Genomic DNA, 113,563 nt, shown 5'->3' on the forward strand with positions numbered 1-113,563 from the left:
CTACCAGGCCAATGTCGGCATGCTCAAGCTCGACACCGACGGCAAGGTGATCGAAGCCAACCAGGCGATGGCCGATATCCTCGACTACCGACGCGACGTGCTGCTGCAGATGTCGCTCGGTGATCTGTTGATGGAAGGCGAACTGGTCATCGATGGCGTCGGCCGCATTGACTGGGACCGGCAGCTGCGGCCGAGTGAGCTGCGCTTCTGCCGCCGCGATGGCAGCCTGGTGTGGGGGCGCTGGAGTGGCACCGGCGTGCGCAGCGCGGGAGGTGGCCTGTCGGTGTTTGCGATCATCGAGGATGTCAGCCAGAACCATGCCCTGGCGCGCGAGATCGAACACCACGCCAGCCACGATCCGCTGACCGGCCTGATCAACCGGCGCGAGATCGAGCGGCTGCTGGAACGTTCGCTGCTGCAGGTGCGCAGCGACGGCGGCACGCATGCGCCGTGCTACATCAACCTGGACCACTTCAAGCTGGTCAACGACAGCTTCGGCCACGCCGCCGGTGACCAGATGCTGCGCAGTTTCGCCGACTATCTGGTGGCTGCAGTGCGTGACGGTGACTGGGTCGGCCGCCTGGGCGCCGACGAGTTCGCCGTGTTCCTCGCCCATGCCGGGCAGGACGAGGCCAAGCGGGTGCTGCAGCGGGTGATCCGCAACCTGGGCCAGGCCACGTTCCCGATCAGCGAGGGCAGCCCGCAGCTGAGCTGCAGCATCGGTGTGGTTGAAGTCAGCGCCGACGCCCCCGATGCGAACTGGCTCATGAGTGCTGCCGACAGCGCCTGCTATGCCGCCAAGCAGGCCGGTCGCAACCGGGTGCACTGTTTCAATGAGAACCGCATGGCGCTGGAGGAGCGCCGCCGGGAAGCCGAGCGGTTGCAGGGCGTCAGCCTGGCGATGGCCGAGAACCGCATGCTGCTGTATGCGCAACGCATCGCCCGCGTGGGCGATCCGACCTACCTGCACTACGAAGTGCTGGTGCGCATGCGCGGTACCGACGGCAGCCTGCACCTGCCCGGACAGTTCATGCCGGCAGTGGAGCGCTATGGCATGGCGGTGGCGCTGGATCGTCACGTGCTCGGGCTGCTGTTCCGCCACCTGCAGGTGTGCCCGGCACACGTGCGCCAGCTGGGCCTGTGCAACGTCAACGTCTCGGCGCAGTCGATCGCCGAGCCCGGCTTCCTCGCCTTCGTCTGCGACCTGCTCGAGCGCAACCGCGCGCTGGCCTCCAAGCTGTGCTTCGAGATCACCGAGACTGCGGCGATCAGCAACCTCACCCAGGCCCGTGCTTTCATCGATGCGGTCAAGGCGCGGGGCTGCCGGATGGCACTGGATGACTTCGGCTCCGGCCTGTCTTCTTTCGGCTATCTGCGCCAGTTGCCTGCGGACATCCTGAAGATCGACGGCGCCTTCGTGCGGGACATGGATACTGATCCAGTCAGCCACGCCACAGTTCGCGCGATCAGCGAGCTCGGGCGCGAGCTGCAGATGGAAGTGGTGGCCGAGTGGGTGGAGACCGCCGAGGTTGCCGGTGCGCTGACCCGGCTTGGCGTGCAGGGCCTGCAGGGCTATGCCATCGAACGCCCGCAGCCGCTGGAGCGGCTGACCCTGGCCGATCTGCGCCCGGTGCGGCTGGTCGCGGTGAAGGGGCCGCCGGGGGCTGGCTGAACGGCGTGGCGGCGACTTTGGTCTACACGTGCGGCGTACGTCCGGCTGCGATAATGCCGGCCAGGGGCGACGCGCAGTGGGCGCGGGCGTAAGCAACAACAGGATGTGGCGTGGGCGGCAGGCAGTGGCAGTACGGAACGGGAGCGGTGCTGGTCGTACTGCTGGCGTGGTTGGCGACGCCGTGGCCGCTGCAGGCCGCAGCGGTGGAATCGGGGCGCGATTACCTGCTGGTCGGTGGCGCCACCGATGAGCCCACCCCGCATCGTGCGTGCACGCCGCACATGCTGTCGGGCCCGCGCCAGCAGGTGCTGGTGCCGGCTCCGCGGGAAGGCTGGTCGGGCCAGCCACAGGCGCTGGACGTGTTCAATGTCTTTGCCGGCGAAGTGCGGGTACAGCACGGTGACCGCGAAATCTGCGGCAACATGCACGACGCCCGCACCCGTGATTCGCGCTTCCGTGCAGGCATCGGCCTGGTGGCCGTACCGCCGGCCGGCAGCCATGAGCCGTTCCTGGTTTCCTGGCAGACACCGCTGAAGACACGTTGGGTACCGACCCTGCGGCTGGGCGCGCCCAGCCCGGTGCAGCAGAACGACACCGCCCGCCTGCTGATGCGTGCTGCCTGCATCGCCGTGGCGATCGCACTGGCGCTGTCGGCGTTGATGGCCTTCCTGACCACGCGAGATCGCAGCTTCCTGGTTTACGTCGCCGGCACCACGGTACTGGTGCTGTGGCAGGCGATCCTCGGTGGCCTCAGCGGCTACCCGGAACCGTGGCTGCCGGTGGGGGAGCGTGGGGCCTGGTGGCTGCTCTCGCTGACCGCCGCCACGCAGGCGCTGGTACTGCCGGCACTGTGGCGGCTGAACGGCGGTGACCGCGTATGGCCACGGTCGCGGCCGCTGCAGGCGACCGTGCTGTGGGGCCTGGTGGCGCTGGCCGTCCTGGTGCCGTGGCTGCGCTGGGAACAGCTGGCCTGGGTCGCGCAGGGCCTGCAGGTGTCCTATCTGCTGGGGTGTGGCCTGGCGTTGCTGATGGGCGTATGGGCACGTTGGCGTGGCAACCGTTGGTCGCAGGCAGGACTGGCCGCATTGGCACCCATGCTGGTCCTGATCATCGCCGATGCCTGCCGTGCGGAATGGTTGTTGGAGTACCGGGTCGAAGCACTGCAGCTGGCGGTGACCTGGCTGCTGATGATGGCCGCCTATGCCATGAACCAGCGGCTGGGCCGACTGCGCCAGCAGCGCGATGAACTGCGTCAGCTGGCCGAAACCGACGGCCTGACCGGACTGCCGAATCGCCGCGCCGGCCTGCAGCAGCTGGCCCGTCACCTGGCACAGGTCGACCGTGAGCGTGGCCCGCTGGTGATCGGCTTCCTCGACATCGACCTGTTCAAGGACATCAACGACCGCCACGGCCATGCCGTGGGCGACCAGGTACTGGTGGCGGTGGCACGCGCGCTGCGCGCTGCGGTGCGCAGCCAGGACGAAGTGGTGCGGATGGGCGGCGAGGAGTTCCTGCTGCTGATGCCCGGCATGCCGCGCGAGGCGGCATCGGCGCGGCTGGACCGCCTGCGCCAGCGCATCACCGAGGCCGGGCAGGCCCTGCAGGTGCCGGGGCTGGAAGTGACCGCCAGCATCGGCCTGGCGCAGTGGCGGCCTGGCGAGGACGATCTGGCCGGGCTGTTGCGGCGGGCCGACCATGCCATGTACGTGGCCAAGCGCGCCGGCCGCAACCGGGTGTTCGACGGTGAAGAGCTCGATCCGCCCGGCCTGGCATGAAGCGCTGCGGGCGGCGATGCCGGATAATAGGCCGATGACCACCCGACTCAACAAACATATCGCCGACACCGGCTTCTGCTCCCGCCGCGAGGCCGATCGCCTGATCGCCGCCCGCCGGGTCACCGTCAACGGCCATCCGGCCGGCACTGGCGCGGTGGTGGGCGACGAAGACCAGGTGCTGGTCGACGGCCAGCCACTGCGCGCGCGCGTGGCCCGCAAGCCCGGCGCCCGCCGCCATGTCTACATTGCGCTGAACAAGCCGGTGGGTGTCACCTGCACGACCGAAACCTCGGTCAAGGGCAACATCGTCGATTTCGTCGGCCACGAGCAGCGCATCTTCCCGATCGGGCGCCTGGACAAGGAATCCGAAGGCCTGATCCTGATGACCAGCAACGGCGACATCGTCAACCAGATCCTGCGTGCCGAGAACGGCCACCAGAAGGAGTACCTGGTGGCGGTCAACAAGCCGGTTACCGATGAGTTCCTGCGCGGCATGGCGCGCGGTGTGCGCATCCACGACCAGATGACGTTGCCGTGCAAGACCTCGCGCATCGCCAAGTTCGGTTTCCGCATCACCCTGCAGCAGGGCCTGAACCGGCAGATCCGCCTGATGGCCGCCGAATTCGGCTATCGCGTGACCCAGCTGCGCCGCGTGCGCATCGACAACATCAAGATCGGCGCGTTGAAGCCGGGCCAGTGGCGCAACCTGACCGAGCAGGAGCTGCAGGGCCTGTTGCCGAAGCAGCTGGACTGGTAAACGGCCTCTGTAGAGCCGAGCCTTGCTCGGCTGCCCTTTTGTCCGGGTGCAGCCGAGCATGGGCTCGGCTCTACATCGGCTAGACTCCGCAGTGACCTGCCGGAATGTGACGCTGCATGATCAAGCCCGACAAGCCTGCCAATGAAGCCCTTCGGCTCGAGGCGCTGTACCGCTACCGCATCCTTGATTCGCAACGCGAAAAATCATTCGACGACCTGGTGGCGATCGCCAAGGCGGTCTGCGGTACCTCGATGGCGGCGGTGACCCTGATCGATGTCGAGCGGCAGTGGTTCAAGTCGATCCAGGGCATCGACGCGGCGGAGAACCTGCGCAGCGAATCGATGTGTGGCCATGCCATCCTGCAGCCGCAGGAAATCATGGTGGTCGAGGACGCGTTGCAGGACATCCGCTTCCACGACAACCCGGTGGTGACCGGTGACCCGCACATCCGCTTCTACGCCGGTGCGCCACTGATCAGTTCCGATGGCCTGCCACTGGGTACGTTGTGCGTGTTCGATGCACATCCGCAGCACCTGCCCAGCGACAAGGCCGAGGCACTGGCCGCTCTGTCACGGCAGGTGATGCTGGTGATGGAGCTGCGCCGTTTCGCGCTCGACATCCAGAAGCACATGCTGGAACGCGATGACTACGAGCGCCTGCTGTCGGAGTACCAGGACGTACTGCTGGCGCAGAATGCCGACCTGGCCGAGCAGAGCCGCACCGATGCGTTGACCGGACTGCCCAACCGCCGCGCGATGGCGGCGGCACTGGAAGAGGCGGTGGCGGAGATCGATGGGCAGCCGGGACTGGCCTGCGTGGCCTTGCTGGACATCGATCACTTCAAGCACATCAACGATTTCCAGGGCCACGCCACCGGCGACCGGGTGCTGGCCGAGCTGGGCGTGCTGCTGCGCTCGCACTTTGCCGGCCGTGGCATGGCCGCGCGCTATGGCGGCGAGGAGTTCGTGGCGGTGATACCGGGCACCGATCTGCACACAGCCGAACTGCAATGCGAGTTCCTGCGCCTGGCCGTGGCAGACCTTCCGCTGGGTTTCCCGGTCACGATCAGCATCGGCGTTGCCCAGCACCAGGCAGGTGAAAGCGTGGATGACATGCTGGCGCGCGCCGACAAGGCGCTGTACCGGGCCAAGGGCAACGGTCGCAACCGGGTGGAACGGGCGGGCTGAGCCCTGCATGCAGTAGGTCCACGCCATGCGTGGATGATTTTGCCGATGGGATAACGCCGTGTCGCGGCCTGTGCGATTGTGCCCGGCGAATATGCCGTTCCTGTTCCCACGGACGCCGACCATGCTGCAGACCCTGGCCATCGCCCACTATCGTTCGCTGCACGGGCTGGTCCTGCCGCTGCAGCAGTTGAACGTGGTGACCGGTGACAACGGCAGTGGCAAGTCCAGCCTGTACCGCGCGCTGCGCCTGCTGGCGGAGACCGCACAGGGCGGCGTTGCGGCGGTGCTGGCCCGCGAAGGGGGGCTGGGTTCGGCGCTGTGGGCCGGCCCCGAATCCATCGATCGCCGGGTCGCGGCCGGCGAGATCCCGCTGCAGGGTGGCCCTCGGCAGGCATCGGTGGGATTGAAGCTCGGCTTCACCACCGACGAATTCGGCTATGCCATCGACCTGGGCTACCCGCCGCCCAGCCATTCGGCGTTTGCGCTGGATCCGCAGATCAAGGTGGAGGCGATCTGGGCCGGGCCGTTCCTGCGCAGCGCCAACCTGCTGGTTGATCGCCGTGGGGCAATGGTGCGGCAACGTCATGCGCGCGGCTGGGATCTCGTGGATGACCGGTTGTCGCTGTTCGACAGCCTGTTCACTCAGGTCGGCGATCCGCAGCGCATGCCGGAAACCATCGCCTTGCGTGAGTACATCCGTCGCTGGCGCTTCTACGACCATTTCCGCAGCGATGCCGATGCCCCGGCGCGACAACCGGCGATGGCCACGCGCACGCCGGTGCTGCATCACGACGGCCGGGATCTGGCGGCAGCCTGGGTGACCATTCTCGAAATCGGAGATCCGGTCGCGTTGGCACGCAGCGTCGACGATGCGTTCCCCGGCGCCACGGTCGGCTTCGAAGAGCTGGACGGTCGACTGGCCCTGCGCTTCCACCAGCCGGGGTTGCTGCGGCCGTTGTCGATGGCCGAACTGTCCGACGGTACGCTGCGCTTCCTGCTGCTGGCTGCTGCGCTACACACGCCACGCCCGCCGCCGCTGCTGGTGCTCAACGAGCCGGAGACCAGCCTGCATCCGGACCTGCTGCCGGCGCTGGCGCGGCTGATCATCGCGGCCAGTGCGCGCAGCCAGGTGTGGGTGGTGTCACACGCCAGCCGGTTGATCGCAGCACTGGAGCAAGCGCCCGGCTGTCATTCGCTGCACCTGCACAAGGAACAGGGCCGCACGCTGCTGAGCGGGCAGGGCCTGCTGGATGCGCCGGCATGGCACTGGCCGCAGCGTTGATACGGCCATCCACGCCCTGCGTGGACGCGCTCAATCGGCGATGTTGCGTGCCTCGGCCGTGCCAAGGATTTCCGGATGCTGCACCGGCTTGCGGCGGTTCAGCAGCGGATGCAGGAACACCGCGCCGACGATGATCGCCACGCCCAGGTAGAACCACGGGGTGACCTCGTGCTGCTCGCGCAGCAGCACCACCGCCAGCACCACCGCATAGACCGGTTCCAGGTTGGTCACCAGCTGCACCGTGTAGGCGCTCAGGTGGCGCAGCGCGACCAGGGCCAGGGCGAACGGCAGCAGCGTGCAGAACCCGGCCAGGACCAGCAGCAGGATGCCGTCGTGCAGGTCCGGAACCACCCACAGCGGGCTGGCCAGCGCCGGCAGCAGGTAGGGCATCAGCGGTGCCAGCAGGGTCAGGGTGAGGGTGCCCGCACCCAGCTCCAGTGCGGTGACCGTGAGCGGATCCGCGTGGCTGACCATGCGCTTGTTGAGCGAGCCGAACACTGCCACCAGCAGCGCCGAGATCGCGCCGATCAACACACCGAGGCGCATGCCATCGGGCACGCCGCCAACCACCAGCGCAACACCCGGCAGCACCGCCAGGCCGAACGCCAGTTCACGCAGCTGGAACGGCCGCTTGGCCACCCATGGCTCGATGATCGAGGTGAACACCGGCGCCAGCGCGATGCAGGTGGCGGCCACCGAGGCATTGGCCAGCTTCACCGCACCGTAGAACGTCAGCCAGTGCAGGGCGACCAGCGCGCCGATGCCGGCGTAGCCGGCCACCAGCCGCAGAGGCAGGGTACGCAGCCCGCGCCACACCCGTGGCAGCAGGGCCAGCATCGCCGTCACCAGCAGCATGCGCCACCATACCAGCGGCAATGCGGGCAGGGTGATCAGCTTGCCGAGGATGGCGGTGATGCCCCACAGCAGGACACAGAAATGGATCTGCCACAGCGCTTTGCGGGTGTCGGGTGTGCTCATCTGCCTATTGTGAGGCAAGGCGAACGTCGCAGCGCTACCCGCGTGTGGAATGACTGCTCTGGTCAACCTGCCGCTGCAGCGCCATCGCTGCCGCCGGGTTGCGCGCCTTGCCTGCGCCGATGCACAGGAGGTAGACCTCGCGCGGGCTTTCAGGGGCGGGCCCTGCGAGGCAGGGCAGGTCGTCCACCGGCTCTCCGCGCGACCAGCGCCTGGCCCGTTCGGCCCAGCGCTGCTGCACGGGCGCCAGCAGGCCCTCCTTCAAGCGGGTCTGGCTGCGCTTGATCCGTGCGTAGACGAAGCCGGCGCTGACATCGCCGTGCAGGGGCGCCTCGTCGCTGTCCTCGATCACCACGGCCACGCCATGCGCGCGTGCGGCGGTAACCAGTGCCGGGCCATGCGCCTCGGCATTGCGGACTTCCAGGGCGTGCTGCAGCGGCACGCCGCCCAGCTGCTTGGGCAGCTGCGCCATCAGCCGTTCCAGCGCTTCGGCGTCGGCCGGATGCCGCGGATCGAACTGCCACAGCAGGGGGCCCAGCCGGTCGCCGAGTGCGAGTGCGGCCTGCAGGAAGGGCGCGGCTGCCTCCACCGTGCTGGACAGGTCGCGGCGCTGCACCAGGTAGCGTGGTGCCTTCATCGAAAACCGGAAGCCTTCCGGCGTCTGCGCGGCCCACTGCGCGCACTGTGCTGCGGTGGGCGTGCGGTAGAAGGTGCCGTTGATTTCGATGCAGCGCAGGGCCCGGCTGGCATGGGCCAGTTCTTCACGCTGCGGCAGGCCCACGGGGTAGAAAACGCCGCCGCGCCATTCGGGAAACACCCAGCCGCCGATGCCGCAGCGGATCGCTGCGGCGGTCACTGGTCGTGGTCCGCGCGCCACGGATCGTAGCTGCCGAACCACCACAGGTAGCCTTCCGGATCGGCGCAGGCATAGCCACGGCCGCCGTAGTCCTGGTCGGCGATGTCGATGACGATGCGGGCGCCTGCGGCCTTGGCCCGGGCGTAATGGGCGTCGGCATCGGTGACGATCACGCAGGCACTCTGGGTCTGGCGGCCGCCCACCTCGTCCGGCATCGCGGCATGCTGGCTCCAGGCGCTTTCCCTGTCGGCCGAGCCGAGCATGATCATGCCGCTGCCGAAGGTCAGCTGCGCATGGAACACCGTATCGCCATCGGCGTAGACAGCCTGGGCATGGAAGCCGAAGGCGCGCTGCAGCCAGTCGATGGCGGCCTGCGCGTCGCGATAGCGCAGGCACGGAATGATGGTGGAGCCGTTGCTCGGTTGGCCGTTCCCGCCCATGACACCCCTCCTATGGCACAGGGCAGGGTGCGCCGCAGAACGTTACCATCCCGCGAAACCCCGGTGACGGCCTGCACATGGCCGCCACCCCTGTTCGGAGATCGTGCTGGATGAAACCCTGGATTGGAGGAGCCGTGCTGCTGGCGTGCACGACCATGGCGAGTGCTGCCACCCCGGCGCAGCTGCAGGACCTGGATGCGACCGTCGAGCGCGTGCGCGCGCAGTTCGACGTGCCCGGCATTGCCGTGGCGGTGGTCAAGGATGGCGAGGTGGTGCTGGAGCGCGGCTGGGGCGTGCGCGAGCAGGGCAAGCCGGAACCGGTGCAGGCCGATACGCTGTTCGCCATTGCTTCCAACACCAAGGCGTTCACCGCCACCTCGCTGAACCTGTTGGCCGAGGACGGCAAGCTGAAGATGGACGACAAGGTGATCGACCACCTGCCGTCGTTCCGCATGTCCGACCCGTTCGTGACCGGGCAGATGACGATCCGTGACCTGCTGTCCCACCGCAGTGGCCTGAGCCTGGGCGCTGGTGACCTGCTGTTCTGGCCGACCACGTCCTACAGCATTGCCGAAGTGGTGGAGCGGTTGGGCAGAGTGCCGCTGAAGGGCGGTTTCCGCGAAAGCTATGCCTACGACAACATCCTGTACGCGGTCGCCCAGCAGGTGATCGAGCATGTCTCTGGCATGAGTTACCAGCAGTTCCTGCAGACCCGCATCTTCGACAAGGTGGGCATGGCCGGCACGCGCTACAACGCCGATCACCTGAAGCCCGGCGACAAGGCCGCGGTCGGCCACGCCAAGTACGATTTCAAGGACCTGCGCACCGTTGCGCCGCTGACCTGGTCGAACAACGCCGGCGCCGGTGGCATCTATTCCAGCGCGCATGACATGGCGCGCTGGATGAAGGTGCAGCTGGCCGAAGGCAAACTGGCCGATGGCACGCCGCTGTTCAGTGAAAAGAGCCAGCAGCAGATGTGGCGGATGATCACCCCGCAGTCGATCCCGGCGCCGAGCGTGCCGGAGCTGGCACCGGCGCGAGCCAATTTCGCCGGCTATGGCGAAGGCTGGAGCCTGAGCGATTACCGTGGGCAGAAGCTGGTCTGGCACACCGGTGGCTGGCCGGGCATGGTCTCGCGGCTGACCCTGGTGCCGGGCGAGAAGCTGGGCGTGGTGGTGCTGACCAACCAGGAAGTGGGCGCGGCGTTCAATGCGATCACCCTGAGCGTGCTCGATGCCTATCTGGGCGGCGGGAAGCACGACTGGGTGGACGCCTATGCCAAGGCCGTGGCCAAGGGCCAGGACAAGGCCGACGAAGCCTGGGCCAAGCACCAGAGCGCGCGCGACAAGGGCAGCAAGCCGTCGCTGGCACTGGCCGGCTACACCGGCACCTTCCGTGACCGCTGGTATGGCGACATGCAGATCAGTGCCGAGGGCAAGGGCCTGCGCCTGCGTTTCATGAAGACCGCGCAGCTGAGCGGGCGCCTGGAGCACTGGCAGCACGACACCTTCATCGTGCGCTGGGACGACCGTTCGCTCAACGCCGACGCGTTCGTGAACTTCAGCCTGGACCCGGACGGCAAGGCACGCGAGGTGCGCATGCAGTCGATCTCCGACCTGACCGATTTCAGCTTCGATTTCCAGGACCTGCTGTTCACCCCGGCAACGTAACCCGATGCGGCCCACATGATCGGTAGCGCCGGGCCATGCCCGGCGAGCGCGCAGCGCGGTTGCAAGGGGAATCGCCGGGCATGGCCCGGCGCTACCAGAACCGGGGCATCATCGGCTGGCGTACACATCCGGCGTGGGATACTTCGCCGCTTGCAAGAGGCGAGGGAATGCAATGTTCCGTTGGTTTGAATCCCTGATTCCGGTGTTCCCGCCCGTGGACGGGCGCATGCCGCCGCGCAAGGTGCTGCCGTTCTACCTGCACTACCTGCGCCCGGTGTGGCCAGTGCTGCTGGCGACCCTGATCGCCGGCCTGCTGCTGGCGCTGGTGGAAGTGGCGATGTTCGATTACCTGGGCCGCATCGTCGACATGGTCGCCGAGCAGCCGGGTGCCGGCTTCTTCAAGCGCCACGCCAATGAACTGGGCTGGATGCTGTTCATCACGGTCATCGCTCGGCCGATCCTGGTCGGCCTGCACAACCTGCTGGTGAACCAGGCGATCGTGCCCGGCCTGAGCAACCGCTCGCGCTGGCTGATGCACAACTACGTGGTGCGGCAGAGCCTGAGCTTCTTCCAGAACGACTTTGCTGGCAGCGTGGCCAACCGGGTGATGCAGACCGGTACCTCGTTGCGCGAGTCGGCGGTGCAGATGGTCGATTCCCTCTGGTACATCGTGGTCTACACCGGCACCGCGCTGTACCTGTTCGCGCAGGCCGACTGGCGGCTGATGGTGCCGCTGATCCTGTGGCTGCTGGCCTACGTGGTGATCATGGTCTACTTCGTGCCGCGCGCGAAGGAGCGGGCCTGGATCGCCTCGGAAGCACGTTCGAAGGCAATGGGCCGCATCGTCGATGGCTACACCAACATTCCCACGCTGAAACTGTTCGCCCATGGCGGGCGCGAGCAGGCCTACGTGGCCGAGTCGATCCAGGAGCTGGCAGTCAAGCACCGCGCGCAGACCCGGGTGACCACCGGCATGGACCTGACCATCGCCATCGTCAATGGTTTCCTGATTGCCGGTACCTGTGGCCTGGCCCTGTGGCTGTGGAATGGCGGCCACATCACTGTCGGCGCGATCACGCTCGCGACCGGCCTGGTGATCCGCATCCACAACATGTCCGGCTGGATCATGTGGACCATCAACGGCATCTTCGAGGACATCGGCACGGTGCAGGATGGCATCACCACCATCGCCCAGCCGCTGACCGTGCAGGACCGCGAGGATGCGGTGCCGCTGCAGGTGACCCGAGGCGGCGTGCATTTCCAGGACATCCATTTCCATTACGGTAAAAAGGGCGGTGTGATTGCCGGCCTGGACCTGGTGGTGAAGCCGGGCGAGAAGATCGGCCTGGTCGGTCCGTCCGGCGCCGGCAAGTCGACCCTGGTCAACGTACTGCTGCGCCTGTACGACCTGGAAAGCGGCCGCATCCTGATCGACGATCAGGACATTGCCTACGTTACGCAGGAAAGCCTGCGCCAGCAGATCGGCGTGGTTACCCAGGACACCTCGCTGCTGCATCGCTCGATCCGCGACAACCTGCTGTACGGTCGCCCGGATGCGACTGATGAGCAGCTGCGTGCAGCCGTAGCCAAAGCACGTGCCGAAGCCTTCATCGATACGCTGGTGGACGGGCAGGGGCGTCGTGGCTACGACGCACACGTCGGCGAGCGTGGCGTGAAGCTGTCCGGTGGCCAGCGCCAGCGCATCGCCATTGCCCGCGTGCTGCTGAAGGATGCACCGATCCTGGTGCTGGACGAAGCGACTTCGGCGCTGGATTCGGAAGTGGAAGCAGCGATCCAGGACAGCCTGGACCAGTTGATGGGAGGCAAGACGGTGATCGCCATCGCGCACCGGCTGTCGACCATCGCGCGCATGGACCGGCTGGTGGTGATGGACCAGGGCTGCATCGTCGAGACCGGCACCCATGCCGAGCTGATTGCTGCCGGTGGCCTGTATGCGCGCTTGTGGGCGCGGCAGACCGGTGGCTTTGTGGCTGCCGATCAGTGATCGCTTTGCTGCTGGCCCTCAGCCTGGCAACCACGGCCGCAGCCACCGCACCGGCACCCGTGGAAGGCGACCAACTCGAGCAGGTCATCCTGCTCAGCCGCCACAACCTGCGTGCGCCGGTGGTGGCGTCGGGCGCGCTGGCCAATGCCACTCCGGAGCGCTGGCCAGGCTGGGACGTGGGCGCAGGCGAGCTCACCACCAAAGGCGGCGTGCTGGAGGTCTACATGGGCCGTTACATGGGCCAGTGGCTGCGTCAGGCGCAGCTGTTGCCGGCTTCGGGTTGCCCGCAGTTGGCTGACTTCCACGCCCATGCCAACAGCCTTCAGCGCACCCAGGCCACCGCGCAGTTCTTCGTTGCCGGTGCCTTCCCGGGCTGTCATGTCGCGGTCGAGCAGCGCATGGCGCTGGGCACGATGGATCCGTTGTTCAATCCGGTGATCCACAACAGAGACACGGTCTTCCGCGAGCGCGCACTGTCGGCAATGCAGCGAGCGCTGGCCGCATCGGAACTGGCACCGGCACTGTCCGTGGTGGAGCAGATCACCCGCTACCCGCAGTCGGCGGCCTGTGCGGGGCACAGCGAGTGCCATCTGATGCTGGCCGACACGATCTTCAATGCGGAACCGGGCAAGGAACCACGCGCGTCCGGTTCGCTGGCCCTGGCCAGCGGGTTGGTCGATGCCTTGTTGATGGAGTACTACCAGGGCAGTGGCATCCCCCGCGAAGGCTGGGGCCGGTTGACCACCGAGGCGCAATGGCAGGCGCTGGCGCAGATCCGCAACCGCTACCAGGACATCCTGTTCGGAACGCCCGAAGTGGCGCGCGATGTGGCCGCCCCGCTGCTGGCAAGAGTGAATGCGTTGTTCGAGGACCCGGCATCGCCAAAGGTGAGCCTGCTGGTCGGCCACGATTCCAACATCGGTTCGGTGCTGGTGGCGTTGGGAATCACGGACTACAGCCTGCCGGGGCAGTACGAGAAGACGCCGATCGGCGGCCTGCTGCAGTTCGAGCGCTGGCGTGATCGTGGGGCCGGTGAAGTGCGTTACCGGTTGGTGTATGTCTATCCCACGCGCGAGCAGCTACGTGGTGCGATCCCGTTGACCGACGCACAGCCGCCGGGCCGGGCGGAGCTGATGCTGCCGGGCTGCGCGCAGTCGGGTTGCAGTGAAGCGCAGTTCAACAACCTGTTGCATTCACCTTGAATCCGGGATGGATGGTGGCGTCGCAGTGTGATGAGACGGAAGCAGCTTCGCGCCCCTTATGCTCGGATTCGAGTAGTCTCCAGCAATCAACCAAGCGATCCCGGTGAATCATGAACATCACGGACTTTCTTGTAATGGACGGCGATGGAGATGAAATATGGGCCGACCCCCATGGCAGCAACATTGCCTTTACGTGTTTTGATTGTGGATATCCGGTGGTGGCTGATGCCTCGGAGAACCAACGTGGGAGCGATGAGGATTGTCCCGCTGCCTGCCGCGGGTGTGGTGTGGAGTACTTCCTCGATTTGAGACTGGACTCGAGGAAGCTGTATATCCACATCGTCTGATTGAGTGGCGGCAGAGGCGGTGCGAACCAAGGTTCGCACCCACCAGGATGGCAGTTCGCACCGCCAGGATGGCAGTTCGCACCGCCAGGATGGCAGTTTGCAACCGCCAGAACAGAAAACGGCCCGGGTTTTTCCCCGGGCCGTTATCATTCAGCTCACACCGGCGCGATCACTCGATCGGCTGGTCCAGCATCAGCTGGCGGGCGAAACGCACCGGCGGTGCGCCGTAGGACAGCATCTGGTCGTGGTAGGCCTTGAGGTTGAACTTGTCGCCCAGCTTGTCCTGCATCGCCTTGCGGGTGTCGAAGTGTTCCTGCGCACCGACAAAGTAGGTCGGTAGCTGCGCCGAGGTCAGCTGTGCACGCACCCACTTGCCCGCTGCCTCGCTCTCCTGCTGGAACGCATCGTGGGTCATCAGGTGCATCGCCTTCTCGCGATCCCAGTTGTCCACGTGCACGCCCTGGTCGAGGATCGCGTTGGAGATCGTGCGCAGGTAGAACTTCAGCTGCACCAGGTGGAACAGCGGGTCGTTGTTGAGGTAGCCCTGCTCCTGCATCATGCGCTCGGTGTAGACCGCCCAGCCCTCGGCGAACAGGCCTGAACGCAGTACCGCACGCAGGGTGGAGGGGAACTTGGCCGAATGCCAGCCTTCCAGGTAATGGCCCGGGGTGCCTTCGTGGATGCTCAGCAGGTGGATCATGCGCGAGTTGTACTCACGCAGGAACGAGTCGACCTGCTTGTCGTTCCAGTCGTCCGGAATCGGCGACACGGCGTAGAAGGTCTTCAGGTTCTTGTCCAGCGGGCCCGGTGAATCGCAGTAGGCCACGGCCACGCCGCGCTGGAATTCCGGCATCAGGATGATGTCCACCGGCGCATCGGGCAGCGTCATCAGGTCGTGCTCGCGCACGAACGCGGTGGACTGCTCCAGTGCGGCCTTGGCATCGTCGACCACCTTGTCGCGTGCCGGCTTGTCGGCGTAGGCCAGTTCCAGCGCGGCCTCGATCGCCTTCTGCTGCTGCTCGTCGGTCGGCTGCGCCGGCATTTCCGGCGCACCCGGCTTGTCCTTCAGCACGGTCTGCGCGATGCCGTACATATCTTCGCGCACGCGCTTGAGTTCGGCACGTGCACGCTCACCGATCTCCTGGCGCGACAGCGACGAGCTCAGCGCGAACTTCAGCTTCTGGTCGTACTTTTCCGCACCGATGCGGAAATCGCCCTTTGCGTTCGGCACCAGGGTCTTGTCCAGCCAGGTCTGCTGCTCGTCCACCGCCTTCTTCAGGCCGTCGATGGCCGCCTGCAGGCGCTGCTGGTCGGCCTGCGGCAGTTCACCGATGTGCGGCGTGATGAAGGTATCGACGATGCTGAGGATGCCCTTGTTCTGCTTGGCCACGGTCTCGGCATGGATCTTCGGCACGCGGGCCGGATCCAGGTTCTCGCGGGCCTGGGCGAAGATCGCCGGCAGCTTTTCCATGCGCGCGGTGGCCGACTTCAGGCGCTCCGGCAGCGGCGCGAACTCGCGGGCCATCAGGCCGTAGATCGCGCTGCCGGCGATGCCGTTGTACAGCTGCGGGTCCCACTTGCCGGACTGCAGCACTTCGGCGTTCCAGATTTCCGACTGCAGCTGGTTGCGCAGGATCGCCGCGTCCACCTGGTTCTCGCGGCCCAGCTTGGCTACCTCGATCTTGTCCAGTTCGCCCAGCAGCGCCTTGTACGCCGCCACGGTCTTCTGCTGGCCGGCGGCGCTCAGGTCGTCCAGTTCGCTGTCGTAGCGGTGGTCGCCGATCTGGGTGGCGCTGACCGGCGACAGCTGCATCCAGGTGTCCAGGGCGCGCTTGGACAGATCGGCGAAGGCGGCATCGACCGCCGCGTCACCGGCCTGCTGGCTGGTGGCCGGGGTGGAAGCGTTGGTCGGGGCGTCGGCCGGCTGGCAACCGGCGAGGGCGGCGACCAGGGCGAGGGCAAGAAGATGCGGGCGCATCGGCGTTCCTGTACAGGGTCAAACCCCGAGCATAGGGCCCCGGGGCTGCTTTGTCCCCGTGCCATAGGATTACCATGGGCGCAGACACGGACCCTCCAGCGGAGCGCAGGACATGGAATACCAGGGAAGCTGCCATTGCGGCAGGATCGCATTCACCGTACAGGCCGAGGCGCCGATCAGCGACGTCATCGACTGCAACTGCTCGATGTGCCGCCGCCGCGGCAGCCTGCTGTGGTTTGCCCCGTGCGAGGCGTTCCAGCTGACCACCGATCCGGCGGACGTGGCCACCTATCATTTCAACAAGGCCCACATCGACCATCACCATTGCCGTGAGTGCGGTGTCGCGCCCTACAGCGAAGCGGTCGACCCGCGCACCGGCACGCCGATGGTGGCGGTGAACGTGCGCTGCGTGCCGCAGGTGGATCTGGCTGGTCTTTCGGTGACCTCCTACAACGGAGCCGCACTGTGAGGCCGGTGCGCGCGTGGACGCGCATGATCGCAGTGCCGGTGCTGCTGTTGGCACTGGTAGCCTGCGCCAAGAACGGTGAGCGCGCGGCAGAGGCGGGCGCCACCGCAGCCGATGCCGCCGTTGCTTCGCCGGAAGGCGCCTTCCTGGCCTACGAACACGACGTGCAGGTGCAACTGGAAGCGGCGCAGATCGCACCCCGCATCCAGCAGGTGGCGCAGGCCTGCCAGAGCGCGAAGTTCGGTGACTGTGCGGTGCTGCAGGTCGACCAGCGCAGTGGCGAGCAGCCCAGCGGCGAGGTCAAGGTACGTATCGCGCCGAAGGGCACTGAGCCCTTGATCGCGTTGGCCGGTGAGGGGGGCACGCTGCAGTCGCGCAACACGCGCGCCGAGGACCTCGCTCAGGCGGTGGCCGATACGGCACTGACCAAGGCACGGCTGGAGAAGGAGCACGCGCGGCTGCTGTCCTACCAGGACCGCAAGGACCTGAAGATCGAGGACCTGATGGCGATCACCACGCGCCTGTCCGAGATCGAAGCCGGCGTCGAACAGGCCAACAAGGATTCAGCGCAGCAACGTCGACGCATCGATACCCAGCTGGTGACGATCCACTTCGGCACCACCTCCGGCCAACGCAGCCGCAGCGAGATCGGTGAGGCGCTGAGCGAGTCGGGCAGCATCCTCAGCACCAGCGTGGCGTTCCTGATCCGCGCGGTTGCCGCGCTGCTGCCGGTGGCGGTGCTGGCCTTGATCGCGGCCTGGGGTGTGCGGGCGTGGTGGCGTCGCCGTCGTCGCAAGCTACTCCCCAACCTCTGAGGTGAAGGCTGATGCCGGTAGCCTGCCGGCATCAGCCCTCGTCGGTCTCGTACTCGACGAACACATCCAGTTCCAGGGCCAGCTCCTGCACCGCATCGCGCACCTTCTGCGCGGTGCTTTCATTGCCGACTTCCACTTCCAGCTCGTGGATGCCCGGGCCGATGTCATCGGACAGCCCGGCCGAACTGGAATCGTCGTCGTCCATGTGCGGCATCAGGTCGTCGGTTTCCTCGACATGTTCGATGCCGTCCAGGCCGAGCAGCAGGTCGCTGATGGCGCGGGCGTCGTCTTCGGTTCCGGTGATGCGCAGTCGCAGCATGGCCATGGCATATGTACGTTGTGGGTTCGCCAGCAGCCTAGCCAGCGTGAAGCAAAGAGCGGGTGAGGGCGCGGTCAGGCGCGTGTGGCCGGGCGCCCGAGCAGGCTGTCCGGCAATGCCGGAATCGGCGTGCGTTCGTCCTGCGCCTGCTCCAGCAACCAGTCGATGAACAGGCGCGCGGTGGGGCTGGGTGCTTGTCCTTCGGCATGCACCACGTGATACGCATAGCGCGCCTTGAGCGCCGGGCCGGGCAGGCGCACCACCTCGTAGCGCTGCAGGTAGGGTTGAGCGATGTGGGTGCGCGCCAGCACCGCACCCATGCCATACACCGCTGCACGCATCGCATCGGTGCTGTCGGCAAAGGTGTGCATCGGCGGCAGCGGCGACGGTGGGCGCACACCCGCGTGGCGGAACCAGTCGCGCCAGCCCTGCGGTGACAGGTCGGTCAGCAGCGGCAGCTCGGCGATGCGCGCCGGGTCGTCCAGGGTTTCGACGCCGGCCAGCGCGGGTGAGGCCACCGGGAACAGGTAGTCATCCATCAGATGCTGCGCGCGCAGGCCGGGCCACTGGCCCAGTCCGTAGCGTATGCCGACCTCTGGGCCGTTGTCATCGTAGCGATCAAGCCCGCTGCCGGTGTGCAGTTCGATGCGGATGTGCGGATAGGCCTGGGTGAAGCGTGGCAGCCGAGGCAGCAGCCAGCAGTAGGAGAGCGAGCGCAGCGTGGTGATCCGCAACGGTACGCTGTCGGCATCCGGCTGCAGGTGATGGGCGACGGCTGCGACATCGGTGAAGGCGGCGCTGGCGGCGTCGGCCAGCTGCCGGCCCTCGGCGGTCAGGCGCACGCCGCGGGCGTGGCGCAGGAACAGCCGGGTCTCCAGTACCTCTTCCAGGCGCCGCACATGGTGGCTGACCGCGCTGGCGGTCAGGTGCAGTTCCTGCGCGGCTTGGGCGAAATTCTGATGGCGTGCGGCGACCGCGAACACGGCCAGCGCGGGGAGCAGGGAAGGGCGTAGCAGCATGTCGAGCCTCAAACCATATTTGTGGCTGGCAGCGATACTACGCGCTTGTGCGGCGGGCGTCTGCACCCGATCCTGTCTGCCTTGGCGAGAAACAGACGATGGACGGAGGCAGGGTATGAATGCGGTCCCACAGGCGGTCGAGCGCGACTGGCGCACACCGCTGGAATTGACCCTGCTGGGCGCCATCTGGGGCTGCTCGTTCCTGTTCATGCGGGTGGCGGTGCCGTCGTTCGGCCCGTTCGCGCTGGTCGAGGTGCGGCTGGTGCTGGGCGCGCTGGTGCTGCTGCCGTTCCTGTGGCGCGCCCGCGCGCAGTTCCCGCCGCGTCGTTGGCTGTGGCTGGCACCGATCGGCCTGATCAATTCGGCGCTGCCGTTCGTGCTGTTCGCCTATGCTGCCGAGCGGGCGCCGGCGGCGATCGGCGCGATCTGCAATGCGATGACCGTGCTGTTCGCCGCGCTGATCGCCTTCCTGTTCTTCGGCGAGAAGATAGGCATGCGCCGCGCCGGCGCCTTGCTGGTTGGTTTCGCCGGCGTGGTGGTGCTGGCCACCGCCAAGGTGTCCGGCCTGAGTATTGGTACCGCAGTGATCGCCGGCGCTGCGGCATCGTTGCTGTACGGGCTGGGCGTGAACCTGGTGAAGCGGCACATGACCGGCCTGCCATCGGCCGCGGCGGCGGCAGCCACGCTGTCGTGTGCCTCGCTGTGGATGCTGCCGATGGCGGTGACGCACTGGCCACAGGCCGCCATTCCGCTGAAGGCCTGGGGTGCAGCGATCGCCTTGGGCGTGGCCTGCACCGGCCTGGCATTCCTGATGTTCTATCGCCTGATTGGCCGCATCGGCCCGTCACGCGCGTCGACGGTGACGTACCTGATTCCGCTGTTCGGCGCGGCGTTTGCGTGGTTGTTCCTGGGCGAGGCGGTGACGGTGCAGATGCTGATTGCCGGTGCGTTGATTCTGGGTAGTGTGGCGGTGAGTCAGAAGGGCTGAGCGGTTTCGAGCGTGACGCTTGCTGAAGGTGCTTCACTGTTTCATGGGCGTCACTTTTCTTTTCGCGCGAAAAGAAAAGTAACCAAAAGAAACGCGCCGCCAGGTCGCGAGCCGCCGTGCTTCGCACGTCGGTCCCCTGCGCTTCTCGGTGAATCAGGGGACGGTGCCGAACTCGCTGCGCTCAGACATCGGCACCTCTTCGCCCCTGATTCCCCTGCGATGCTCGGCTCGCTCAAGGCGGACCCAAGGTCAAGAGCCACAGCTGCACGACGATGCTTGGTAGTGCCGGGCCGGGCCCGGCGAGCGAAGCGAGCGCTTCTGCCTTTGATCTTGGATCCGCCTTGAGCGAGCCGAGCACCGCAGGTCCGGCGAGGGCGAAGAGGCGCGGGTGTCTGAGCGCAGCGAGTTCCCGCGCCGTCCCTCGACGGGCCGAGGAGCGCAGGGCACCGGTGCGCAGCACCGGCTCGCGGCCGGCGGAACGTTTCTTTTGGTTACTTTTCTTTGCGTACAAAGAAAAGTAACGCCCATGAACAGTGAAGCACCTTCAGCACGCGCCACGTGCAGGAAGCCAGGCTCCTACCGCACCGGCACCGGAATATTGCAGAGATCGATATGCCCCGCCGGGCGCTTGTAGAAATCATCCACGCGATTGCGGCGTGCCTCCACCGTATCGGCGAAGGTCTTCGAATCGGTGCGCAGCACCTGGATCGGCGTGCGCTCGGCCACCGGCACGTCGCTGGCACGGCGGATCGACATGATCGGCGTGCGCAGTTTCGGGTCGGTGTAGAAGCCCATCGGCGCCGGTCCGCGCGGCGTCGCGCTGAGCAGTTCCATGCCCTTCAGCACGCGGCCGACCAGGGTGATGTTGCGGTCCAGCTGACGCGGTGACTGGCCGGTCACCACATAGAGTTCCGCGCCGATGCTGCTGTCTTCCTCGTTGCTGCGGCCGGCACCGAGCATGCCGTAGCAGTGCGCCAGCCAGGTCTTGCCGGCCTGCGGGTCCTGGCCGACCGGGAAGCCGTCGACGAAACCGGTCTGTGCCGCCCAGCCATCGCGATCCGGCAGCACGTTGACCTTCAGGCCGGCGCTGGCGCGTTCGAACTCGGCCGGCAGCTTGCGCGCGGCGCTGCCGAACGGCTTGGCCTTGGCCGCGTCATCGGCGTCGGCATCGCCGAACTGCACCACGAAGTTGTCCTGCGAGCGGTAGATGCTGGTGCTGTCCCAGAAGTGCTCGTGGGCGAAGGTCTGGATGTTGGCGACATGGCGCGGGGCGAACTGCGGCGCCAGCTCGATGATCACGCGCCCGGCGGGCAGGTCCATGTACAGCAGGTTGGCCGGGTCCGGCGTGCGCCAGTCGCTGGCCGCCGAGGCATCGAGGATCTGCTGCGGGCTGCGGTACGGGGCGGCAGCGCTGGCCAGCGAGGGCAGCAGGCAGGCCAGGGCGAGGGCGGTCAGGGCAAGGCGACGGCGGTGCGGCATGGGAACCCCGGAACATGAACGAGGCTTCGATTCTGCGTGAGCCGCGCAGCCGCGCCAACCGGCACGATGACTAACGACACATTCGCTATACCGAACTTCGCACTACTGTGGACTTCAACGTAGTGGAGGGCCGGCCATGTCCGAGGACGATGTCCACCTGAAGAAGTTCCAGAAGGAGCTCAGCGCCGGAACCGTGTCGCTGGCCCTGCTGGCGGTGCTGGCCCGGGCCGGGGAGCCGCTGTACGGCTACCTGATCGCCAAGGAGCTGGAGCGGGTGGGCGAGGGCGTGCTGAGCGGCAAGCAGAGCGCGCTGTACCCGGTGCTGCGCAACCTGGAGGGCGCCGGGCTGCTGGAAAGCCATGTGGAGCCATCCAGCAGTGGTCCGCCCCGGCGCTACTACCGCATCAATGAACGTGGCCGCGGCGTGCTGGCGCAGTGGCGCCAGGCCTGGCAGGCCACCCGTGATTCCGTCGATTCCGTGTTGGAGGGGGTACCGCAATGAACGACCCGAGCCTGGCAGGCCGCGCCCTGCCGACCACCATCCCGCAGTATCTGGCGCAGCTGCGCGCGGCGCTGGAAGGTGCCGATCCGGCGATGGTGCAGGACGCGTTGTACGACGCCGAGGAATACCTGCGCTCGGAGCTGGCGGCGCAGCCCGGCCGCAGCGAAGCCGAGGTCATCGCCGACGTGGCCGGCAGCTACGGTGCGCCGGACGAAGTGGCCGAGATCTACCGCGAGACCGAAGTGACGGTGAACCGCGCGCTGCGCACGCCGCGTGCGGATACCAGACCGGTGCTGCGTGCGGCGGCGGAAGCCAGCGGCGTCGAGCCCGCCGCGCCGCTGCCGGCACCGGTGCAGCGCTCGCTGCTGGCGCGCTTCTTCGGCGTGGTCGCCGATCCGCATACCTACGGCGCGCTGTTCTACATGCTGCTGTCGCTGGCTACCGGCATCTTCTTCTTCACCTGGGTGGTGACCGGCCTGTCGCTGTCGCTGGGCCTGCTGATCCTGATCGTGGGCATTCCGCTGACCGTGCTGTTCTTCGGCTCGGTGCGCGGGCTGGCGCTGCTGGAAGGACGGCTGGTGGAAGCGCTGCTGGGAGAACGCATGCCGCGCCTTCCGCGTTACACCGATCGCAGCCGCACCTGGCTGCAGCGCATCGGCGACATGTTCACCGATGGCCGCACCTGGCTGACCCTGCTGTACTTCGTGTTGATGCTGCCGCTGGGCGTCATCTACTTCACCATCGCGGTGACGCTGCTGTCGCTGTCACTGGGGTTCATCTGGGCGCCGGTGGCCGCGCTGTTCAGCGGTGACATTCCGGGTGTCTACATCGATGGCGTGAACGTGTTGCCGATGGCCGCCTCGCCGCTGGTGGGCATCGTGATCGCAGCCGTGGGCGTGCTGCTGCTGCTGTTGACGATGCACCTGGCACGGGGCATCGGCAAGCTGCACGGGCTGATTGCCAAGAACCTGCTGGTGCGGTTGTAAGCCGGAATCCACGCTTGGGGACGTTTGGCGGGCTTCGCTTTGGTAGGTGCCAACCTTGGTTGGCACGATCCATCAGAGATCGGGATTCATGGCAGGGCGCCAACCAAGGTGGGCATCTACCAGGGCGAGTTACCCCGCCTTTCGCTGCAGCGGGGTGACGTTGCTCTTCTTCTTCGCGGCCTTCGCCGCCGGTGTTTCGGCATGGGCGGCGAAGAAGTCGCGCACCTTCGGGTACACCACTTCGCGCCAGCGGCGGCCGCTGAAAATGCCGTAATGGCCGGCGCCTTCCACGATGAAATGCTCGCGACGGTCAGCGCTGATGCCGGTGCACAGTGCCTGCGCGGCTTCGGTCTGGCCGAGGCCGGCGATATCGTCCAGCTCGCCCTCGATGCTCAGCAGCGCGGTATCGCGGATCGCCGACGGATCGACCTTCTCGCCGTTGACCACCCACTCGCCACGCGGCAGCAGGAAGTCCTGGAACACCACGGAAATCGTATCCAGGTAGTACTTGGCCGGCATGTCCAGCACTGCGTTGTACTCGTCGTAGAAACGACGGTGCGCATCGGCGTCTTCCAGGTCGCCCTTGACCAGGTCGGTGTAGAAATCCCAGTGCGAGCTGAAATGGCGGCTGGGGTTCATCGACAGGAAGCCGGCGTGCTGCAGGAAGCCCGGGTACACGCGGCGACCGGCGCCGGGGTAACTGGCCGGCACCGTGTGGATGACGTTGTTCTCGAACCACGACAGCGGGTTCTGCGTGGCCAGGTTGTTCACTGCGGTCGGGCTGCAGCGCGCATCGATCGGGCCACCCATCATCACCAGCGTGCGCGGCGTCGGTTCGCCACGGCTGGCCATCAGCGAAACCGCGGCCAGCACCGGCACTGTGGGCTGGCACACGCTGACCACGTGCAGGCGCTCGACACCGAGGTGGCGGATGAATTCCTGGATGTACGCAATGTAGTCGTCCAGGCCGAATTCGCCCTCGCTGGCCGGCACCATGCGCGCGTCGACCCAGTCGGTCACGTACACGCGGTGGTCGCGCAGCAGCGTGCGCACGGTATCGCGCAGCAGCGTGGCGTGGTGGCCGGACAACGGCGCGACCACCAGCACGAACGGCTGGTTGAGCATCGTATGCAGCTGGTCGGCTTCATTGCTGTGGCGCTTGAAGCGCAGCAGCTTGCAGAACGGCTTGCTCACTTCCTCGTGCACCACGATCGGCACGCGTTCGCCATCGACGTCGATTTCGTTGATGCCCCATTCGGGCTTCTCGTAATCCTTGCCGATGCGATGGAACAGCTCATTGACCGCCGCCAGGCGATCAGCGCCGGGCATCTGCGACCACCAGTGGCCCTGGTTGGCGAAGAACTTGGCGTTGGCCTGGGCCTGGTGCACCCAGGGGGCGAGCAGGTTGCGGGTCAGTTCGTGCAGTTGATAGAGCATGACGACCGAATATGTATGGTCATATGTTGCCGCGCAGCATATCCCATCCCGGTGTCCCGCAGGTTAAGTTGACTGAAAATAATGAATCCGGATTCACATCCGTTCCAGCGCGGCCGCATCGCCTGCCAGAGCGGGGCCGAGCCAGCAGTGCGACCCAACCGGCAGCAGGCCGTGCCGGGCCAGCGTGCGGCGGTACCAGCGCGCCGGGCGGGCCTGGAAGCCCTCGTGGTCGCCTTCGAACGCGTCCTCGGCGGCGAAGGTCTCCAGGAAGGCCACGCCGCCGGTCAGCTCGGCCACGCCGGCCAGGCCGGCGCGCAGCTCGCGGTCGGGCACATAGTGCATCACGTCTGAACACACCAGCAGGTCGACCGGGGCGCAGGGCCGCAGCCAGGCGAAGTCGCCGAAGGCGGCCAGGTTCAGGTTGCGGGTGCGGCCGTAGCGGCGCACAGCGTACTCGCTGCTGTCGAAGCCCAGGTATTCGACCTTCGGACGCAGCTTCAACAGCGGTGCGCGCCAGGCGCCTTCGCCGCAGCCGATGTCCAGCACGCTGCGGATCGGTCGTTCCAGGTAGTACTCGGCGCTGGCCACGGCCAGGGCGACCTTGCGCGCCAGGCGGGCGCTGCCACCGATGTCGGCACGGCGGTACCAGCGTTGGAAGTAGGCGGCGTCGTAGGTCTTGTCCATGGGGCGGTGCGCGATCGGGGAAAACGGCGCCTATCGTACGGTGTTGCGGCGCGCCATGCGTCGATGTGTCGCGGCGGCGGTGCGTGGGGCGCGGTGGTCACCGCGTGCGAGAATGGCCACCCATCTACGCCAGCCGCTGGAGCGAGCGCATGCAGAGCTACTACTGGGTGAAGACCTTCCACATCGTGTTCGTGGTGGCGTGGATGGCCACGGTGTTCTACCTGCCGCGCATCCTGGTGAACCTGGCCGAGACCGCAGGCCAGCAGGCCGTGACCGAGCGCCTGCAGCTGATGGGCCTGCGCCTGTACCGCTTCGGCCACTCGATGTTCGGCCTGGCATTCCTGCTCGGCCTGGTGCTGTGGCTGGGTTACAAGGTCATCCCGGATTTCCCGACCATGGTCGCGCCCGGTGGTGCCGGTTGGCTGCATGCCAAGCTGGGGCTGGTGGTGCTGCTGCTGGTCTATTTCGGCTGGACCGGTCGCCTGCTCAAGGGCGCGGCCAAGGGCAGGGCGCTGCCGTCGTCGCGCGCGCTGCGCTGGATCAACGAGATCCCGTTGCTGGCCTTCATTCCGATCGTGTGGCTGGTGCTGGCCAAGCCGTTCTGACAGTCGGTTACCCGTAGAGCCATGCTTGGCTCTACAGGCTCGCGTGATTCTTCGCCAAAGCAGAGGCATCCACGCATGGCGTGGATCTACTGGGTGCAGCTGTGGCTTTTGATGCTCAGGTCCGCCATGAGCGAGCCGAGCATCGCAGGTGAAACAGGGGCGAAGAGGCGCCGATGTCTGAGCGCAGCGAGTTCGGCGCCGCCCCCTGATTCACCGAGAAGCGCAGGGAACCGGTGCATAGCACCGGCTCGCGTTCGGCGGCGTGTTCTTTGGTTACTTTCTTGCACGAGCAAGAAAGTAACAAGCCGATGAATCAGGCCGCTTCGTACGTGCCGTAGCTGCGCAGGCGGGTGTAGCGCTGTTCCAGCAGCTGTTCGGTGGACAGCTTGTCCAGCGCGTCCAGTTCGTTCAGCAGCACGGCCTTCAGGCGCTTGGCCATCTGGGTCGGGTTGCGGTGGGCGCCGCCGGTGGGCTCGCGCACGACCTTGTCGACCAGGCCCAGGCTCTTCAGGCGCGGCGCGGTCAGGCCCAGCTGCTCGGCGGCTTCCTTGGCCTTGCCGGCGTCCTTCCACAGGATCGAGGCGCAGCCTTCCGGCGTGATGGTCGAGTACACCGCGTATTCCAGCATCACGGTGCGGTCGCCCACGCCCAGCGCCAGCGCGCCGCCGGAGCCGCCTTCACCGATCACGGTGCAGATGATCGGCACCTTCAGTTCGGCCATCTCGATCAGGTTGCGTGCGATCGCTTCGGACTGGCCGCGCGATTCGGCGTCGATGCCCGGCCAGGCGCCGGCGGTGTCGATCAGGGTCAGCACCGGCAGGCCGAAGCGCTCGGCCATCTTCATCAGGCGCAGGGCCTTGCGGTAGCCCTCCGGCTTGGGCATGCCGAAGTTGCGCTTGATCTTTTCCTTGGTGTCGCGGCCCTTCTGGTGGCCGATCACCATCACGGAACGGCCATTGATGCGGGCCAGGCCGCCCATGATGGCCTTGTCGTCGGCGAAGGCGCGGTCACCGGCCAGCTCCTGGAACTCATCGAACATGACGCGGATGTAGTCGGCGGTATACGGGCGCGACGGGTGGCGGGCCAGCTGCAGCACCTGCCACGAGGTCAGGTTGCGGAAGATCTGCGCGGTGCGCATGCGCAGCTTGTCCTGCAGCGCGTGCACTTCCGCCTCGACATTGACCGCCGGCCCGGCACTGGCGTTGCGCAGTTCCTGGATCTTGGCTTCCAGGTCGGCGATGGGTTGCTCGAAGTCGAGGTAGTTCGGATTCATCGGAAGCCGTCGTGTAAAGAAGAGGGGAATTCTAGCCGAATGCGTGCAAACCACCCGTACGCCTTCGTCTGGAAGGCGACGGTAGCGCAGCCGGGCAGGGCGCGCCAGTCAGCTCAGGGCACCACCAGCGCGCTGCGGCCCATCAGCTGGCTGCGCTGGGAAACGAAGTCGTTGTAGGCCTCGTTGGCCTCACGGCCCAGCCCGCTGCCTAGGCTGGCGGTGGCCGAGGTGAAGGCCATCTGCGCGGCGAAGTCCTGCTTGCGCAAGGCCTTCTGTTCATCGGCGGTGGTGGCCTTCAGCCAGCGCGCATAGACCTCACGCAGCGGCGCGGCATGCGCCTCGAAAGCAGGCACCAGTGCCGGCAGGCTGGCCGGGGCCGGTTCCAGGCTGAACGCCGGGGGCACGTAGCCGGCCGGCTGCTCGCGCTTGAACGCGCCGGGCTCGCCCATGCCTTCTTCCACGTAAGCGATGAAGTCCGGCGCGGTGAACACCTTGGCCACGATCTGGCCGCCGCTGGCGTCGACGTGGGCCACCACCTTTTCCTTCGGGAAGGGCTCGCGCACGCCGTAGGTCCAGGTCTTGTCGATGAACAGTTCGTGGCTCTTCTCGAACGGGCCTTCAAAGTCGACGCCGCCCAGCTCGATGCCGGCCTTGCCGGTGCCGAAGTTCTTCAGCTTGCTCTCGTCGGTGACGTAGATCTCGCGGGCGACCACGTACTCGCTCAGGGTCGGGTTGATCAGTCCGCCGCGGCCATCGACGTAGACGATGAAGCGCACGTCGCCCAGTTTGTCGGTGTGCAGGCGGTGCTCACCGACGGCGAGCGAGATCGGGCGCGAACCCTGTGCGGCCACCGGCAGGTCCTTGCCATCGATGCTCAGCGCCAGCGGCGTGTCGGTCGGGTTGTCGATCTGGAACTCGATCTTCGACGGCGAGCAGGCGGCCAGGGCCAGAGCGGCGGCAATCGGGAACAGCAGGGTCTTCATCGGCAATCGTCCTTGATACTTGGAACGGGGAAACAGGGGGGGCAGGAAAACCAGGGAGCCAGCCTCAGCTGGCCCACGGTGGGCTGTAGCGCACTTTCAGCGTGCGCACGGCCGGGTCGGCGCGCAGCGCCTCCATCAGCTTGGAATCAATGCGAACCGCGCTTTGCCCGGACACATCAAGCATGCCGGCGATGCCACCCTGCGGACCCTTCAGCAGCAGGTCCAGGCGCAGTGGCGTGCGCCCCGGGCGATGGCGGTCGAGCAGGGCATCGATGCGCTCCCAGACCGGGCGCTGCTGGCGCAGGTCCAGGCGCAGCGACAGCCGCGTGGCGTAGTTGGCGCAGACCTCGTCGAAGTCCCAGCACTGGCGGATGCGCAGCGCGTAGCCGCCGTTGAACTCGTCCTCGCGCAGGCCGCCCTTGACCACCAGGATGCGGTCCTTGGTCATCAGGTGCCCGAACTCGGCCATCGCGTCGGAGAACGCGCTGCACTCGACGCGCCCGCGCCCATCTTCCAGCTGGATGAAGATCTGGCTCTCGCCCTTGCGACGCACACCGACCACCTGGCCGGCCAGCACGGTCTGTACTTCCGGGCGCCAGCGCTTCTCGCCGCCACCACCGCCACCGCTGTTGGCGCTCCAGATCTTCTCCACCGAACCCAGGTCGTTGCCTACCAGATCGCGCACATCGTCGCGCCAAGGATCGAACGGGTGGCCGCTGAGGTAGAAACCGAGCGTGTCGCGCTCGCCGTTGAGGCGCTGAAGCAGCGGCCATTCTTCGGCTTCGGGCAGGTCCAGCTGGATCGACACGGTGCTCGGGTCGGGCCCGCCAAACAGCGAGTTCTGCCCGGACGCACGCTCGCGCGCCATCTGATCAGTGGCCTTGATCACTTCCGGCAGCTGCAGCATCAGCGAGGCGCGGTTGCGGCCGAGCTCGTCCAGCGCACCACAGTTGATCATCGCTTCCAGCGTGCGCCGGTTGAGCTTGGCCGAGCCGACGCGGGTGCAGAAGTCGAGCAGGTCCTTGAACGGGCCGCCCTTCAGCCGCTCCTCGACCACCGCCTCGCAGGCACCCTGGCCGACGCCCTTGATCGCACCGAGGCCGTACTGGATGGTGTCCGGGGTGACCGCTTCGAACATGAAGGCCGATTGGTTCACCTTGGGCGGTAGCACGGTCAGGCCAAGGTTGCGCACCTCGTCGAGGAAGCCGACCACTTTGTCAGTGTTGTCCAGGTCGGACGACAGCGTGGCCGCCATGAACTCGGCCGGGTAGTGGCGCTTCAGCCACGCGGTCTGGTAGCTGACCAGCGCATAGGCGGCGGCGTGCGACTTGTTGAAGCCGTAGCCGGCGAACTTCTCCATCAGGTCGAAGATCGCATCGGCCTTGGCTTCGTCCACGCCGTCCTTGGCCGCACCTTCGCGGAAGATCTCGCGGTGCTTGGCCATTTCGGCCGGCACCTTCTTGCCCATCGCACGGCGCAGCAGGTCGGCGCCGCCCAGCGAGTAGCCGCCGACGATCTGCGCCATCTGCATCACCTGCTCCTGGTACACCATGATGCCGTAGGTGTCCTTCAGGATCGCTTCGGTGCGCGGATCGGGATAGATGATTTCTTCCTGCCCGTGCTTGCGCGCGTTGAACGAAGGAATCAGGTCCATCGGGCCAGGGCGGTACAGCGACACCAGCGCGATCAGGTCTTCGAAACGGTCGGGGCGCGCGTCCTTCAGCAGGCGGCGCATGCCCGAGGATTCGAACTGGAACACCGCGCCGGTGTTGCCGTTGGCGAAGATGTCCTTGTAGGTGGGCGTGTCGTCCAGCGGGATCGCGGCGATGTCCACCGGCGGAATGCCGGCGCGCTCGTGGCGCTTGTTGATCGCCTTCACCGCCCAGTCGATGATGGTCAGCGTGCGCAGGCCGAGGAAGTCGAACTTCACCAGGCCCACTTCTTCCACGTCGTTCTTGTCGAACTGGGTGACCGGGTTCTTGCCCAGCCCGTTCTCGTCGTGTTCGGCATACAGCGGGCAGAACTCGCTCAGCGGCTCGGGCCCGATCACCACGCCACCGGCATGCTTGCCGGCGTTGCGGGTCAGGTCTTCCAGCTGCAGCGCCAGGTCGATCAGGTCGCGGACATCGTCCTCGGTCTCGTAGCGCTGGATCAGTTCCGGCGAGGCCATTTCCGAGCTGGGGCCTTCCTTGCCCTTGCCCAGTGCATCCTTCAGGTGGATGCCCAGGATGTTCGGGATCAGCTTGGAAACGCCGTCGACCAGGCCGTACGGGAAGCCGAGCACGCGACCGGAGTCGCGCACCACCGCCTTGGCGGCCATGGTGCCGTAGGTGATGATCTGGCTGACGCGCTCGCGCCCGTACTTGCGTGCGACGTAGTCGATCACCTCGTCGCGGCGGTCCATGCAGAAGTCGATGTCGAAGTCGGGCATCGACACGCGTTCCGGGTTCAGGAAGCGCTCGAACAGCAGGTTGTACGGCAACGGGTCCAGATCGGTGATCTTCAGCGCCCACGCCACCAGCGAACCGGCACCGGAACCACGGCCCGGGCCGATCGGGATGCCCTGGTTCTTGCCCCACTGGATGAAGTCGGCCACGATCAGGAAGTAGCCCGGGAAGCCCATCTTGATGATGGTGTTGAGCTCGAACTCCAGGCGCTCGAAATACTCTTCGCGGGTCTTGCCCGGCGCCAGCGGATTCTTCTCCAGGCGCTCTTCCAGGCCGTCGCGCGACATCTTCTGGATCCAGGTGTCCAGGGTCTCGTCGTCGGGCACCGGGTAGTTGGGCAGGAAGTAGGTGCCCAGCCGCATCTCGATGTTGCAGCGCTCGGCCAGCGCCAGCGTGTTGTCGATCGCATCGGGGATGTCGGCGAACAGCGCGCACATCTCCTCGGCCGACTTCAGGTACTGCTGGTCGCTGTACTCGCGCGGGCGCTTGGGATCGTCCAGCACGCGGCCGGTGGAAATGCACACGCGCGCTTCGTGCGCGCTGAAATCGGTGGGCGACAGGAAGCGCACATCATTGCTGGCCACCACCGGCAGGCCACGCTGGCCGGCCGCCATCAGCGCGAACTGGTTGAAGGTTTCCTCGCCCTCGCGGCCGGTACGGGTAAGTTCCAGGTGCAGGCCGTCGCCGAACACGCGCTGCCAGTCGGCCAGCTGCTGCTCGGCCAGCTCATGCTTGCCGTCCAGCGCCAGGCGCCCGGCCAGGCTCTGCCGGCCGGCCAGCGCGAACAGGTTGGCGTTGCCGGCCTTCAGCCAGTCCGGATGGATGGCCACACCGCCTTCCGGGCGATGGCCTTCCATCCAGGCGCGGGTCAGCAGCCGCGACAGGCTCAGGTAGCCCTCGCGATCGCGGCACAGCAGGGTCATTCGCCACGGGTCCTGGCCTTCCTCGGCGATCAGCACGTCGGCACCGGCGATCGGCTTGATGCCCACGCCTTCGGCGGCCTTGTAGAACTTGACCAGCGCGAACAGGTTGTTGAGGTCGGTCACTGCCAGCGCGGGCAGGCCGAGCTCGACCGAGCGCGACAGCAGGTTGGCCTGCTTGGCCTTCTTCGGGTCCGCCTGGTCCGGTTTGGCCGGCACACGGATGGTGGAGTCCGCCAGCGAGAACTCGGTGTGGACGTGGAGATGTACGAAGCGGGAGTTGGACATGCCGGACCAGGTTGGAGCGCGCGGGCCCCGGGTGCTGACGGGGGAATCGTCGCCGGGGTCGGGAAGCGCTGGAGTGCCCGGTCAGGGTAACGAGGGCGGAGAGGCGCGACAAGCTCTTGACAGGCCCCGGAGGACGACCGGGTTCAGGCGTGCGGGAGCCCGTTTCCTGTAGAGCCGAGCCCACGCTCGGCTGCTGCGGAAAGCCGAGCATGGGCTCGGCTCTACAAGGTCAACCGAGGCACTCACGTACCGGGGCGAAGCTGCGCCGGTGCTCCATGCAGGGGCCGTGCTCGCGCAGGGCGGCCAGGTGGGCCGGGGTGCCATAGCCCTTGTGTTGCTCGAAGCCGTACTGCGGGTGGCGGGCGTGCACGTCCTGCATGTAGCGATCGCGCGAGACCTTGGCCAGGATCGATGCGGCCATGATCGCGCGGTCGATGCCATCGCCGCCGATCAGCGCCTGCGCCGGCAGTACCAGGCCCTTGGGCACCACGTTGCCGTCGATGCGCGCGAAGCCGGCCACGTGGGCGACCGCGGCGACGACATCGCGCATGCCCTGCAGGGTGGCCTGGTAGATGTTCAGGCGGTCGATGGTGTCCACGTCCACCAGCACCACGTGCCAGGCAAGGGCGCGCTCGATGATGCGGTCATGCAGCTGCTCGCGGCGCGCCGCGGTGAGCTGCTTGGAATCGTCCAGGCCGTTGATGCGTGGCCGTGCCGGGTCGAACACCACCGCCGCCACCGCCACCGGCCCGGCGAGCGGACCACGGCCGGCCTCATCGACGCCGGCAACCAGGCGTTCCGGCTCGATTACCGCGCTGCCATCGAACAGGGCCAGGCTGGCCGCTGCGGCGTGGCGGCGGCTCATGCCTGGGCCTGGTCGCGCATCAGCAGCTCGCCGACGGCGTCGGCGGCACGTGCCGAAGCATTGCGGCGCAGGCGCTCATGCAGGCGTGCATAGGTGTCCTGCAGGTCGGTTACCCGTTGTGGGTGGTCGAACCACTGCTGGATGGCCGCGGCCAGCTTGTCCGGCGTGCAGTCGTGCTGCATCAGTTCCGGTGCCAGGTCCTGCCCGGCCAGGATGTTGGGCAGGGCGAAGCGGTCGACCTTGATCAGGCCGAATGCCTTGACCAGACGGTAGGTCAGTTCGTTGACACGGTAGCCGACCACCATCGGCCGCTTCACCAGCATCGCCTCCAGGGTCGCGGTACCGGACGCCAGCACCACCACGTCGGCGGCGATCATGGCGTTGCGGGCCTGGCCGTCGAGCACATGCGAGTACGCGACCGGCAGCGCCGAGCGTGACAGCTGCTCTTCGATCAGGCGCTTGCAGGCGGGGTTGGCGGCAGGCACCACCACGTGCAGGCCCGGGATGCGTTCGGAGACCTGCCAGGCAGCCTCGAAGAAGGGTTCGCCGAGGCGCGAGATTTCGCCCAGGCGGCTGCCCGGCAGCACCGCCAGCACCTTGGCCGAAGTCGGCAGGCCAAGCGCGGCGCGCGCTTCCTCGCGGTTGCCCTGCAGCGGAATGTCGTCGGCCATCGGATGGCCGACGAAGCGCGCGTCGATGCCGTGCTTGGCATAGATGGGCGGCTCCATCGGGAACAGGCACAGCACCAGGTCGGCGCTGCTGCCGATCTTCTCGGCACGCTTCTCACGCCAGGCCCAGACCGAGGGGCTGACGTAATGCACGGTGCGCACGCCACGCTGCTTCAGCCAGCGCTCGATGCCCAGGTTGAAGTCGGGGGCGTCGATGCCGATGAACACGTCCGGCTGCCAGTCCAGCGCACGCTGGCGGAACGCCGAGCGCAGCTTCAGCAGGCGCGGCAGATGGCGCAGTACTTCGGTCAGGCCCATCACCGCCAGTTCGCTGGCATCGTGCCAGGTCTGGCAGCCGGCGCTGCGCATGGCGTCGCCACCGATGCCGGCGAATTCGGCATGCGGGAAGCGCGCTTTCAGTTCGCGAACCAGGCCCGCACCGAGCAGATCGCCGGAGGCCTCACCGGCGACCAGGGCGATCCGCAACGGGCGCTCGCTGAGCACCCGTTGCGCGGGGACGCTGCCGGTCATCGAGGCCAGCGGAATCACAGCGGCGCCGGCCGGCGCCTGGCCGGTCGTGCTGCTCATCGCAGCAAGGGCCTCTCGGCGTGCTCGATGAAGTCCAGCATGGCCTTCACGTCATCGCTGTCACGCGCCTGTTCGGTCAGCTGCACCTTGGCTTCGGCCAGCGGCAGGCCCGCCACGTACAGGGTGCGGTAGGCACGCTTGATGGCGGAAATGCGCTCGGCATCGAAACCGCGGCGCTTCAGGCCTTCGCTGTTGATGCCGCGCGGGCGGCCCAGCGAATCGGTGCCGACCATGGTGAACGGCGGAACGTCGCCATTGGTCAGCGCCCCCATGCCGAGGAAGGCATGCGCGCCGATCCGGCAGAACTGGTGGGCACCGGCGAAGCCGCTGATGATCACGTAGTCGCCCACGGTCACATGGCCGGCCAGGGTGGTGTTGTTGGAGAACACGCAGAAGTTGCCGACATGGCAGTCATGCGCCACGTGCGTGTAGGCCAGCATCCAGTTGTCGTCGCCGATGCTGGTGATGCCGCCGCCGCCGCCGGTGCCACGGTTCAGCGTGACGAACTCGCGGAACACGTTGCGGTCGCCGATCACCAGCTCGGTGCGCTCCCCTGCATACTTCTTGTCCTGCGGTTCGCCACCGACCGCTGCGTGGCCGATGAAGCGGTTGTCGCGGCCGATCTTCGTCGGGCCGTGGATGCTGCAATGGGGGCCGATCACCGTGCCGGCACCGATTTCCACATCGGCACCGATCAGGGTGAACGCGCCCACCTGGACGTCATCGGCCAGGCGCGCGGCCGGGTCGATGACGGCGGTCGGGTGGATCCGCGGTGCGTTGTCAGTCATTCCTGCCTCCAGTGGATCAGCCCTTGGCGCCGGCACACATGACTTCGGCCGAGGCAACGACTTCACCGTTGACCTTGGCTTCGCCGTAGTACCAGCCCATGTTGCGGATCAGGCGCTTCATCTGCACATCCAGCATCAGCACGTCGCCGGGCACGACCTGCTTGTTGAAGCGGGCGTTTTCCACCTTGACCATGTAGAACAGCTTGGACTGCGAGTCACGGCCGAGCGTGAGCTGGGTCATCACGCCACCGGCCTGCGCCAGCGCTTCGATGATCAGCACGCCAGGCATGATCGGGCGGCCCGGGAAGTGACCCTGGAAGAACGGCTCGTTGATGCTGACGTTCTTCTGCGCAAGGATGCGCTTGGCCTCGATGTCGAGCTCAAGCACCCGGTCCACCAGCAGGAACGGATAGCGGTGCGGGAGCAGTTCCTGGATCTGGCAGACGTCGATCGGAAGCTGCAGCGTGTCGTTCATTCTTTCTCCTTGCCAGCAGCCAGGACGCGGCGAGCCAATGCGTCCAGCTGCTTGAAGCGCGCGGCGTTCTTGCGCCACGTGCGGTTGTCGGTCAACGGGGTGCCGGACGAGTACTCGCCCGGCTCATGGATGGAATTGCGGACCACCGACTTGCCGGTGATCACGACCTTGTCGCAGATCTCGAGGTGGCCGACCACGCCGACGTGGCCGCCGAGCAGGCAGTAGCGGCCGATCCTGGCACTGCCGGCGATGCCGGTGCAGCCGGCGATGGCCGAGTGCGCGCCGATCTGCACGTTGTGCGCGATCTGCACCAGGTTGTCCAGGCGCACGTCTTCGTCCAGTACGGTGTCTTCCAGCGCGCCACGGTCGACGCAGGTGTTGGCGCCGATTTCGCAATCGTCGCCGATGCGCACGCCGCCGAGCTGCGGCACCTTGATCCACTTGCCGGCGTCCATGGCCAGGCCGAAGCCATCGGCGCCGAGTACGGCGCCGGGATGCACGCGAACGCGCTTGCCGAGCTTGACCCGGGTGACCAGGGTGACCCGCGCGATCAGCTCGCAGCCGTTGTCCAGGCTGCAGTCTTCGCCGATCACGCTGCCAGTGCCGATGATGCAGTTCTCACCGACCACGCTGCGCGCGCCGACGGAGACGAAGGGACCGATATGGGCGCTGGCGGCGACCTGGGCGCTGGGATCGATGACGGCGCTGGGATGGATGCCCGGCGGGCGCGTCGGTGCGATGTCGAACAGCGCGGCGATCTTGGCGAAGGTGGTGTACGGGTCCTTGGCCACGAGCGCGGCGCCGGGGGCGGCCTCGGCGTCGTCGGCACGCAGGACCACCAGCGAGGCCTGGCTGTCGGCCAGCTGGGCGCGGTAGCGTGGATTGGCGAGGAAGGTCAGCTGACCAGGACCGGCATGGGCGAGGGTAGCCACGCCATGGATGGCGGTGGCGGGGTCGCCATGGACCTGCAGGCCGAACTGCTCGGCGAGTTGCTGGGCGGTGTAGGTGGGAGTATTCACGGCGGGAGTTTAACGTGTGACGCCATTGCGGTCATGCGGGGTGCGATTGTGCGGCCAACGGCGAGGCCTCTCGTGGCCGGCAGAGCCAGGTTCATGGGCCGGGTCGGACGGGGCGGAGCCGCGGGGGACGGCGCAAGTACGTCCCTGTAGCCTTGATCGCCGCATCCATGCGGCTCACACCCCCGCAGCCCCGCCCCGTCCGGCCTTCGACGGTCTGGCGCGAGTGCCAGCCACGGAAAAACAGAAAAGATCAAAAGCGGGGCGCGCGCTTCCCGCATCTGGACTAAACGAAAACGCCGGGCAGAGCCCGGCGCTTCGCGCCCCGTCTGGTGGAGAGCCCCCCTTCTGTTAAGGGGGGCGCGCCAGCGGCGCGGGGGATAGGTGAAATGCGCGGGCAATTCACCGGAGGTGGATCAGTTCTGGGGAACAACGTTCCTCAGAACTGGCCACCAAACGTGAATTGCAGCCGTTCGATCTTGTCATCGTCTTTCTTCTTCAGCGGGAAGGCGTAGCTGATCGAGATCGGGCCGACCGGGGCGCGCCACAGCAGGGCCACACCGGTGGACACGCGCAGTTCGTTGGCCTTGAAGTTGTCCACGCCGTTGTAAACGTTGCCGAAGTCGACGAAGGCTGACACACGTGCCGACGGGCTGTCGAACAGGCGCGGGAAGTAGGCTTCGACCGAACCAACGGTCTTCAGCGAACCACCCAGCGGCTGGCCTTCCGGATAGCCATTGGTGACTTCGCGCGGGCCGAGGGTGTTGTCTTCGAAGCCACGCACCGAGTTGGTACCGCCGGCGTAGAAGTTCTCGAAGAACGGCAGGCCGCTGGCGGTCACCGTACGGGTGGTGCCGTCCGGGTTGGTCAGCGTGCGGGTGTAGTCGTTGCCATAGGCATCGCCGTAGCCCACTTCGGCACGGGTGTTGATCACCAGCGACGGCATGATCGGCCAGTACTTGCTGATCTGGTAGTTCAGCTTGTAGTACTCGATGGTCGAACCCGGCAGCGTGGTTTCCAGGCCGATGCGCTGGTAGGTACCGCGGGTCGGCATGAAGTAGTCGTTGCGCGAGTCACGCGCCCAGCCCAGCTCGGTGCGCCAGGCATGGAACGTGCGCTTACCGACGGCGTTGATGTAGTCGATGATCGACTGCGGGGTCGAGCCCTGGTAGGTGGTGATCTGGTTGCTGTCGATGCCGAACATCAGCGAGACGGTATCGGTCTCGGTGATCGGCACGCCGAACACCACCTGCGCCGAACCATTGGTGCTGTTGTACTGCGCGGTGTTGAAGTCGGAGTAGTCCAGCTCGCGCCAGGACAGGTTGTAGCCCAGCGACACGCCGTCATCGGTGAAGTACGGGTTGGTGTAGCTGAAGCCGTAGCGCTGCAGGTAGCTGCTGCGCGAGGCTTCGACCGACACGCGGTTGCCGCCGCCGAGGAAGTTGTTCTGCGACAGCTGCACCGACGTGGTCATGCCGTAGGACTGCGAGTAGCCCAGGCCGAACACGAAGCTGCCGGACGTGGTTTCCTTGACGTTGTAGACGACGTCAACCTGGTCGTTGCTGCCGCTGACGGCCGGGGTTTCCACGTCCACCGACTCGAAGTAGCCCAGGCGCTGCAGGCGGATCTTGGAACGGTCGATCGCGGCCTGCGAGTACCAGCTGTTCTCGAACTGGCGCATTTCGCGACGCATCACTTCGTCGGAGGTGCGGGTGTTGCCACGGAACAGGATGCGACGCACCGACACGCGAGGGCCGGGCACGACCTGCATGTTGATCGCCACGGTCTGCTCGGGGCGGTTGGTGGTCGGGATCGGGTTCACCTTGGCGAACGCATAGCCGATGTTGGACAGCGAGTTGGTGATGGTGTCCGAGCTGAATTCCAGCAGCGCACGCGAGAACGTGTCGCCGGACTTCTGGATCACCATGCGCTCGACGTCCTCCTGCGGGAGGATCGTGTCGCCGCTGACCTTGATCTCGGAGATCTTGTACTGCGCACCTTCGGTCACGCCGGCGGTGAGGAACATGTCGCGCTTGTCGGGGCTGATCGACACCTGGGTCGAATCAATGCTGAAGTCGACATAGCCGCGGTCGAGGTACCAGGAATTGAGCTTTTCCAGGTCGCCGGACAGCTTTTCCTTGGAGTACTGGTCGTCACGGCGGTACCACGACGCCCAATTGTGCTCCTTGGACTCCCAGGTCTCCAGGATGTCCTTGCTCTCGAACTTCTCGGTGCCGACCAGGTTGACGTGACGGATCTTGGCCGCCTTGCCTTCCTTGATCGCGATCGCGATGTCCACGCGGTTGCGGTCCAGCGGGCTCACCGTCGGGGTGATCTCGACGTTGTACTTGCCGCGGTCGTTGTACTGGCGGCGCAGTTCCTGGGTCACGCGGTCCAGGCTCAGGCGATCGAAGGTGCCGCCCTCGGTCAGGCCGATGTCGGACAGGCCCTTGAGCAGCTGCTCGGACTTGATGTCCTTGTTGCCGGTCACGGTCAGCTTGTTGATCGCCGGGCGTTCCTTGACGGTCACCACCAGGATGCTGCCCTGGCGGTCCAGCTGCACGTCTTCGAAGAAGCCGGTCTTGTACAGGGCGCGGATGGTCTCGCCGACCTTGTTGTCGGTGACCGTCTCGCCACGCTCCACCGGCAGGTAGGTGAATACCGTGCCCGAGCTGATGCGCTGCAGGCCATCCACGCGGATGTCGCTGACAGTGAAGGGCTCGGCTGCCTGGGCCAGGGCGGGAGCGCCGGTGACGGCGGCGAGGGCGAGGGCCAGCAGGCGGCGATTGGGGAGTCGCGTCATGTCACGTCCGGTAGGAAGGTCGATTTCGTTGGTGCGGGATGCCGACGCTGTAGACGGCAACAACATGGAAAAGTTCATCGCGGGACCAGGCCGAGGATGTCGTTGTAGAACGCCAACCCCATCAACCCGGCCAGCAACGCCAGGCCGATGTACTGGCCGGCGGCGATGGCACGCTCGCTCAGCGGGCTGCCCTTGACCAACTCGATAAGGTAATACAGCAGGTGGCCGCCGTCCAAGATCGGGATCGGCAACAGGTTGATGATGCACAGGCTGAGTGACAGCAGGGCAAGGAACTGCAGGAACCAGTCCAGGCCGCGTTTGGCTGAAACATTGGCCACGCGGGCGATGGTCACTGGCCCGGAAACGTTCTGCAGCGAGGCTTTGCCGGTGACGATGCGGCCCATCATGCCCAGCGAATCGGCCGCCAGGCGGCCTGTTTCGCGCACGGCCACGGTGACCGCGTCGAGCGGGCCATAGCGCAGCAGGGTGTCATAGGGCGGGCTGAACGAGGTCGGGAACTGCACGCCGATCTGCCAGATCGGCTCGCCCCTGGAATCCTTGCCCTGGCGCGGGGTGACTTCCAGCGCCAGGCGTTCGCCGCCCCGCAGGACCTCGATCATGCCCGGGCCGCCAGCGCGGCCCAGCGTCTGGATCTCGCCGATGACCTGGTCGGCACCGTCGATGCGCTGGCCGTCGATCGCCACGATCAGATCGCCCGGCTGCAGCTGCCCGGCCACCACGGAGTCCGCGGTGAGCGAATCGACCCGTGCCGGTTGCAGCCACGACTGCCAGTAAAGGCCAGCCAGGATCGGCACGCGTCGTTCATCGAAACCGGGGGGCAGCTGCGACAGCGGCAGGGTGCGCACGCGCACCTGATCGGCCGGGTCCAGCACTTCCAGCGTCACGTCGCGGCGGTCCATCGCTGCGGCGGTCAGCGCCATGCTGGCCTCGCCGAGGGTGATCACCGGGCGCTCGTCCACGCGCAGCACGCGGTCGCCGCTGGTCAGGCCGGCGCTGGCGGCGATGCCGCTGACACGGCCGATGGTCGGCGAATAATCCTGCTTGCCGATCACGAACATCGCCCACAGCAGCAGGATGCACAGCAGCAGGTTGGCGATCGGTCCGGCGGCGACGATGGCGATGCGCTGCCAGACGGTCTTGTGGTTGAAGGCCTGGCCGCGCTCGTGCGGGTGGACTTCGACTTCGCGTTCGTCGAGGAATTTCACATAACCGCCCAGCGGGATGGCGGCGATGGCGAACTCGGTACCGTGCTTGTCCCGGCGCGACCACAGCGGCCGGCCGAAGCCGACCGAGAAGCGCAGGATCTTGACCCCGCACAGGCGCCCGACCCAGTAATGCCCGAACTCGTGGAACGTGACCAGCAGCCCGAGGCTGACGATCATCCACCAGACCGATCCGATGAAGTCAGTCATGCAGGCTCACAGTGGCGGGCAGGGGCGGCGTCGTCATGCGTGTGCGAGGCGGTCGTTCAGGCGGCGTCGATGGCGTTCAGGGTGAGCTGGCGTGCCCGCTGGTCGGCGGACAACAGGACCTCCAGTGTATCGGCTGGCTGGGTCGGCAGTGTTGAAAGAGCGTTAGCAACCAGTTCCGGGATGGTCAGGAAACCGATCCGGCCCTGAAGAAACGCTGAAACGGCCTCTTCATTGGCAGCGTTCAGCACCGCCGGCGCGGTGCCACCGGCCTGCATCGCCTGCCAGGCGAGGGCCAGGCAGGGGAAGGCGTCGGTGTCGGGGGCCTCGAAATCCAGCCGGCCCTGGGCCAGCAGGTCCAGCCCCGCCACGCCCGATTCGATGCGTTGTGGCCAGCCCAGGCCAACGGCCAGGGTGGTGCGCATGTCCGGCAGGCCCATCTGCGCCAGGGTCGAACCGTCCACGAACTCGACCAGCGAGTGGACCAGGCTCTGCGGATGCACCAGCACGTCGATGCGCTCACCGGGGATGCCGAACAGGTGGTGGGCCTCGATCACTTCCAGGCCCTTGTTCATCAACGTCGCCGAATCGACCGAGATCTTCGGGCCCATCGACCATTTCGGGTGGGCCACGGCCTGGGCCGGGGTGACTTGGGCCAGCGCGGCCCGGCTGCGGCCGCGGAACGGGCCACCGGAGGCGGTCAGCAGGATGCGGCGCACACCGGCACCGTCAATGCTGGCGTCGCGCGAGCGCAGGCACTGGAAGATCGCGCTGTGTTCGCTGTCGATCGGGATGATTTCGGCGCCGGCACGTTCGGCAGTGCGGGTCAGCAGCTCACCGGCCAGCACCAGCGATTCCTTGTTGGCCAGCAGGATGCGCTTGCCCGCGGCGGCCGCGGCCAGGGTGGAAGACAGCCCGGCCGCACCGACGATGGCGGCGACCACGGTGTCGCAGGCATCACTGGCGGCCAGCTGGTCCAGCGCGGCATGGCCGGCATGCGCCTCGGTGGCGAGTCCGGCATCGCGCAGGCCGTCGCGCAGCTCGGCGAACAGTGATGCGTCGGCGATCACCGCGTGCGCGGGCTTGTGCTGGCGGCACAGCGCCAGCAGCGCCTGCACCTGGCGGCCGGCGGCCAGCACGGTGGCCTGATAGCGCTGCGGGTGGCGGGCGATCACGTCCAGCGTGGAGGCACCGATCGAGCCGGTGGCGCCGAACACGGCGACCCGGCGCAGGTCTGCGACAGCATTCATGGTCAGAACCCGAAGATTTCCTTGCCGAGTGCGAACACCGGCACCGCAGCCAGGACGCCGTCGACACGGTCGAGCACGCCGCCATGGCCCGGAATCAGGTGGCCCGAGTCCTTGGCGCCGGCGTGACGCTTGATCAGGCTTTCAAACAGATCACCCAGTACCGAGGCGAACACGGCCACCACCGAGGTGATCAGCAGGCCCGGCAGATGTGCGGTATCGATGCCGGCCAGCCAGCCCAGGCCGACGGCCACGGCGACACCGGCCAGCAGGCCGCCGAACAGGCCTTCCCATGTCTTGTTGGGGCTGATGCGCGGGGCCAGCTTGTGCTTGCCGAAGTGACGGCCGGCGAAATAGGCGCCCGAATCGGCCGCCCAGACCAGTGCCAGGGCAGCCAGCAGCCACAGGTGGCCCTGCTTGCCCGGCGGATCGCCGCCAGCATGGATCAGCACCAGCGCGGCCCAGGCCGGAACGATGGCCAGCGTTCCGGCCAGCATCTTCACGATGCGCGAGGGTGCCGACGGTTGCGCGCCGAAATTGAAGAAGCGAAGCCAGACCAGCGCCGCCAACCACCAGGCGACGCCGGCCAGGGTGGTTATCTGGAACAGCACCAGCGTGCTGCCATCGGCCCAGACCAGCAGCACCATCAGCAGCAGGTTCAGCACCAGCAGCACGGTGCGCGCGAGGGTGTCTTCGATGCCGGCCAGCTTCAGCCACTCCCACAGGCCGATCAGCAGCACCGCAGCCGCCGCCGCTGCCAACCATTGGGTCGGCAGCAGCAGGATCGCGGCAATGGCGACCGGCGCCATGATCAGCGCGGCAAGGACTCGGGTCTTGGTCATGGGCTGGAAGTCTCGGTGGCCAGTGCGGCGATCTGGGCGCTGGTCAGGCCGAAACGACGCTCACGGCTGCCATAGGCGTCCAGCGCCTGCTGCAGCAGAGCGGGATCGAAGTCCGGCCACAGCGCCTCGGTGAACCACAGCTCGGTGTACGCCAGCTGCCACAGCAGGAAGTTGCTGATGCGGGTGTCGCCACCGGTGCGGATGAACAGGTCCGGTGGCGGCAGGTCGGCCAGGGCGACCTGGCTGCCCAGCAGCGATTCGTCGATCTGTTCGGGCAGCAGGCGGCCGGCGGCGACCTCGGCGGCCAGTGCGCGCGCGGCACGGGTGATGTCCTGGCGGCCACCGTAGCTGGCGGCGATCGACAGGGTCAGGGTGGTGTTGTCCGCGGTGCGCTGCTCGGCCAGCTGCATGCGGCTGACCAGCCCGGCGCCGAAGCGTTCGCGCTCGCCGATGAAGCGCACGCGCACGCCACGCCGATGCAACTCGTCCACTTCGCGGTCGAGCGCACCGAGGAACAGCTTCATCAACGCATCGACTTCTTCCTGCGGCCGGCCCCAGTTTTCGCTGGAGAACGCGAACAGGGTCAGCGCCGGAATACCCAGCTCAAGGCAGCGCTCGATGGTACGGTTGACCGCACGCGCGCCGGCCCGGTGGCCGATCACGCGCGGACGACGGCGCTGCTGTGCCCAGCGCCCATTGCCATCCATGATGATGGCAATGTGGCGGGGCAGGGCGGCCGGCAATGGAGGTGGGACTGAAGGCATCGACTTCAGACCGACAGCAGTTCTTTTTCCTTGTCGGCAACGACCTTGTCGACGTCCTTGATGTGGGTGTCGGTCAACTTCTGGATGTCGTCTTCACCGCGCTTCTTCTCGTCTTCGCTGATCGCCTTGTCCTTGACCAGCTTGGCGATTTCCTTGTTCGCGTCCTGACGGATGTTGCGGATCGCGATCTTGGCGCCTTCCCCTTCCTTCTGCACCTGCTTGACCAGCTCCTTGCGGCGCTCTTCGGTCGGCGGCGGCATGTTGATGCGGATCGCGGTGCCCAGCGTGTTCGGGGTGAACTCGGCGTTGTAGAGACCCTTTTCGATCTCCTTGATCATGCTCTTGTCGAACGGCGTGACGAGCAGCGAGTGGGCGTCGGCGTTGGAGATCGATGCGACCTGGTTCAGCGGGGTGCTGGCGTTGCCATAGGCGCTGACCGTGACGCGGTCCAGCAGGGCCGGGGTGGCGCGGCCGGTGCGGATCGAGGTGAGGGTGTGCTTCAGAGCGTCGATGCTCTTGGCCATGCGCGTCTGCGCGTTGTTCTTGATGTCGTTGAGCATCGCCCGGTCCTGGGTGTAACTGGAATCGGGCGATTATAGGCGAATACGGGACGCTGCCGGGCCTGAATCGGCCCGGAGCTCGCCTGGCACTCAGGCTCAGGCCGGGTCGCGGCCCTGGACCAGGGTGCCGATGTTCTCGCCGCTGAGGATCTTCAGCAGCTCGCCCGGCTGGCCCATGTCGAACACGCGCATCGGCAGGTCGCTGTCGCGGGCCAGTGCGAAGGCGGCGGTATCCATCACTTCCAGGCCACGGCGGATCACTTCGTCGTAGCTCAGGCTGTCGAAGCGGACCGCGTCGCTATGCTTGTTCGGGTCCTTGTCGTACACGCCGTCAACCTTGGTCGCCTTCAGCAGCAGGTCGGCGCCGATCTCGATCGCGCGCAGGGCGGCACCGGAGTCGGTGGTGAAGAACGGGCTGCCGACGCCGGCGGCGAAGATCACCAGGCGGCCCTTTTCCAGGTGGCGGATGGCGCGGCGCCGGATGTAGTCCTCGCACACGTCGTTGATCTTGATCGCGCTCATCACCCGGGCCTTGGCGCCCAGCTTTTCCAAGGCGTCCTGCATGGCCAGAGCGTTGATGACCGTGGCCAGCATGCCCATCTGGTCGCCGGTGACCCGGTCCATGCCGCCAGCGGCCAGGCCGGCGCCGCGGAAGATGTTGCCGCCGCCGATCACCAGCGCAACTTCGGCGCCTGCCTGCTGGGCTTCGATGACCTCACGGGCCAGGCGGTTGATGATCTTCGGGTCGATGCCGTAGTCCTCATCTCCCATCAGCGCCTCCCCGGATAGTTTCAGAAGGATGCGGCGATAGGCGAGCTTGGACATAGGGACCTCGGGTGCGTGGAAATCGCGGGCGATTCTACGCGCATGCGGCGTCGGGCCAAAGTGTTTTGTGCACTGCGGCGCAAAATCCTGCCATCCGCCCCGGTCAAGCGGGGCGTCCCGTTCAGCCCAGCTCGGCGCCGGCGGTGGCTGAAAGCTTGTCGTGGCCGAGGGCGCCTGGGGAGCGGGCGATCACCCGGTTGCGGCCCAGGTTCTTCGATCGGTACAGCACATCGTCGGCGGCACGCAGCAGGTCCTGCACGTCGGCAAAGCGCTCGTAGCCGCCCTGGGTGGCCACGCCGGCGGAGAAGGTGACGAACAACGGACCTCCCTCCAGCTCGGCCATCGGCGTGGCGACGATGTTGGCCAGTACCCGGCGGATCACGTCCAGGGCCACGCTTTCGCTGGTATTGGGCAGCAGCGCGACGAATTCCTCGCCGCCGAAGCGGGCCACGGTGTCGCTGTTGCGCAGCTGGCCCTGCAGCTTGCCGGCAAAGGCGCGCAGCACCTCGTCGCCGGTCAGGTGGCCGTGGGCATCGTTGATCTTCTTGAAGTCGTCCAGGTCGATGAAGGCCACCGACAGCGGCCAGCCCTGGCGCCCGGCGCGCAGGAACTCCTGCTCCAGCACCGCCTCCAGCTGGCGGCGGTTGAGCACGCCGGTCAGGGCGTCGCGGTGGGCCTGGTCGGCCAGGCGCTTGGCCCGCGCCTCGAATTCGTCGGCGCGGCGGCGCGCCTGGTCGGCATCCTGCAGCTCGCGCAGGTTGCGCAGGGTGGCCAGTTCCTGCGCGTGGTCGATCAGCTCACGGACCCGCGAGGGCGAGTTCAGCCCGGCCTCGAACAGGCTGGCGATGTCCGGCAGGGCCTCGCTGATGCGGGTCAGCACCTGGTCGAAACGGGCGCTGTCGAGTTCCAGCCGGTCATGTACCTGGTGCAGGGCGCGCTCGCGGGCGGCATCGGCATCTTCGTCCAGCCAGATGTCGGCGACAGCGCCGGACAGCTGCACGCAGGCCTGGAACGGCGAATCGGCAGCGTCGTCGTCCTCGCTGTGGCTGATGCTCTCCACCAGATAGCGCGGCAGGCCCCATTGCTCGGCCACCCAGGCGCCGACATCGGCGTGGCTGCAGCCGAGCGCGTCGCGCTCGCGGGCAACCAGGTCCGTGTTGTCACGGGCTTCGCGCAGCAGCGGCAGGTAGCGCTCCGATTCGGCCTGGGCCAGGCACAGCACGCCCAGGTCCTGCAGCAGCCCGGCCAGCATCAGTTCCTCCAGGCGGCGCAGGCCACGGGCCTGGCCCAGCTGGCTGGCGGCCAGTGCGCTGAGAATGCTGCGCTTCCACGCGCGCTGGCGCAGGTCGTGGTCGGCACCGGCGCCGCCGGTCAGGCCCTGGGTGACGGTGAAGCCCAGGGCAAGGCTGATCGTGGCATTCAGGCCGAGCATGGTCAGTGCCTGGCCGAGGTTCTCGATGCGGCGACGACTGGCGTACAGCGGCGAATTGGCGATGCGCAGCATGCGAGCGCTCAGCGCCATGTCGATGGCGATGATGTCGGCGGCGGTGGCGATGTCCGCTTCCGGGTCCTGTGCCAGTTCGATGATGCGCAGGGCAATACCGGGTGGCGAAGGCAGGTTGCGGCAGAGCACCAGGGCAGCTGTCAGCTCGGGAGGCATGTCGGGTCGTTCAATTCCATTGGGACAAGAATACCTAGGAATGCATCACAGTCCGCGATTTTCGTTCCTGCTATGTGACTGTGGATTCCCTGCGCCGAGTATCGGCTTGATTCGCGCGCAACGCAAAGGTGCCGGTGTGCGCGGCGTCGGTGTGCGCAACAACAGTTGGAGCATGAGCCTCCCATTGTCCCGGGCATAAAAAAAGAGCCGCGGTTTCCCGCGGCTCCCTCTGGTCGCTTCGCAGCCGGAAGGCTGGAATCAGACCTGCATCGCCTTGGCAACTTCCGCGGCGTAGTCTTCCACGACCTTCTCGATGCCTTCGCCGACGATCAGCAGCTTGAAGCCAGCCACGTCGGCGCCAGCGGCCTTGACCACCTGCTCGACGGTGGTGTCGCCCAGCACGTAGGTCTGGCCGTACAGGGTCACGTCGCTGACGATCTTGTTGATCTTGCCGCTGATGATCTTTTCCAGGATCTCGGCCGGCTTGGCCTTGTCCTTTTCGGACATCTTGGCCAGCTCGATTTCCTTTTCCTTTTCGACGAAGTCGGCCGGAACGTCCGACGCCTTGTTGTGCGGCGGCTTCAGGGCAGCCACGTGCATCGCCAGGCCACGGGCCAGCTCGACGTCGCCGCCGATCAGGTCGACCAGTACGCCAACCTTGCCGTTGGTGTGGACGTAGGCACCGATGTTGCCGGTGGTGTCGACCTTGACCATGCGGCGGATCTGGATGTTCTCACCCAGGGTCTGCACGGCGGTGGCGCGGGCTTCTTCAACGGTGCGGCCATCGGCCAGCTTGGCAGCCTTCACGGCTTCGACGTCGGTGGCGCCCGATGCCAGGGCGGCAGCGGCGACGGCATTGACGAAGGACTTGAAGTTGTCATCGTTGGCGACGAAGTCGGTTTCCGAGTTGACTTCGACCAGCACGGCCTTGCCGCCATCCTGGGCCAGGCCCAGGCGGCCTTCGGCGGCCACGCGGTCAGCCTTCTTGTCGGCCTTGGCGGCGCCGGACTTGCGCATGGCTTCAGCAGCAGCGTCGATGTCGCCGTTGGCTTCGGTGAGAGCCTTCTTGCATTCCATCATGCCGGCGCCGGTGCGCTCGCGCAGTTCCTTGACCAGGGAAGCAGTGATTTCCACGGGATTACCTCACGAAAGAAAGGGGTTGGGCCGGCATGGTGGCCGGCCCGTGTGACACGGTCCTGTCACGCGCCAAAGGCTGCGTGCAGGGAGGGTGGATGCCGGGCGTCCACCCCGGGGCCTGGATCAGGCCTGGGCGTCGTCGCCCTTCTTGGCAGCCTTCTTGGCCGGAGCGCGGCGGGCCGGCTTCTCTTCGCCTTCAGCAGCGGCTTCAGCGAACTCTTCCTCACGCACCGAAGCAGCGTGCGGAGCAGCAGCCTTGCCTTCCAGCACGGCGTCGGCAGCGGCGCGGGCGTACAGCTGCACAGCGCGGATGGCGTCGTCGTTGCCCGGGATGGCGTAGTCCACCAGTTCCGGGTTGTAGTTGGTGTCGACCACGGCGATGACCGGGATGCCCAGCTTCTTGGCTTCCTTGATCGCGATGTCTTCGTGGCCGATGTCGATCACGAAGATGGCGTCCGGCAGACGGTTCATGTCCTTGATGCCGCCCAGCGAGGCTTCCAGCTTGTCGCGCTCGCGACGCAGGCCCAGCACTTCGTGCTTGACCAGCTTCTCGAAGGTGCCGTCGGTTTCACCGGCTTCCAGTTCCTTCAGGCGGGCAACCGACTGCTTGACGGTACGGAAGTTGGTCAGGGTGCCGCCCAGCCAACGCTGGTTCATGAACGGCATGCCGCAACGCTCGGCTTCTTCCTTGATGGTTTCGCGGGCGCTGCGCTTGGTGCCCAGGAACAGGACGGTGCCGCGCTTCTGGGCAACCGACGAGATGAAGTTCATCGCGTCGTTGAACAGCGGGACGGTCTTTTCCAGGTTGATGATGTGGATCTTGCCGCGGGCGCCGAAGATGTACGGAGCCATCTTCGGGTTCCAGTAGCGGGTCTGGTGGCCGAAGTGGACGCCGGCTTCCAGCATCTGACGCATGGTGACCTGGGGCATTGCAATACTCCTGATATGGAACCAGCGATTCCGCCCGCGGGGATAGGTATGCGGGACGCGTGGAAGCGCGATCGGTTCCGGGGTTGGGCTTCCCTGTTGCCTCCGTGGCCGAACTCCTTGCGGAGCACCCCGGCACGGATGGGGGCAGCAGGTGTGGATTCACCGGTGACGTCCGGTGTGGACGGTCTCCCGCGCACGCAGGCGGCAGGAATCCGGTCGATTATAGCCCGCTCGGTGCGCTCGCTGCAATTGCCGGGTCCGGCACGGTCAGATCGATCACGCGGCCGTCCTGCAGCCGGGCCTGGAAATGGCCACGGGCATAGCCGTTGGCATGGGCGGGGAGGGCCCAGCGACGCTCCCGGCCCGCCAGCAGGTAGCCGGCCAGTCCCGGCAGCAGCAGGGTGCGGCGGCCATCGTCGGCGACGAACGCAAGATCGTGCAGGCGGGCGTGTACGGTACCTGCGTTGCTCAATCGCAGAAAGGGATGTGACGTACCGGGTTCGATCCCGGCATGCAGCTCCGGCCACGCCAAGGGCATGGCGTGTCCCCTGAACAAGGGCAGCGAGTACCGTGGCAGGTCCGGTTCAGTGGGAGCCAGAAGCACCCGGTAGGCCTGCTCGACGGCAATGGGTGACCTGTCCCGGGGCAGCAGCCAGATGCGTTGGCGGGTGCCGGGCGGGAGGTCGAGCCGGGCAGGGCTGGCCAGGATCTGGTCGCTGGGCCGCAGCTTTTCCGCGTCGGCCTGCTGTTCCCAGCTCAGGATCCGAACCTCGCCCTGCCAGCGGCCGGGACCGGGGTTGTACAGCCACAGCTCGCTGTGTCCCCCTTCGGCTGGCAGCTGCAGGGTGGTCGGCACCAGGTCCAGCGCCGACGCGGGCAGCGCCAGCAGCAGTACCAGCAGGCTGAGCAGGGTACGCATCAGTAGATGACGGTCACGGCGGGCGCCGCGTCGTCGCTGTCGGCCGGCGGCGCGAGATCGCGGATCTGTTGCGGAAGCTCGGGCGCGTCGCTGCGCTTGTGCGGTGCCGCGCATCGGGTGTTGCCGGCATCACCGCTGCAGCCCTCGACCACGGTCAGCCGGATCTGCAGGGGTGTACTGCCGGGATCGGCCCACGCGGGCGTACTGGCGACCAGCATCGCCCCGATCAGAAGTGCGCGAACCACCTGCCATCCACCGTGCTGTAGGACCCGTTGCGCGGTATCGGCAGGATGCGCCGGAACTGTAGAGCCTAGCCCATGCTCGGCTTGCCGGATGCCAGAAAATGAAGCCGAGCATGGGCTCGGCTCCACAGGGGACTCAATAGGTGATCGTCACCTGCACCAGATCGTTGTAGGTACCGGCCGCGGGCTGGCCGGTGACCGGCGGCACCCGGCCATAGATGGTCAGCTGCTGCGCGCTGCCACTTCCGGTGCCACCAACGGTATCGACGTTGAGGGTATTGCCCCAGCGCAGGCTGCGCGCGGCATCGCGGTACAGCTCATAGGGGAGGTAGTAGGTGCCGCTGCCAATGGTGGTGGCCATGCGCCGGGTGGTGGAGGCGGCGGGGTTGTTCTGGCCGTTGTTGAGGCTGATCTGGTAGGCAGTGTTCTTCAGGCAGGTCAGCGTGAGCGTGGCGGTCCGGTCGATGTTGGCGGGAATGCTGCCGGTGACGTTGCCGAAGTCCATGCTGGTGGTGACGTAGCTGCCGCATTGCGGCAGCACGTTGGCAGTGGCGGTGAAGCTGAAAGCCCCACTGGCGCTGTTGGTGCCGGTCGCGCCGCCGTTGCAGGTGGCCGGTACGGTGGCGGTGCCGAGCAGGACTTCGTTCCAGGCCCAGGTAAGTACCACGTTGGCGCCGCTGAAGGTGCTGCTGTAGGCACCCGAAGCGAGGATCTGGTTGGCAGGGATCTGCGCGAACAATTGCACGGACTGCGCACCGCTGCCGCCGGTCAGCAGCGGCACGCTGTAGCTCATGGTCAGTTCCTGCGCGGGTGGCGTGCCGCGCGGCACCAGGCCGGTGGCCTGGCTGTAGCTGGCGGTGTTGTACAACTGGAAGTTCATGGTGTCGCTGGTGGAGGTGGACATCGTGCGGAAGGTGGAGCTGCTGCCGCCGCCACTGCCGGCGCCGATACCCACGCAGACGCGGACGCCGGTGGTGGCCAGCAGGCTCAGTGCGGCGGTGGTGCAGGTCACCGTGATGTTCAGCGTTGCCGCTGTAGGGCCGGGAGCGTTGCTGTTGATGTTGCCGAATGGCAGGGTCGGGTTCGCGATTGCCGTGCAGACCGCTGTCGCCCGGGCCGGCAGTGCCGCGAGCAGGCCGGCGACCAGCAGCACGCCGAGCAGCAGCACCCTCACGGCGCGACCTCCGGAATGCACTGCAGCGGTGCCGGCTTCGGCCGGGCGCCAGACGCCACCACCTTGGGCTGGTCGGGTACCTTCACCCGGCACTGGCCGCGGCTGGTGGTGATGTACAGCACGCTGCCGGCAGCGATGTCTTCCAGGTACAGCAGGCCGTCATAGCCCACCGTGGCCTGGCGTCCATCGGGCAGCTGCACTTCGCTGCCCACTTCCAGTGGCTGCCCGTCCATGCTCTGAAGCGTCAGGCTCAGAGAGGGACGCGAGCGCAACTGGAACGTCACGTGGGTACCGGCGCGCTGGCGCGGCGTCACCCAGTCCTCGATGCGGTCGGCACGTATGTCCTCGGGCAGGTCCAGGGTGTCGATCGAGACCCGGTTGCGCTGCCAGGACAGCAGCGGGCTGACCAGCAACAGGCCACGATCATCGGTGACGCCGATCAGGCGGTTCTCCAGACGCACCGGCACGCCGCCGACGCCGTTGGTGCTGATTACCGCGAACGCGTCCGAGACCTCGCGGGTGGCGAACGCGTGCCCGCTCATCCAGACCAGGCTGCCACTGGCGCTGCCGTAGGCATAGTTGAGCCCGCCCTGGCGCGAGGCGCCGAACGAGTAGCGGCCGATGTCATTGAGGATGCCGACTTCGGCCAGGCCGCCGTTGCCGTCCTCGCCGTGGCGCACCTGCGCGCGCCAGCCGATGCCGCCTGCACTGCCATCGCCGGGCACCGGCTGGGTGACGTCGGCCACCCAGGTCTGGCTGTCGCCGTTGCGCTGGCTGGACAGGCTGGCCTGGCGGTTGTTGCCCAGGCTGGCGGTCACTGACAGATAGATGCTGCGGTCATCACTCTGGTCCAGGTTCTGGTTCACCGACAGGTAGGCCGACCAGCGCTGGCTCCAGGTGCGCGACCAGAACAGGCTGGCATAGCGGTTGTCTTCGCCATCGGGGTAGCGCAGGCGCAGGTAGCTGGCGCTGAGCGTGCCCAGCCGCAGCAGATCCAGCCCGACCGTGGCCTGTTCGCTGATGCTCGGCGGCAGGTTGCCCTGCAGCGCGCCGAGGTCACGGTAGTCGCCGTGGCTGCGCACGCTGCGCAGGTTGACGTTGAGACGGCGGTTGTTCCAGCTGTAACCCAGTGCCCACTGCCCGCCCTGCAGGCCGTGATGGTTGCTGTGCGCGTAGGCCGCATTGAACACGCCGGCGCCGCCCAGCAGCCACCAGCCGCCGATGCCGGCCTGGGCCAGGCCACCTCCGCCCTCGGCATGCGCTTCACCGGTGAAGGTATCGCTGATGCCGCCGCGCCAGCTGGCACTGGCCACGGTGCGATCGTCGTAGGCGAAGGAGCGCTGGCCGAAGTCCTGGCGCAGGTGGCCGACGCCGACCGACCAGTCGGACAGTCCCTTGGCCAGCAGTTGCTGGGTGCCATAGAAACTGAAATCCAGTGTCTGCATGCGGCCGAATGCGTCGGTGACCACGACCTGTGCGTTGCCGGTGCCGCTGATGCCTGGCTGCGCGGCCAGCTGGAACGGACCGACCGGGACCTGGCCGCTGTACTGGCGCAGGCCGTCGACATACAGCTCGACGGTGGAGGGCACCACGGCCTGGCCGAGGAAGCTGGGCGTGGGAGTGAGCACGCGATACGGCTGCAGGCCGTAGTTGCGGCCGATCTGCAGGCCGCCCAGGCGCACCGGGCGGGTCCAGTCGACGAAGCCGCTGTAGAAATCGCCGACCTCCAGCGTCATCGCCTTGTCGGGGAAATCCAGGCTCCAGCGCGTATCCAGGCGCACGCTCTCACCGCGCCAGCGACGATCGCCGGGCTGCTGGTAGCGTCGGCTGACCGCGGTGTTTTCGAAGGTGCCGTTGCCGACGCCGAACAGGCGCAGTTCCGAGCTCAGGCTGAGGTTGCCGAGCGTATCCACCCGGCTGCCATACACGTCATAGTTGAGCAGCAGTCCGGGTGAGGCACTGCCTGCAGGGGCGCGCGTCTGCGGGCGGCTGAGCACGGTAGTCGGCAGGGTCAGCTGGTCCAGCGGCACGTCCAGCGCCAGGGTCTGCAGGCGTGCGTCATAGCGCACCACCGCGCCGCTGATCTGGTCCAGGTACACCGGTGCATCGCCGTTGGCGTTGAAGCCGAGCTGGCGCAGCACGTCGGGGCTGGCCTGCAGGCGGCCACGGTTCTCGATGAAAGGCATCAGGCCGCGTGGGGTGCTGTTGAGCGCCACGTCCAGGTACAGCGTCTGGTTGGCGGTCAATGGTGTGGGCGGTGGCAGGATCGCATCGGCGGAGATGCCTGATACATCGGCGGCGGTGGCCGCTGCACCGGACACATCGGCGGCTTGGATCGCCGCAGGAGCCAGGGCAGCAAGCAGCGCACCCATCAACGCCTCAGCGAGCCGATGGAGGCGACAGCGGCGTCTGTTCCGACTCGCCATTGAGCTTGGCCGTGATCTGGTCGTTGTCGCGGTCGATCGCCGTGCGCTCGATCGGCCAGCGCATCACCTGCCCGGGCAGCACGTATCCCAGCAGTCCGGGATGCACGATGCGCGGGCGCGTGGCACTACCCAGCGCGAGATCGGCGATCTGCGCATAGCTGTTGCCCGCGTTGGCCACCTCGACGCCGTTGCGGCCATCGGGCAACTGCACCAGGCGGGCCTGCAGCTGCGGCGCAAGCTTGCCGGCGGCGGGCTGCACGAACACCGGTATCGAATAGCGCAGCACGAACTGCATCCCTTCGGCACGGGTGGCCAGATCGGGCACCTCGTCGACGATCAATCGGTAATGCTGCTGTGCAGGCGGTGGCGTCCTGTCCGGACGCATCACCCGGACCAGCTGCTGCTGTCCGGCAGCCAGTTCCTGCATCGGCGGGGTGACCACCAGCCCATCGGTGGGCAACAGTTGTTCCTGCCCGTCCTGCTGCACCCAGCGGAACACCCGCACCTGCAGCTTCACCGGCGAGGTGCCGCTGTTGGTCAGCCAAAGCTCGCCGGCGCGCTGGCGCGCTTCCAGCTGCAGGCTGGTCGGGGCGACCTGCAGGCTGGTGGCTTCGACCGGGGCGGCGAGTACCAGGCTCAGGACGAGCAGCGCCACGCCGGTGGCGCGCCACGGGCGGGGTCGGGCCATGCGGGCGTGCTCCATCAATAGGTGATCGTGGCGGTAACCGTATCCAGGTAGTTGCCGGTCGCCGGGTTGTTCGTACTGAGGTTCAGGATCTGGCCGTAGACGATGTAGGGCACGGCCAGCCCGGTGCCGATGCCAGCCTGGGTGTTGGTGCCGGAGGTGGCACCCCAGACCAGGGTGTGTGCGGCGTCCTGGTAGAGCTGGTAGCCGACGTAGTTGTTGGCGGTCACCGCGGCGTTGGTGTTCTTCATCCGGCGGGTGGTGACGTCATTGGCGGTGCTGGCGTTGGCACCTGCATTCAGTGAAATCGTGTACGGGGTCAGTGCCGAGCACTGGGCGGTGACCGTGCCCTGGCCCAGGGTGGGGGTCGCCGTGGTCGAGGCGGCGGTGCCGAAGTCGACGTTGGTGGCCGCCGCGGCGGTGATGGTGCAGGCCTTGGTGACCACCAGGGTGACATTGAAGGTGGTGGTGTCTGCGGCCAGGGCCGGGCTGGACAGCAGAACCCCGGTCAAAGCCCAGGCAAGCGGGGAACGAAGCGCGGATCGCATGGACAACCTCCCTGACCCGAAGGTCCGTTGAACAAGGCGAAGGCGGCACGTTCGGCACCGCTTCGGCGACGGTGACCCCAGCTTAGGTGGCGTAAGTGTCTGTATTCCGTGATAAATGAGGAGGCGAAAGGGTGGTGGGGGTCACGCTTTCACTTTCCTTGCCGGAACCGTGCATGGCCCGGATCGCCAGTTGGGTGGCGTTCGTTCAGATTGTGGCCGGATCGGCGATAATGGCGGCCATGAGCGTGAATCTGAAAACCCCGCAGGAAATCGAGATGATGCGAATCGCTGGCCGCCTGGCCAGCGAAGTGCTCGACATCGTCACCCCCCACGTCAAGCCCGGTGTCACCACCGAGGAACTGGACCGCATCTGCCACGACCACATCGTGAACGTGCAGGGCGCCATTCCGGCCAACGTCGGCTACCGCGGCTTCCCGAAGACCGTGTGCACCTCGGTCAACAACGTCATCTGCCATGGCATCCCCAGCGAAGGGAAGGTGCTCAAGGATGGCGACATCATCAACATCGACGTCACCGTCATCAAGGATGGCTGGCACGGCGACACCAGCCGCATGTACTTCGTCGGCACGCCGTCGGTGATGGCCCGCCGCCTGGTGGAAACCACCTACGAAGCCATGTGGCGCGGCATCCGCGCGGTACGCCCGGGCGCCACGCTGGGCGACATCGGCCATGCCATCCAGAGCTATGCCGAAGGCGAGCGTTTCAGCGTGGTGCGCGAGTACTGCGGCCACGGCATCGGCAAGGTCTACCACGATGAGCCGCAGGTGGTGCATTACGGCCGCCCGGGCCAGGGCCTGGTGCTGCAGCCGGGCATGACCTTCACCATCGAGCCGATGATCAACGAGGGCACCCGCTACAACAAGGTGCTGCCGGATGGCTGGACCGTGGTGACCAAGGACCGCAAGCTGTCGGCACAGTGGGAGCACATGATCGCGGTCACCGAGACCGGCGTGGACGTGCTGACCCTGTCGCCGGGCGAGTCGCAGGTCTCCTGAGGATGCTGCCGGCGAGTTCGCTGCTGGACACGCCGGCCGCGTCGCTCAACGACCCGGACTGGGCTGCTGCCGCGCGCCAGGCGCTGCAGCAGGCTGACGCGCGCCTGTACCGCCGCTTCGACCAGGGCGACAACATCGAGCGCCTGCTGGCGCTGCGCGCGCGCGCCGCCGACCATCTGATCCGCCTGGCGTGGCAGCGTTGCCTGGCCGCCGATAGCGGGCTGTCGTTGTTCGCGGTGGGTGGCTATGGCCGCGGTGAACTGTTCCCGCGATCGGACATCGACCTGCTGGTGTTCGGTGATCCGCCGGCACAGTTGGCGCATGAATCCGCACTGGCACGCCTGTTCGCACTGCTGTGGGACTGCGGGCTCGCAGTCAGCCATGCGGTGCGTTCGGCGCCGCAGTGCCGTGAGGCGGCGGCGGACCAGACCGTGCTGACTGCACTGATCGAGGCGCGCCCGATCCTGGCCGATGATGCGGCACGCCGCGCGCTGCGCGAGGCCATCGACGATCGGGAACTGTGGCCGGCACGCGCGTTTTTCCTGACCAAGCTGGAAGAGCTGCGCAACCGCCACCAGCGTTTTGGCGACACCGCCGACAACCTGGAGCCGGACCTGAAGGATGGCCCCGGTGGCCTGCGCGATCTCAACACGCTGGGCTGGATGGCACTGCGTGCCTTCGGCGTGCGTGACCTGGAGGCGCTGGTCGGGCTCGGCCATCTGGGCGCCGACGAAGCGGCAGCACTGAAGCGCGAACGTGCGGTGCTGGCGCGGCTGCGTTTCGGCCTGCACCTGGTGGCGCGACGCCCCGAAGAGCGGTTGCGCTTCGATTACCAGAAGACCCTGGCTGCACGCCTGGGCTTTGAAGACGATGCCGAGAATCTCGGTGTCGAGAAGATGATGCAGGGCTTCTACCGCGCCGCGCTGGTGGTGCGCCGGATCAGCGACCGCCTGCTGCAGCGCTTCGAGGAGCAGTTCGACGGCGAGGCGCAGCCGGAGCCGTTGACCGTGGGCTTTTCCCTGCGCCGTGGCTACCTGGCGGCCAACGAAGCCGACTGGCCGCGCGGCGATATCGGCCAGGTGTTCGCACTGTTTGCCAGCTGGGCCAACAATCCGCAGGTGCGCGGCCTGCATTCGCTGACCGCGCGGGCGCTGGCTGAAGCGCTGCCGCTGTTGCCGGCCTACGACCAGGCCGACGCCGATGCGCGCGAGCAGTTCCTGGCGTTGCTGCGCGGCCAGCGCCCGGTCGATACGCTCTCGCGCATGGCACGGCTGGGCGTGCTTGGCCAGTGGATTCCCGCCTTCGCCCAGGTCAGTGGGCGCATGCAGTTCGACCTGTTCCATGTCTACACCGTCGACCAGCACACGCTGATGGTCCTGCGCAACATCGGCCTGTTCGCCAGCAGCCGTGCCGACGAGCGCTTCTCGATCGCGCATGAAGTGTGGCCACGCCTGCGCAAGCCGGAGCTGCTGCTGCTGGCCGGCCTGTTCCATGACATCGCCAAGGGCCGTGGCGGCGACCATTCGGAGCTGGGCGCGGTCGATGCGCGCGCGTTCTGCCAGGCGCATGCGCTGAGCACGTCCGACACCGAACTGGTGGCGTGGCTGGTCGAACAGCACCTGCGCATGTCGGTGACCGCGCAGAAGCAGGACATCGCCGACCCGGAGGTGATCCATCGCTTCGCCACCCTGGTCGGCAGCCGCGACCGCCTGGACTACCTGTACCTGCTGACCTGCGCCGACATCGCCGGCACCAGCCCGAAGCTGTGGAATGCCTGGAAGGACCGCCTGCTGGCCGACCTGTACTTCGCCACCCGGCGCGCGCTGCGCGAGGGGCTGGAACACCCGGTGCCGGCAGCCGAGCGCGTGGCCGAGGCGCGTGACAGCGTGCGCGCGCTGGTGCGCGAGCGGGGTTACGACGATGCCACCATCGACCGCCAGTTCGCGGTGATGCCGGATGAGGGCTTCATCCGCCTGCGCCCGGAGCAGCTGGCCTGGCAGGCCGCCGCGCTGGTGCCGGTGAAGCAGGGCCAGGCGCTGGTGAAGGTACGCCGGATCAGCGTCGACGACCCCGCGCTGGAAGTATTCGTGCATTCGCCGGACCGCGACGGCCTGTTTGCCGCCATCGTGATGACGCTGGACCGCAAGGGCTACGGCATCCACCGCGCACGCGTGCTGGACGGCCCGGCCGATACCATCTTCGATACCTTCGAAGTGAACCCGGCCGATACCTTCGCCGATGGCAGCAGTGCCAATCTGGAAGCGGCGCTGCGCGACGCACTCAGTGGTGACCTGTCGCGCCTGCGGCCGTCACGCCGGGTGGTGCCACGGCAGCTGCGGCACTTCCGCTTTGCCCCGCGCATCGAATTCCGCGATGAGCCGGGTGCAACCCGTTTCGCCCTGGTCGCTCCCGACCGCCCCGGCCTGCTGGCCGATGTGGCGTTCGTGCTGCGCAACCAGGGCCTGCGCGTGCATGATGCGCGCATTGCCACGTTCGGCGAACGCGCCGAAGACACCTTCGTGATCAGTGACGAACACGACCTCCCCCTGACTGAACCTGCCCGGCAGCAGTTGCATGACGCGATGCTGGCCTGCCTGGACCCTGATCGAAACGCCGGAGACCCCGCCTGATGGCCACCAAGCCCGCCAAGAAGACCGCCGCGACCCCCAAGAGCGCAGCGGCCCGGAAACCTGCTGCCGCCGCACCGGCCGCGAAGAAGACCACTGCGCCGAAGAAGGCCGCTGCGGTGAAGGCCCCGGCGAAGAAAGCGGCTGCAGCGAAGAAGGCGCCGGCCAGGAGCGCCGAAGCCGTCCGCGCCGAAACCATCGCCCGCAAGTCGCTGCGCAAGCCGTCGGCACCGGGTGTGGAAGAGCTGAAGTTTGGTATCGAGAGTGCCTTCGAGCGCCGTGCCACCTTGACCCTGCACGAGCTGGAAGGCTCGACCAAGCCGCTGGTCAACCGCGTGATCGACGGCCTGGAGAGCGGTGAGTTCCGCGTCGCCGAGCCGGATGGCCAGGGTGGCTGGAAGGTCAACGAGTGGCTGAAGAAGGCCGTGCTGCTGTATTTCCGCGTCAACGACATGGCGGTGGTCGATGCGCGCCCGGCGCCGTTCTGGGACAAGGTCGAATCGCGCTTCGCCGGTTATGACGAAGCGAAGTTCCGCCGCGGCGGCGTGCGCGTGGTGCCGGGCGCGATCGCCCGCCGCGGTACCTACTTCGGCAAGGACGTGGTGCTGATGCCGAGCTTCACCAACATCGGCGCCTACGTCGGCGAAGGCACCATGGTCGACACCTGGGCCACCGTCGGTTCGTGCGCGCAGATCGGCCAGCACTGCCACCTGTCCGGTGGCGCCGGCATCGGCGGCGTGCTGGAGCCGCTGCAGGCCAGCCCGACCATCATCGAGGACCACTGCTTCATCGGTGCCCGTTCGGAGGTGGTGGAAGGCGTGGTGGTCGGTCACCACAGCGTGATCGGCATGGGCGTGTTCCTCAGCCAGAGCACCCGCATCTACAACCGTGCCACCGGCGAAATCACCTACGGCTACATCCCGCCGTACAGCGTGGTGGTGTCCGGCTCGCTGCCGAGCAAGGACGGTACCCATTCGCTGTACTGCGCGGTGATCGTCAAGCAGGTTGATGCCAAGACCCGCAGCAAGACCAGCGTCAACGACCTGCTGCGCGGCCTGGCCGACTGAAGGTGGCTGCGCCGGAGGATCTGGCGCAGTCCGCGATCTACCGGCATCCGTCCGACACCCTGTTCGGGCGGATGCTGCCGCGCCTGCTGCACGCCCCGCGCTGGACCCGGCTGCGCCGCGCACTGTCGCGGCGCTGGCCGATGCCGGCGATGGTCAGCGATGTGCGCGATGTGGTCTACGTGAGCTGGTGGGTCGATGTGCGCCACGCACCATCGCCACCGCCGGGCCATCATTACGTGGTCCATGCCGGACGTACGCCTTACACCATCCTCAGCTACCGTCACGGCCACTTCGGGCCGGCGTTGGCCGGACCGCTGCGCTCCCTGATGCCGTCTCCAAGGCAGAGCAACTGGCGCTGGTACCTGCGTCGTGACGACGCTCCGGACGGGACACCGGTGGTGCTGTTCGACCGCAACGTGATGGACCAGCTACCCTTCGTCGCCGGCGCGCGTGCCTTCAGCGATGCCATGCAGCCGCATCTTTCCACCCGCTTCGAACATGCGGTGCGCACTGATGGCCGTGGGAATACCCGGATCGAAGGCGGGCAGGGCAGTGCGCCGGAGCTGTACCTGCAGTGGCAGGCTGCTGCGGGCTGGGAGGACGCGGCATGGACGGCGGCTTTCGGTGGCCATCAGGCCCTCCTGCGTTTCCTCACCTGCCAGGACGAGGCCATCGCCCGTACCTGCGACTGTCGCTGGGCCAGCACCCGTATCGCGCTGCCGGTCGAGATCGACCGCCTGCAGCCGCTGCAGCTTGAAGGCGAGCTGCAGTGCCCGCGCCTGCAGGCGCTGGGTGTGAACCTGACCGAGGGGCTGGCCTTCCTGCTGCCACGGGTGCCGTTCCGGGTCGTGTCCGAGCGCCTGTTGTGAGATTCTGGCCCTCTGTTTTCCAGCATCACAGATGGCCATGAGCACCACTGTCTACGGTTTGAAGAACTGCGATACCTGCAAGAAGGCGACCAAGTGGCTGGACCGCTTCGGCGTGCCGTACACCTTCGTCGACTACCGCGACAACAAACCCAGTCCGGAAACCCTGCTGGCGTGGGCAGCGCAGCTGGGTGGCCTGGCGGCGATGGTGAACAAGTCGTCCACCACCTGGCGGCAGTTGCCGGACAACCGCAAGGCCGCCGATTCCGAGGTCGAATGGAAGCTGCTGCTGCGCGAGTACCCGCAGCTGATCAAGCGCCCGCTGGTGGTCACCGCCGACGGCACGGTCAGCCAGGGTTTCAGTGACAACGGCTTCAAGGCCCGCTTCGGCGTGGGTGACGCATGAGCGCGGTCCTCGACCTGACCTGCGAACTGATCGCACGACCCTCGGTGACGCCGGATGATGCTGGCTGCCAGGCACTGCTGGCGGCACGCCTGAAGCAGGCCGGGTTCCAGTGCGATCACCTGCGCCTGGGCGAGGTCGACAACCTGTGGGCGACCCACGGCCAGGGCGCGCCGGTACTGGTACTGCTGGGCCATACCGACGTGGTGCCGACGGGTCCGCGCGAGGCCTGGACCAGCGACCCGTTCACGTCGCAGATCCGCGATGGCGTGCTGTATGGCCGTGGCGCCGCCGACATGAAGGGCAGCGTGGCCGCGTTCGTGGTCGCCGCCGAGCAGTTCGTCGCCGCGCATCCCGATCACCCCGGTACGCTGGCGGTGCTGCTGACCAGCGACGAGGAGGGCGACGCCATCGATGGCGTGCGCCACGTCGCACGGTTGTTCGCCGAACGCGGCCAGCGCATCGACTGGTGCATCACCGGTGAGCCGTCATCGACCGCGATCCTGGGCGACCTGCTGCGCGTGGGGCGTCGTGGCAGCCTGTCGGCCAAGCTGCGCGTGCAGGGCGTGCAGGGCCACGTGGCGTATCCGGAAAAGGCACGCAACCCGATTCACCAGGCGGCTCCGGCCCTGGCCGAACTGAGTGCACGGCGCTGGGACGAAGGCTACGAGAGCTTTCCGCCGACCAGCCTGCAGATCTCCAACATCCACGCCGGCACCGGTGCCAACAACGTGATTCCCGGCGAGCTCGAAGTGGATTTCAACATCCGCTACAACCCGCACTGGGATGCGCCGAAGCTGGAGGCGGAGATCACCGCACTGCTGGACCGGCATGGCCTGCAGTACAGGCTGAAGTGGCACCGCAGCGGTGAGCCGTTCTACACCCCGGAAGGCACGCTGCGCGCCACCGCCCGTGCAGTGCTGGCCGAGCACATCGGCCGTGCCCCGGAAGAAAGCACCGGCGGCGGCACGTCCGATGCTCGCTTCATCGCGCCGCTGGGTGCGCAGTGCATCGAAGTGGGGCCGGTGAACGCCAGCATCCATCAGGTGGACGAGAACGTGCGCGTGGACGAACTGGAAGCACTGCCCGGGCTGTACCAGCGGCTGGTGGAACGGCTGCTGGTGTAAGGACGGTGAGGTGGGAATGGTGGGTGCCGACCGTTGGTCGGCACGCCCCCGCCGGGGCTGCATCCCTGTAGAGCCGAGCCATGCTCGGCTGATGTCTACCGGCAGAAGCAGCCGAGCATGGCTCGGCTCCACTATTCCGAAAAGAGGAAGAACGGCGGCTCGACCGCTTTCTTCCAGTAACTCGGCGCCGCCATGTAGAAGCGCTGCGCCTCGGCCTTGGCAAACCAGCGCGCCGCCGCCTCGGTGTCCTTCTCCACCCCCGGCGCGCTGCGGCCCAGCAGCAGCCCGGCGAAGTACTGGCCGAACACATTGCCCTTCTCGCCAGCGCGCTGGTACAGCTGCAGCGCACGCGCCGGATCGCGCGGCAGTCCCATGCCCCCCTCCAGCAGCGCGCCCAGGTCTACCTGCGCTTCGGCATCGCCACGCTCGGCACGGCGCTGGATCTGCGCAACCCGCGGATGCACGGTGTCATCCTGTGCGGCCACCGCATCCGGCAGTCGCGACGACGAACTCGGGTATCGCTTGTAGATCATTTCGCGCAGGTCCCAGCGCAGCGCCTGTTGCGCGTCGCCACGCTGACGATAGGCCTTGGCGAGTTCGTAGAACGCATAGGGATTGCCGTGGTAGGCCGCCGCCAGATAGGCGCGTTCGCCACGTCGCCAGGATGCGCGCAGCACCGGTGCCGGGTTGATGTGGGGGCTGTCGGCATGGCGCAGCGTGCCGGAGATCCAGATCCGGCCCAGTGCTTCTTCCGCCCTGGTGTTGTGGAAGGTCCAGGGGGCGACCGCTGCGGCACGCTCGTAGTAGGCGATGGCGCGCGGATCGTTGAAGCGCTCTAAGGTTTGCGCGGTATCGAAGGCACCCTCGAAGCTGCCGTCGGTGCCGCGTTGTTCCAATGCCTGCCGCTGGGATTGCGGCAGCGTAGAAGGCGGGGGCAGGGTCTGGCAGGCCGCCAGGCCCAGGCAGAGCAGGGCGGCCAGTGCCCCGATGCGTCCATTGCAGTGTTGCATTCCTGTTACACCGGTTCAGGGCGCGCCATTGTGCGCCTCAGGCGTGGTTGCCGACGCAACTGTTGCGCCGCGCCGGAAACCGGGGTAGGGTCGATGCCATGTCGATCCGCCTGGCCACCGCCGTCAATAACAACAACCGCAATAATCTGCGCGCGAATAATCGTGCGCGGCCGATGCGGGACTGCGCCCTGGGTAGATAGACAGCAACACACGCCCGGACACCAGAAAACCCGCATCAGCCGATGCGGGTTTTTTTGTGCCCGGGCGCCGCCCACCCGGGCCTGGATGGCCGGTCGAACACCTTCCCACCCGTGAAATTCCCCAACAGGAGCTCCCCCATGTGTTCGATCTTCGGAATCTTCGGCCTGCAGGCCGGTGACGATCTTCCGGCCCTGCGCCGCCATGCGCTGGAACTGTCGCAGCGCCAGCGCCACCGTGGCCCGGACTGGAGCGGCGTGTACCTCGACGAAGGCGCGCTGCTGGTCCACGAGCGGTTGGCCATCGTCGACCCGGCCGGTGGTTCGCAGCCGCTGCTGTCGGCCGATGGCCAGCTGGCGCTGGCGGTCAACGGCGAAATCTACAACCACCAGCAACTGAAGGCCGCACTGACTACCGCCTACGACTTCCAGACCGGTTCGGACTGTGAAGTGATCAACGCGCTGTACCGCCAGGGCGGATCGCCGGCGCAGTGGCTGGAGCAGCTCAACGGCATCTTCGCCTTCGCCCTGTGGGATCGTGCTGCCGGACGCGTGCTGGTGGCGCGGGATCCGGTTGGCGTGGTGCCGTTGTACTGGGGCCACGATGCCCAGGGGCGCCTGCGCGTGGCCTCGGAAATGAAGGCGCTGGTCGATACCTGTGCCGACGTCGCGCAGTTCCCGCCGGGCCACTATTTCGACAGTGCCCGTGGTGAGCTGGTGCGCTACTACCAGCAGCCGTGGCGCGACTATGCCGACGTGCAGGGCCGCCAGGCCGATCTGGCCGAACTGCGCCAGGCGTTCGAGCATGCGGTGGAACGCCAGCTGATGAGCGATGTGCCGTACGGCGTGTTGCTGTCCGGTGGCCTGGATTCGTCGCTGGTGGCGGCAGTTGCCGCACGCTACGCGCGTCGCCGCATCGAGGATGGTGGGCAGACCGAAGCCTGGTGGCCGCGGCTGCATTCGTTCGCGATCGGTTTGAAGGGCTCGCCTGATCTGGCCGCCGCCGCGATCGCCGCCGAGGCACTCGGCACCGTGCATCACGGCTTCGAGTACACGTTCGAGGAAGGCCTGGATGCACTGCCGGAAGTGATCCGCCACATCGAGACCTACGACGTCACCACCATCCGTGCATCGACGCCGATGTTCCTGCTGGCACGACGGATCAAGGCGATGGGGGTGAAGATGGTGCTGTCCGGCGAGGGCAGCGACGAGATCTTCGGTGGCTACCTGTATTTCCACAAGGCGCCGGATGCGCGTGAATTCCACGACGAGCTGGTACGCAAGCTCGACGCCCTGCACAACTACGACTGCCTGCGTGCCAACAAGTCGATGATGGCCTGGGGCGTGGAGCCGCGCGTGCCGTTCCTCGACCGTGAGTTCCTCGACGTGGCGATGCGCTTCGATGCCGCGCACAAGATGGTCGGTGCCGGGTTCGGTGGCCGTCGCATCGAGAAGGCGGTGCTGCGCGAGGCGTTCGATGGCTACCTGCCGGACAGCATCCTGTGGCGCCAGAAGGAGCAGTTCAGCGATGGCGTCGGCTACGGCTGGATCGACGGGCTGAAGGCGCATGCCGAAGCGCAGGTGAGCGACCGTGTGCTGGCGGCTGCCGACAAGCGCTTCCCGCACAACCCGCCGCAGACCAAGGAGGCGTACTACTACCGCCACCTGTTCGAGCAGTTCTTCCCGAGCCGCGCGGCCGCCGAGACCGTGCCGGGCGGCAAGTCGATTGCCTGTTCGTCGCCGGCGGCCATTGCCTGGGACGCCAGCTTTGCGGCGGCGGCCGACCCTTCCGGCCGCGCGATCGTCGGCGTGCACGAACAAGCCCTGGCGTAATGCTTCCGCCGGGCACGGCGCGGCGCTACCGAGCGATGGTAGCGCCGGGCCACGCCCGGCGAGCACAAGGAGGACTTAATCTCCTCCGTCCCCTTTTTGCGACGTATCATCGGCGCCCTGCACATTGGGGAATGTTCATGGACGTACCGCGCGGCAGCCAACGGCCGCCGATGAAGTGGGGATGGCGCTATCTGGCGTGGGCCGCGCTGCCCTTGCTTGCCGGTGTACTGCTGGCACGCTTCGCTGGCCCTGCTGCACCCGCTGCGGTTGCCCGCGCTACGGCTGTGGCCGAGGGCGGCTGGGCGCAGCATCTGGCCTCGCCGCTGGGCCTGTTCCTGCTGCAGTTGCTGGTGCTGTTGCTGGTGGCCAAGGGGGCGGGCGCACTGCTGAAGCGGCTGGGCCAGCCGGCGGTGATCGGCGAGATGGCGGCCGGCCTGATGATGGGCCCGCTGGTGCTCGGCAGCCTGTTGCCGCAGCTGCATGGTGCCCTGTTCCCGGTCAGTTCGCTGGGCCCGCTGGGCATGCTCAGCCAGCTGGGTGTGCTGATGTTCCTGCTGGTGGCCGGTGCCGAGCTGGACCTGGCGGCGCTGCGCGGGCGCCGGTGTTTCGCCTTCACGGTCAGTCATGCCGGCATCGCGGTGCCGTTCGTGCTCGGCGTCGCCCTCGCAATCTGGCTGTATCCGCAGCACGGCCCGCAGGGCGTGGGCTTCACTGCATTCGCACTTTTCGTTGGTATTTCGATGAGCATCACGGCCTTCCCCGTGCTGCTGCGCATCCTTGCCGACCGCGGTATCACGCAGACACCGCTGGGGCAGACCGCCATCGCCTGCGCGGCATTGGGCGATGCCACCGCATGGTGCCTGCTGGCGCTGATCGTGGCGGCTGCACAGGCCAGCGGATGGCTGCCGGCCAGCCTCAACCTGCTGTGCGTGGTCGCCTTCGTGGCGCTGATGCTGGGGCTGGTGAAGCCGTGGTTCGCCCGCCAGCAGATCGTGCCGGGGCGTGAAGGGCGCTGGCTGCTCGGCATGCTGCTGCTGTCGCTGGGCAGTGCCCTGATCACCGAGATGCTCGGCATCCATGCGCTGTTCGGTGCATTCGCTGCGGGGGTGGCGGTGTCGTCCAACGCGCAGCTGCGCAACCTGTTGATGGCCCGCGTCGAGCCGTTTGCGGTGACCCTGCTGCTGCCGTTGTTCTTCGCCATGACCGGCCTGCGCATGCGCGCCGATGCGCTGCAGGCCAGCGACATCGTGCTGTGCGCGGTGGTGATCGCGGTAGCCACGGCCGGCAAGCTGCTGGGCACCTTCAGTGCCGCACGCAGTGCGGGCATGCCCACGCGCGAGGCGTGGCGGTTGGGCGCGCTGATGAACACCCGGGGCCTGATGGAGCTGATCGTGCTCAACCTGGGCTACGAGCTGGGCCTGCTCGGCGACCGCCTGTTTGCAGTGCTGGTGATCATGGCGCTGGTGACCACGGCGATGACCGGGCCGCTGCTGAACCTGATCGAGCGGCGCAGGGGCTGACCCGGTAGCGCCGCGCCGACATTCTGTGGAGCCGAGCCCATGCTCGGCTCCGCGCCAGAAGCAGCCGAGCATGGGCTTGGCTCTACAGCGTGCAGCGCACCCTTGGGCATGTGGGTGCCGCCGTCAGCGCGCTGGCACCAGCGTCATCGTGTGCTGCGCCTTGCCGGGCAGGAACGGCGTCGGCCGCCCATGCACCCAGTCTTCGTGGCCGGCGCCCCAGTACGGCGACAGCGGGTGCCCGCTCTGGCCGCCGGGCATGTGCACGATGCCGTCGGCCTCGTGGCCGGGCGAGACCACCATGCGCTCGGAGGCGCCGAAGTTCGGCGTCTGCACCCGCGGCATATCACGGTCGCCGGGCAGCTGGTCGGCGGGCATGCACAGCCAGCGCTTGGCAACCTCGGGCAACGCCCGTGCGATCGGGTGGCAGAGCGCCGCGGTGTTGCGTTCGCCCCAGGTGCGCTTGGCCAGCGGGCCCTGCTTGGCCAGCTCGCTCTCGGTGCGGCGTGCGGCATCAAGCAGCAGCGTGTCCCAGCTGTCGTAGGCCGGTGGCAACAGGTTGGCGGGGCGTTGCTGCAGCATCGGCCAGGCCACACCTTCCAGCTGCGCCAGGCGCGGATCCAGATAGTCATCGCCCAGCTGCGCGTTGGCCGGGGCCAGCAGTGCATCGGACAAGGTATCCATCACCTGCGTGCGGAACGCGCGCACCACCCGGTAGCTGACCGAGCTGGCCGAGGCCCGGCCGCCCCACTGGTGGCTGACGGACTTCAACCGCTTCAGCGCAGGATCGTTACTGCCTTCGATGACGTCATGCAGCAGTGCCCACCAGCGCTGCAGGAACACGGCGCGGTCGTCGAGCTGGATCGCCAGCAGGTCGTGTTCGTCGAAGCGCTCCTGGATCGCCAGCAGGTCGCGGATCTGCCGCGCGCGCGCGCCAAGGTCATAGCCAGCGTTGCCGACGGTAGCCAGCGCCTCGCCGTCGAGGACGCGACCGTTGGCGGTCCACAGGCGATGGTTGGGGGGATCGATCAATGCTGGCGAGGCATCGCTGCGGATCGGCCAGGGGGCGCAGTCCTGGTTGTGGGCGGCGTTGAAGCCGGCCGGCGCGCAGCCCGGACCGCGATCCGGGCGGGCGCCGATCAGCCGCCAGGCGATGCGTCCGCTGCGGTCGCCGACCACCAGGTTCTGCGCGGGGATGCCGGCGTGGTCGGCGAACTGCAGGGCACCGTCCAGGTCACCGGCACGGGCCAGGTCACCGAAGTCCAGGCGCACCGCGCCGGGCAGGTGGGCGACCCAGCGCAGCGCATCGCCACTGCCATCGGCATGGGTATGCAGGATCGGGCCCCAGGCGGTTTCGCGCACCGGGAACAGCACGTCGGCCTGGCCAGCCACGGCGATGCGTTCTTCATGCACGGTCACGGCGGCGTTGGCCGGTTCAGTGCGGTAATCGGCGGTATCGATGTAACTGTTGGTGAAGCCCCAGGCGACGTGCCCGTTGCTGCCGACGATCACCGCCGGCAGGCCCGGCAGCGAGAAGCCGGTGACGTCGACCTGGCCGCCCGCGGCCTGCGGGTCGGGATAGCGCAGGCGCACGCGGAACCACAGGCCGGGTGCACGCAGGCCCAGGTGCATGTCGTCGGCGACGATCGCGCGACCGTCGGCGGTGAGTGCACCGGCCACCGCGAAGTTGTTGCTGCCGATGACATCGGCCTCTTCCTGCCCGGTGCCTGGCGTCCCCTTCAACGTGCGCAGATCCAGCTGGCTGGCATCGGGGAGCGTGGCGTTGCCGGTCGGTTCGCCGAACAGCGGTGCATCCCATTCGGTGCCGTCGTGGGCGATCAGCGCGTACAGCGCGGGCGGCACCACTGCGCGGATGCGGCTGAGCGCAAGCTCGGTCTGGTTGTTCGGATCCTGCAGGTCGGCGTACATGGCCAGACCGGTCAGCACGCTGTCGCTGGCCTGCCAGGGTTGTGGCGACTGCCGCAGCAGCAGGTAGGCCCATGGGCGCACGGAGAGATCGGCCAGGCCCTCATTGACCCCACCGACATAGGCGCTCACGGCTTCGATGTTGCCGCCCAGCGCGGCCTGCAGGTTCGCCTCGGTGCGCGCGCGCAGCCGATGCACGCGCATGCGTTTGTCGGCGTCGATGGCCTTCGGTCCGAACAGCGCCGACAGCTCACCGGCGGCGCTGCGGCGCATCAGGTCCATCTCGAAGTAACGTTCCTGCGCATGCACGCGGCCCAATGCGCGCATCGCGTCGGCCTGGCTGCCCGCAGTGATGGTGACCACGCCCAGCGCATCGCGCTCGATGGTGACCGGCTTGGCCAGCCCCGGCAGCGCATGCTCGCCGTCCAGATCGGCCAGGCTGCCGCGCAGCAGCAGCCACAGGACCAGTGCGGTGACCAGCACGATGGCGATCAACACGCCCAGCACCCAACGCCATGTACGTCGCATCGCACGTCCTTTCCGAACTCGTGGGCCGATTGTAGCCGCAGGCGCAACTGCGACTGATTCCGATTAGATCACCGTATTTTGAAATGCGGCACCCTATGTCACATCGATTCACAGGAGCCCCCCATGAAAGGCAACCCGGACGTCATCGCCTGCCTGAAGGAACTGCTGCGCGGCGAGCTTGCAGCCCGCGACCAGTACTTCATCCATTCCCGCCGCTACGAGGACCAGGGCCTGTTCGCGCTGTACGAACGCCTGAACCACGAGATGGAAGAGGAAACCCAGCACGCCGATGCGCTGCTGCGCCGGATCCTGTTCCTCGGCGGCGACCCGGACATGCGCCCGCATGCCACCGAGCCGGGCAAGACCGTGGAAGAGATGCTGCAGAAGGATCTCGACACTGAATACGCGGTTCGGAACAATCTCGCCGCCGGCATGAAGCTGTGCGAAGAGAACGGCGACTACGTGAGCCGCGACATCCTGCTGGCGCAGCTGAAGGACACTGAGGAAGACCACGCCTGGTGGCTGGAGCAGCAGTTGGGCCTGATCAAGCGCATCGGCCTGGAGCTGTACCAGCTGAGCAAGATCGACGGCAACGGCGCCCCGGCGCACTGAGCCGGCACCGCTCTCTGTAGAGCCGGGCCATGCTCGGCTGCTGTTGGATCCGAGTCGAGCATGGCTCGACTCTACAAAGTTCTGTCGCCCGCCAGCACCGGAGCACCGCCAGCCAGCTTTCGCCAGCCAGCTGCTCCACCGCCCGCCAGCCGACAACGAAAAAGCCGGGGAATGCCCCGGCTTTTTCGTGTCTGACGTCAGGCAAGGCGTGTCAACCGAGGTTGACACCCACCAGGCGGGCGCCTTACTCCACCGACAACCCTTCCACCTTCTGCCAGCCGCGCGGCAGCAGGTGGCCGCGGGTGGCGCGGGCGCCGAGGTAGGCATCCAGCTCGTTGAACTTCAGGCCCATGGTGCGCTGGCCGCTGCGCACCTGCAGGGTCTGCCCCGGGCTGATCGCCACGATGGCGACCACGCGTTCGGTGGCGAGCTTGGCCTTCGGGATCTCGATGATCTTGTTGCCCTTGCCCTTGTCCAGTTCCGGAAGGTCGTTGGCGGCGATCGCCAGCAGGTTGCCGGAGCTGGTCACTGCCACGATGCGATCGGTGGCGACATTGGCGACCACCGACGGGGTCAGCACCGACGAACCTGCGGACAGGTTCAGCATCGCCTTGCCGGCCTTGTTGCGACCGATCAGGTTCTCGAAGCGGGTGACGAAGCCATAGCCATGACTGGAGGCCAGCACGAAGCGGGTGTCCGGCTCGGCACTGGCCAGGGTCACGAAGCTGGTACCCGCTGCCGGCGAGAAGCGGCCAGTCAGCGGTTCGCCATTGCCACGTGCGGAGGGCAGGGTGTGCACCGGCGTCGAGTAGGCGCGGCCTTCGCTGTCGAGGAACGCGACCTGCTGCGTGCTGCGCGCACGCACCGCGCCCTGCAGCCCGTCGCCGTCGCGGTAGGAGAGGGCGGACGCATCGACGTCGTGGCCCTTGGCGGCACGGATCCAGCCCTTCTCCGACAGCACCACGGTCATCGGCTCGCTCGGCACCAGCTCGGTCTCGTCGATGGCCTGTGCGGCCTGGCGCTGCACCAGCGGCGAACGGCGTGCGTCGCCGAACTTCTTGGCGTCGGCGGTCAGTTCATCGCGGATCAGCTTCTTCAGCTTGGCCTTGCTGTCGAGGATGCCGAGGATCTTCTCGCGCTCCTTGGCCAGTTCATCCTGCTCGCCGCGGATTTTCATTTCCTCCAGGCGGGCCAGCTGCTTCAGCTTGGTTTCCAGGATGTACTCGGCCTGTTCCTCGGACAGGCCGAAGCGCGCGATCAGCGCGGCCTTCGGCTCGTCTTCGGTACGGATGATGTGGATCACCTCGTCCAGGTTGAGGAAGGCGACCAGCAGGCCTTCCAACAGGTGCAGGCGGCGCTCGACCTTCTGCAGGCGGTGCTGCAGGCGGCGGGTGACGGTGTTGCTGCGGAAGGTCAGCCATTCGCTGAGCAGCATCTTCAGGTTCTTCACCTGCGGACGGCCGTCCAGCCCGATCACATTGAGGTTGACGCGGTAGCTGCGTTCCAGGTCCGTGGTGGCGAACAGGTGGCCCATCAGCTGGTCGGCGTCGACGCGGTTGGAACGCGGCACCAGCACCACGCGCACCGGGTTGGCATGGTCGGACTCATCGCGGATGTCTTCCAGCCACGGCAGCTTCTTGGCGCGCATCTGTGCGGCGATCTGCTCGATCACCTTCGACGGCGACACCTGGAACGGCAGCGCGGTGACCACGATGTTGTGCGCTTCCTTGGTGAAGGTCGCACGTGCGCGCACGCTGCCGTTGCCGGTCTCGTAGATGTTGCGCAGGTCATTGGCCGCGGTGATGATCTCGGCGCTGGACGGATAGTCCGGGCCCTGCACGTGCTCGCACAGGTCGCGCACGCTGGCATCGGGGTTGTCCAGCAGGTGCAGCAGCGCGCTGACGATCTCGTTGAGATTGTGCGGCGGCACGTCGGTGGCCATGCCCACGGCGATGCCGGTGGTGCCGTTCAGCAGCAGGTGCGGCAGCCGCGCCGGCATCCAGGTCGGTTCCTGCAGGGTGCCGTCGAAGTTCGGTGCCCAGTCGGTGGTGCCCTGGCCCAGTTCGCCCAGCAGCACTTCGGCGATCGGGGTCAGCTTGGATTCGGTGTAACGCATCGCCGCGAACGACTTCGGGTCGTCGCTGGAGCCGAAGTTGCCCTGGCCCTCGATCAGTGGGTAGCGGTACGAGAACGGCTGGGCCATCAGCACCAGCGCCTCGTAGCACGCGCTGTCGCCGTGCGGGTGGTACTTACCGATGACGTCACCGACGGTGCGCGCGGACTTTTTCGGCTTGGACGCGGCGTTCAGGCCCAGCTCGCTCATCGAATAGATGATGCGGCGCTGCACCGGCTTCAGGCCGTCGCCGATGAACGGGAGGGCGCGGTCCAGGACCACGTACATCGAGTAGTCGAGGTAGGCGCGTTCGGCGTACTCGCGCAGCGGCAGTTGTTCGAATCCGTGGAACACGGGGCGGGCAAGTTCGGTCATGCGGCGTTGTTACCTGTTGTCAGGAGGCGGCGACGGCGTCGCCGCTCGCAATCCTGTGATTATCCGGATGCGGCGGGGGATGCCAAGCCGCGTGCAGGGTCCAGCCCAGTTTCCAGGCCGTGGCCGGCCCGTGCCAGGTAGCGCCCCGGCGGCAGCCCGAAGTGGCGGCGGAACACGGTGACGAAGGCGCTGGCGCTGCTGAAGCCCAGCGCGTGGGCGATGTCGGCCACGCTGCGGCCGTCGGTCAGCTGGCGCAGGGCCTCGGACAAGCGGGCCTGCTGCCGCCACTGGGCGAAGCTGAGCGTGGTCTCGTCGCGGAAGTGACGGGTCAGGCTGCGCGGCGACAGGCCGGCCCAATGCGCCCATTCGGCCAGGCTGCGCTCGTCGGAGGGGTCGGCCAGCAGCTGCGAGGCGATCTTCAGCAGGCGCCGGTCGTGCGGCATCGGTAGATGCATGCGCTGGCGCGGCGCGGTGCGGATCTCGTCCAGCAGTACCTCGATGATGTGCTGGCGCTCGGGCGTGGTGTCATAGCCCAGCGGCCATTCGCAGATGCGATCGGCCAGCGCCTGCGCCAGCTTGGACAGGCCCAGCACGCAGGGATCGGCAGGCAGGGTGGCGCAGGCCGGCGCGGCCAGTGCCATGCCCCAGCCGCGCAGCGGGCCGTCGAGGGTGACCGTATGCGGCTCCAGCGGCGGCATCCAGCCGGCCGAGCCCGGCGCCAGTGACCATGTCCCGTGCGAGGTCCGGGTGGTCAACAGGCCGCGCTCCACGCAGATCAGCTGCGCGCGCTGGTGATGATGCCAATCCACTTCTCGGACCAATCCCTGCGGGCTGTCGAAGCGGAAGGCGACAGCCGGTGGCCCGTCATTGCGCTCGAACCAGTCCAGTGCGTCATCCCTGAGCAGGCGCTTGGAAGGGGGAATTTCTGCCTTGTTCATCATATCCGCTGGCTGAAATGTGTCATCCATTGGCTGAATTGTACTACCGGGCCACCTGACCAGATCATTAAGGTAGGCGCCTTCATTGATCCAGCCCACTGCTGCAACACAGCATTCGATGCCAGATCGAATATTTCCATTGAGAAATATTTTTTTTGGAAGAGAATGCTCCCCCATGATCTGTCCTGCAACCACTCCCCCCAGCTTCGGCCTGCTGCTGCGCCAGGTGCGCGACGGCCTGGTCCGTCAACTCGACGCATCCATGGCTGAAGAAGACCTGGGTATCGGTTTCACCCACTACATCGGGTTGAAGGTGCTTTCCAACATGGCCCCGTGCACGGCCAACGAGCTGGCCCAGGCCATCGACCAGGTGCCCAGTGCGGTGACCCGCCTGTTGGACAAGCTGGAGGCGCTGGGCTGCGTCCGCCGCGAGCCGCATGCGCAGGATCGGCGGGCGCTGCAGATCGTACTGACCGATGAAGGCCGCGCGCTGTGGGCGCGGCTGAAGCTGCGTGGCGACGCGGTGATGGATTACGCCCTGCGTGATCTTTCCGCCGACGAGCGCACGCTGCTGCTGTCCCTCCTTACCCGAATCCGCGATTCCCTGACGACCCCATGAACCCGATCCCGCATTCCACTCTCCGCCGGTCCGGGCGCGCGCTGCTGGTGTCAGCGCTGGCCCTGGCCCTGGCCGCCTGCGCCAGCAGTCGTGGCCTCAACCCGCAGGGCCACGTGCTTGACGTGGACAGCCTGCACAGCGAACGCACCTTGGCCGACACCGACCTGAGCGCCACCGGCTTCCCGGCGCAGGACTGGTGGAAGGCGCTGGGCGATGCGCAGCTGGACGCGCTGGTTGCCGAGGGCCTGGCCGGCCACCCGAGCCTGGACGCCGCCGACGCGCGTCTGCGCCAGGCCCAGGCCCAGGTCGGCACCGCACGTGCCGATGAACTGCCCAGCCTGTCGGTGTCCGGTGGCTACACCGGCCTGCGCCTGCCCGAGTCGATGGTCGGCAGCGAGATGGGCGGCCGCTACGGCGGCAGCAGCCAGGTCGCCTTCGACTTCAGCTACGGCGTGGACCTGTGGGGCGGCAAGCGCGCTGCCTGGGAAGCCGCCGTGGACGGTGCGCATGCCGCCACCGTCGAGGCGCAGGCCGCACGCCTGAGCCTGTCCACCGGCATCACCCAGGCTTATGCCGACCTCGCCTATGCGTGGCAGCTCAATGATGTGGCCGAAGAAGAACTGGCCCGCTCGCAGAAATCGCTGGAGCTGACTCGCCAGCGCCGCAGCGCCGGCATCGACAGCGACCTGCAGGTGCGCCAGGCCGAGGCCCGGGTACCGGCCGCGCAGCAGCAGGTGCAGGCCGCACAGCAGCGCATCGACGCCGCCCGCACCGCGCTGGCTGCACTGGTCGGCAAGGGGCCGGACCGTGGCCTGTCGATCCAGCGCCCGCAGCCGCTGAACCCGGTGGCGCTGCAGCTGCCGGGCGTGCTGCCCAGCGAACTGCTCGGCCGTCGCCCCGACATCGTCGCCGCGCGCTGGCGCGTGGAAGCGGCCGACAAGCAGATCAAGGTGGCAAAGACCAAGTTCTACCCGAGCTTCAACCTGACTGCGCTGGCCGGCGTGGTCGCCCCGAACGTGGGTGACCTGCTGAAGAGCAGTTCCACCTTCGCCTACATCGGCCCGGCGCTGAGCCTGCCGATCTTCGAAGGCGGCAAGCTGCGCGCCAACCTGGCCAACACCGATGCGCAGTACGACCTGGCGGTGGCCAACTACAACCAGACCGTGCTCGATGCGCTGCGCGACGTGGCCGACCAGGTCAACGCGGTGCGCTCGCTGGCGCAGCAGGCGCATTCGCAGCAGCAGGCCGTGGACACCGCACGCTCGGCCTTCGACCTGGCCCAGCAGCGCTACCGCGCCGGCATCGGCAGCTACCTGGACGTGCTGACCGCGCAGTCCACGCTGTTGCAGTCGCAGCAGCAGCTGGCCGGCCTGCAGTCGCAGCAGGTGCAGACCTCGGTGCGCCTGAGCAAGGCGCTGGGCGGTGGTTTCCAGCCCGCTGACGCCGACCGCGCACCGATCGCCTCCCATTCCGATTCCTCGCATTCCTGAAGACTTCCGCCATGAGCCAGACCCAAGACACTGCGGCCCCGGCCGCCTCCAACCGCCGCGGCAACCTGCTGCGCGGCCTGTTCGTGATCGTCGTGCTGCTGCTTGCCGCACTGGCGCTGTGGTACTTCATGTTCGGCCGTTGGTTCGAAGAGACCGACGACGCCTACGTGCAGGGCAACCAGGTACAGATCACCCCGCTGGTGGCCGGTACCGTGGTCGCCATCAACGCCGATGACGGCATGCGCGTGGAGCGCGGCCAGCTGCTGGTGCAGCTGGACCCGTCCGACACGTCGGTGGCGCTGCAGCAGGCCGAAGCCAACCTGGCCAAGACCGTGCGCCAGACCCGTGGCCTGTACCGCAGCGTGGAAGGTGCGCAGGCGGACCTGAACGCGCGCCAGGTGACCCTGAAGCGCGTGCGCGAAGATTTCGCTCGCCGCAAGGATCTGGCCGCCACCGGCGCCATTTCCAATGAAGAACTGGCCCATGCCCGTGACGAGCTGGCCGCTGCCGAAGCCGCCGTGGCCGGTTCGCGCGAGACCGTCGAGCGCAACCGCGCGCTGGTCGACGACACCGTGATCGCCACCCAGCCGGACGTGCAGGCGGCCGCCGCGCAGCTGCGCCAGGCCTTCCTCAACAACGCCCGCGCCGGCATCGTCGCGCCGGTCACCGGCTACGTTGCCCGTCGTTCGGTGCAGGTCGGCCAGCGCGTGCAGCCGGGCAACGCGCTGATGGCGGTAGTGCCGACCGAGCAGATGTGGGTCGAAGCCAACTTCAAGGAAACCCAGCTGCGCCACATGCGCCTGGGCCAGGAAGTGGAGCTGAAGTCGGACCTGTACGCCGGTGACGTGAAGTACAAGGGTCGCGTCCAGAGCCTGGGCCTGGGCACCGGCTCGGCGTTCTCGCTGCTGCCGGCGCAGAACGCCAGCGGCAACTGGATCAAGATCGTGCAGCGCGTGCCGGTCCGCATCGCCATCGATGCCAAGCAGCTGGCCGAACACCCGCTGCGCATCGGCCTGTCGATGAAGGCTGAAGTGAGCCTGCGCGACCAGAAGGGCGAAGTGCTGCCGAGCACTGCGGCCAAGGGCACGGTGTTCGACACCGACGTGTATGCCAAGCAGCTGCATGATGCCGACGAGGTGATCCATACGATCATCCAGGGCAACCTGCCGCAGCAGCAGGCGAAGGTGGGCTGAGGTCGCCATGTCCGCACAAGCTCCAGCCGCGCCCGGCGCTCCGGGTGCACCGGCGGCGCCGGGTGCGGCCTCCGGGTTCCTGCCGCCCAGCGTCGCCCTGTGTACCGTCGGCCTGGCGATGGCCTCGTTCATGCAGGTGCTCGATACCACCATCGCCAACGTCTCGCTGCCGACCATCGCCGGCAATCTCGGTGCCAGTTCGCAGCAGGCGACCTGGGTCATCACCTCGTTTGCGGTCAGCACGGCCATCGCGCTGCCGCTGACCGGCTGGCTCAGCCGCCGTTTCGGCGAACGCAAGCTGTTCGTCTGGGCCACGCTGGCCTTTGTCATCACCTCGCTGCTGTGCGGCCTGGCGCAGAGCATGGGCATGCTGGTGGTGTCGCGTGCGCTGCAGGGCTTCGTGGCCGGCCCGATGTACCCGATCACGCAGTCGCTGCTGGTCTCGATCTACCCGCGTGAGAAACGTGGGCAGGCATTGGCGCTGCTGGCGATGATCACGGTGGTTGCGCCGATCTGCGGCCCCATCCTCGGTGGCTGGATCACCGACAACTACAGCTGGGAATGGATCTTCCTGATCAATGTGCCGCTGGGCATCTTTGCCGCGCTGGTGGTGGGCAACCAGTTGAAGGGGCGCCCGGAGCACATCGAGAAGCCGAAGATGGACTATGTCGGCCTGGTCACCCTGGTGATCGGTGTCGGTGCGCTGCAGCTGGTGCTCGACCTGGGCAATGACGAGGACTGGTTCTCGTCGATGAAGATCGTGGTGCTGGCGTGTGTGGCTGTGGTCACGCTGACGGTGTTCCTGATCTGGGAACTGACCGACAAGGATCCGATCGTCGACCTGAAGCTGTTCCGGCATCGCAACTTCCGCGCCGGTACGCTGGCGATGGTGGTGGCGTACGCGGCGTTCTTCAGCGTGGCCCTGCTGATTCCGCAGTGGCTGCAGCGTGACATGGGTTACACCGCGATCTGGGCGGGCCTGGCGACGGCGCCGATCGGCATCCTGCCGGTGATCATGACCCCGTTCGTGGGCAAGTACGCATCGCGCTTCGACATGCGCATGCTGGCCACGGTCGCGTTCATCGTGTTGTCGATGACCAGTTTCCTGCGTTCGAACTTCAACCTGCAGGTGGACTACACCCACGTGGCCGGCGTGCAGTTGATCATGGGCATCGGCGTCGCGCTGTTCTTCATGCCGGTGCTGCAGATCCTGCTGTCGGACCTGGATGGGCGCGAGATCGCGGCGGGCTCCGGCCTGGCCACCTTCCTGCGTACGCTGGGCGGCAGTTTCGCGGCGTCGCTGACGACGTGGCTGTGGGCGCGGCGCACCCAGGTGCACCATGCTGACCTGACCGAGCACATCTCGGTCTATCAGCCGGGCATGCAGGACCAGGTGACGGCGATGGGGCAGGGCGACCTGCAACATGGTGCCGCGGTACTGAACAACATGATCAACCACCAGGCATCGCAGATGGGCTTCAACGACATCTTCTTCCTGCTGGGCTGGATCTTCCTGGCGATCATCGCGTTCCTGTGGCTGGCCAAACCGCCGTTCGGTGCAGGCGCAGGTGCGGCGGCCGGCGGCGGGCACTGAAAACTCCCTGGAAACACGTGCTGTATTTTGACCCCGCCGCAAGGCGGGGTTTTTGTTTGTGCAACGCGGGTCGCACGGGCCCTGCCGTTGGGGGAGTGCAGCGGCGCAGGTTCAGCGCGTGCGATAGATGCGCTTGAACACCACCCGATCACGGAACAATCGGGAAATGGCCCACATTCCCGCCACAAGTACGGCGCCGCACGTGATCCAGCCGGCAGTGGCCTGCAATCGGCTGCCGACCAGTGCGCCGCAGATGATGGCGGCGACAAAGACGAACATTACGGCCTCCTTCGATGCGCCGTAGTGGACCTCGGCCTGGCATCCCACGCATACGCGTACGCCGTGGTTCGAGCCGGTGTGGCAGTGAGGGCAGATGATGCTGCGCTGCATTGGGGCGTCCTTTGGGGAAAGGGGAGGGCGCTGGTCAGGTCGTGGCGATAGACCTGCAACCGGCTCCCGTAAATCTGCCTTCCACCGAAAAGGAATCGGGTAGATCTCCGACTAGGAAAATTACGAATTGAACGCGCAATGTGAAATGCGACCCAGAAGAAAGCCGTTCAGGGTTTGGTGACGACGCGCCGGGAGGAGGTATGCACCAGCGGGTGACGCCTGGGTGGTGCGAGATACGACAGTTCGAGCGGTAGATGCGATGCCACGCTCGCCAAACCCCGGAAACGAAAAAACCCGCTTTCGCGGGTTTGATCATCTTGAGTCGTGGTGCCCAGGAGAGGACTCGAACCTCCACGGTTTTACCCGCTAGTACCTGAAACTAGTGCGTCTACCAATTCCGCCACCTGGGCGACTCAGGAGACGAATTGTGCGGTACGGCAGAGGATGTGTCAACAACATTTCACAGCTTTTTCTGCGGCTGCACGCCCAGGTGAAGCAGCAGGCTGCGCATTGCCGATGACAACTGCGCCCACTCGGCAAAACAGGCGCACAGGCGGCGCTGTGCCCACGCATCGGCGAGCGGTACGGCGACGGTATGCGTGCTGCGCCGATGCTGGCGGGCGATGGTCTGCGGCACGATGCCGATACCAATGTCGTGGCCGACCATGATGCACACCCCTTCGAAGGTCTTCATGCGGATGCGCACGTCCAGGCGCCGCCCGATGTCGCGTGCCTGGTCCTCGATGTAGGTCTGCAGTGCATTGCCATCGGCCAGGGCGACGAAAGTCTCTCCGGCAACATCGGCGAAGGCCAGGCTGCGTCGCGATGCGAGGCGATGGTCTGCGGGCAGCAGCATCACCAGTGGATCTTCGGCCACCACATGCTGCTGCAGGCCGGCAGCGTCGACCGCATCACTGATGATGCCGGCCTCGGCCTGGCCAGCGCTGATCGCACGCACGACTTCGGGGCTGGTGCGCTCCAGCAGTTCCACGTGCAGGCGTGGGCGTTCGGCCAGCCACGGTGCCAGCCGCGAGGGCAGGTAGTTGGTCAGTGCAGCGGTATTGGCATACAGATGCAGGGTACCGCGCGCGCCATGCGCGAATGCCTGCAGTTCGCCGCGCAGCTGCGCCTGCTGCTGCAGGATCAGGCGTGCATGGTGGGCGAGGGCGGCGCCGGCTTCAGTCAGGCTGACGCCACGCGGATGGCGGTTCAGCAGCACGGTGCCGGCATCGGCTTCGATCGTGCGCAGGCGTTCGCTGGCCGAGGCCAGGGCCAGGTTCGCCTGCGCCGCGCCGGCCGTGATGCTGCCCGCCTCGGCAATCGCCAGGAACAGGCGCAGGTCGGCGATATCCATCCGCATGTCATGCCCTCATCGCAACGCCCGAGCCTTCGGATCAGCCGAAGGGTGGGGCGGGAAGACCGCATTGTGCGCCGGGCGACGGCCCGATCCAATGAAGGCATGAATGAATCGATGTACTTCTACGCGCTGCTGGTGGTGGTGTTCGTGCTGGCTGGCGTGGTCAAGGGCGTGACCGGCATGGGGTTGCCGACGGTGGCGATGGGGCTGCTCGGTGGCGCGTTGTCGCCGGTGGCGGCGGCATCGATGCTGTTCATCCCCACCTTTGTCACCAACGCGTGGCAGCTGTTGTCCGGCCCGTCGCTGGGCCCCATCGTGCGGCGCCTGTGGCCGATGATGCTGGCGGTGGTGGCGGTGACACTGGGTTCGGCGGCGCTGCTGGTGCGGGTCGATCGCACCAGGTCGCGCGTTGCGCTGGGAGTGGCGCTGGTGGTCTATGCCGTCTATGCCCTGCTTGCACCGGTGTTTCGCGTGCCGCAGCGGCGCGAGCGTTGGCTGGGGCCGCTGGTGGGGGCATTGTCGGGCGTGGTGACCGGCGCCACCGGCGTGTTCGTGATGCCGGCGGTACCGTATCTGCAGTCGCTGGGATTGCAGCGCGAGGAGCTGGTGCAGGCGTTGGGGCTGGCCTTCACTGTGTCGACGATTTCGCTGACCACCGGCCTGGTGCTGCATGGCGCATTCGGCATCCAGCAGCTGGGGCTGAGTGCGTTGGCGGTGCTGCCGGCATTGCTGGGCATGTGGCTGGGGCAGGTGATCCGGCAGCGCATCAGTGCACGGGTGTTCCGGGCCTGCTTCCTGGGTTTCCTGCTGCTGCTCGGGCTGGAGCTGGTGCTGCGGCCGTTGTTGTGATGCCGGTGGCCGCAATGCCGGATTCCGGGCATGAAAAAACCCGCTTTCGCGGGTTTTTCTCATTCTCGACGTGGTGCCCAGGAGAGGACTCGAACCTCCACGGTTTTACCCGCTAGTACCTGAAACTAGTGCGTCTACCAATTCCGCCACCTGGGCGTCGAGGAGCGAGATTATGGGGTGTTGTGACGGGGGTGTCAACACCTGTGCCCGGTATGCCTGCGAGGGGGCTCACAAGGGCAGCCAGGCCCCCATGCATCCCACCCGTTTGCCGTCTGGATTGCCGCACGTTTTGGCCCGATGATGCAGCGCTGACCGATGCGGCGCAGGGAGCATGCCTGCCGTGGTCGGGTTGGAAACGAGATCCTGGCATGCAGCAGCAAGGAGTGAATGGTGGAGTGTCGGTCGTGCGGTGCGCCCCTGCGGGCAGCAATGCGGGTGTGTGCCTACTGTGGAAGCCTGGCGGAAGAGGCAGCGGCGGTCGGGCCCGCGATGGATGCCTGGAGTGCCGGCGAAGCGGAGCCGCGTGCCCTGGAGGCCTCCTTGCGTCGCGAGCTCGCGTTTCTTGTCGAGCAGCAGGTTGAAACCGGTCATCCGAGCATTGCCCGGAAGATTGAAAACGTCGAGCGGAGGCTCGGCGCACTTTTGCAGCAAACAGGGGGAGTGTAAGTGTCGGATGCAGCAGATTCCTTCGTCGAGAAAACCTTCGACGAGTTCACCGAAAAGACCGAAATCACGCATGTCCAGCAGTTCATGTGGGGAGAGGGCAACCTCTACATCCGCGATTACCTGGACGAGGTCGCCATCAGCTCGGAAAATCTGAGCGCGTTCAATGCCCGGTTTACACTGCGGCGTGTCAAGACGGCTGAGCTCGATGTCCTTGTGCTCGATTGCGTGGTGATCCGTGCCGATGATTGGTTTCATGCGCGCGATGGTGTGATCATCTTCAATTGCGACCAGGTCAATCAACGGGTCGAGTTCACCGAGCAGGACACCCAGGTCGAGCACATCGGTGGCCAGCTGTTCTGCTTCGAGAATGGGCGTTACATCATCTCCGAAGCGCTTCTGAAGACGATCTGCGCTGCTCAGGTCCTGAAAGTGCGCATCCAGGGCGCGACCGTCCATTCGGATCCGCCGCTGGACTGGTGCCAGGGATTCCAGAAGTACTGCAGGCAGTTCTACAACAACGTCTACGATGCCAGCGCCTGGCCCGAAGCGGTGGCCGGTGGCCTGCCGCCGCCGGCGAAGACGGGGTGTTTCATTGCCACGGCGGCCATGGGCTCATATGAGGATGGCAGCGTGCGGGTGCTGCGGCGGTATCGGGACCGCGTGCTGCGCAGGACAGCGGCAGGCCGCCGCTTTGTCAGGCTCTACTATCGCTGCTCGCCGCCGGTGGCTCGCCTGATCGAGGGCAGTGCGCTGGCCCGTGGCGCTACGCGGGTGCTGCTTGTTGCACCGCTGGCTGCGTGGGCGCGCCGTCGCCTGTCTGCCAACATGATCGAGGCCTGACTGCATGGCGCTCATTGATGTCGTTGCGTTCGAGAACACTGCGCAGGACTTCGTCTGGAAGTTTCCCTCCACCCGCCTGAGGTGGGGTTCGCAGCTGGTGGTGAAGCCTGGCCAGGTCGCGTTCTTCGTCTACCGCGGCACCATCCGCGAGGAGGTGCGCGAAGGGACGATTACGCTCGATACGCACAACCTGCCTTTCCTGACCACGCTCACCAGCGTGCCGTTCGGAATGGACAGTCCGTTCCAGGCCGAAGTCTGGTTCGTCAATCTCGTCTCGAAGCTGGACAACCTGTGGGGGACCCGTCGCCCGATCCAGCTGGAGGATCCCCGATACGGCGTGGTCGTGCCGGTGCGCGCCTATGGCCAGTACGGTTTCCGGATCACCGACGCGCGGCGGTTCCTGGAGTCGCTGGTGGGGGCGGGGACCGGCTTTTCGGCCGGGCAGGTGGTCGAGTACTTCACCGGGGTGGTGCTGCAGGCCGTCAACGTGCACCTGGCGCGCGCGCTGACGACGCTGCGCATCTCCGTCGTCGAAGCGTCGCTGCACCTTGAGGAGATTGCTGCGCAATGCAGTGCGGCCATCGATGAAGAGATGGGTCAATTCGGCGTCAGCGTCGTCAATTTCTACTTCCACTCGGTCAACGTACCGGAAGACGATCCGAGCTTCCGGCGGCTGAAGGAACTGAAGGAAAAGACGGCTGAGCTGAACATGCTGGGGCGCGATATCTACCAGTACGACAGGTCGATCGACGTGTTGAAAACCGCAGCGGCCAACGAAGGCAATCCGGCGGTGCAGGCCGGGCTGGGGCTCGGTGCTGGCCTGGGGTTGGGGCGGGGCATGGCAAGTCAGCTGGATGCGCTGACGCCGCGTCTGCCGGCACAGCCTCCCTTGCTTCCTGTCGCCACGCAGTACTTCCTGGCCGTGGACGGCAATGCGTCGGGGCCTCACGGCCTTGAGCAGGTGTTGCGCCTCCTGCGTGAGCGTCGCATCACTGTGGAGACACTGGTCTGGCATGAGGGATTGCCTGCCTGGAAGGCGGTGCGGGAGATCCCGCCGCTTGCAGAAGGGGGCATGCCACCGATCCCGGGTGACCCGCCGCCGCTGCCCTAGCGCCTCTACCGGTTATCCGCCGGGACGCCGATGGCGGCGTCCCGTTTCCATGCCGCCATTGCTGGCGTGGGGGACGGGCATAACGCAAAAACCCCGCCATGGCGGGGTTCTGTGCGGCCGAAGCCTTGAAACGTGGTGCCCAGGAGAGGACTCGAACCTCCACGGTTTTACCCGCTAGTACCTGAAACTAGTGCGTCTACCAATTCCGCCACCTGGGCGTTCCAGAGGCGCAATTGTGAAGATGAATCCGCAGGCTGTCAACGACTTCCTGAATATTTTTCACGCAAGGCCTTCAAGACGGCCACTGACCCGTTCTGCACGCCGTCAACGGCTACCATGTAGGGCGATGACTACCAAAAAACCAAGCAAGGGCGGGAGCACCTCCCGCAGCCAGGGCCCGAAGAAGGGCGCCAAGGCGGGCGCAGCCCGCACCACCAAGCCGGGCAAGCCGTTGCCGGGCTGGTTCCCCGAATTGAATGAGGGCGGCGCACCACCGCGTGGCCGCAAGGTCCGCAATACCGACGCGCCAGGCCCGACCCCGGGCCGCAAGCTGCCGCCGACCGGCAAGGTGATCGACGATCCCTATGCCGCGCGTGAAGCGGAGAAATACGAACAGCCCATCGCCAGCCGCGAGGCCATCCTGGCCCTGCTGGAGCGCTGCGAAGGGCCGCAGACCGCCGAGGAACTGGGCGCACGCCTGGGCCTGACCGCACCCGATCGTGCCGAAGCGCTGTCGCGCCGGCTCGGTGCCATGGTCCGTGATGGCCAGCTGGTGCAGAACCGCCGTGGCGGCTTCGCCCCGATCCAGACCCTGAACCTGGTCACCGGCGTGGTGATCGCCAACCCGGAAGGGTTCGGCTTCCTGCGCCCGGTCGAGGGGGGCGACGACCTGTTCCTGCCCCCGTATGAAATGCGCAAGGTCATGCACGGTGACAAGGTGCTGGCCCGCGTGACCGGCATCGACCACCGTGGCCGTCGCGAAGGCAGCATTGCGCGCGTGCTCGAACGCGGCATGACCCGCCTGATCGGTCGCTTCAGCATCGAGATGGGCATCAATTACGTGGTGCCCGATGACAAGCGCATCCAGCGCAACGTGCAGGTACCGCCGGACCAGACCGGTGGCGCGCGCGATGGCCAGCTGGTGGTCTGCGAACTGACCCAGGCGCCGGACAGCCGCCGCCCGCCGATCGGCCGCATCATCGCCGTGCTCGGCGACAAGCTGACCGCATCGCTGGTGGTGGAGACCGCGATCCACGGCCACGAGCTGCCGTTCGAGTTCCCGCAGGAGGTGCTGGACGAAGCCGCCTCGGTGCCGATGGTGGTTGAACCGGCGATGATCGGCGACCGTGTCGATCTGCGCAGCACGCCGCTGGTCACCATCGACGGTGAAGATGCCAAGGACTTCGACGACGCGGTGTACTGCGAGCCGAATGCCGACGGTTTCCGCCTGGTGGTGGCGATTGCCGATGTTTCGAACTACGTCCGTCCCGGCACGCCGCTGGACGAGGAAGCGCAGAAGCGTGCGACTTCGGTCTACTTCCCCGGCTTCGTGGTGCCGATGCTGCCGGAGACGCTCTCCAACGGCATCTGTTCGTTGATGCCGAAGGTCGACCGCATGTGCTTCGTCTGCGACATGCAGATCGACCGCGACGGCCTGGTGACGCATTCGCGCTTCTACGAGGCGGTGATGAACTCGCACGCGCGCCTGACCTATACCCAGGTGTGGAAGGCGGTGGGCGAGGACGATGCCGATACCAAGGCCTGGATGGGTGACCTGCTGCCGCAGGTGCAGCGCCTGCACCAGCTGTACAAGGTGCTGTCCAAGGCGCGCGCGAAGCGCGGTGCCATCGAGTTCGAAAGCAGTGAAGTGCGCTTCGTGCTGGACAACCGCGGTGAAGTGACCCAGGCCGGCATGCTGGTGCGCAACGACGCGCACAAGCTGATCGAGGAATGCATGATCGCGGCCAACGTCGAGGCGGCGAAGTACCTGCTGTCGCGCCACGTGCCGGCCCCGTACCGCATCCACGAGAAGCCGCCGGAAACCAAGTACGCCGACCTGCTGGAGTTCCTCAAGGAGTTCAAGCTGAGCCTGCCGCCGTGGTCCAAGGTGCGCCCGGGTGACTACACCAAGCTGCTGAAGAAGATCCGCGACCGTCCCGATGCCACGCTGCTGGAATCGGTGCTGCTGCGCAGCCAGAGCCTGGCGATCTACAGCCCGGAGAACCACGGTCACTTCGGCCTGGCGCTGGAGGCGTACGCGCACTTCACCTCGCCGATCCGTCGCTATCCCGACCTGCTGGTGCACCGCGCGATCAAGCACGCGCTGTCCGGCAAGCCGTTGGACAAGTTCACCTACAACGCGCGCGAAATGGCTGCGCTGGCGCTGCAGTGCTCCGAGCGTGAGCGCCGTGCCGATGAAGCCGAGCGTGAGGTCGACGAGCGTTATCGCGCGGCGTGGATGGAAAAGCACGTGGGTGGCCAGTTCGATGGCGTGATCAGCGGCGTGACCAGCTTCGGCCTGTTCGTCGAGCTGGATGAGTCGAAAGTGCAGGGCCTGGTCCACGTGACCCAGCTGCCGCAGGACTATTACAAGTTCGACGCCACCCGCAAGACGCTGACCGGCGAGCGCCGTGGCGCCAGCTACCGGCTGGGTGACCGCGTGCGGATCCTGGTGCTGAAGGCCAGCATGGAAGAGCGCAAGATCGACTTCCGCCTGGTCGAACACAAGGGCGAGGACGAAGGCGATGGCCTACCGCCGCTGCCGGAGCGTGGAAAGCCGGCCAAGCGGACGAAGAAGCAGTATTGAAAGGTGTGCCGACCAATGGTCGGCACCTGCCTCACCCGGTAGGTGCCAACCGTTGGTTGGCACATCCCTCACCCGGTAGGTGCCAACCTTGGTTGGCACGACGTTACGGAGGACCGCAGATGCAGGGCCAACCCGAGTACAGCGGCGGCTGCCAGTGCGGCGCGATCCGCTTCCAGGCGCGTGGCGCGCTCACCGACAGCTCGATCTGCCATTGCCGGATGTGCCAGAAGGCCTTCGGTGCCTACTACGCGCCGCTGGTGTCGGTGCGCGGCGTGCAGTTCAGCTGGACCCGCGGCCAGCCGCGCTATTTCCAGTCGTCCAACGTGGTGCGGCGGGGCTTCTGCGCCGACTGCGGTACGCCGCTGACCTACGAGGCGCCGGACGGCGTGGCGGTGGCGGCCGGTGCCTTTGACGAACCCGAGCGCCTGCCGCCGACGATCCAGTACGGGGTCGAGCGCAAGCTGCCGTTCGTCGATACGTTGGCCAGCCTGCCGGCCCGTCGTACCGAGGAAGACATCGCCGCGCTGGATTTCCTGGCCACGATCGTGTCCCACCAGCATCCCGACCACGACACCCCACACTGGCCGCCGCGCAGCCGGTAACGCACCTGTAGAGCCGAGCCCACGCTCGGCTGGCGGGTCGCCGCAGCCTGAACCCAAGGCCGCCGGGTGCAGGCTCGGCTCTACAGGCGGCCCGCCGCAGCGCCCGGCCCGCCGATGCTCTACCATAGCCACCCCCTTTCCGGTCCCCGCCCGCATGAGCAAGAACAGCCAGTGGATTGTCGGCGTCAACGCCGTCGCCTCCTCCATCGAGAACGACGCCGAGAACGTCCGCGAAGTGCTGGTCGAGGCCGGTGCGAAGAACCCGCGCCTGACCGAGATCGAGGAAAATGCCCGCCGCAAGGGCATCGACGTGCGCAAGGTGAACAGCCAGGCGCTGGATGGCGTGGGTGGTTCGGTGCGCCACCAGGGCGTGGCCGCGCGCTATGCCGCCGCCCGTACCTACAGCGAGAACGAGCTGGAAGGCCTTGTCACTGCCGCCGAGGGCAAGGCCCTGCTGCTGGTGCTGGACGAGGTGCAGGACCCGCACAACCTCGGCGCCTGCCTGCGTTCGGCCGCTGCCGCCGGTGCGACCGCAGTGATCATCCCCAAGGACAAGTCGGCCACGGTCAATGCCACTGTGCGCAAGACCTCGGCCGGTGCCGCCGATCTGATCCCGGTGGTGGCGGTGACCAACCTGTCGCGCTGCCTGAAGGACCTGCAGAAGCAGGGCGTGTGGATCTATGGTCTGGCCGGCGAAGCCACCGCTTCGCTGTACCAGCTGGACCTGAAGGGCAACATCGCCCTGGTGCTGGGTGGCGAAGCCGACGGCCTGCGCCGACTGACCCGCGAGAACTGCGATGGCCTGGTCAAGATCCCGATGCCGGGCGAGATCGAGAGCCTGAACGTCTCCGTCGCCGCCGGCGTCAGCCTGTTCGAGGCCGTGCGCCAGCGCGGTTGATCTGTAGAGCCGAGCCCACGCTCGGCTGCTCTTCGTTGCAGCCGAGCGTGGGCTCGGCTCTACAGGACGGGCCTCAGCCCGCGCTGCCGCCCAGCGCCTTGAACAGGGTCACGTCGTTGTTCAGCTGGCCCTGGCGCACGCGCGCCAGTGACAGCTCGGCGTCGCGCCGGGTCTGCTGTGCCTCCAGCCAGGTGCGCAGATCGGTGGCACCCACGCGGTAGCGCACTTCCTGCGCGCGCTCCACTTCCACCGCTTCGTCATACGAAGCCTGCGAGGCCGCCACCTGGCGCGCCAGCTGCTCACGTGCCGACAGCGCGTTGTCCACTTCCGAGAGCGCGGTGTACAGCGTCTTGCGGAAGTTGGTTGCAGCAATCTGGTACGCCGTACCGGCGATGTCGGTATCCAGCTGCGCGCGCTGCAGGTTGAGGAACGGCAATGACAGGCCGGCGCCCAGCGTGGCCACCGGGTTGCGCAGCACATCGCCCAGCGAGGTTGCACTGGAGCCGAGGCTGCCGGTCAGGCTCAATGCCGGGTAGTACTGGGTCGCGGTGACCTTGATGGTCTTCAGGCTGTTGCGCAGGCGCAGTTCGGCTGCGCGCAGGTCGGGACGGCGGCCGAGCAGGTCGGTCGGCAGGCCTTCGTTGATCCCGGGGCTGCGTGCGGCCAGCAGGTCCTGCGGTTCGTCCTGCTGTGGCCACGGCGTGCCGTCCAGCAGCACGGTCAGCGCATTGCGCACTTCCACCCGCTGCTGTTCCAGCGCGCTCTGTGCGGAACGTTGCGACTGCAGGTTCTGCAGTGCCTGGCGTACTTCCAGGCGCGATACCGCACCGGCGTCGAAGCGGGCCTGGACCAGTTCGCGGGTACGTTCCAGCCGCTCCAGGTTGGCCTGGCCGGTGGCGATCGACTGGTTGAGATAGGCCAGGTTCCAGTACTGGGTGATGGTGTCGCCGATCACCAGCAGCGCGGTGTTCTGCCGGTCTTCCTCGCTGGCCTCGGCTTCCCAGCGGGCGATGTCGCGCTGGGTGCGCAGGCGGCCCCACAGATCGACCTCCCAGCCCAGCGAAACGCCGGTGGAATAGCTGCGACGCCAGTCATCAGCCTGGTCGGTGGCGCGGCTGGCGCTGCCACTGACCCCGGAAGACGAAGGCTGCGGCCACAGCGCGTTGCTGGCCAGGCCAGCCTGCAGGCGCGAACGCTGCACGGCCAGACCGGCGGCGGCCAGATCGCTGTTGGCGGCCAGCGCCTGCGCCACCAGACGGTCCAGTCGTTCATCGCCGAAGCCGGTCCACCAGGTGTCCTGGCGGATGTCGCGGCCGGGTGTATCCAGGCTGCTGCGCGGGTCGTCGGCCGGTGCGTTGAGGGTGGCATCGCCACGCCCGTAGCTGGCCGCCACGTCGGGGGCCTGCACCGGGTAGCGGCCCACCGATGCACAGCCTGAGAGGGCGAGCAGAACAGCGCCCACCAGCAGCAGGCGCGAGGGAGCAGGGAAGGGCAGTCGGGTCATCATCTTCATTCGCGGGCCAGGGCCTCCACCGGGTCGAGCTGCGCGGCATTGCGCGCGGGCAGGAAGCCGAACGCCACGCCGATCAGGGTCGAACAGGCGAAGGCGGCGACAATCGAGGCGGTGGAGAACAGCACCTGGAAGTCGCTGGCGAAGCGGCCGATCATCGAGCCCAGCAGCAGGGCCAGGCCGATGCCGAGCACGCCGCCGAGCAGGCACACCAGCACCGCTTCGATCAGGAACTGTTGGCGGATATCACTCTGCCGCGCACCCACGGCCATGCGCACGCCGATCTCACGCGTACGCTCGGTGACCGACACCAGCATGATGTTCATCACGCCGATGCCACCGACCAGCAGCGCGATGGCGGCGATCGCGCCGATCAGCAGCGTCATCGTGCGCGTGGTCTGTTCGATGGTCTGGCGGATCTCGGCGCTGTTGCTGAGGAAGAAATCCTCGGTGCCATGGCGCATCGTCAGCAAGCGGGTGATCGCTTCCTGCGCCGCATCCATCGGCGTGTCGTCGTCCACGCGCACGGTGATGCTGGAGACGTGGCTCTGGCCGAGCATGCGCGACATCACCGTGGTGTACGGCACCCACACGCTGAGGCTGGTGCTGCCGCCGAAACCGAAACTCTGGCGCTTGGCCACGCCGACCACGCGTGCTGGCACGTTGCCGAGCAGGATCACCTGGCCGACCGGGTCGACATCGGGGAAGAACTGGGTCTGGGTGTTCTCGTCGATCACCGCCACCTGGCCGAGGCCCTTCACTGCATCACTGTCGAAGAAGCTGCCACTGAGCAGGGTCACGCCCTTGACCCGGAAGAACTGTTCGCCGACGCCGCTGACCTGGGCGGTGGACGACTGGTTGCGGTAACGCGCGGTGACCGAGGTCGACACGCTGGGCGTGGCGCTGTCCACGTAGCTCTGCTTTGCCAGTGCATCGGCATCGCTGGCCTTGAGCGTCTGTACCCGCGCCGAGCGCATGTCGCCGAAACCACGGCCTGGATAGACGTCGATGGTGTTGGTGCCGAGCGCGCTGATGTTCTGCAGGATCTGCTGCTGCGAGCCATTGCCCAGCGCCACCACCGAGACCACCGAGGCGATGCCGATGATGATGCCGAGCATGGTCAGGAAGGTGCGCAGCCGATGCGCGTTCATCGCCAGCAGTGCCATGCGGAACGCTTCGGTGAAGCGGTCGCGGGCCGCCCGCCAGCTGTTGCCGCGGGCGACGCCGGTGCTGGCCTCGCGCTGCGCACGGTAGGTCGGTGCGTTCGGGTTGGCGCGGTCGGCGATGATCTCGCCGTCGCGGATCTCGATGATGCGCTGTGCGTGTTCGGCCACGCTCATGTCGTGGGTGACGATGATGATGGTGTGGCCTTCGGCGTGCAGCTCGCCGAGGATCGCCATCACTTCCTCGCCGGATTTCGTGTCGAGCGCGCCGGTGGGTTCGTCGGCCAGGATCACCTCGCCGCCGTTCATCAGGGCACGTGCGATCGACACGCGCTGCTGTTGGCCACCGGACAGCTGCCCCGGCTTGTGGTGCATGCGGTCGCTCAGGCCCAGCCGCTGCAGCAGCTGCTCGGCCCGTGCGTTGCGCACTGCGCCGGGGCTGCCGGCATACACCGCCGGCACTTCCACGTTGCCGCGCGCGTCCAGGTCGCCCAGCAGGTGATAGCGCTGGAAGATGAAACCGAAATGTTCGCGGCGCAGTTCGGCCAGCTCGTCCGGTTCCATCTTCCCGGTTTCGCGGCCGGCCACCTGGTAGCTGCCACGGGTAGGGCGGTCGAGGCAGCCGAGGATGTTCATCAGCGTCGACTTGCCCGAGCCGGACTGGCCGACGATGGCCACCATCTCACCGGCGTGGATGTCCAGGTTGACGTCACGCAGCACGGCGATCACATCGTCGCCGGCCGGGAATTCGCGTCGCAGGTCGCGCAGGCGCAGCAGCGGCGCCGTCGTGCTCATCGGCGCCCCATGCCCGGGCCGCCGACCCGCATCTGCATGCCGCTGCGGTTGCCGCCGCCAGCGCTGGCACCGGCCGCACCGGCTTCGCCGACCACCACGCGCTCGCCTTCCTTCAGCCCGGACAGGATCTCGGCCGAGGCGCCGTTGTTGATGCCCACGCTGACCTTGCGCGGCTGCGGCTGGCCCTTGTCGTCCAGTACCCGCACCATGCGCTCGTCGCCACGGCGCTTCGGCCCCAGTGCCACCGCCGGCACCATCAGCACATTCTTGGCCTGCTTGAGCAGCACGGAGACCTGGGCGGTCATGTCGATGCGCAGCGTGCCGTCCGGGTTCTCCACATCGAACAGCGCGTTGTAGTAGACCGCGCTGCTGGAACTGGAGCTGGACGAACTGCTGGAGCTGGATGAATTCTCGTTGGCGATCGAGGCCGGCGCCGGATTGATCTGGCGCAGGGTGGCGTGGTACTTGCGGTCCGGGTCGCCCAGCGTGGTGAAGTAGACCGGCATGCCGGCCTTGATCTTGACCACGTCGGCCTCGGAGATCTCGGCGTTGACGGTGACCACGTCCAGCCGCGCCAGCATGACGATGGTCGGCGCGGTCTGGTTGGCGTTCACGGTGCGGCCTTCCTCGGCCACCACCGCCACCACGGTGCCGTCCATCGGCGCGGTGATGCGGGTGTAGGCCAGGTTGGCACGGGCGGTGCCCAGTTCGGTTTCGCGGCCCTTGATCTGCGCCTCGTAGGACTGCAGCTGGGCGCGGGCGGTCTTCAGCTGTGCCTCGGCGGCATCGTATTCCTGGCGCGAGGTGGCTTCGGCGGCGAGCATCTGCTGCTGGCGCGCGAACTCCAGTTCGGCCTGGCGCAGGGTGGCCTGCTGCACGGCACGCTGGGCGGTGACCTGGTCCAGCGAGGCCTGCGCGTTGAGCACCTGGTTCTGCTGGGTGGTGGCGTCGATCTCGGCGATCAGATCGCCTTCCTTCACGGTGTCGCCCAGCTGCACCTTCAGCGACTTGATCTGGCCCGAGGCCTGGGCACCCACGCTGACCAGCTTGTAGGCGTCGATCACACCGGTGGCCTCCACCGTCTGCTCGATGTCACCACGGCTGACGGGCGTGGTCGCCACCGCCGGGGCGGCGGGCTTGCGCAGCAGCCACCAGGCGGCTGCGGCGACGGCAAGGGCAAGCAGGGCGATCAGTATCAGGCGACCCCGGCGGGTCGCGGGCAGCAGGCGGAACGTCACGTCGTGGCTTCACTCTCGGGGCCGCGGCGGCGGCGTTGGTGGGCATTGTGAAGACCGGGCGATGGGCGGCTCAATCCTCGGGGTATGTCTCTATGTAACACTGTCGGTGAATACGCGTAACCACAGGTATCCCGCCCACGGGTGGATACACTGGTACGCATTGCCCCGGATGCGGTTCAGCTGCCGACACGGGATGATCGCGACATGGAGACTGAAAACACGATGCACCGACTGCTGATCGTCGACGACGACAACGACATCCGCACCCTGCTGGCCGAGCAGCTCGGCCGTGCCGGCTACCAGGTGAGCACGGCTGCCGACGGCACCGCCATGCGCCAGTTGCTGGACCGCGAGCACGTGGACCTGATCGTGCTCGACCTCAACCTGCCGCGTGAGGATGGCCTGACCCTGTGCCGCGACCTGCGCGCACGCTCGAACACGCCGGTGATCATGCTGACCGCACGCGCCGAGCCGATCGATCGCGTGCTGGGCCTGGAAATGGGCGCCGACGACTATCTTGCCAAGCCGTTCGAACCGCGCGAGCTGCTGGCGCGCATCCGCAACGTGCTGCGCCGGACCGAGGCGCTGCCAGCCAACCTGGAGCCGCTGGCGGTGCGCCGTGCGCGCTTCTCGCGGTGGGTGTTCGATCTGGAGCATCGCCACCTGGTGGACCCGGACGATCGCGTGGTGGTGCTGTCCGGCGCCGAGTTCCGCCTGCTGCGGGTGTTCATCGCCCATGCCAACAAGGTGCTGTCGCGCGAGCAGCTGGTCGCGCTCAGCAGTGGCCGCAACTACGAGGCACAGGATCGCGCGATCGACCTGCAGGTCAGCCGCCTGCGCAACAAGCTGGGCGACGATGGTGGCCCGGACGGGCTGATCAAGACCGTACGCAACGAAGGCTATGTACTGGCCTCCTCGGTGAACCTGGAATAAGCCGCGATGAAGCGCCTGCGCCATTTCCTGTCCTCGATGGTCGGGCGGTTGTTCGTGATCCTGCTGCTGGGCATGAGCGTGGCCGCGATCGGCGCGACCATGCTGGCCACCTCCAAGCGCCAGCAGGAGTTCGAGCGGCAGAACCTGAACCGCATCGCCGACCGCCTGCAGGGCTACGTCAACCTGCTCGACGGCAATCCCGAGCTGCGTGAGCGCCTGCTCGAAATCGGTGGGCCGAGCGTCCGCGCGCTGCAACCCGGCGCGCGCCTGGGGCGGGCCGACACGGCGTTGATGGAAGTCCTGGATGACCGGCCGGGGCCGGTCGCTCGCGCGCATGTGCACTTCGCTTCGTTCCGCTCCTGCATTCCCAAGCTGCAGGACCTGTTGCCGCCGCCGCCGCCCGGGCATCGCAAGCACCCGCGCGAGCGTGATCCGGCATTCATCCCGCCCAAGTGCCGTGCGGTCGACGTGACCCTCAACGACGGCACGTTGCTGAAGCTGGCGCTGGATTCGCCGGCGGTGGCGCACAACGGCATCCTCGCCGTTGATCCGTGGTTCCTGACCCTGCTGGTGCTGGCGATCGCGGTGCTGGCCTACATCGTCGCGCGCATCGCCAGCGCGCCGTTGCAGGAGCTGGCGGCCGCCGCCGAAGACCTGGGCGACGACCTGCAGCGCGATCCCCTGCCGCTGCGCGGGCCGCGCGAGGTGCAGCGTGCTGCCGAAGCCTTCAATGCCATGCAGCATCGCCTGCAGCGGCACCTGGCTGAGCGCACGCAGATGCTGGCGGCGATCACCCATGACCTGCAGACCCCGCTGACCCGCCTGCGCCTGCGCCTGGAGAACGTCAGCGACGAGGTACTGCGCGAGCGCCTGATCGGCGATCTGGCCGCGATGCAGGCGTTGGTGCGCGAAGGCCTGGAGCTGGCGCGCAGCGCTGAGAGCGCCGAGCAGCGTGCCGCACTGGACCTGGATTCGCTGCTGGAGAGCATCGTTGAAGACACCGCCGAGGGTGGCGGTGATGTCGTCTTCGAAGGGGGCAGCGGTGCGGTGTTGATGTTGCGTCCGCTGGCCATGCACCGGCTGTTTTCCAACCTGGTGGACAACGCGGTGATGTACGCCTACCGGGTGAGGGTACGGGTCGAGCGCAGTGGCGGCGCGATCACCGTGGTGGTGGCCGACGACGGCCCCGGCCTGGCCGAAGATCAACTGGAAGCCGTGTTCGACCCGTTCGTGCGGGTGGAGACCTCGCGTTCGCGCGAAACCGGCGGCGCCGGTCTGGGCTTGACCATCGCCCGCGCTCTGGCCGAGAAGGATGGCGCGAGGCTGTGGCTGCGCAACCGCGCCGAAGGCGGGCTGGAGGCGGTAGTGCAGTGGCCGGCCAGTGCACAGGTAACGCCGCCGGGGCGCGCGGGCTGAGTCTTCGCGGCTGGCGATGGTGACGCCGTGGGCCGGGTTTGGCCTATCATCTGCGCATCTTCCCAGTTTCTCCCCGATGAGCCAGCCCGTTCCCGCCGGCATGCCGTTCAGCGCTGCCTGGCAGCTCCCGCATGCTGCCAGGCCCGGCAGCCCTGCCTGGCCGCCGCCGCTGCACTGATGGCCGGACAGGGGGACATCGGGCGCTGGGCGGAGCGCTGCGGATCAGGTATCGGTCGATGGCTGCGACAGGGCCTGCTGTGGCTGCTGCTGGCCCTGTCACTGCCGGTGGCTGCGCAGGAGGGGGCACCGCCGCTGCGCGATTACGCCATCGATGTATGGACGTCGCGCAACGGCCTGCCACACAACTCGCTGCGCGACATCGCGCAGACCCCCGAAGGCCACCTGTGGTTCGCCACCTGGGAAGGCCTGGTGCGATACAACGGCCTCGATTTCACCGTGTTCGACCGCAGCACCCGCCCGGGCCTGCGCGACAACGGCATCGGTGCGCTGTTCGTCGACCGTCAGGGCGGGCTGTGGATCAGTGATTCGCGCGGCAACGTCAGCCACCGCGGTAACGATGGCCAGTGGCGGGTCTGGGAGCACCAGGCCGATACCCCGCAGGTACTGATCCAGTCCATGCAGATGGACAGCCAGGGCCGCCTGTGGCTGCTCTATGAAGGCAAGGGCATCGGCTATCTGACGCCGGACACCGGCATCGTCTACCAAGCGCCGGCCGCCGACCTGCCGATGGCGATGAGCTTCACCAAGCTGGTGGTCGATGCGCAGGACCGGGTCTGGGCCGGTACGTTGGACGGGCTGGTGCTGCGCGACAACGACGGCGTGCTCAAGCGGGCGCCCGCGGCGTGGGGGCTGGGCGCCGGCAGTGGCCTGTCGTGGCCGTACCGCGCTCCGGACGGCGCGCTGTGGATCGTCGCCGGCGAGCGCCTGTACCGCGTGGAAGATGATCAGCTGGTGCTGATGCACCGCCTGCCGGGCCAGCTGCACCTGACCTCGATGCTGCAGGATCGCCATGGAGACCTGTGGCTGGGCACCGAGAACCAGGGCCTGCTACGGATCTCCTCGCATGGACTGGAGCGGCTGCCGGCGGGCCTGAACCTGCCGGGTGGACGCGTGGTCAGCCTGCGCGAGGATGCCGAGGGCAGCATCTGGGTCGGTGCCAACGGCGGCCTGTACCGCCTGCGCGAAACGCTGTTCAGCAGCTACACCGAGCGCGATGGCCTCAGTGGTGATTATGTGCGCACCGTGTTCGAGGACCGCGACCGCCAGCTGTGGGTCGGCAGTGCCAGCGGCCTCGATCTGCAGACCGCCGATGGCCGCTTCCGTGCGATGCCGCTGCACAACCGCGGCGGCAAGGCACCTTCGGTGCTCAGCCTGGCGCAGGGCCCGGACGGTGACCTGTGGGTCGGAACGTTCGGCGATGGCGTCTACCGTCTTGGTCGTGACGGCCGGCTGCGGCACAACTATGCCGCCGCCGATGGCATGCCGGGTGGCAACATCCGCGCGATCAGCGTGGACCCGCAGGGTGTGGTCTGGGCCGGCACGCAGAAGGGCGTGGTCCGCATCGACGGTGACCGTGTGCAGGTATCGAACGTCCCGGGCATGCCCGGCGGCCTGATCACCGCACTTGAGCACGATCATCAGGGCAACCTGTGGATCGGCACCATCGAGGGAATCCGCGTGCTGCGCGGCGACCACGTGCAGTCGATCGACCTGGCGCCGCTGGGCGGTGGCCGCAGCGTGTTCGGCTTCCATCAGTTGGGCGACGCGATGTGGATCAGCAGCGACCGCGGCCTGTACCGCTGGCGGAACGGCACGCTGGCGCGGGTGGGGCTGGAGCAGGGCATGCCGGTGGATGCGGTGTTCCAGCTGGTGCCGGATCGCCTTGGCAATGTGTGGATCAGCAGCAACCGCGGTGTACTGCGCACCGACATGGCCACCCTCAACGCCGTGGCCGATGGCCGCGCACCCCGGGTGATGGTGGAGCGCTACAACGAGATCGACGGCATGGCCAATGCGCAGGCCAACGGCAGCTCCGGGCCATCGGCGATCCTGCGCCAGGACGGCACGTTCTGGGTGGTCACCGCCGGTGGCCTGAGCACCGTCGACCCGCAGCGCCTGCAGCGTTTCCGTGAGCGCCTTTCACCGCCGGCAGCGATTGAAAGCGTGCAGGTGGATGGCGCACCGGTGCATTGGGAGGGCCCGGACCGCAACTACATTCCCGGCGGCCGTCGCTTGACGGTGAGCTATGTCGGCCTGAGCTACCTGATGTCTGACCGGATCCGCTACCGCACGCGGCTGGATGGCCTGGATGCGGGGTGGGTCGAACGCGGCCCGCAGCGCAGCGTGGAGTTCGTCGGCCTGCCGCCGGGCGATTACACCCTGCACGTGGCCGCTGCCCATCCGAGTGGCAGCTGGGGCCAGCAGGAAGCGGTATGGAGCTTCACCGTGGAGCCGTTCTGGTGGCAGCGACGCAGCGTGCAGGGGTTGGGTGGACTGTTGCTGCTGGCCGGGCTGGTGGCGCTGTACCGCCTGCTGCTGCAGCAGCTGAAGGCCAGCAACCTGCGCCTGGCGCGGCGGGTGGACGAGGCCACCTTCGACCTGCAGGCGAAGACCGTGCACCTGCAGGCGCTGAACCAGGAAAAGACCGAACTGGCCGAGCGCCTGGCACGCCAGGCCGAGGCCTTCGAACGGCAGGCCCGCGAAGATGCGCTGACCGGCCTGGCCAACCGCCGTGCCTTCGATGAAACGCTGGCCCGCGACTTTGCGCGTTCGCAGCGCAGTGGTCATCCGCTGTGCCTGGTGGTGCTGGATATCGACCACTTCAAGGACGTCAACGACCGCCACAGCCACAGCATCGGCGATGCCGTGCTGGTGCAGGTGGCGCGGCTGATCGCCGCCGCCAGCCGCGACTCGGACCTGCCCGCGCGGACTGGTGGCGAAGAGTTCGCGCTGCTGCTCAACGACACCCGCCTGGAGGAAGCCGCACAGCTGTGCGCACGCCTGCGCGGCCTGTTCCATGACCACCCCGACTGGGCCGGTGTGGACGGCCTGCGCGTGACCTTCAGCGCGGGGCTGGTGGAGCTGGACGCCGACGACCGCACCCCGGCGCTGCTGTACCAGCGCGCAGACCGCGCGCTGTACCGCGCCAAGAGCGACGGCCGCGATCGCACGAGCATCGGTTGATCACATCCACGCGTGGCGTGGATATGCCTCTATCGATCGGTAGAGTCGAGCCATGCTCGACTACAGCGCGACAGCGCGGAAAAAGGCGCAGCCGAGCATGGCTCGGCTCTACAGAAAGCGCTGCCTTAGCGTGGCCAGGCGTTGGCGATGGTGCAGAACAACCGCGCGGTCTGCTCGGTGTCATACACCGCGCTGTGCGCCTCGTTGGCGTCCCAGCCCAGCCCGGCGGCCGTGGCTGCACGCGCCAGCACGGTCTGCCCGTAGGCGATGCCGGCCAGGGTCACCGTGTCGAACACGCTGAACGGATGGAACGGATTGCGCTTGTGACCTGTACGTGCCACCGCCGCATTGACGAAACCTAGGTCGAAATGGGCGTTGTGGCCGACCAGGATCGCGCGCTGGCAGCCGTATTTCTTCATCGCCGCACGCACCGGGGTGAAGATGTGGTCCAGCGCTGCCTTCTCTTCCTTGGCCAGCCGGAACGGGTGGTCGAGGATGATGCCGGTCACTTCCAGCGACTTCGGGTCGATCTCCAGGCCTTCGGCCGGCACCACGTGGGCGCTGGCGGTCTGGCCGGGGTAGAGCAGGCCGTTCTCGTCCATCTCGATCGGCACGGCGGCAATTTCCAGCAGCGCGTTGCGCTGGCTGTCGAAGCCGCCGGTTTCCACGTCCACCACCACCGGCAGGAAGCCGCGGAAGCGTTGTGACATCGCGCGCTGCGCCTGGGGTACTGCGGAATCGGGAGCGGCGGCAGGTGCGGGCGTGGGGTCAGTCATGCGTGAATTCTAGCAGAGCGACCCTGAGCGCCCGGCCAGCCTTCTGTGCATGGGTTCCCTGCGTGGTCGTGTGTCGACCAAGGTCGACACCTACCGGGCACCGCACGCTCAGGATTCCGGTAGGTGCCAACCTTGGTTGGCACGGTGCGCGCCGACCAGGGTCGGCATTTACCGGACTGCGGGCCGTGCCGTCGTGCCCGATGGCTGCCACCGCGCCAACCACGCATCCACGCTCAGCCTGCCGGCGCCGGTGAAGATCAGTGGCAGCAGCATCGCCATGAACAGCACCGGCAGCTTGAAGTTGCCGAAGCCCTGGTCAGTGATCGCGTAGCCCATGGCGAGGTCAGACAGCGAGTTCCACTCCATCGGCCAATGCACTGCATAGGTGGCCACAACGGTCAGCACCAGCAGGCTGGCCGCGGCAAACCGGGTGCCGAATCCAACCAGCAGGCAGGCCGCGCCGATCAGTTCGAACCACGTGGCGAGCTGCCAGTTCAGGGTGGCCGGCAGCTGGTCGAACGGGAACGGGAAGGCATCCTGCAGGTCGGCGAACCAGTTCTGGCCGTGCAGTTTTTCGCGGCCGGATTCGAAGTATTCCCAGGCCAGCAGCAGGCGCAGGCCGAGCGGGGCCAGCCAGGGGGCGAGACGGTCCAGCTGGCCGCGCACGGCGGCCAGGGTCGGGAGGTTCATCGGTGGTTCTCCGGGGGAAGGGGGCGTCAGCCGGGGACTGCGAGCGGGCCGATCACGCCGGCCTGCAGGAACTGCTGCAGCAGCGCGGCACCGGGTCCGGCCAGCGCGTCCTCGGCCAGGCCGTGCGCAGCGGCCAGGTGCCGCAGGTAGCCATGGCCATCGAGGCCAGGGTGTTCGCCGATGCTGGACAGCAGGTACACCGCCAGCGGGCTGAGTACGGCAAAGCGCACCTCGCCATCGGCCTCGCGACGAACCAGCAGGCCGGTCGGTTCCGCCGGCGGTTGTGACGGTGCGTCCTCGGCACCGAGCCGGTGCACGGGCCACTGATACAGCAGCGGCCATGCCAGTGGCGAGCGCTGCAGCGGCACCCGCAGCGGGTCGATGCCACCCGGCGCAGGCAGAGGCTCGGCAGGAAGCTGGTACAGCGCGGTTTCCACCCACTCGTAATGAGCAAGTTCGGCCAACGCCGGGTGCGGCAGCTGTGGCTGGGCCTGCAGCCACTGCACGAATTCGGCGGCCAGTTCGGTGAACAGCGGCGTCTGGCAGCGATGGGTCGCGAAGTACTGGCGCACCAGTCCGCTCCAGGCCGGTTCGCCGAGCAGGCGCACGCAGACCGGGAAGCCGTTGCTCAACAGGCCGAGCAGGTTGTTGAACAGCAGCCGTTGGTACACCGCCACCCGGCGTGGCTCCAGACCGGCCGGTGGTGGTACGCCCTGCGGATCGCGCAGGTGAGCGGTGAACGCGTGCTGCTGCGCGCGCAGGGTGTCGGTGGTGTCAGCCATGTACAGCCCCGGCGTGCGCGGCCTGCAGGCGGCGGATGGTCTGCAGTTCGCCCTGCAGTTCGGCGTAGGGCGGGAAATTGAAATCGCGTTCGAGCAGGGTGGGGCGTGGGCCGATGCGCGCGTAGGTACGCGCCAGCAGCTCCCAGACCGGGTCGATCACCGCGCTGCCATGGGTATCGATCTTCAGGTCCGGTGCCTCGTCCAGGTGCCCGGCCACATGCAGGCAGACGATGCGCTCTGCAGGCAGCCCGGCAATGAAGACGTCGGCGTCGTAACCATGGTTGCAGGCGTTGACATAGACGTTGTTGACGTCCAGCAGCAGGTCGCAGTCGGCCTCGGCGAGCACGGCGTTGGTGAAGGCCAGTTCGTCCATTGCCGGCTCCGGTGCCAGGTAGTAGGACACGTTTTCCACCGCGATGCGGCGACCCAGCAGGTCCTGCACGCGGGCGATGCGTGCGGCGGTATGGCGCACCGCTTCGTCGGTGAACGGAATCGGCAGCAGGTCGTAGAGGTGGCCGTCGTCGCTGCAGTAGCTCAGGTGCTCGCTGTACAGCGGCACACGGTGCTTTTCCAGGAATTGGCCGACCTGTTCCAGCAGCTGCGTATCCAACGGCGCACTGCCGCCCAGCGACAAAGACAGGCCGTGGCAGCTCAACGGATGGCGCTGCGCCAGTTCGGCCAGCGCATCCCCAGCGGGGCCACCGACATGGATCCAGTTCTCCGGTGCGCATTCGAGGAAATCGAAGTCGCCCGCCGGTGCATCGCGCAGATCCTGCAGCAGCGCCCTGCGCAGCCCCAACCCGGCGGCCGCCGCATGAAGCGGCGACCGCAGGTGGACGGCGCTGGCGCGGACGTCAGTGCTTGGCACCGCACTTGCCTTCGCCGCACTTGCCCTCGGCCGCCTTCTTGTCGCCGGTCTTGGCCTTGGCGCCTGCCGCGGCACCGGCGGCCTTGCCCTTGTCGGCGCCGCACTTGCCTTCGGCACTCTTGCCGTCGGCACCACATTTGCCTTCGGCGTGCTTGGTCGCGTCGGCGGCCATCCTGGTATCTGCTGCCTTGGCATCGGTGCTGGCCTTGGCTGCCTGGCCGGCCACCAGATAGCCCTGGGCCAGGTCGCTCATGCTCAGCGCCGAGGCACTGGCGGTCATGCCCAGGCCGGCGGCCAGGGCGGTAGCAGTCAGCAGGGACAGGGTCTTGTTGGAACTGCTCATCGGTCGTGCTCCTGGGTGGTGTGGGCGGGTGCCCGGGTGGCCGGCAGGGATGCCGGTGGAAACGATGGTGCAGCGATCCTACTCAACGAATCCTCGCCAAGACCTCAAATTTTCGTGAGGTTTGTTACAGAAGCATCCGGAAGGTTCGCACCGGGCAAGCCCGGCGCCCACAACGCGGGTGGAACGCCCAGAAACAAGAAGGCCGCTGTCACCAGGACAGCGGCCACCTTGGAGTCGACTCCGGTGTTGCAGTGCAGCGTCAGGGCTGGCCGGTGCTGGAGGTTTCGTCGCGCTTCTCGCGCGGCGGCAGCGGCTGCTCGCCGTGCACCAGGAACCACACGTTCTCGGCGATGTTGGTGGCGTGGTCACCCACGCGCTCCAGGTTCTTGGCCATGAACAACAGGTGCGTGCACGGGGTGATGTTGCGTGGGTCTTCCATCATGTAGGTCAGCAGCTCGCGGAACAGCGCGGTGTACTGCGCGTCCAGGCGGGCATCGTCCTCGCGCAGTGCCAGCGCGGCGTCGGCGTCGTTGTCGCGGTAGGCGGCAATGGCGCGGCGCACCTGCTGCGCGGCCAGGCGGCCCAGTGCGCGCAGGCCCTGGATCTGCGGCAGCGGCGGCACCTTGCCCAGGGCGATGGAACGCTTTGCGACGTTGGCGGCGTAATCGCCAATGCGCTCGATGTCGGCCGGAATGCGCAGGCCGGCGAGGATCTCGCGCAGGTCGCGCGCCATCGGGCCACGCAGCGCCAGGCGCATCACGTCGTGGCTGATCTGCTGCTCAAGCGCATCGATCGCTTCGTCGTTGGCGATGATGCGATGGGCGGCGTTCTCGTCGCGCTTCTCGATCACGTCCATCGCCGCTTCGAGCTGGGCGACGGCCATCTCGCCCATGCGCACGATTTCGGCCACCAGGCGCTGCTGCTCTTCGTCGTAGCTCTTGACGATGTGGTCGTTGGGAAGATTCATGGTCTGCAATCCGGGTAGAGCCAGGCCATGCCTGGCTGGAACATGTGGCGAAGGAACAGCGTCGATCAGCCGAAGCGACCGGTGATGTAGTCCTCGGTCTGCCGCTGCGACGGCTGCGAGAAGATCACTTCGGTGCGGTCGTGCTCGATCAGGTCGCCCAGGTACATGAAGGCGGTGTAGTCGGATACGCGCGCGGCCTGCTGCATGTTGTGGGTGACGATCACGATCGTGTACTCGTGCTTGAGCTCTTCCACCAGCTGCTCGATGCGGCTGGTCGAGATCGGATCCAGCGCCGAGGTCGGCTCGTCCAGCAGCAGCACCGACGGGCGCAGGGCCACGGCACGGGCGATGCACAGACGCTGCTGCTGGCCACCGGACAGGCCCAGCGCGCTCTGCCCCAGCTTGTCCTTCACTTCGTCCCACAGCGCGCCCTGGCGCAGCGCCTGCTCGACACGGTCGGCCATGTCGGCCTTGCTCAGCTTTTCGTGGTGGCGGATGCCGTAGGCCACGTTCTCGAAGATGGTCATCGGGAACGGCACCGGCTTCTGGAACACCATGCCGACCTTGCTGCGCAGGCGGTTCATCGGGTACTTCGGCGACAGGATGTTCTCGCCGTCCAGCAGCACTTCACCGCGCGCTTCCAGCTTCGGGTACAGCGCGTAGATGCGGTTGAAGATGCGCAGCAGGGTCGACTTGCCGCAACCGGAGGGACCGATCAGCGCGGTTACGCGCTTTTCCGGAATCTCCAGGTTGATGCCCTTCAGGGCGTGGAACTTGTCGTAGTAGAAGTCCAGTCCACGCGCAGCCAGCTTCACCGGCGACGGCGTGTGCAGGCTCTCGTGCGAGGACGGCACGGCGATGCGCTGCATCGGCACGGCGTTGGAAAGGTCGTTCATGGCGTTATCCACGGAAAGGTCAGTCATGGGAGATACGGTTGCGCAGCAGGATGCCGCGGGCGGCAAGGCTGACCAGCAACACGAAGACAGTCAGCACCAGGGCACCGGCCCAGGCCAGCACCTGCCAGGATTCATACGGGCTGCCGGCGAACTGGTTCATCACCACCGGCACCGAGGCCATCGGCTGGAAGATGTTGTTGTTCCAGTACTGGTTGCCGAAGGCGGTGAACAGCAGCGGCGCGGTCTCGCCGGAAATGCGGGCCAGCGCCAGCAGGATGCCGGTGATGATGCCGGCCGATGCACTGCGGTACAGCACCTGCACGATCACCTTCCACTGCGGGATACCCAGCGACAGGGCCGCCTCACGCATCTGCGAGGGCACCAGGCGCAGCATCTCGTCGGTGGTGCGCACCACCACCGGCAGCACGATGAAGGCCAGCGACAGGGCACCGGCGAACGCCGAGAAGTTGCCGCCGGTCTGCATCACGTACAGGGTGTAGACGAACAGGCCGAGCACGATCGACGGCGCCGACAGCAGGATGTCGTTGACGAAGCGGACCACGGTGCCGGCCTTGCGGGCGTTGCCGTACTCGGCCAGCCAGGTGCCGGCCAGCACGCCCAGCGGGGTGCCGATGCCGATCGCCAGCGCGCACATCACCGCGCTGCCGAAGAAGGCGTTGGCGAGGCCGCCTTCCTGCATCGGCGGCGGCGTCATCTTGGTGAACAGATCCCAGTTGATGCCGGCCAGGCCCTTGGAGGCCAGGGTGAACAGGATCCAGCCCAGGAAGAACAGGCCGAACAGGGCGGTGGCGCACGATGCGGCGATGGCGATGACATTGCCGATGCGGCGGCGCAGGTACAGCGAATCAGCGGTGGTGGACATCAGTTGCCCTCCTTGCGAGACAGGCGCATCAGCATCAGGCGGGCGATGGCCAGCACCACGAAGGTGACGATGAAGAGGACGAAGCCGAGCAGCAGCAGGGCCGAGCGGTAGGTTTCAGTGGCTTCGCCGAAATCGTTGGCGATCAGCGCGGCGATGGTGGTGCCCGGTTCCAGCAGCGACGGCGACAGGCGCACGCTGTTGCCGATAACGAATGCCACCGCCATCGTCTCGCCCAGAGCGCGGCCGAGGCCGAGGAAGATGCCGCCGATCACCGCCGAGCGGGTGTAGGGCAGGACGATGTCCCAGCTCACTTCCCACTTGGTGGAACCCAGCGCGTAGGCCGATTCCTTCAGGCGGGTCGGCACGGTCAGGAACACTTCGCGCATCACCGAGGAGATGAACGGAATGACCATGATGGCCAGCACGAAACCGGCGGTAAGCATGCCGATGCCCAGCGGCGGGCCCTGGAACATCGGGCCGATGATCGGCCATTCGCCCAGGGTTTCGTTGAGGAACGGGGTGACGTACTCGGTCATCACTGGCACCAGCACGAACAGGCCCCACATGCCGTAGATGATCGAGGGGATGCCGGCCAGCAGTTCGATGGCGGTACCGACCGGGCCACGCAGCCAGCGCGGCGCGACTTCGGTGAGGAAGAAGGCGATGCCGAAGCTGACCGGCACGGCGATGACCATCGCGATGACGGCGGTGACCAGGGTGCCGTAGATCGGGGCGAGGGCGCCGAACTTGTTTTCGACCGGATTCCAGTCGGCGGAGAAGAAGAAGCTCAGGCCCTGCATCTGCAGGGCATGGCGGCCGCCCCACAGCATCGACAGCGCGGCGCAGGCCAGGGCGATCAGGACGAAGATGACGGTGCCGACCAGCACCCATCGGAACAGTTTGTCGTTGCGGGCATCACGCGCATCACGCGTGGACGGGGCGGCTACAGGCTGGGCGATGGCATTCATGGGGACGGCAGGGCCAGGAAGGGGCGGGGCGGCATGGCGTGGAAGAAGCGGTGCCCGCGTGGGGCGGGCACCGTCGGGTCCATCACTTCAGGTCGGTCGCCCAGTAGGCCTCGATCTGCTTGACCAGTTCGGCCGGCAGCGGCACGTAGTGCAGCTCGTTGGCCTGGGCCTGGCCGTTCTCGAAGGCCCACTTGAAGAAGGCCAGGGTGTCCTGGTTGCGCTTGGCGTCCTTCGGCTTCTTCTGCATCAGCATGAAGTTGGTGGCGGTGATCGGCCACGCCTGCTCGCCCGGTGCGTTGGTGATGACCAGGTTGAAGTCCTTGGCGCTGGCCCAGTCGGCGCTCGCGGCCGCTGCGGCAAAGGTTTCCGCGCTCGGCTCGACCCAGTTTCCGGCCGCGTTCTGCATGGCGGTGTACGGCATGCCGTTCTGCAGCGCGTAGGCCAGTTCGACGTAGCCGATCGAGCCCTTGATCTGCTTCACGTAGGAAGCAACGCCTTCGTTGCCCTTGCCACCGACGCCGTCCGGCCACTGCACCGAGGTGCCCTCGCCAACCTTGCTCTTCCACTCCGGGCTGACCTTGGACAGGTAGTTGGAGAAGTTGAAGGTGGTACCCGAACCGTCCGAACGATGGACCAGGGTGATCTTGCCGTCCGGCAGCTTCACGCCCGGGTTGGCGGCGACGATGGCCGGGTCGTTCCAGGTCTTGACCTTGCCCAGGAAGATGTCGGCAAGCAGGGCGCCGCTCAGGCGCAGCTTGCCGGCTTCCAGGCCTTCGATGTTGACCACCGGCACCACGCCGCCGATGGCGGAAGGGAACTGCGCAAGGCCGGCCTGGGCCAGCTCTTCGCTGCTCAGCGGCTTGTCGGAGGAACCGAAGTCGACGGTGCCGGCCTTGATCTGGGCGATACCGCCGCCCGAGCCGATCGACTGGTAGTTGATCTTGGCACCGGTGCTGGCGTTGTAGTCAGCCGACCACTTGGAGACCAGCGGGAAGATGAAGGAAGCGCCGGCACCGGACACTTCGGCGGTCACCTTGGCACCGGCAGCGGCCGGGGCCGCGGCACCGTCGGCAGCCGGCTGCTGCGCGGCCTGCTTGTCGCCACCGCAGGCCGACAGGCCCAGGGCGATGGCCAGGGAAAGGGCGGCAAGGCCGGCCGAGTGCAGTTTCATGGTCACTCCATAGCGGGGTAGAGCCGACGACGTCGGCGGATGCGGCTATGAAATGATGTTTTTGTTACAGCCGTATTACGACCATGACAGAGGTGTCCTGGATCACGTTCTGACAAGGGTTTCACGGGGTTGGCCGGCCCTTGGCAGGAGCCCTGAGACCCCGGATCTGCGCATCGATATGACGGCCTGGGCGCTGGGTAGAGTCGAGCCATACTCGACTGCTCCCTGTCCTCGGTAGCTGCGGACCGTTGGTCTGCACGCTCCAGCACCCAACCGAGCATGGGCTCGGCTCTACAGAGCCTGGTGCACCCCAAAAACAAGAAGAGCGCGAGATCTCGAGGATCTCGCGCCCGGGTTGGGATCGGCGGGGGAGAGAGGACCCGCCGATCCCGTTCCTGCGGGGGAACGCGCTTACTTCAGGTTCTGGGTCCAGTAGGTTTCGATCTGGCGGACCAGGCTGTCCGGCAGCGGCACGTAGTCCAGTTGGCGGGCCTGGGCATCGCCGTTCTTGTAGACCCAGCGGAAGAACTCCTGGGTGGCCTTGCCATTGGCAGCATTCTTCGGCGTCTTCTGCACCAGGATGAAGTTGGTGGCGGTGATCGGCCAGGATTCAGCGCCCGGCGCATTGGTCATGACCAGGTAGAAATCCTTGGCGTTGGCCCAGTCGGCGCTGGCGGCGGCAGCGGCGAACGACGCATCGCTCGGCTGCACGAACTTGCCGGCGGCATTCTTCATCGCGGTGTACGACAGCTTGTTCTGCAGCGCGTAGGACAGTTCGACATAGCCGATGCCGCCCTTGATCTGCTTCACGTACGCTGCAACGCCTTCGTTGCCCTTGCCACCGATGCCGGCCGGCCACTGCACCGAGGTGCCTTCACCGACCGAGCTCTTCCACTCCGGGCTGACCTTGGACAGGTAGTTGACGAAGTTGAAGGTGGTGCCCGAACCGTCCGAACGATGCACGACGGTGATCTTGGCGCTCGGCAGGGTCACGCCCGGATTCAGCGCGGCGATGGCCGGGTCATTCCAGGTCTTGATCTTGCCCAGGAAGATGTTGGCCAGCACGGCGCCGTCCAGCTTCAGCGCGCCCGGGGCGATGCCGGCCACGTTCACCACCGGCACCACGCCACCGATCACCGACGGGAACTGCGCCAGGCCCGAGGCGGCCAGTTCTTCCGGCTTCAGCGGAGCATCGGAGGAGCCGAAATCAACCGTCTTGGCCTTGATCTGGGCGATGCCACCACCGGAGCCGATCGACTGGTAGTTGACCTTGTTGCGGGTCGCAGCGCTGTAGTCGGCCGACCACTTGGACATGACCGGGTAGATGAACGATGCGCCCGCGCCGGTGATGTCGGCGGCGTTGGCGGCGAACACGGACGATGCAGCCAGGATGGCGACAGCGGCGCGCGATTTGAAGGCGTGGATCACGGGGAGACTCCTGGGGTGGTGGTCGAAGGGCGGTTGCCCGACGTTTCGGTGCACATTCCATAACGGTTGCGTGACATGTCCGCGTCTGTCATGTGACGCGGACGTGACACGCGTCATGAGGGGTGTCACGTCCGCTGCGCCGGCAGGGCGGCACGGGCACCGCTGCAACGACGAAGGCACGGACGGGGCCGTGCCTTCGCGGTTCAACGCAGGCGGCCGGACTTACCAGAAGAACTGCGCGCGGGCTTCCAGGATGTTGGGATCGTCGTTGACGAAACCGCGCGCCGTGGAGCTGTACTTCTTGCTGTCGACCATCACGTAGTTGAGCATCAGCTTGAAGTTGGAACGCAGGTACCAGTTGGCGCCCACGGTCCAGATGTCCATCTTGCCGCCCAGCACGCCATCGACGATCGGCGGGCGACCAGCGACCGGGTTGGCGGCGAGGTTGCCGTCATTGAGGTCCATGTGGTCGTAGCGCACGCCCAGCTGCCACTGGCCGCCGGCCGGGTTGTTCGGCAGGCCGGTGCCCGGAGTGCCGCCCTTGTAGCTCCAGGTCTCGCCGGTGACGTTCCACACGCCGCTGATGTAGTAGCCGTCGCTGGTGTAGTTGTCGTGGTCGTAGCGCTTGGCCTTGCTGGTGTAGTACTCGGCCTGGGCCTTGAACGGGCCCTGGAAGTACATCGCTTCGGCACCGATGGTGCTGACCCGGTCGGTGTCGGTCAGGTTGCCGCTGTCGATCAGGCGGGCAGTGGCGAGGTCGGCATTCGGACGCGCACGCACGCGCAGGGTGTCGGCGTCGGCGTCGTAGTTGACGTAGCTCAGACCGAAGTGCAGGACCTGGCCCTTTTCATTGATCGGGGCCCAGGTGCCACGCGCGCCGTAGCCGCTGCCGTGGGCCAGGTTGCGGGTCAGCTCGCGTCCGAAGGCGCTGGCGGTCACCGACCAGTTGTCCTGGCCGTAGCTGTACGCGCCACCCAGGCGGCGGGCGATGGCATAGGTATTGGTGACTGCTGCCTTGGAAATGAAATCGTTGTTCTTGGTGCTGGACAGTTCTTCCAGGCTGTTGGGCTGCTTGAACTGGCCCAGCTGCAGGAAGTGGTTGGCGTTGCCCAGCAGCTTGTACTTCACGTTGGTGTCGAGGAACTTATCGGCCTTGGCATCATAGCCGACCACCCATTCCACGTTGCCCGGGCCCTTGCCCTTCAGCACCAGCTCGGCGCGACGCAGTTCGAATTCGCTGTTCTTGCCGTTGCCGGCGTCGCCACCGTTGAGGTCGGTCAGGTCGTTGTCGAACCAGTTGCCGTCGGCCTGGACCAGGCCTTCGAAGGTGATTTCCGAACCGCCGATCACGTCGATGGCGACTTCGGCGTGTGCAGCCGGCACATACAGCGCAGCAGCCACGGCCACCGTCAGGAGTTGGTGATGCAGTTTCATGGAGAGGAGCCTTGCAGGCAGGTTGGAAGATGCGCGCAGGCTAGAAGGTAAAGATTGCGTAAATGTGACAGTTCGCGCGCGGCAGACATCCACCGCAGGCCCCGTCACGGCATGGCCTGCCATTGAAACCGCTTGCGTATGACGCCCGGATTGCGCCCCGGTTGCAGTAGATCCACGCCATGCGTGGATGCTGTCGTCACTCTGCGAGGGTCTTGTCCTTGAACCGGCAGAGGTCGGCGATCACGCAGCCCGGGCAATCCGGCTTGCGCGCCTTGCACACATAACGCCCGTGCAGGATCAGCCAGTGATGCGCGTCGAGCAGGAACTCGGCCGGAATCACCTTCACCAGTTTGTCTTCCACTTCACGCACGTTCCTGCCTGGCGCCAGGCCGGTGCGGTTGGATACGCGGAAGATATGCGTGTCCACCGCCATCACCGGCTCGCCGAATGCAGTGTTGAGCACCACGTTGGCGGTCTTGCGTCCAACGCCTGGCAGCGCTTCCAGTTCATCGCGATCGCGCGGCACTTCACCGCCGTGCTTCTCCAGCAGGATCGCACAGGTGGCGATCACGTTCTTCGCCTTGGCGTTGAACAGGCCGATGGTGGCGATGTACTGCTTCAGCCCGTCCTCGCCGAGTGCGAGGATCTTCGCCGGCGTGTTGGCGACCGGGAACAGACGGCGCGTGGCCTTGTTGACGCCGACGTCGGTGGCCTGCGCCGACAGCGCGACCGCCACCAGCAGCTCGAACGGCGAGCTGTACTCCAGTTCGGTCTTCGGGTGTGGATTGAGTTCGCGCAGGCGGGTGAACATTTCCACCACGTCGGCGCGCGGCATCGTGCCGCCACGCCGCGCCGGGGCGCGTGCGGTCTTCTTCAGGGTGGCCATTACTGCTCCTTGCCGCTGGCGCGGGCCTTGGCCCGGGCGAGGATGGCGGCGGCTGCGGCGGGCAGGGCGGGTTTCATGTCCGGCGCCGGGGCCGGCGTACGGCGTGCATCGCGCTCGGCCTCACGGCGCGCCAGGCGCACCGCGCGCGCGCGATAGCGTTCGCGTGCGGCCCATGCCGCGTGCAGCTGCTGCTGGGCCTGGTGCAGGCGTTGCGGAAGATCCGGGTGGCCGGGCAGCAGCTGCGCGTCGCCGGCGCGGGCGATGTAGTCCATCAGGCCCGCCTGCAGGGCGCCATCGAGATCGTCTGCCTGGACCCGGGCGAACAGCTGCGCGGGGTTGGGTCGGGATGCCATGGCGTCAGCGGTTCTGGAACGCCGGCGGTCGGCGCTGCAGGAACGCGCCGGTGCCTTCGCGCATGTCCTCGGTGGCGAACAGCAGGCCGAACTGCGCGCTTTCGTACTCCAGCCCTGCCTCCAGGCTGCATTCGCCACCCACGTGCACGGCATCCAGCAGGCCACGCAGGGCCAGCGGCGCCGAGCGCGCCAACTGGCGGGCGACATCCTGCACACGGTTGTCCAGCGCGTCGGCGGGTACCACCTCGTTGACGATGCCCAGTTCCAGCGCACGCGCGGCGTTGATCGGTGCACCCAGCAGGCACAGCTCCAGGGTGGCGGCGCGGCCGCACAGGCGCAGCAGGCGCTGGCTGCCGCCGAAGCCGGGAATCAGGCCCAGATTGATCTCCGGCTGCCCGACCTTGGCCGTATCGGCAGCGATGCGCAGGTGGCAGGCCATGGCCAGCTCCAGCCCGCCGCCCAGGGCGAAGCCGTTCACGCGCGCGATCACCGGCTTGGGCATGCGCTCGATCTGGCGCATCAGGGCCTGGCCGAGCAGGGAGAAATCACGTCCCTGAACCGCACTGAGTGTGTTCATCTCGGCGATGTCGGCCCCGGCCACGAACGCCTTCGGACCGGCACCGGTCAGCACCACCACGCGCACGTCCGGGTCGGCAGCGGCGGCGCTGAACGCTTCGGCCAGCGCCTGCAGGGTCGCGGCATTCAAGGCGTTGAGCTTGTCCGGGCGCTGGACGGTCACGGTGCGGATGGCGCCGTCGTCGGCGACAGCGATCAGGGCATCGGCCACGGGAAAACTCCTGAAACGTTAAAAAAAAGTGAGATTGAACTCCGCCAACGCAGACGGGTCTTAGCCTGCATCGTGAGTAGCGGTTACACGTTGTGCCCGTTATCCTAACCCGTCGCCTCAGGGCGGCGCAGAACGTCCCTGAGTTACCACCCCTGGAGAACTGTTTGATGAAGTTGCGTTCTATCGCGGTCGCCGTCGCGGCCCTGGCCCTGACGGGCAATGCCTTCGCCCAGGACGTCTCGTCCGAAAAGGGCAAGCTGAGCTACTACTTCGGTTACGACTACGGCAACAACCTGGCGGAGCTGACCGGTCGTGGTGAGCAGCTGGACATCAACTCGGTGGTGAAGGGTCTGCAGGACGCCTACGCCAAGAAGCAGCCGGCGATCACCGCCGACCAGCTGAAGCCGGCCGTTGAAGCGTTCCAGAAGCGCGAGCAGGGCCGTGCCCAGGCTGCCAAGGCCGAGTACGAAAAGGCTGCTGCCGAAAACAAGACCAAGAGCGATCAGTTCATCGCGGCGAACAAGGCCAAGGCCGGCGTGCAGTCCCTGCCGAGCGGCGTCCAGTACCGCGTGATCGAAGCCGGCAAGGGCGCCAAGCCGACCCAGGCCAGCACCGTGCAGCTGGAAGTGGCCGGTCCGTTCCCGTACGGCCAGCGCCCGACCGAAGCCCGTCCGGCCCAGCAGATTCCGTCGATCAAGGTCAGCGACGTCGAAATGAAGGCCATGCGCGAGACCCTGCTGCAGATGCCGGCAGGCTCGAAGTGGGAAGTCACCCTGCCGCCGGACCAGGCCTACGGTGCCGACCCGCGCACCCCGTTCCCGCCGAACGTGGCTGTGCAGTTCGAGATCAAGCTGGTCAGCGTCAAGTAAATCGAAGCCGTAAACGAAACGCGCCGGTGATTCCACCGGCGCGTTTTTGTTTGCGCGGAGCGCGACGGTGCCACGCACCGCATCTGCACCCCGCGCAAATTCAGCCCGATCGCGCTACTGTTGCCGGGTGCAAACAATGGAAGAAACGGCGCGTGTTGTCGCAAGTCCCTGCATCGGAGTGTGCACGCTGGATCCGGACCGGCAATGCACCGGCTGCGGGCGGCACATCGATGAAATCGCACGGTGGTCGTCGATGAGCAACGAGGAACGCAGCCGCATCGTGCATCGCGTGCAACCCCTGCGTGAACAGCTGCAGCAATCACTGCGCGGCTCGCTGGCCGATCACGAACGCTTGATGCGGGCGTTGCATCCACTGGCCGAGCCGCCGGCCGGCGACGGCTGGAACCGCAGCGAACTGAGTGACCTGCTGCCGCCGGGGCCACCTGTGGAAGCCGCCGTACTGGCCGGCATCGTGCCGCGCGCCAATGGCGCACAGGTCATCCTTACCCGTCGCACCGAAACCCTGCGCCAGCATGGTGGCCAGGTCGGCTTCCCCGGCGGGCGCACCGAACCCGATGACCGCGACGCACTGGCGGCCGCGCTGCGCGAGAGCCAGGAAGAAATCGCACTGGCGCCCGGCCAGGTGCAGGCGCTGGGCTATCTCGATCCCTTTGTGACGATCACCGGCTACCGGGTCACGCCGGTGGTGGCCGTGGTCGATCCGGACTTCGTGCCGGTGCCGCAGCCCAGCGAAGTGGCCGAAGTGTTCGAAGTGCCGCTGGCCTACCTGATGGCCGCAGACAATCTGCGCCAGGTCGAAATCAATCACCGCGGCCGCATCCGCCACGTCCTTGAGTACGGCTGGCCCGGCCAGCGTATCTGGGGCGCGACCGCCGCCATTCTCTACAACCTGCGTCGCCGCCTGGAGCAAGTGCAATGAAGCCGATCGATCCGCCGTGGACCACGCTTGTCGATGTCGCCAGCCTGGCGGCAGCATTGGGTGAGGACGTACGTGTCGTCGATGCACGTGCCACTGCCAGCACCGCCGTACGCGTGGTCGATGCGCGGTCCTCGCTGGCCGATCCGCAGGCGGGTAGCGGCCAGTATCTGGCGGGGCACGTTCCGGGCGCGGTGTATGCCGACCTCAATCGGGATCTGTCGGATCTGACCCGCAGCGGCCACGGCCGTCATCCACTGCCGGACAGCGATGCCTTCGCCGCGAAGCTCGGCCAGTGGGGTATTGGTCCCGACACCCAGGTGGTGGTCTACGACGGCAGTGACGGCAGCATGGCCGCCTCGCGCCTGTGGTGGCTGCTGCGCCTGATCGGGCACCGCAAGGTCGCCGTGCTCGATGGTGGTATCACCGCCTGGCAGGCCGCAGGGCACCCCTTGGCGACGGGGCAGGATGAGGTGACCGCGCTGCCGGCTTACCCGGGCCGTTTCGACACCACCCAGATTGCCAATGCCGACGAAATCAGCGCACGCCTGAAGCACGCGCCGGGCTGGCTGGTCGACGCACGCGCGGGCGAACGCTTCCGTGGCGAAGTCGAGCCGCTGGACCCGGTTGCCGGCCATGTACCCGGCGCGGTCAACCGCCCGTTTGCGTTGAACGTTGCCGACGGCCGCCTGCGGGATGCACAGGAACTGCGCGCCGAACTGCAGGGCGTGATCGGCAACCGTGATCCGCAGCAGGTGGTGCTGATGTGCGGCTCCGGCGTGACCGCCTGCCACCTGCTGCTGGCGATGGAAAGCGCGGGCCTGAGCGGCGCACGCATCTATGCCGATTCCTGGAGCGGCTGGGTGAGCGACAGCAGCCGCCCGGTGGCGACCGGCGCCTGACTCTATCGTCTCGATTTCCACGCAAAGAGCAGTCGAGCGCGGAGCCTCTCGAGAGCCGAGCGGCCGGCTCCACGCGCATGGCGATGCGTTCAAATCATCGGCGCCCGCAGGTCATGGAGCGCGGCTCGACTCTACAAAGGCACCCTCCGATCGATCCGACTCCGTGCCGACCAACGGTCGGCACCCACCAACAGCAGCAGAAATCTGTCGAAGGCGGGGTGGGTCCGGTTGCGGGGGTGTCCGCGGCATGGATGCCGCGGCCAAGCCCCCATGGACGGGTTTACGGCGTCCCCCGCAACCGGACCCACCCCGCCATCCCAGGGAATCCTGCTGTTGCCCTTGCTTCGGCCGTTGCCTCTGCGGGTGCAGGGCGCAGCCCTGCCGCTTACCCAACAGGCTGCAGCGGCACCTTCGCCAGCACCCGCGCCCACGGGAACAACGGTCCCGGATCACGCTTGCGCGCCACCGTCAGCGTCGGATCATCGCTGGCCGGCACCTGCTCCAGATCCAGCTGGTCGTGCCCGGCAATCCGCCGCAGCGACGGATAGCGCGCCACCAGCGCCAGCAGCAGCGCCTCCAGCGCCGCCAGCTGTGCCTCGGTGTAGGCCTCGTCCATCGCCTGATGGCGGCTGTCGAACCAGTCCGGGTAGCGCCCGGTGTTGACCAGCTCGATGCCCAGCGTATGCGCGTTCATGCCGCGCACGTGGTGGGCCACCCGTTCCGGTGCCACGTACTGCACCACGCTGCCATCGCGGTCGATGTAGAAGTGGCCGCTGTTGCCGGCGCCGCTGTCATACAGCACGCGCTCGCCGTACTCGCGGGCCATCGCCAGATCGGGCAGCTCG

General features: G+C 67.0%; 96 protein-coding genes, 3 tRNA genes and 2 pseudogenes (2 of these 101 running past the window's edge). 40 read left to right on the forward strand and 61 right to left on the reverse strand.

What is annotated here, in order from left to right:
• The 5 genes from AC5P8D_RS08520 to AC5P8D_RS08540 form a co-directional block, all read left to right on the forward strand.
• A protein-coding gene (locus AC5P8D_RS08520; RefSeq protein ID WP_495203237.1) for a putative bifunctional diguanylate cyclase/phosphodiesterase crosses the window boundary here: on the forward strand, positions 1-1,672 show its 3' portion. Its footprint begins 752 nt before the window's first position; 1,672 of the gene's 2,424 nt are visible here — the last part of the coding sequence; its start codon lies beyond the left edge, outside the window; the stop codon is at positions 1,670-1,672.
• 110 nt (positions 1,673-1,782) lie between these two features.
• The gene (locus tag AC5P8D_RS08525; protein ID WP_495203238.1) at positions 1,783-3,447 is read left to right on the forward strand and encodes a sensor domain-containing diguanylate cyclase; all 1,665 of its coding nucleotides are present in this window, start codon (positions 1,783-1,785) and stop codon (positions 3,445-3,447) included.
• Between the two features lie 34 nt (positions 3,448-3,481).
• Positions 3,482-4,204, forward strand: coding sequence for a pseudouridine synthase (locus AC5P8D_RS08530; RefSeq protein ID WP_010486389.1), 723 nt, complete (start codon positions 3,482-3,484; stop codon positions 4,202-4,204).
• 116 nt (positions 4,205-4,320) lie between these two features.
• Positions 4,321-5,391 (forward strand): GGDEF domain-containing protein, encoded by a 1,071-nt coding sequence (locus AC5P8D_RS08535; protein ID WP_478421339.1) that lies wholly within the window; start codon positions 4,321-4,323, stop codon positions 5,389-5,391.
• 121 nt (positions 5,392-5,512) lie between these two features.
• Positions 5,513-6,673 carry an AAA family ATPase gene (locus AC5P8D_RS08540; RefSeq protein WP_019337609.1) on the forward strand — a complete coding sequence of 387 codons (1,161 nt, stop codon included), beginning with the start codon at positions 5,513-5,515 and terminating at the stop codon, positions 6,671-6,673.
• A 30-nt stretch (positions 6,674-6,703) separates the two neighbouring features.
• Here AC5P8D_RS08540 and AC5P8D_RS08545 read toward each other — a convergent pair whose 3' ends face one another.
• The 3 genes from AC5P8D_RS08545 to AC5P8D_RS08555 are packed head-to-tail and all read right to left on the reverse strand — an operon-like array spanning position 6,704 to position 8,944.
• The gene (locus AC5P8D_RS08545; RefSeq protein ID WP_010486385.1) at positions 6,704-7,651 is read right to left on the reverse strand and encodes a DMT family transporter; all 948 of its coding nucleotides are present in this window, start codon (positions 7,649-7,651) and stop codon (positions 6,704-6,706) included.
• Positions 7,652-7,685: 34 nt separating this feature from the next.
• Positions 7,686-8,504, reverse strand: a complete 819-nt coding sequence (locus AC5P8D_RS08550) for a DUF72 domain-containing protein (RefSeq protein WP_159359940.1) — start codon at positions 8,502-8,504, stop codon at positions 7,686-7,688.
• Entirely contained in the window at positions 8,501-8,944 is a 444-nt protein-coding gene (locus tag AC5P8D_RS08555; protein WP_019337612.1) for a VOC family protein, read from the reverse strand. The genes AC5P8D_RS08550 and AC5P8D_RS08555 overlap by 4 nt, the downstream gene beginning before the upstream one ends.
• A 110-nt stretch (positions 8,945-9,054) precedes the next feature.
• Between AC5P8D_RS08555 and AC5P8D_RS08560 the strand changes: the two genes are divergently transcribed.
• The 3 genes from AC5P8D_RS08560 (at position 9,055) to agp (ending at position 13,821) form a co-directional block, all read left to right on the forward strand.
• A complete protein-coding gene (locus AC5P8D_RS08560; protein ID WP_159359941.1) occupies positions 9,055-10,614 on the forward strand; it encodes a serine hydrolase in 1,560 nt (519 codons plus the stop codon).
• Between the two features lie 172 nt (positions 10,615-10,786).
• Entirely contained in the window at positions 10,787-12,619 is a 1,833-nt protein-coding gene (smrA, locus tag AC5P8D_RS08565) for a multidrug efflux ABC transporter SmrA (RefSeq protein ID WP_159359942.1), read from the forward strand.
• A complete protein-coding gene (agp, locus tag AC5P8D_RS08570; RefSeq protein ID WP_495203239.1) occupies positions 12,616-13,821 on the forward strand; it encodes a bifunctional glucose-1-phosphatase/inositol phosphatase in 1,206 nt (401 codons plus the stop codon). The genes smrA and agp overlap by 4 nt, the downstream gene beginning before the upstream one ends.
• A 516-nt stretch (positions 13,822-14,337) precedes the next feature.
• Here agp and AC5P8D_RS08575 read toward each other — a convergent pair.
• The gene (locus AC5P8D_RS08575; protein ID WP_126559932.1) at positions 14,338-16,146 is read right to left on the reverse strand and encodes a DUF885 domain-containing protein; all 1,809 of its coding nucleotides are present in this window, start codon (positions 16,144-16,146) and stop codon (positions 14,338-14,340) included.
• Between the two features lie 112 nt (positions 16,147-16,258).
• Here AC5P8D_RS08575 and AC5P8D_RS08580 point away from each other — a divergent pair, with 112 nt between their 5' ends.
• On the forward strand, positions 16,259-16,615 hold the full coding sequence (locus AC5P8D_RS08580) for a GFA family protein (RefSeq protein WP_495203240.1): 357 nt from the start codon (positions 16,259-16,261) through the stop codon (positions 16,613-16,615).
• A gap of 23 nt (positions 16,616-16,638) precedes the next feature.
• A complete protein-coding gene (locus AC5P8D_RS08585; RefSeq protein ID WP_495203241.1) occupies positions 16,639-17,427 on the forward strand; it encodes a DUF4349 domain-containing protein in 789 nt (262 codons plus the stop codon).
• A 31-nt stretch (positions 17,428-17,458) separates the two neighbouring features.
• On the opposite strand, the gene AC5P8D_RS08590 is transcribed toward AC5P8D_RS08585, so the two are convergent.
• A complete protein-coding gene (locus tag AC5P8D_RS08590; protein ID WP_005415831.1) occupies positions 17,459-17,752 on the reverse strand; it encodes a hypothetical protein in 294 nt (97 codons plus the stop codon).
• A gap of 68 nt (positions 17,753-17,820) precedes the next feature.
• Positions 17,821-18,765 (reverse strand): LysR substrate-binding domain-containing protein, encoded by a 945-nt coding sequence (locus tag AC5P8D_RS08595; protein WP_414614640.1) that lies wholly within the window; start codon positions 18,763-18,765, stop codon positions 17,821-17,823.
• A gap of 115 nt (positions 18,766-18,880) precedes the next feature.
• On the opposite strand from AC5P8D_RS08595, the gene AC5P8D_RS08600 reads away from it, so the two are divergent.
• On the forward strand, positions 18,881-19,753 hold the full coding sequence (locus AC5P8D_RS08600) for a DMT family transporter (RefSeq protein ID WP_338713500.1): 873 nt from the start codon (positions 18,881-18,883) through the stop codon (positions 19,751-19,753).
• A gap of 576 nt (positions 19,754-20,329) precedes the next feature.
• On the opposite strand, the gene AC5P8D_RS08605 is transcribed toward AC5P8D_RS08600, so the two are convergent.
• Entirely contained in the window at positions 20,330-21,232 is a 903-nt protein-coding gene (locus tag AC5P8D_RS08605; protein ID WP_071305499.1) for a peptidylprolyl isomerase, read from the reverse strand.
• 136 nt (positions 21,233-21,368) lie between these two features.
• On the opposite strand from AC5P8D_RS08605, the gene AC5P8D_RS08610 reads away from it, so the two are divergent.
• Entirely contained in the window at positions 21,369-21,734 is a 366-nt protein-coding gene (locus AC5P8D_RS08610; protein WP_071305498.1) for a PadR family transcriptional regulator, read from the forward strand.
• Complete coding sequence (locus tag AC5P8D_RS08615) at positions 21,731-22,720, forward strand: sensor domain-containing protein (protein WP_235651048.1); 990 nt, start codon at positions 21,731-21,733, stop codon at positions 22,718-22,720. Before AC5P8D_RS08610 ends, AC5P8D_RS08615 begins: the two co-directional genes overlap by 4 nt.
• Positions 22,721-22,926: 206 nt before the next feature.
• Here AC5P8D_RS08615 and AC5P8D_RS08620 read toward each other — a convergent pair.
• Positions 22,927-24,157 (reverse strand): annotated as a pseudogene (locus AC5P8D_RS08620) (polyhydroxyalkanoate depolymerase); the annotation flags it as partial.
• 93 nt (positions 24,158-24,250) lie between these two features.
• Positions 24,251-24,841, reverse strand: a complete 591-nt coding sequence (locus AC5P8D_RS08625; RefSeq protein WP_071305495.1) for a class I SAM-dependent DNA methyltransferase — start codon at positions 24,839-24,841, stop codon at positions 24,251-24,253.
• Between the two features lie 149 nt (positions 24,842-24,990).
• Between AC5P8D_RS08625 and AC5P8D_RS08630 the strand changes: the two genes are divergently transcribed.
• Positions 24,991-25,446, forward strand: coding sequence for a CopD family protein (locus tag AC5P8D_RS08630; RefSeq protein WP_100448133.1), 456 nt, complete (start codon positions 24,991-24,993; stop codon positions 25,444-25,446).
• A 313-nt stretch (positions 25,447-25,759) separates the two neighbouring features.
• Here AC5P8D_RS08630 and AC5P8D_RS08635 read toward each other — a convergent pair whose 3' ends face one another.
• From AC5P8D_RS08635 to AC5P8D_RS08750, 24 genes are all read right to left on the reverse strand, one after another.
• Complete coding sequence (locus AC5P8D_RS08635; RefSeq protein WP_043396479.1) at positions 25,760-26,719, reverse strand: acetyl-CoA carboxylase carboxyltransferase subunit alpha; 960 nt, start codon at positions 26,717-26,719, stop codon at positions 25,760-25,762.
• A gap of 113 nt (positions 26,720-26,832) precedes the next feature.
• On the reverse strand, positions 26,833-27,702 hold the full coding sequence (locus AC5P8D_RS08640) for a hypothetical protein (protein ID WP_235651049.1): 870 nt from the start codon (positions 27,700-27,702) through the stop codon (positions 26,833-26,835).
• Between the two features lie 64 nt (positions 27,703-27,766).
• Positions 27,767-31,357, reverse strand: a complete 3,591-nt coding sequence (gene dnaE / locus AC5P8D_RS08645; protein ID WP_049455668.1) for a DNA polymerase III subunit alpha — start codon at positions 31,355-31,357, stop codon at positions 27,767-27,769.
• 229 nt (positions 31,358-31,586) lie between these two features.
• On the reverse strand, positions 31,587-32,222 hold the full coding sequence (rnhB, locus tag AC5P8D_RS08650) for a ribonuclease HII (protein WP_043396472.1): 636 nt from the start codon (positions 32,220-32,222) through the stop codon (positions 31,587-31,589).
• Positions 32,219-33,478, reverse strand: a complete 1,260-nt coding sequence (gene lpxB, locus AC5P8D_RS08655) for a lipid-A-disaccharide synthase (RefSeq protein ID WP_049482825.1) — start codon at positions 33,476-33,478, stop codon at positions 32,219-32,221. Before lpxB ends, rnhB begins: the two co-directional genes overlap by 4 nt.
• Positions 33,475-34,266 carry an acyl-ACP--UDP-N-acetylglucosamine O-acyltransferase gene (lpxA, locus tag AC5P8D_RS08660; protein ID WP_010486342.1) on the reverse strand — a complete coding sequence of 264 codons (792 nt, stop codon included), beginning with the start codon at positions 34,264-34,266 and terminating at the stop codon, positions 33,475-33,477. Before lpxA ends, lpxB begins: the two co-directional genes overlap by 4 nt.
• 16 nt (positions 34,267-34,282) lie before the next feature.
• The gene (fabZ, locus tag AC5P8D_RS08665; protein WP_008265823.1) at positions 34,283-34,741 is read right to left on the reverse strand and encodes a 3-hydroxyacyl-ACP dehydratase FabZ; all 459 of its coding nucleotides are present in this window, start codon (positions 34,739-34,741) and stop codon (positions 34,283-34,285) included.
• On the reverse strand, positions 34,738-35,760 hold the full coding sequence (gene lpxD, locus AC5P8D_RS08670) for a UDP-3-O-(3-hydroxymyristoyl)glucosamine N-acyltransferase (protein ID WP_049455670.1): 1,023 nt from the start codon (positions 35,758-35,760) through the stop codon (positions 34,738-34,740). Before lpxD ends, fabZ begins: the two co-directional genes overlap by 4 nt.
• Before the next feature lie 436 nt (positions 35,761-36,196).
• Positions 36,197-38,560, reverse strand: a complete 2,364-nt coding sequence (gene bamA / locus AC5P8D_RS08675) for an outer membrane protein assembly factor BamA (RefSeq protein ID WP_010486337.1) — start codon at positions 38,558-38,560, stop codon at positions 36,197-36,199.
• Positions 38,561-38,634: 74 nt separating this feature from the next.
• The gene (rseP, locus tag AC5P8D_RS08680; RefSeq protein ID WP_331601061.1) at positions 38,635-39,993 is read right to left on the reverse strand and encodes an RIP metalloprotease RseP; all 1,359 of its coding nucleotides are present in this window, start codon (positions 39,991-39,993) and stop codon (positions 38,635-38,637) included.
• Between the two features lie 56 nt (positions 39,994-40,049).
• The gene (locus AC5P8D_RS08685) at positions 40,050-41,240 is read right to left on the reverse strand and encodes a 1-deoxy-D-xylulose-5-phosphate reductoisomerase (protein WP_010486332.1); all 1,191 of its coding nucleotides are present in this window, start codon (positions 41,238-41,240) and stop codon (positions 40,050-40,052) included.
• A gap of 2 nt (positions 41,241-41,242) precedes the next feature.
• Complete coding sequence (locus AC5P8D_RS08690; protein WP_010486331.1) at positions 41,243-42,079, reverse strand: phosphatidate cytidylyltransferase; 837 nt, start codon at positions 42,077-42,079, stop codon at positions 41,243-41,245.
• Positions 42,076-42,843, reverse strand: a complete 768-nt coding sequence (gene uppS / locus AC5P8D_RS08695; RefSeq protein WP_029380082.1) for a polyprenyl diphosphate synthase — start codon at positions 42,841-42,843, stop codon at positions 42,076-42,078. Before uppS ends, AC5P8D_RS08690 begins: the two co-directional genes overlap by 4 nt.
• A 5-nt stretch (positions 42,844-42,848) precedes the next feature.
• On the reverse strand, positions 42,849-43,403 hold the full coding sequence (gene frr / locus AC5P8D_RS08700) for a ribosome recycling factor (protein WP_010486327.1): 555 nt from the start codon (positions 43,401-43,403) through the stop codon (positions 42,849-42,851).
• Between the two features lie 96 nt (positions 43,404-43,499).
• Positions 43,500-44,228, reverse strand: coding sequence for a UMP kinase (gene pyrH / locus AC5P8D_RS08705; protein WP_010486325.1), 729 nt, complete (start codon positions 44,226-44,228; stop codon positions 43,500-43,502).
• Positions 44,229-44,349: 121 nt separating this feature from the next.
• A complete protein-coding gene (locus AC5P8D_RS08710) occupies positions 44,350-45,888 on the reverse strand; it encodes an HDOD domain-containing protein (protein WP_495203242.1) in 1,539 nt (512 codons plus the stop codon).
• A 258-nt stretch (positions 45,889-46,146) separates the two neighbouring features.
• Positions 46,147-47,022: a translation elongation factor Ts gene (gene tsf, locus AC5P8D_RS08715; RefSeq protein ID WP_010486320.1), complete on the reverse strand. Its 876-nt coding sequence runs from the start codon at positions 47,020-47,022 to the stop codon at positions 46,147-46,149.
• Positions 47,023-47,148: 126 nt separating this feature from the next.
• Positions 47,149-47,955, reverse strand: a complete 807-nt coding sequence (gene rpsB / locus AC5P8D_RS08720) for a 30S ribosomal protein S2 (RefSeq protein WP_005408748.1) — start codon at positions 47,953-47,955, stop codon at positions 47,149-47,151.
• A 220-nt stretch (positions 47,956-48,175) separates the two neighbouring features.
• Positions 48,176-48,874, reverse strand: a complete 699-nt coding sequence (locus tag AC5P8D_RS08725; protein ID WP_191863016.1) for a fimbrial biogenesis chaperone — start codon at positions 48,872-48,874, stop codon at positions 48,176-48,178.
• Positions 48,874-49,119 carry a hypothetical protein gene (locus AC5P8D_RS08730; RefSeq protein WP_392421799.1) on the reverse strand — a complete coding sequence of 82 codons (246 nt, stop codon included), beginning with the start codon at positions 49,117-49,119 and terminating at the stop codon, positions 48,874-48,876. The genes AC5P8D_RS08725 and AC5P8D_RS08730 overlap by 1 nt, the downstream gene beginning before the upstream one ends.
• Positions 49,120-49,252: 133 nt before the next feature.
• Positions 49,253-50,290, reverse strand: coding sequence for a Csu type fimbrial protein (locus AC5P8D_RS08735; protein WP_126561131.1), 1,038 nt, complete (start codon positions 50,288-50,290; stop codon positions 49,253-49,255).
• Entirely contained in the window at positions 50,287-52,662 is a 2,376-nt protein-coding gene (locus tag AC5P8D_RS08740) for a fimbria/pilus outer membrane usher protein (RefSeq protein ID WP_414614637.1), read from the reverse strand. The genes AC5P8D_RS08735 and AC5P8D_RS08740 overlap by 4 nt, the downstream gene beginning before the upstream one ends.
• Positions 52,663-52,669: 7 nt before the next feature.
• On the reverse strand, positions 52,670-53,419 hold the full coding sequence (locus AC5P8D_RS08745; RefSeq protein ID WP_019336945.1) for a fimbrial biogenesis chaperone: 750 nt from the start codon (positions 53,417-53,419) through the stop codon (positions 52,670-52,672).
• Positions 53,419-53,949 carry a Csu type fimbrial protein gene (locus tag AC5P8D_RS08750; protein WP_010486309.1) on the reverse strand — a complete coding sequence of 177 codons (531 nt, stop codon included), beginning with the start codon at positions 53,947-53,949 and terminating at the stop codon, positions 53,419-53,421. Before AC5P8D_RS08750 ends, AC5P8D_RS08745 begins: the two co-directional genes overlap by 1 nt.
• Before the next feature lie 173 nt (positions 53,950-54,122).
• Between AC5P8D_RS08750 and map the strand changes: the two genes are divergently transcribed.
• Genes map through dapE form a run of 6 tightly spaced genes read left to right on the forward strand, consistent with a single transcriptional unit; the run spans position 54,123 to position 61,055 of the window.
• Entirely contained in the window at positions 54,123-54,965 is an 843-nt protein-coding gene (map, locus tag AC5P8D_RS08755; RefSeq protein WP_019336946.1) for a type I methionyl aminopeptidase, read from the forward strand.
• A 20-nt stretch (positions 54,966-54,985) separates the two neighbouring features.
• The gene (locus AC5P8D_RS08760) at positions 54,986-57,595 is read left to right on the forward strand and encodes a [protein-PII] uridylyltransferase (RefSeq protein WP_425541610.1); all 2,610 of its coding nucleotides are present in this window, start codon (positions 54,986-54,988) and stop codon (positions 57,593-57,595) included.
• Positions 57,595-58,659, forward strand: a complete 1,065-nt coding sequence (gene dapD / locus AC5P8D_RS08765; protein ID WP_019336948.1) for a 2,3,4,5-tetrahydropyridine-2,6-dicarboxylate N-succinyltransferase — start codon at positions 57,595-57,597, stop codon at positions 58,657-58,659. Before AC5P8D_RS08760 ends, dapD begins: the two co-directional genes overlap by 1 nt.
• 2 nt (positions 58,660-58,661) lie before the next feature.
• Positions 58,662-59,528: a hypothetical protein gene (locus tag AC5P8D_RS08770; RefSeq protein WP_019336949.1), complete on the forward strand. Its 867-nt coding sequence runs from the start codon at positions 58,662-58,664 to the stop codon at positions 59,526-59,528.
• A gap of 31 nt (positions 59,529-59,559) precedes the next feature.
• A complete protein-coding gene (locus tag AC5P8D_RS08775; RefSeq protein ID WP_010486297.1) occupies positions 59,560-59,931 on the forward strand; it encodes a Spx/MgsR family RNA polymerase-binding regulatory protein in 372 nt (123 codons plus the stop codon).
• Entirely contained in the window at positions 59,928-61,055 is a 1,128-nt protein-coding gene (gene dapE, locus AC5P8D_RS08780) for a succinyl-diaminopimelate desuccinylase (protein ID WP_043396436.1), read from the forward strand. Before AC5P8D_RS08775 ends, dapE begins: the two co-directional genes overlap by 4 nt.
• A 131-nt stretch (positions 61,056-61,186) precedes the next feature.
• Here the strand turns inward: dapE and AC5P8D_RS08785 are convergent, their stop codons facing one another.
• Positions 61,187-62,065 carry a tetratricopeptide repeat protein gene (locus AC5P8D_RS08785; protein ID WP_043396434.1) on the reverse strand — a complete coding sequence of 293 codons (879 nt, stop codon included), beginning with the start codon at positions 62,063-62,065 and terminating at the stop codon, positions 61,187-61,189.
• A gap of 338 nt (positions 62,066-62,403) precedes the next feature.
• Here AC5P8D_RS08785 and asnB point away from each other — a divergent pair, with 338 nt between their 5' ends.
• Both asnB and AC5P8D_RS08795 read left to right on the forward strand, forming a co-directional pair.
• Positions 62,404-64,095 (forward strand): asparagine synthase B, encoded by a 1,692-nt coding sequence (gene asnB, locus AC5P8D_RS08790; RefSeq protein ID WP_159359949.1) that lies wholly within the window; start codon positions 62,404-62,406, stop codon positions 64,093-64,095.
• A gap of 131 nt (positions 64,096-64,226) precedes the next feature.
• The gene (locus AC5P8D_RS08795; RefSeq protein ID WP_159359950.1) at positions 64,227-65,615 is read left to right on the forward strand and encodes a cation:proton antiporter domain-containing protein; all 1,389 of its coding nucleotides are present in this window, start codon (positions 64,227-64,229) and stop codon (positions 65,613-65,615) included.
• A gap of 123 nt (positions 65,616-65,738) precedes the next feature.
• Here AC5P8D_RS08795 and AC5P8D_RS08800 read toward each other — a convergent pair whose 3' ends face one another.
• Entirely contained in the window at positions 65,739-68,066 is a 2,328-nt protein-coding gene (locus tag AC5P8D_RS08800) for a penicillin acylase family protein (RefSeq protein WP_159359951.1), read from the reverse strand.
• A 123-nt stretch (positions 68,067-68,189) separates the two neighbouring features.
• Between AC5P8D_RS08800 and bfr the strand changes: the two genes are divergently transcribed.
• On the forward strand, positions 68,190-68,678 hold the full coding sequence (gene bfr, locus AC5P8D_RS08805; protein WP_010486279.1) for a bacterioferritin: 489 nt from the start codon (positions 68,190-68,192) through the stop codon (positions 68,676-68,678).
• Positions 68,679-68,922: 244 nt separating this feature from the next.
• On the opposite strand, the gene parC is transcribed toward bfr, so the two are convergent.
• Positions 68,923-71,166 (reverse strand): DNA topoisomerase IV subunit A, encoded by a 2,244-nt coding sequence (gene parC, locus AC5P8D_RS08810; RefSeq protein WP_109813781.1) that lies wholly within the window; start codon positions 71,164-71,166, stop codon positions 68,923-68,925.
• A 59-nt stretch (positions 71,167-71,225) separates the two neighbouring features.
• Positions 71,226-72,107, reverse strand: a complete 882-nt coding sequence (locus AC5P8D_RS08815; protein WP_010486276.1) for a helix-turn-helix domain-containing protein — start codon at positions 72,105-72,107, stop codon at positions 71,226-71,228.
• Between the two features lie 172 nt (positions 72,108-72,279).
• Here AC5P8D_RS08815 and emrR point away from each other — a divergent pair, with 172 nt between their 5' ends.
• Genes emrR through emrB form a run of 4 tightly spaced genes read left to right on the forward strand, consistent with a single transcriptional unit; the run spans position 72,280 to position 77,000 of the window.
• Complete coding sequence (emrR, locus tag AC5P8D_RS08820; protein WP_005415875.1) at positions 72,280-72,723, forward strand: multidrug efflux system transcriptional regulator EmrR; 444 nt, start codon at positions 72,280-72,282, stop codon at positions 72,721-72,723.
• Positions 72,720-74,213, forward strand: coding sequence for a multidrug efflux transporter outer membrane subunit EmrC (gene emrC, locus AC5P8D_RS08825; RefSeq protein WP_053442751.1), 1,494 nt, complete (start codon positions 72,720-72,722; stop codon positions 74,211-74,213). Before emrR ends, emrC begins: the two co-directional genes overlap by 4 nt.
• Before the next feature lie 11 nt (positions 74,214-74,224).
• Complete coding sequence (gene emrA / locus AC5P8D_RS08830) at positions 74,225-75,406, forward strand: multidrug efflux MFS transporter periplasmic adaptor subunit EmrA (RefSeq protein WP_010486273.1); 1,182 nt, start codon at positions 74,225-74,227, stop codon at positions 75,404-75,406.
• Positions 75,407-75,413: 7 nt separating this feature from the next.
• Positions 75,414-77,000, forward strand: a complete 1,587-nt coding sequence (gene emrB / locus AC5P8D_RS08835; RefSeq protein ID WP_019336959.1) for a multidrug efflux MFS transporter permease subunit EmrB — start codon at positions 75,414-75,416, stop codon at positions 76,998-77,000.
• Between the two features lie 111 nt (positions 77,001-77,111).
• Here emrB and AC5P8D_RS08840 read toward each other — a convergent pair whose 3' ends face one another.
• The 3 genes from AC5P8D_RS08840 to AC5P8D_RS08850 all read right to left on the reverse strand — a co-directional run bounded on the left by AC5P8D_RS08840 (position 77,112) and on the right by AC5P8D_RS08850 (position 78,750).
• Positions 77,112-77,390, reverse strand: coding sequence for a hypothetical protein (locus tag AC5P8D_RS08840; protein ID WP_010486261.1), 279 nt, complete (start codon positions 77,388-77,390; stop codon positions 77,112-77,114).
• 325 nt (positions 77,391-77,715) lie between these two features.
• A tRNA-Leu gene (locus AC5P8D_RS08845) sits at positions 77,716-77,800 on the reverse strand.
• Between the two features lie 50 nt (positions 77,801-77,850).
• On the reverse strand, positions 77,851-78,750 hold the full coding sequence (locus AC5P8D_RS08850; protein ID WP_049411524.1) for a LysR family transcriptional regulator: 900 nt from the start codon (positions 78,748-78,750) through the stop codon (positions 77,851-77,853).
• 99 nt (positions 78,751-78,849) lie between these two features.
• Here AC5P8D_RS08850 and AC5P8D_RS08855 point away from each other — a divergent pair, with 99 nt between their 5' ends.
• On the forward strand, positions 78,850-79,596 hold the full coding sequence (locus AC5P8D_RS08855) for a sulfite exporter TauE/SafE family protein (RefSeq protein ID WP_495203243.1): 747 nt from the start codon (positions 78,850-78,852) through the stop codon (positions 79,594-79,596).
• Positions 79,597-79,667: 71 nt separating this feature from the next.
• On the opposite strand, the gene AC5P8D_RS08860 is transcribed toward AC5P8D_RS08855, so the two are convergent.
• Positions 79,668-79,752: transfer RNA gene (locus AC5P8D_RS08860), tRNA-Leu, on the reverse strand.
• Between the two features lie 384 nt (positions 79,753-80,136).
• Between AC5P8D_RS08860 and AC5P8D_RS08865 the strand changes: the two genes are divergently transcribed.
• The 3 genes from AC5P8D_RS08865 to AC5P8D_RS08875 are packed head-to-tail and all read left to right on the forward strand — an operon-like array spanning position 80,137 to position 82,213.
• A complete protein-coding gene (locus AC5P8D_RS08865) occupies positions 80,137-80,262 on the forward strand; it encodes a hypothetical protein (RefSeq protein ID WP_258009581.1) in 126 nt (41 codons plus the stop codon).
• Entirely contained in the window at positions 80,263-81,102 is an 840-nt protein-coding gene (locus tag AC5P8D_RS08870) for a CFI-box-CTERM domain-containing protein (protein WP_049436501.1), read from the forward strand.
• Between the two features lie 4 nt (positions 81,103-81,106).
• Positions 81,107-82,213: an SPFH domain-containing protein gene (locus AC5P8D_RS08875; RefSeq protein WP_159359953.1), complete on the forward strand. Its 1,107-nt coding sequence runs from the start codon at positions 81,107-81,109 to the stop codon at positions 82,211-82,213.
• 133 nt (positions 82,214-82,346) lie between these two features.
• Here the strand turns inward: AC5P8D_RS08875 and AC5P8D_RS08880 are convergent.
• Positions 82,347-82,431, reverse strand: a tRNA-Leu gene (locus tag AC5P8D_RS08880).
• 359 nt (positions 82,432-82,790) lie between these two features.
• Here AC5P8D_RS08880 and rnr point away from each other — a divergent pair.
• The 3 genes and pseudogenes from rnr to rlmB form a co-directional block, all read left to right on the forward strand.
• Positions 82,791-85,019 (forward strand): annotated as a pseudogene (gene rnr, locus AC5P8D_RS08885) (ribonuclease R); the annotation flags it as partial.
• A gap of 119 nt (positions 85,020-85,138) precedes the next feature.
• The gene (locus AC5P8D_RS08890) at positions 85,139-85,621 is read left to right on the forward strand and encodes a GFA family protein (protein ID WP_010486247.1); all 483 of its coding nucleotides are present in this window, start codon (positions 85,139-85,141) and stop codon (positions 85,619-85,621) included.
• Positions 85,622-85,775: 154 nt separating this feature from the next.
• A complete protein-coding gene (rlmB, locus tag AC5P8D_RS08895) occupies positions 85,776-86,519 on the forward strand; it encodes a 23S rRNA (guanosine(2251)-2'-O)-methyltransferase RlmB (RefSeq protein ID WP_005408775.1) in 744 nt (247 codons plus the stop codon).
• A gap of 73 nt (positions 86,520-86,592) precedes the next feature.
• On the opposite strand, the gene AC5P8D_RS08900 is transcribed toward rlmB, so the two are convergent.
• Genes AC5P8D_RS08900 through AC5P8D_RS08910 form a run of 3 tightly spaced genes read right to left on the reverse strand, consistent with a single transcriptional unit; the run spans position 86,593 to position 91,225 of the window.
• On the reverse strand, positions 86,593-88,032 hold the full coding sequence (locus AC5P8D_RS08900) for an efflux transporter outer membrane subunit (RefSeq protein WP_099474807.1): 1,440 nt from the start codon (positions 88,030-88,032) through the stop codon (positions 86,593-86,595).
• A complete protein-coding gene (locus AC5P8D_RS08905; protein ID WP_010486241.1) occupies positions 88,029-89,987 on the reverse strand; it encodes a MacB family efflux pump subunit in 1,959 nt (652 codons plus the stop codon). The genes AC5P8D_RS08900 and AC5P8D_RS08905 overlap by 4 nt, the downstream gene beginning before the upstream one ends.
• The gene (locus tag AC5P8D_RS08910) at positions 89,984-91,225 is read right to left on the reverse strand and encodes an efflux RND transporter periplasmic adaptor subunit (protein WP_049411507.1); all 1,242 of its coding nucleotides are present in this window, start codon (positions 91,223-91,225) and stop codon (positions 89,984-89,986) included. The genes AC5P8D_RS08905 and AC5P8D_RS08910 overlap by 4 nt, the downstream gene beginning before the upstream one ends.
• Positions 91,226-91,429: 204 nt before the next feature.
• Here AC5P8D_RS08910 and AC5P8D_RS08915 point away from each other — a divergent pair, with 204 nt between their 5' ends.
• From AC5P8D_RS08915 to AC5P8D_RS08925, 3 genes are all read left to right on the forward strand, one after another.
• Positions 91,430-92,158 (forward strand): response regulator, encoded by a 729-nt coding sequence (locus AC5P8D_RS08915; RefSeq protein ID WP_005408779.1) that lies wholly within the window; start codon positions 91,430-91,432, stop codon positions 92,156-92,158.
• 6 nt (positions 92,159-92,164) lie between these two features.
• The gene (locus AC5P8D_RS08920; protein WP_010486233.1) at positions 92,165-93,574 is read left to right on the forward strand and encodes an ATP-binding protein; all 1,410 of its coding nucleotides are present in this window, start codon (positions 92,165-92,167) and stop codon (positions 93,572-93,574) included.
• Between the two features lie 177 nt (positions 93,575-93,751).
• Entirely contained in the window at positions 93,752-96,778 is a 3,027-nt protein-coding gene (locus AC5P8D_RS08925) for a ligand-binding sensor domain-containing diguanylate cyclase (RefSeq protein ID WP_010486230.1), read from the forward strand.
• A 125-nt stretch (positions 96,779-96,903) separates the two neighbouring features.
• On the opposite strand, the gene rnt is transcribed toward AC5P8D_RS08925, so the two are convergent.
• The 15 genes from rnt to AC5P8D_RS09000 form a co-directional block, all read right to left on the reverse strand.
• On the reverse strand, positions 96,904-97,554 hold the full coding sequence (gene rnt, locus AC5P8D_RS08930; protein WP_014036542.1) for a ribonuclease T: 651 nt from the start codon (positions 97,552-97,554) through the stop codon (positions 96,904-96,906).
• Positions 97,555-97,722: 168 nt separating this feature from the next.
• The gene (locus tag AC5P8D_RS08935; protein WP_049411501.1) at positions 97,723-98,244 is read right to left on the reverse strand and encodes an HvfX family Cu-binding RiPP maturation protein; all 522 of its coding nucleotides are present in this window, start codon (positions 98,242-98,244) and stop codon (positions 97,723-97,725) included.
• Between the two features lie 26 nt (positions 98,245-98,270).
• A complete protein-coding gene (locus AC5P8D_RS08940) occupies positions 98,271-99,026 on the reverse strand; it encodes an HvfC family RiPP maturation protein (protein WP_043402611.1) in 756 nt (251 codons plus the stop codon).
• Positions 99,019-99,894 carry an HvfB family MNIO-type RiPP peptide maturase gene (locus AC5P8D_RS08945; protein WP_049411497.1) on the reverse strand — a complete coding sequence of 292 codons (876 nt, stop codon included), beginning with the start codon at positions 99,892-99,894 and terminating at the stop codon, positions 99,019-99,021. The genes AC5P8D_RS08940 and AC5P8D_RS08945 overlap by 8 nt, the downstream gene beginning before the upstream one ends.
• Positions 99,881-100,237, reverse strand: coding sequence for a hypothetical protein (locus AC5P8D_RS08950; protein WP_019337649.1), 357 nt, complete (start codon positions 100,235-100,237; stop codon positions 99,881-99,883). Before AC5P8D_RS08950 ends, AC5P8D_RS08945 begins: the two co-directional genes overlap by 14 nt.
• Positions 100,238-100,496: 259 nt before the next feature.
• Entirely contained in the window at positions 100,497-101,204 is a 708-nt protein-coding gene (phoU, locus tag AC5P8D_RS08955) for a phosphate signaling complex protein PhoU (RefSeq protein ID WP_008265615.1), read from the reverse strand.
• A 65-nt stretch (positions 101,205-101,269) separates the two neighbouring features.
• Positions 101,270-102,100 (reverse strand): phosphate ABC transporter ATP-binding protein PstB, encoded by an 831-nt coding sequence (pstB, locus tag AC5P8D_RS08960; RefSeq protein WP_005408788.1) that lies wholly within the window; start codon positions 102,098-102,100, stop codon positions 101,270-101,272.
• A 19-nt stretch (positions 102,101-102,119) separates the two neighbouring features.
• On the reverse strand, positions 102,120-102,983 hold the full coding sequence (pstA, locus tag AC5P8D_RS08965) for a phosphate ABC transporter permease PstA (RefSeq protein WP_049436509.1): 864 nt from the start codon (positions 102,981-102,983) through the stop codon (positions 102,120-102,122).
• Positions 102,983-103,951 (reverse strand): phosphate ABC transporter permease subunit PstC, encoded by a 969-nt coding sequence (gene pstC / locus AC5P8D_RS08970; protein WP_005412771.1) that lies wholly within the window; start codon positions 103,949-103,951, stop codon positions 102,983-102,985. The genes pstA and pstC overlap by 1 nt, the downstream gene beginning before the upstream one ends.
• 82 nt (positions 103,952-104,033) lie before the next feature.
• Positions 104,034-105,122, reverse strand: coding sequence for a phosphate ABC transporter substrate-binding protein PstS (pstS, locus tag AC5P8D_RS08975; RefSeq protein ID WP_049411494.1), 1,089 nt, complete (start codon positions 105,120-105,122; stop codon positions 104,034-104,036).
• A 411-nt stretch (positions 105,123-105,533) separates the two neighbouring features.
• Positions 105,534-106,550 carry a phosphate ABC transporter substrate-binding protein PstS gene (gene pstS / locus AC5P8D_RS08980; RefSeq protein ID WP_010486211.1) on the reverse strand — a complete coding sequence of 339 codons (1,017 nt, stop codon included), beginning with the start codon at positions 106,548-106,550 and terminating at the stop codon, positions 105,534-105,536.
• Between the two features lie 222 nt (positions 106,551-106,772).
• A complete protein-coding gene (locus AC5P8D_RS08985; protein ID WP_010486208.1) occupies positions 106,773-107,984 on the reverse strand; it encodes an OprO/OprP family phosphate-selective porin in 1,212 nt (403 codons plus the stop codon).
• A gap of 196 nt (positions 107,985-108,180) precedes the next feature.
• The gene (nth, locus tag AC5P8D_RS08990) at positions 108,181-108,870 is read right to left on the reverse strand and encodes an endonuclease III (RefSeq protein WP_029380075.1); all 690 of its coding nucleotides are present in this window, start codon (positions 108,868-108,870) and stop codon (positions 108,181-108,183) included.
• Positions 108,870-109,223, reverse strand: coding sequence for a hypothetical protein (locus tag AC5P8D_RS08995; RefSeq protein ID WP_049411489.1), 354 nt, complete (start codon positions 109,221-109,223; stop codon positions 108,870-108,872). The genes nth and AC5P8D_RS08995 overlap by 1 nt, the downstream gene beginning before the upstream one ends.
• 4 nt (positions 109,224-109,227) lie before the next feature.
• Positions 109,228-110,010, reverse strand: coding sequence for an enoyl-CoA hydratase/isomerase family protein (locus AC5P8D_RS09000; RefSeq protein WP_010486201.1), 783 nt, complete (start codon positions 110,008-110,010; stop codon positions 109,228-109,230).
• Between the two features lie 167 nt (positions 110,011-110,177).
• On the opposite strand from AC5P8D_RS09000, the gene AC5P8D_RS09005 reads away from it, so the two are divergent.
• The 3 genes from AC5P8D_RS09005 to AC5P8D_RS09015 all read left to right on the forward strand — a co-directional run bounded on the left by AC5P8D_RS09005 (position 110,178) and on the right by AC5P8D_RS09015 (position 112,718).
• Positions 110,178-110,879, forward strand: a complete 702-nt coding sequence (locus AC5P8D_RS09005; RefSeq protein WP_010486198.1) for an FKBP-type peptidyl-prolyl cis-trans isomerase — start codon at positions 110,178-110,180, stop codon at positions 110,877-110,879.
• A gap of 136 nt (positions 110,880-111,015) precedes the next feature.
• The gene (locus AC5P8D_RS09010) at positions 111,016-111,819 is read left to right on the forward strand and encodes a CoA pyrophosphatase (protein WP_029380074.1); all 804 of its coding nucleotides are present in this window, start codon (positions 111,016-111,018) and stop codon (positions 111,817-111,819) included.
• Entirely contained in the window at positions 111,816-112,718 is a 903-nt protein-coding gene (locus AC5P8D_RS09015) for a sulfurtransferase (protein ID WP_010486194.1), read from the forward strand. Before AC5P8D_RS09010 ends, AC5P8D_RS09015 begins: the two co-directional genes overlap by 4 nt.
• Before the next feature lie 385 nt (positions 112,719-113,103).
• On the opposite strand, the gene AC5P8D_RS09020 is transcribed toward AC5P8D_RS09015, so the two are convergent.
• Positions 113,104-113,563, reverse strand: partial view of an N-acetylmuramoyl-L-alanine amidase gene (locus AC5P8D_RS09020; RefSeq protein WP_010486193.1) — the 3' portion only. It continues 107 nt past the right edge of the window; the window shows 460 of its 567 coding nt (coding positions 108-567); the start codon falls outside the window, past its right edge — the gene reads right to left on this strand; the stop codon is at positions 113,104-113,106.

It is taken from the genome of Stenotrophomonas sp. YJH_SMC_101-4, assembly GCF_059370395.1.

Coding starts and splice junctions, on each gene's coding strand:
- AC5P8D_RS08530 (WP_010486389.1), top strand. CDS start 3,482: ATGACCACCCGACTCAACAAACATATCGCCGACACCGGCTTCTGCTCC.
- AC5P8D_RS08535 (WP_478421339.1), top strand. CDS start 4,321: ATGATCAAGCCCGACAAGCCTGCCAATGAAGCCCTTCGGCTCGAGGCG.
- AC5P8D_RS08540 (WP_019337609.1), top strand. CDS start 5,513: ATGCTGCAGACCCTGGCCATCGCCCACTATCGTTCGCTGCACGGGCTG.
- AC5P8D_RS08545 (WP_010486385.1), bottom strand. CDS start 7,651: ATGAGCACACCCGACACCCGCAAAGCGCTGTGGCAGATCCATTTCTGT.
- AC5P8D_RS08555 (WP_019337612.1), bottom strand. CDS start 8,944: ATGGGCGGGAACGGCCAACCGAGCAACGGCTCCACCATCATTCCGTGC.
- AC5P8D_RS08560 (WP_159359941.1), top strand. CDS start 9,055: ATGAAACCCTGGATTGGAGGAGCCGTGCTGCTGGCGTGCACGACCATG.
- smrA (WP_159359942.1), top strand. CDS start 10,787: ATGTTCCGTTGGTTTGAATCCCTGATTCCGGTGTTCCCGCCCGTGGAC.
- AC5P8D_RS08575 (WP_126559932.1), bottom strand. CDS start 16,146: ATGCGCCCGCATCTTCTTGCCCTCGCCCTGGTCGCCGCCCTCGCCGGT.
- AC5P8D_RS08580 (WP_495203240.1), top strand. CDS start 16,259: ATGGAATACCAGGGAAGCTGCCATTGCGGCAGGATCGCATTCACCGTA.
- AC5P8D_RS08585 (WP_495203241.1), top strand. CDS start 16,639: ATGATCGCAGTGCCGGTGCTGCTGTTGGCACTGGTAGCCTGCGCCAAG.
- AC5P8D_RS08590 (WP_005415831.1), bottom strand. CDS start 17,752: ATGGCCATGCTGCGACTGCGCATCACCGGAACCGAAGACGACGCCCGC.
- AC5P8D_RS08595 (WP_414614640.1), bottom strand. CDS start 18,765: ATGCTGCTACGCCCTTCCCTGCTCCCCGCGCTGGCCGTGTTCGCGGTC.
- AC5P8D_RS08600 (WP_338713500.1), top strand. CDS start 18,881: ATGAATGCGGTCCCACAGGCGGTCGAGCGCGACTGGCGCACACCGCTG.
- AC5P8D_RS08605 (WP_071305499.1), bottom strand. CDS start 21,232: ATGCCGCACCGCCGTCGCCTTGCCCTGACCGCCCTCGCCCTGGCCTGC.
- AC5P8D_RS08610 (WP_071305498.1), top strand. CDS start 21,369: ATGTCCGAGGACGATGTCCACCTGAAGAAGTTCCAGAAGGAGCTCAGC.
- AC5P8D_RS08615 (WP_235651048.1), top strand. CDS start 21,731: ATGAACGACCCGAGCCTGGCAGGCCGCGCCCTGCCGACCACCATCCCG.
- AC5P8D_RS08625 (WP_071305495.1), bottom strand. CDS start 24,841: ATGGACAAGACCTACGACGCCGCCTACTTCCAACGCTGGTACCGCCGT.
- AC5P8D_RS08630 (WP_100448133.1), top strand. CDS start 24,991: ATGCAGAGCTACTACTGGGTGAAGACCTTCCACATCGTGTTCGTGGTG.
- AC5P8D_RS08635 (WP_043396479.1), bottom strand. CDS start 26,719: ATGAATCCGAACTACCTCGACTTCGAGCAACCCATCGCCGACCTGGAA.
- AC5P8D_RS08640 (WP_235651049.1), bottom strand. CDS start 27,702: ATGAAGACCCTGCTGTTCCCGATTGCCGCCGCTCTGGCCCTGGCCGCC.
- dnaE (WP_049455668.1), bottom strand. CDS start 31,357: ATGTCCAACTCCCGCTTCGTACATCTCCACGTCCACACCGAGTTCTCG.
- rnhB (WP_043396472.1), bottom strand. CDS start 32,222: ATGAGCCGCCGCCACGCCGCAGCGGCCAGCCTGGCCCTGTTCGATGGC.
- lpxB (WP_049482825.1), bottom strand. CDS start 33,478: ATGAGCAGCACGACCGGCCAGGCGCCGGCCGGCGCCGCTGTGATTCCG.
- lpxA (WP_010486342.1), bottom strand. CDS start 34,266: ATGACTGACAACGCACCGCGGATCCACCCGACCGCCGTCATCGACCCG.
- fabZ (WP_008265823.1), bottom strand. CDS start 34,741: ATGAACGACACGCTGCAGCTTCCGATCGACGTCTGCCAGATCCAGGAA.
- bamA (WP_010486337.1), bottom strand. CDS start 38,560: ATGACGCGACTCCCCAATCGCCGCCTGCTGGCCCTCGCCCTCGCCGCC.
- rseP (WP_331601061.1), bottom strand. CDS start 39,993: ATGACTGACTTCATCGGATCGGTCTGGTGGATGATCGTCAGCCTCGGG.
- AC5P8D_RS08685 (WP_010486332.1), bottom strand. CDS start 41,240: ATGAATGCTGTCGCAGACCTGCGCCGGGTCGCCGTGTTCGGCGCCACC.
- AC5P8D_RS08690 (WP_010486331.1), bottom strand. CDS start 42,079: ATGACCAAGACCCGAGTCCTTGCCGCGCTGATCATGGCGCCGGTCGCC.
- uppS (WP_029380082.1), bottom strand. CDS start 42,843: ATGCCTTCAGTCCCACCTCCATTGCCGGCCGCCCTGCCCCGCCACATT.
- frr (WP_010486327.1), bottom strand. CDS start 43,403: ATGCTCAACGACATCAAGAACAACGCGCAGACGCGCATGGCCAAGAGC.
- pyrH (WP_010486325.1), bottom strand. CDS start 44,228: ATGTCCAAGCTCGCCTATCGCCGCATCCTTCTGAAACTATCCGGGGAG.
- AC5P8D_RS08710 (WP_495203242.1), bottom strand. CDS start 45,888: ATGCCTCCCGAGCTGACAGCTGCCCTGGTGCTCTGCCGCAACCTGCCT.
- rpsB (WP_005408748.1), bottom strand. CDS start 47,955: ATGCCCCAGGTCACCATGCGTCAGATGCTGGAAGCCGGCGTCCACTTC.
- AC5P8D_RS08725 (WP_191863016.1), bottom strand. CDS start 48,874: ATGCGTACCCTGCTCAGCCTGCTGGTACTGCTGCTGGCGCTGCCCGCG.
- AC5P8D_RS08740 (WP_414614637.1), bottom strand. CDS start 52,662: ATGGGTGCGCTGCTTGCTGCCCTGGCTCCTGCGGCGATCCAAGCCGCC.
- AC5P8D_RS08745 (WP_019336945.1), bottom strand. CDS start 53,419: ATGGAGCACGCCCGCATGGCCCGACCCCGCCCGTGGCGCGCCACCGGC.
- AC5P8D_RS08750 (WP_010486309.1), bottom strand. CDS start 53,949: ATGCGATCCGCGCTTCGTTCCCCGCTTGCCTGGGCTTTGACCGGGGTT.
- map (WP_019336946.1), top strand. CDS start 54,123: ATGGCCCGGATCGCCAGTTGGGTGGCGTTCGTTCAGATTGTGGCCGGA.
- dapD (WP_019336948.1), top strand. CDS start 57,595: ATGGCCACCAAGCCCGCCAAGAAGACCGCCGCGACCCCCAAGAGCGCA.
- AC5P8D_RS08775 (WP_010486297.1), top strand. CDS start 59,560: ATGGCCATGAGCACCACTGTCTACGGTTTGAAGAACTGCGATACCTGC.
- dapE (WP_043396436.1), top strand. CDS start 59,928: ATGAGCGCGGTCCTCGACCTGACCTGCGAACTGATCGCACGACCCTCG.
- AC5P8D_RS08785 (WP_043396434.1), bottom strand. CDS start 62,065: ATGCAACACTGCAATGGACGCATCGGGGCACTGGCCGCCCTGCTCTGC.
- asnB (WP_159359949.1), top strand. CDS start 62,404: ATGTGTTCGATCTTCGGAATCTTCGGCCTGCAGGCCGGTGACGATCTT.
- AC5P8D_RS08795 (WP_159359950.1), top strand. CDS start 64,227: ATGTTCATGGACGTACCGCGCGGCAGCCAACGGCCGCCGATGAAGTGG.
- AC5P8D_RS08800 (WP_159359951.1), bottom strand. CDS start 68,066: ATGCGACGTACATGGCGTTGGGTGCTGGGCGTGTTGATCGCCATCGTG.
- bfr (WP_010486279.1), top strand. CDS start 68,190: ATGAAAGGCAACCCGGACGTCATCGCCTGCCTGAAGGAACTGCTGCGC.
- parC (WP_109813781.1), bottom strand. CDS start 71,166: ATGACCGAACTTGCCCGCCCCGTGTTCCACGGATTCGAACAACTGCCG.
- AC5P8D_RS08815 (WP_010486276.1), bottom strand. CDS start 72,107: ATGATGAACAAGGCAGAAATTCCCCCTTCCAAGCGCCTGCTCAGGGAT.
- emrR (WP_005415875.1), top strand. CDS start 72,280: ATGATCTGTCCTGCAACCACTCCCCCCAGCTTCGGCCTGCTGCTGCGC.
- emrC (WP_053442751.1), top strand. CDS start 72,720: ATGAACCCGATCCCGCATTCCACTCTCCGCCGGTCCGGGCGCGCGCTG.
- emrA (WP_010486273.1), top strand. CDS start 74,225: ATGAGCCAGACCCAAGACACTGCGGCCCCGGCCGCCTCCAACCGCCGC.
- emrB (WP_019336959.1), top strand. CDS start 75,414: ATGTCCGCACAAGCTCCAGCCGCGCCCGGCGCTCCGGGTGCACCGGCG.
- AC5P8D_RS08840 (WP_010486261.1), bottom strand. CDS start 77,390: ATGCAGCGCAGCATCATCTGCCCTCACTGCCACACCGGCTCGAACCAC.
- AC5P8D_RS08850 (WP_049411524.1), bottom strand. CDS start 78,750: ATGCGGATGGATATCGCCGACCTGCGCCTGTTCCTGGCGATTGCCGAG.
- AC5P8D_RS08855 (WP_495203243.1), top strand. CDS start 78,850: ATGAATGAATCGATGTACTTCTACGCGCTGCTGGTGGTGGTGTTCGTG.
- AC5P8D_RS08875 (WP_159359953.1), top strand. CDS start 81,107: ATGGCGCTCATTGATGTCGTTGCGTTCGAGAACACTGCGCAGGACTTC.
- AC5P8D_RS08890 (WP_010486247.1), top strand. CDS start 85,139: ATGCAGGGCCAACCCGAGTACAGCGGCGGCTGCCAGTGCGGCGCGATC.
- rlmB (WP_005408775.1), top strand. CDS start 85,776: ATGAGCAAGAACAGCCAGTGGATTGTCGGCGTCAACGCCGTCGCCTCC.
- AC5P8D_RS08900 (WP_099474807.1), bottom strand. CDS start 88,032: ATGAAGATGATGACCCGACTGCCCTTCCCTGCTCCCTCGCGCCTGCTG.
- AC5P8D_RS08905 (WP_010486241.1), bottom strand. CDS start 89,987: ATGAGCACGACGGCGCCGCTGCTGCGCCTGCGCGACCTGCGACGCGAA.
- AC5P8D_RS08915 (WP_005408779.1), top strand. CDS start 91,430: ATGGAGACTGAAAACACGATGCACCGACTGCTGATCGTCGACGACGAC.
- AC5P8D_RS08920 (WP_010486233.1), top strand. CDS start 92,165: ATGAAGCGCCTGCGCCATTTCCTGTCCTCGATGGTCGGGCGGTTGTTC.
- AC5P8D_RS08925 (WP_010486230.1), top strand. CDS start 93,752: ATGGCCGGACAGGGGGACATCGGGCGCTGGGCGGAGCGCTGCGGATCA.
- rnt (WP_014036542.1), bottom strand. CDS start 97,554: ATGACTGACCCCACGCCCGCACCTGCCGCCGCTCCCGATTCCGCAGTA.
- AC5P8D_RS08935 (WP_049411501.1), bottom strand. CDS start 98,244: ATGAACCTCCCGACCCTGGCCGCCGTGCGCGGCCAGCTGGACCGTCTC.
- AC5P8D_RS08940 (WP_043402611.1), bottom strand. CDS start 99,026: ATGGCTGACACCACCGACACCCTGCGCGCGCAGCAGCACGCGTTCACC.
- AC5P8D_RS08950 (WP_019337649.1), bottom strand. CDS start 100,237: ATGAGCAGTTCCAACAAGACCCTGTCCCTGCTGACTGCTACCGCCCTG.
- phoU (WP_008265615.1), bottom strand. CDS start 101,204: ATGAATCTTCCCAACGACCACATCGTCAAGAGCTACGACGAAGAGCAG.
- pstB (WP_005408788.1), bottom strand. CDS start 102,100: ATGAACGACCTTTCCAACGCCGTGCCGATGCAGCGCATCGCCGTGCCG.
- pstA (WP_049436509.1), bottom strand. CDS start 102,983: ATGTCCACCACCGCTGATTCGCTGTACCTGCGCCGCCGCATCGGCAAT.
- pstC (WP_005412771.1), bottom strand. CDS start 103,951: ATGAATGCCATCGCCCAGCCTGTAGCCGCCCCGTCCACGCGTGATGCG.
- pstS (WP_049411494.1), bottom strand. CDS start 105,122: ATGAAACTGCACTCGGCCGGCCTTGCCGCCCTTTCCCTGGCCATCGCC.
- AC5P8D_RS08985 (WP_010486208.1), bottom strand. CDS start 107,984: ATGAAACTGCATCACCAACTCCTGACGGTGGCCGTGGCTGCTGCGCTG.
- nth (WP_029380075.1), bottom strand. CDS start 108,870: ATGGCCACCCTGAAGAAGACCGCACGCGCCCCGGCGCGGCGTGGCGGC.
- AC5P8D_RS08995 (WP_049411489.1), bottom strand. CDS start 109,223: ATGGCATCCCGACCCAACCCCGCGCAGCTGTTCGCCCGGGTCCAGGCA.
- AC5P8D_RS09005 (WP_010486198.1), top strand. CDS start 110,178: ATGAAGTTGCGTTCTATCGCGGTCGCCGTCGCGGCCCTGGCCCTGACG.
- AC5P8D_RS09010 (WP_029380074.1), top strand. CDS start 111,016: ATGGAAGAAACGGCGCGTGTTGTCGCAAGTCCCTGCATCGGAGTGTGC.
- AC5P8D_RS09015 (WP_010486194.1), top strand. CDS start 111,816: ATGAAGCCGATCGATCCGCCGTGGACCACGCTTGTCGATGTCGCCAGC.